This is a genomic window from Streptomyces sp. NPDC051776 (genome assembly GCF_040681345.1).
In the GTDB taxonomy this organism is placed as follows: domain Bacteria; phylum Actinomycetota; class Actinomycetes; order Streptomycetales; family Streptomycetaceae; genus Streptomyces.
The window spans coordinates 1-115343 of record NZ_JBFAYQ010000016.1 but is presented as its reverse complement, the minus strand read 5'-3'; the positions used below and the strand labels follow the sequence as shown (position 1 = coordinate 115343).

Below are 115343 nucleotides of genomic sequence, written 5' to 3'. Positions count from 1 at the left end.
CCTGCGGGGTTCGAGGATGCCGGTCGCCACCTCGGGCAGCAGCGGTACGTAGAGGAAGTAGTCGTTCGGGCTGATCAGGACGATCTCGGCGGCGCCACGGGCGAGTCGGGACAGCGTACGGGCGGTCTGGTAGCCGGCGAAGCCCGCTCCGACGATCACGATGCGCGGTCGGGTCATGGTCCTTCCCTTGACGGGGCGGTGGCCGGCGGTCGGTTGCGCACGCGGCGTTCAAGCGCTCGGCCGGCCGCCTTCGAACAGTCCGCCGCTCCGGGTTCCCCGTACGGCTCAGCCGAATCCGCCTCGAACTCCCCCGGCCCTGAAGATCCTTGACTTGCCATTCCGGCGCAGCGAGCCTGACACCAGTCTTCTGACAACGTTGTCCAAATCACGCTCGTCCTCCGTGTCCGACGCCCCTGCCCGTGGAGGCCGTTTCATGTCATGGACCCCATCCCACCGTGGCGGCCCCCGCGGCCGCATGCGCCTGGCCACCGGGGCCGCCGTCGCGGCGGCCCTTCTCGGTGCGGCGCTCGGCGGCACCGCTCCCAGCGCGGCAGATGCCGCCGAGGGCGGCGAACGCCTCACCGATCTCGTCAACCCGTTCATCGGCACCCGAGACGAGGGCAACACCTTCCCCGGCGCCGCTGTCCCTTTCGGCATGGTCCAGCTCTCCCCCGACACGGGGCACAACACCGGCTACGACTGGGACGACTCGCGGATCCGCGGCTTCTCCGCCGTCCATCTCTCCGGGGTGGGCTGCGCCGTCGGCGGTGACCTGCCCGTCATGCCGACCACCGGTGACATCACCAGCACCGACAATGCCGTCTACGCCTCCGCGTTCAGCCACGACCAGGAGAGCGCCTCGCCCGGCCGCTACGAGGTCCGCCTCGCCGACCACGGGGGGATCACCGCCGAGCTGACCGCCACCGCGCACACCGGCCATCAGCGCTACACCTTCCCGGCCACCGGCAAAGCCAATGTGCTGCTCAACTCCGGCCAGGCGCTGCACAAGGTGACGGACAGCCAGATCACCGTCCTCGACGACCGCACCGTGGCGGCCACGGTCACCGGCAACGGCTTCTGCAGGAAGGGCGGCGAGCCGTACACGGTCCACACCGTCACCCGGTTCGACCGGCCCTTCACCTCGTACGGCACCTGGGACGGCGCGCGGGTCACCGACGGGTCCACCGCCTCCGGGGGCGCGGGACGCCGCGGCGCCTACGTCCGTTTCGACACCACGGGCCGCGACCGCGACGTGGAAGCCGTCACGGCCATCTCCTACGTCGACCAGGAGGGCGCTGCCCGGAACCTGGAGGCCGAGGGGAAGTCGTCCTTCGACGCCACCGCCGCGGCGGCCACCCGCGCCTGGGAGGACAGGCTCGGCCGGGTCCGCGTACGCGGCGGGAGCCAGGAGCAGCGGCGCGCGTTCCACTCCGCGCTCTACCGGTCGCTGCTTCACCCCAACATCGGCCAGGACGTGGACGGCCGCTACACCGGCTGGGACCGCCAGGTGCACCAGGCGCAGGGCTTCACGTACTACCAGAACTGGTCCCTCTGGGACACCTACCGCACCCAGGCACAGCTTCTCGCGCTCATCGCCCCGCGGGAGTCGCGGGACATGGCGCTGTCACTGCTCAGGGTGGACGAGCAGGGCGGCTGGCTGCCCAAGTGGGGCTACGGCACGGCAGAGACGAACATCATGACCGGCGACCCGGTGACCCCGTTCCTCACGAACGCCTACCAGCAGGGACTGCTGAAGGGCCATGAGGAGGAGGTCTACCGGGCCCTGCGGAAGAACGCGGACGGCGTCCCGCCGAAGGACAGCCCGTATGTGGGGCGCGAGGGCAACAGCCACTACCAGCGGGAGGGTTACGTCCCCCACGACGCCGACCGCGAGAAGGACAAGGTCGGGGACTCCGACTTCCACCACGGCGGCTCCGCCACGCTCGAGTACGCCCTCGCGGACGCCGCGCTCGCCGAGATGGCCCGGGACCTCGGGCACACCGAGGACGCCGAGCGCTACGCCGCGCGCGGCCAGAGCTACCGCAATCTCTTCGACGGCTCGACGGGGTTCTTCCGGCCCCGCAACGCCGACGGCGTCTTCATCGGCGCCGAGGATCCCGCGAAGAGCGAGGGCTTCCACGAGGGCACGGGGTGGCAGTACCTGTGGATGGTGCCGCAGGACCTGCCGGGCCTGGTCTCCCTCCTCGGCGGCAAGGAGGCCACCGAGCGGCGGCTCGACGCCTTCTTCGCCTACGATCGGCTGCGCACGGACCCCGAGGGCACGGCGCGCCATGTCTGGGTGGGCGGTCCGTACGACTACTACAACCAGGACAAGTACAACCCGCAGAACGAGCCGGACCTCATCGCGCCGTACACCTACCTCGCCACCGGCAGCCCGGGGAAGACGACCGACGTGGTGCGCGCGGCGCTGTCGCTGTTCACCGACGCCCCGGACGGCATCACCGGCAACGACGACCTGGGCACCATGTCGTCCTGGACGGTGCTGTCGTCGATGGGCATCTTCCCGGTGTTCCCCGGCACCGACGTCTGGGGCCTGTCCACACCCGTCTTCGAACAGGTCGACCTGGCGCTGGACCGGAACTGGTACCCGAGCGGCCGGCTGCGGATCACGGCGCCCGGGGCGAGCGACGCGGCGCGCTACGTGCGGTCCGTGCGGCTCGGTGGCAAGGACCTGACGAAGACCTGGATCACCACGGCAGACATCAGGGCGGGCCGGGACCTTGCGTTCCGGCCCGGTACGCAGCCCTCGAAGTGGGGCACGCACGCCGCCGACGCCCCACCGTCCGCGGCTTACGGCGAGTCACCGGCGCGGGCGGGACGGCCGGACGGCTCGTAGCGAGCACCGTGGAGCAGCACCACCGCGGGGCGGTCAGCGGTCGGCCATCACCAGGCCGTCGTCAGCCGCCCCGCGGCGCAGTACGGCCTCCCGGATGTCGTCGCGCACCTTGCGGTAGTCGTCCCGGCCGGGGTCGCTGCGCAGCGCCTCGCCCAGGTTGACCACCCGCCACGGCGGCCCGCGGTCGGTCATCTGCGGAATGAACTCGGCCTTGGTCACCGCCCAGCGCTCGCCGTCCCGCCTCGGCGGTTCGAAGCGGAAGCGGGCGATGGAGCCGTGGTTGCCGCGCGGGTCCTGCATGACGCCGGCGACCTGGTCGCCGAGGCCGTGGACGACCCAGGTGCCGTTGACCTTCTCATAGGCCTGCGGGACATGGTTGTGCGTGCCGATGACGAGGTCGATGTCGGGACGGCCCGCGGTTTTCGAACGGGTGAGCCGGTCGGCGAGTTCGCGCTGCATCGCGTCGGGCTCCTCCTGCCACTCGGTGCCCCAGTGCAGGCTCAGCACGACGACATCGGCTCCGGCTCTGCGGGCCGCGCGCGCGTCGGCGACGATCCGGTCCGGGTCGATGCGGTTGACGATCCAGGGCTTGCCCTTGGGGAGGGGGATGCCGTTGGTGCCGTAGGTGTACGAGAGCTGGGCGACGGTGGCGGTTCCCGCTCGAAGCAGGGCCGGCTTGCCGGCCTCGGCGGCGGACCGGGCCGAACCCACGTGCCCCAGCCCCGCCTTGTCGAGGGCGTCGAGCTGGCGGCGTACGCCGTCGGATCCGGCGTCAAGGGTGTGGTTGGAGGCCGTCGAGCAGGAGTCGTAGCCCGTCTCCTTGAGAGCCGCGGCCACTTGAGGGGGCGAGACGAACGTCGGGTAGCCGGTGAACGGTCCGCCGGGCTCGCCGTACGGGGTCTCCATATGGCATATCGCCACGTCCGCGGCCGAGACGACGGGCCGGACGCCGGCGAACAGCTTCCGGAAGTCGTGACCGCTGCCCCCGGCGTCCTGCTGGGCCTGGTTCATGATCGTCGGGTACGGGATGACGTCGCCGCTGGCCACCAGGGTGAAGCCGCGCTGCGGTCCCGCCTTGCGCGGCGGCGCAGTCCGGTCGACGCCGGTGAGGGACGAGGTGGCAGGCGGACCGGTGCAGGCCGCCGCAGCACCGAGCAGCGAGCAGCCGAGGGCCAGCGCGGCCCCGCGGGTTCCGGTGCGTAGGCACCGGATTCGGCGGCGTACGGGTCGTCCCGTGCTCATGGTCCGCTCTCCTCTTGTCCGTTCCTCTCCCGGGACGAGCGGGCGGCGTTGAGGGCGTCCACGGCACCCTTGGCGTCGCCGATCGTCGTGTAGTCGACGGCGACGAAGGTGACCGGTCTGCCCCGTTCGCGCTCGCAGGCCAAGGCGCGTTCCAGAACGTGTTCGCGGCTGTTCACCTGGCCGGCGCCCAGGCGGCTGCCGCCGTCGCGGGTGACGAAGTGGTTCAGCAGGAAGAGCCGTTTGCCGTCGCCGCCCCGGTGGGGTGCGCAGGTCATCTCCTGCGGGCTGCGGAAGGCGAACGGGGTCTCCATCGCGTACCGGTAGAAGTTGCGGTACCAGGGCGCCGGACCGTCGGCCTGCTCGGCGAAGACGACCAGACGGTGGTCGGTGCGCACCATCTCGCCCAGCGTCGGCCAGGGCCGGCCGGGGTCCGCGTCCGGCGCGTACAGCAGGTCCTCAAGTCCCGCCTCGCGGAAGGCCCGTACGGTCTCCGCGCCGCTGACGCCGTCCTGCACGATCAGGGTGACGACCTCGGTGGGGTGGGCCCGGAGCCACGCCCCGACCTTGCGCAGGGTGGGGACGAGCGCGACCGCGCCGCCCCCGCACATGGAGTGGCACTGCCACAGTCCGCTGCGCTGCGGGCCGGCTCGGCGGATGAACCGGGTCAGCTCGGCGTCCGAGGCCGGGACGCGGTCGCGGAGGCCGGAGGCCTCGATGCGCCCGGCCACGTCCTCGGGCGTCTCCCCGGTGTGGGTGTCGACGAGCAGGGCCCGTACGCCCGCGTCGAGCTGCGCCGTGATCCCGAGATCCTGCAGCGGGCCGATGAAGCGGTCCTCGGTGGTGGACATGGCGTTGTGCGCGGCCAGTTGGGCCACCTCGTCGTAGCGCATCGCGCAGAGGGCGACCGAGCCCTGGCACCGCCGGGGTGTGCCGCCCGTCGTGGTGGGGGCCAGCGCCGCGCCCGCCGTGGCGATCACGGCGACTCCGGCGGTCACGGCCCACGCACGCGCGGGGCGTGAGACGGGTGTTCCGCAGGCGCGGCGCTTGCCCGCGGTGCACCACAGCAGCCCGGCCCCCACGGCCGGCAGTCCGGCGGCCAGCGGCACCAGCGCCGCAAGCAGCCCGGCCTGCAGGAGACGGTCCGCGGCCGTGGTCTGCACGTCCTCGACGAGCCGGGCCAGTGAGGGTGGCCAGGAGGCGGATGGTGCCGGCATGGCCAGGGCTGCGACGATCCGGCCGGCGCCTGCGGCCGCCGCGGCCAGCACCCCGCCGGTGGTGATCGCCGCACCGACGGCGGTCAGCCGCCGGGCGTACGTGCCGGGCACGGCCGCCCATAGCGCGAACAGACCGGTCACGCCCAGGAGTACGGCTGCCGTCTGTACGGGGCCGAGGCCCAGCCGGGCGATCGATCGCGCCTTGCGCACCAGGGCGATACCGTCGCGGTCCCCGCTCTCCGGGTCGGCCACGACCTGCCAGCGCGTGCCCTCCCGATGGAGGACGACGTTCCCGGCACTGCCCCCGGAGGGCCGGCCCGCGAGCGTCGCGGCCGACGGGCCGTCACCGCCTAGGGCCGCGGTGAGGCCGGGACGCAGCCGGTCCCGTGCGGCGCCGGGGAGGTACGACAGCAGCGCGTCGGTGGCAGCAGGCACATCACGCGGCGCGACGGCGCCGGCCGGGAGGGCGGCTGCCGCCTGCCGGACCGATGCGGGCGGGACCTCGTGCGCCGCTCCCCGCAATCCGGCCGCGGCGGCGTCGACGCCGTCCGCGGGCCACTCGTCCACCGCCGCGATCAGGTCACCGAAGTAGATCCGGATCAGGTCCTCGAAGTTGGCCAGTACCGGCCTGAGATCGGCGGTCAGCCGCAGCGCGGGGCGATCCCCGCGCAGATAGCCGACCGCGTTGCCGATCTGCTGCTCGGCCAGGGCGCGTACGGCCTCGGGCGGCAGCACGTTCTTGACGTTGGAGGTGACGATGCCTCGCGGTACGGGCAGGCGGGCGAGGATCTCGCCGGTGACCTCGGATGACTGCGGATCGACGAGCACCTCGTCGTAGAGCCGGTCGTAGGCGCGCTGCTCGTCCAGGACGTCCTCGTAGTAGGAGGGGTTGAGCGCGGTGGTGCGGGCTGTGGCGGCGGCGGCGAGCGCGACGGTCGAGACCACGACGGAGAGGAACGCCACCCAGCAGACCGCTCTGCGCCGCCATGACTGGCGGTAGAGCGCCGTACTGCCGGCCGGGGCCGGTATTCGCGTGCGGCTCATGGTCCTCTCTTCGCTCGCTTGCTCCTTCCCGACCTTGGGAGGTGGCCGGGTACGCGGCCAGCCGCGGGGCCCCAAGCGGGTGAGGAGCGCGGGCGGGGCAACCGGTGAGGTACTCACCACGGCGAACGCATGCACACGGGGCCCGCGGCTCCGCCGCGGAGGCGTCAGCGGCCTACTCTGGAAGCAGCAGGTGCGTGCCCCACGAGGGAGGACGCCATGCGGGACGACAGTCACGAAACCGGTCGGGCGGCCCCGGAGAATCCGTACGACGGCCCCGGTGTCCCCGCCGTTGCCGGAGACCCTGACGCTCCGGCCTTCCCCGAGGACCCGGGCGCTCCGGTACCTCGTTCGCGTTCGGGGATCCGCGGCCGCGGGCACCCGCGCACGGGCACGGAACCGGTGACGGCCCGCAGCGCGCTGGGGCTGCGGAAGCTGCTGGCCGTGATCTATACGCCGGTCTTCCTGGCCGGTGCCGTTCTCTTCGCGATCTGGGCGTCCCGGTCGCACGCGGGCTCCAGCCCCAGCTCTGGGGCGCTCGGGGCGATCGCCATCGTCTGCGCGGTGCTTTCGCTGCTGGCGCTGACGGACCTGATGGTCGTGGAGCACCGGCTCAAGCGCGAACGCGCCCGGCGGAGCCGCTGAGCGGACTCCGGCCACTGAGCGGACTCCGGCCACTGAGCGGACTCCGGCGCGTACGGCGACCCTTCCCGACGCGGACGGGTGCGGGCCGCGGTGCGCACCGTACGGACGCCTCGGCACCAGGTCGTCGAACGGCCGGACCGGGCCGTCAGGACTCCGCGTCCTCCAGGCCCGGGCCCTCGCCCCGCGCCGCCCGCTCCTCCGGCAGCAGCGCCCGGATGTCCGCGGGCAGCGCCTCGTAGAGCTTCTCCATGAGTTCGGGGCTCACGGCCGAGTCCAGGACCTCGAAGAACGCGGTCGACTCCCGGATGGCCCCGTCCTCGTCCGTTCCGGCGCGCCAGGAGATCCGGCCGAGGAAGCCGGTCAGATCGAAGCGCTCTCCGTGGACGCGCCGGTGCGCCCGCTCCTCCGGCGAACCGTCGTGGGCGGCGTCGACCCGCCGCAGGGCCTCCGCCGCCTCGCTCGGCAACTGCGCCGCCAGGTGCTCGGCCATGCCGCCGGGGACCCGTTCCGCGAGCGTTTCCAGGGTGGCTCGTACGGCTCGCTCGGCGGACTGCCGGTCCGGCAGGTGCGCCCGTGCCTGGACCTGACCCGTCATCTGGTCGTAGCGCATGATCAGCACCGCCTCGGGTGAGTCGTCGCGTCCTGCCGCCGTTCCCTGTGTCGGGTGCCCCTTCCCGTCCGCCCTCCCGTGTCCGTTCCCGAGTGACCCGTACGGGCCGGGCGACACCGGCCGTGCGGACTCCTGCGGATCGCGCTGCCGGGGGATGCCGGACTCCGGGAGGTGTGAAACGACGCCGGCTGTCCACTCGTGAGCCATGACCGAGAAACGTGGCGAGACGGAGGAACGGACCGTACCCGGCGTGCCCGAGTCGGGCGGCGTACCACCCGAGGAGACGCCTCCGGCCGAGGGCGGCCTCTCGGGTACCGGGCCGCGGGAGACCTACAACCCGCCCCGCGGCTGGGGTGCGGTGCCGCTGATCCTCTTGATGATCGTGGTCGTGCTCTTCGCGGTGTTCTACGTCGTCGGCTGGGTCACGCGCTGACCCGGCGGGCCCCCCGGCGCTGATCGCGGGCGTAGGCGCTGATCGCGGCCCCCGGCGCTGATCGCGGGCGTCGGCGCGGTCGCCGGCGTCGGTGTGGTCACGACCAGCCGGCGACGCGGGCGTACGGGCGGTCGTTCACCGATCTCCCCGCCGCTCGTCAGCCCGCCATGTCCACGATCCGCCGCGCCGTCGCCACGATCGCGTCCGCGTTGATCCCGGCTGCGTGGAGCTGTTCCTCCGGCGTGGCGGACGCGGGCTGAGACCGTACGGCCAGCCGGGCCAGCCGTGGTACGCGCCTGCCGTCCGCGAACGCCTCGGCCACCGCGTCGCCCAGGCCGCCCTCCGGGCGATGGTCCTCGACAGTGATCAGGCATCCGGTCGCCTCTGCGGCGGCGCGCAGGGCCGTGGTGTCGACCGGCTTGAGCGAGTAGAGGTCGATGACCCGCGCGTGGATGCCCTCCTCCGCGAGCCGTCCCGCCGCCGTCAGGGCCTCATGAACCGTCACGCCCGCGCCGATCAGGGTGACCCGGTCCTCGTCCGAGGAGCGCAGCAGCGAACTGCCGCCGATGGGGAAGTCCTCGTCGGCCCCGTAGATGACCGGGGTGGTGCCGCGCGTGGTGCGCAGATAGCTGATGCCGGGGCGGTCGGCCAGGGCGGCCACGAGATGGGCGGTCTGATTGGCGTCGCACGGGTAGAGGACGGTGCTGTCGTGGAGGGAGCGGAACATCGCCAGGTCCTCGAGCCCCATTTGCGACGGGCCGTCCTCCCCGATCGCGACCCCGGCGTGCGACCCGGCGATGGCCATACGGGCCCGGCTCACCGAAGCCATCCGCAGGAAGTCGTGGGCGCGGGTGAGGAAGGCGGCGAAGGTGGCGACGTACGGCACCCAGCCGCGGGTCTGCATGCCGACGGCCGCCGCCACCATCTGCTGCTCGGCGATGTAGCACTCGAAGTACCGGTCGGGGTTCTCCTTGGCGAAGTACTCGGCGCGCGTGGAATCTCCGACCTCGGCGTCCAGCGCGACGACGTCGGCGCGCGCGATGCCCAGCGCCGCGAGCGCCTGCCCGTATGCGGTGCGCGTGGCGGCCGACTCGCCAATGGTGTAGTGCGGGAGTTGGAGGGGTGCGGTGGGGTGCTGCGGGTCCTGCACCGCGGGCGGCGCCTGGACGTCGACCTGCAGATGGCGGATGCCGCCCAGCTCGGCGATCGCCGCTGCCGCGTCCGGGACCGGCTTGCCGTGGAAGCCCTCCCGGCCCTCGACGGCTGCGACGCCCCGCCCCTTCACCGTGCGGGCGATGACGGCGGTCGGCCGCAGAGCCGTGACCCGAGCCTCCGCGTAGGCCTGGTCGATGGCGGCGATGTCATGGCCGTCGATCTCGACGGTGTGCCAGCCGAATGCCTCGATGCGCCGGGCGTACGCGTCGAGGTCCCACTCGTGGCGGGTGGGTCCGCGCTGCCCGAGACGGTTCACGTCGATGACGGCGGTGAGGTTGTCGAGCCGTTCGTGCCCGGCGTGCTCGAACGCCTCCCAGATGGACCCCTCGGCCAGCTCGCTGTCACCGCACAGCACCCAGACCCGGTACGGCAGCCGGTCGAGCCGCTTGCCCGTCAGGGCCAGGCCCACCCCGACCGGCAGGCCCTGCCCGAGGGAGCCGGTGGCGACCTCGACCCACGGGAGCTGCGGTGTGGGGTGCCCCTCCAGACGGCTGCCGAGCCGGCGGAAGCTCAACAGTTCGTCGTCGGGCACCGCGCCCGCCGCCTTGAAGAGGGAGTAGAGCAGGGGGGACGCATGGCCCTTGGAAAAGATCAGGTGGTCATTGCCGGGGTGTTCCGGCCGGTCGAACGAGTACTGCAAGTGGTTCGCCAGGAGCACGGCCATGAGGTCCGCGGCCGACATCGAGGACGTCGGATGGCCGGAGCCCGCTGCATCGGCGGCGCGCACCGCGTCCACGCGGAGCTGCTGTCCCAGCTCGTGCAGGTCTTCGTGGTTCATCTCGGACCTCCCGCTCAGGACTGTCTGCGAGTACCCGGCATCGGGGGCACCACACAGCGGAATCCGTCCTCCGGAGAGCCGGGCCCGCCGCGCGGGAGCGGGCCCGCGCGGCGGCGGAAGCAAGGGGGCGCCCAAGGGGCGGGAGGCACGGAAGGACGGATGGGAGGACAGGGGCGCTCCGAGCGCGGACGAAACTTTCTGCGGGCGTGGGCGCCCGCCCTGCACACTCCGGGGCCGGGGAGCGCCAGCGGCGGCCACAGCGGTACTGAACGGGCCCGGACCGTGGCCGGACCGCGATCAGTGCCCCGGCACGGGCGACATCCGGGCCGCCGCCTCCGCCTTCGCCGACTCCAGCAGCGCCAGCAGCAGGCTCTTGCTGGAGTTGCGCCGCCGCACATCGCACATCACCACCGGCGCGGGCGACTTGAGGTTCAGGGCGGCGTGAACCTCCTCGGCGGTGAAGTCACAATGCCCGTAGAAGCAGTTGACGCCGACAGCGAAGGGAATGCCCCGCTGCTCGAAGAAGTCCAGCGAGGCGAAGCTGTCGGCCATACGGCGCGGGTCGGCGAGAACGACCGCGCCGAGCGAGCCGAGCGCGAGATCGTCCCACATGAACCAGAAGCGCTCCTGCCCAGGGGTGCCGAACAGATAGAGCACATGCTCCGGATCCAGGGTGATACGGCCGAAGTCCATGGCGACCGTGGTCGTTTCCTTGTCCGGGGTGCCCGCCAGGTCGTCGACGCCCAGACTCGCCTGGGTCATGTACTCCTCGGTCTCCAGCGGGGGGACCTCGCTCACCGAGCCGATCATCGTGGTCTTGCCCACCCCGAAGCCCCCGGCTATGAGGATCTTCAGCGCTGTGGGCATGGCGGCGGAACCACTCATCCGCTCAGAGCTGGCGAATTCCACGGATCACTCTCTCCAGTAGTGCCACGCTGGGGGCCTCCGTCTCCGCACCCGGCGCCTTGATTGAGATCATTGATTTGTCGAGCAGGTCCCCGCAGAGCACCTTCACCACACTGGGCGGCAGGTCCAGCAGCGCCGCGATCTCGGCGACCGCCAGGGGACGCTGACGGCAGATGTCGAGAATGGCTTCCGACTCCGGCTGCTCCACGTGCCCGGGGTGCAGAGAGCCAGACCGTGTTGTCGCCACGAGGGTGATCAGAGCGAAGTCGGACCGGCTGTGCCGGGTACGTCCTCCGGTGATGGCGTAGGGCCGGACGAGGTATCCGGCACCCTCGTCGAACCACGGTCTGTTCTTCGAGATGGTCAGAGATCCTTACTGTGACGGCTGGTTGGGACCTCCACGCGAGGTGCCGCGCTCAGGTACGTGCCGACCTTCTGAACGATCATGGCCATTTCGTACGCCACGATGCCGGCGTCCACCTGGTCGGTGGCGAGGACCGCGAGTCTCGCCCCCTGACCGGCGTTGCTCACAAAGAGGAAGGCGTGATCCATCTCGATGACGGTCTGCCGTACCTGGCCGCCCGCGAAGTGTCGGGCCGCCCCGTTGGAGAGGCTCTGCAGCCCGGAGGCCACGGCCGACAGATGCTCGGCGTCCTCCCGCCTGAGGTCCTGGGACCAGGCGAGAGCCAGACCGTCCTGAGCAAGCACCAGCGCGTGACGCACTTCCGGGACGTCGGCTACCAGGTTGTTCAGGAGCCAATTCAGCTCGCTCGTGGTGTTGGTCTGGTGAATCATCGCTGATCCTTCCTCAGAGATCCTCGGGGCCTGCGCCGTGCCCGGGCGTTCCCGCCTGGGAGTCGTGGCCACCAGGCGGGTCTGCAGGCCTCGAGGTCCGGGCTCGCCGGTTGGCCGACTGGATGGCGGCCATCGTGGCCCCTGCCCGGTCGGGGGAGGGAGCGCTGGTCGAACCCGTGTCGTCCTGCTCGGGGTTGCCATGAGCCGTCTTTCGCAGTGGCTCCGCAAGGCTCTCGCCCCGCACTCTCATCGGAAGCCTCCCGGCCGTCGACGCCTGGGGTGCGGGCGGGACGGGCTCGCCCGGCTCGGTCACGGGAGTGCCCGACGGAGTCTCGTCCCCAGTGGGCGTGTTGTGTCCGGCGGTGTGGTCAGCACCCTCGTGAGGGTGCGGCCGCGCGGCCGGAACGGCGGCGTCGTCCGCCGGGTCCCCCGGTGTGATCGGCAACAGGCCTGCGCCTCCATACGTCGGATAGCCGCTGTGGTCGTCGAGCGATGACGGCATGCTGATACCAGTGCCGATGCTCGGCATATGCATGCCCTCGCCGGGACCGGCCATGCCGGCACCCGCTCCCGCGGCGGCGAGCGGCTCGTCCGGACCCGAGCGGGGTCCGGGAACCGCGGGGGCCTCGGGCGCCCGCTCGGCATCCTGCTGCTTGAGCTCCTGCTCGAGCTCTTGCTGGACCTCCTGCTGCGTCTCCTGCAGATGCTCCGAAATCAGGCCGGACAGGAGGGACTTGGTCTCCTCCAGGAGGGCGCTGGGCAACAGCACGATCGCGAGGGTGCCGCCGTACGGCGACTTGCGCAGCGAGATCTCGAGGTTGTGCCGCTTGGCGAGCCGGGCCACCACGAAGATACCCAGGCGCGGGGTCTCGCCCAGCGTCATCATGTCGAGCTCGGGCGGCTCGGCGAGCAGGGTGTTGATGTGCTCGTAGTTCTCCTCGGTCATCCCGAGGCCGCGGTCCTCGACCTGCAGCGCCAGGCCCTTGGCGACCTGCATGGCGCTGACGGTCACCTTGGTCTCGGGCGGGGAGAACGCCGTCCCGTTCTCGATGAGTTCGGCGAGCAGATGGACGACGTCGGCGACGGCACGTCCGACCAGTGACACCTGCGGAGCGGGCAGGGCGTCCACCCGGCTGTAGTGCTCGGTCTCCGAGATGGCACTGCGCAGTACCTCGTAGATCGGGACAGCCTTGCTCCAGCGGCGGACGGGCGGGGAGCCTCCCAGGATGACGAGGTTCTCCGTGTGCCGTCGTACGCGGGTGGCCAGGTGGTCCACCGCGAAGATGTCCTTCAGCAGATCGGAGTCCTGGTGCTTGCGCTCCAGTTCGTCGAGCTTGGGAATCATGCGGTTGATCAGAACCTGCGTACGGCGGGCGAGGCCGAGGAACGCCTGCTCCGTCCCGTCCCTCTTCCGCGCCTGCTGCACGAACTGCCGTGCCTGTTGCACGAACATGGTCTCCACGGCCTGGGCCAGGTACTGCGTCGCCGCGGCGAGCCGACCCACTTCGTCGGCACCGTGGTCCTGCTGGGGGTTCGGTTCGACCGGTTCCGCCTGCTCACCCCGGCCGAGCTGCTCGACCAGGCGCGGGAGGCGGTTGTCGGCCAACTCCACGGCGGACTGGCGGATCCGGGTGAGCCGGTCGACCAGGGAGCGTGTGAACCGTGGCACCAGCGCACCCGCGGCACCAAGTACCGCCAGAGCCACTGCTGAGCCGATGACGACCCGGATGATCAGGTCGTCCGCACGGGACGAGGCCTCGGCGGTCACGCCGCCCAGGGCGTCCGTGCCCAGCTCGCGCAGGTCCTTGCCCACGACGTCGGCGGACTCCCGCCACTTGCCCGCCTCTTTGGGCAGTCCCGTGCGTCCGGAGACGACATCGTCCTCGAGCGACACCAGCATGGTCCACTGGGGGCTTCCGGTGATGCGCCGGAACGCCTTGGCGTCGCTCGTGGAGAGGTCCGCGGTGTCGAGCGCCGTGGCCGCCTGCTGCTGCACCGCGACGTAACCGCCGAACTCGGCGCGCGTACCGGCCGTCAGACGCTTGGACGCCTGCGCGGTGGTGAACAGCGCGTCCTCGCGGGAGAGCATCTCCGAGAACTGCACCAGGTGGTTCACGGCGGCGCTGCCGTACGCGAGACGGCCGTCACCGATGCGCGTCACCGACGCGAGCAGGGCGGTGCCCTCTTCGACGGTGTCCGTGTAGTACCGGAACGCCTCGGCTCCGTCGGCTGCGCGCTGGTCGATCGCGTCGCGCTGCTGCGACAGCTCCTCCAGCGCCTTGCCCAGGCCGGCGGCCCTGCCCTTGACCGTCTCCTCGGTGACGTCCGCTCCCGCGCGCCATGCACGGAACCTCGCCACCGCGGTGTCCGTGCTGCTTCGGGCATCGGTCACCGCGGTACGGGAGGCGTCACCCGGTGACGTCTGCCAGGCAGCCGTCAGACGGCGCTCCTCCTGCAGGCGCACCACGAGCGTGTGCGCGGGCTTGCCCGCCGAAGCGGCCAACGCCGCGTCGTCGCGCAGGGCGAGGCCTTCTGCCGTCCAGACGCTCGCTGCGTACCCCCACAGTGCCGTGAGGGCCAGTAAGGGAACGAGGATCAGCAGGGTGAGGGTAAATCGAATCGATTTGCGATGAGCGGCACTGGTCACTGTGTGCCGGTGTCGTAACCCTGGCATCTGATTCCTCGTGCGACAGCGGAACGAACGTGGAGGGAAGGGCGTACGGGTCGCCCGGAAACCCGGGCACGTGCATGGAACGGCGCATTGACTCTGTGTCATCGGCGACCGACCGGATGCACCGTACCAGGGTCGCACGGCACCTTCGACTGGAAGTCGGGGACCTCAGTAGCCAGCGCTCAACGGCCTATAAAATGACGCGCCTTTCCGGCCTTTTGCGAGGTTGGCGGCCATCAACACGGGCGTGGACCGGAGTGAATCGGCCCTTCTGCGTCAACACCCCGCGCAATGGGCCCTGTTGACTGCTCATCGTCACAACAGCGCCAGAAGTTTCGGGGTGTAGAGCGCGCTGGTGGATTCGGCCCCGGCCACCATGTCGAAGTAGATCGCGGTGAGTTCCGGGTCCGACTGCACCGCGCGGAGCAGCGAAAGACGCTGCTCGTGCGTTTCGAGCTGGGCCACCGCCAGCGTCGCGTCGTAGCCCTCGCGCAGGGTGTCGTTGCGCTCCCGCGCCCATGAGCGCAGGGCCTCGTCCAACTGCGCCGGTACGCCGAGCCGGTCCCCCACGTGCCGTACGAGGGACTCGGCCTGGAAGAAGGCGTCGCTGATCCCGCGGGCGGTGATGGAGTCCTTGTGGTGTCCGGCGTCGCCGACCAGCGCCCAGCCGGGGCCGGTTGCCTCGCGGAAGAAGTTCTGCTGGTCCCCGGTGCCGCGCATCCGCTCGGCCGGGTGCCTGCCCTGCAGCCGTTCGAAGAGGGAAGGGGCGGTGGAGCGCACCTGTTCCAGATACGCCTCCTGAACGTCCTTGCGCACCTCGGCGAAGCGGGCCTGCGGGAAGTAGGCCAGGACCAGGGTCGCGTCGTCGTTGGTGGGCACGGCGGCCACCCAGCTCCCGGGTCTCTCGTACAGCTCGAACTGCGCCGGTACGCCCTTCCAGTAGGTGTAGTACGCGCATGTCAACCGCGGGTCCTGCGCGGTGTACCTGGCTCCGCAGAGCGCCGCGACCGTCGAGCGCATGCCGTCCGCACCGATCACCAGACGGGCGTGCTCGGTGAACGGCTCACTCCCCCGGCGGCCCTCCACGCCGACCACGCGCCCCGCCCCGTCCTGGAGCAGGCCCCGCACCCGGCAGCCGCTGCGGAACTCGACACCGGCCTCGATCGCGCCGTCCAGCAGGATCGCGTCCAGGACGTGGCGGCGCGGCGCGTACCCGGCGGTCTGCCCCTCCACGCCCCGGCCGCAGCCCTCGAGGCGGATGTCGTCCACCTCGTAGAGGGCGCGGTCCAGCGGGGGGCAGCCGGAGGCGCGTACGCGGTCGAGCAGGCCCCAGCGGGCGAGGGCCGCCACTCCGGGCTGGTGGACGAGGTGGGTGGACAGGGTGTCGGAGGGGAATTCCTGCCGATCGAGCATGAGCACCCGGTACCCCGCACGGGCGAGCAGCATGGCGGTGGGGGAACCGGCGCATCGCGCCCCCACCACGATGACATCGAACATGTGTGAGCCTCACAGACCGTCAAGCGAGAGGAGTTGCGCAGGGACGCCACGCGCGGTCGCAACAGCCCCGACGCCGGCCCGGCGTGAACGCGGGGCCGGACGCGCGGAGGCCGCCGGACGTCGAGTGGCCTTCCGGCGCGGGTCAGTCAGTGGGGGGTGTCACCGAGTGCAGCGAGAAGTGCGCGCCGATCGATCTTGCCATTGGAGTTGCGCGGCAGTTCTTCGAGGGCGGTTATCCGACGAGGCATCATGTACGGAGGCAAGCGGGCGCGCAGGGCAGAATACAACTCCTCGGCGTCGCAGCCGCTTCCGCTGACGGCGGCGGTCAAGTCCTTCTCTCCGTCCGGGCCTTCCACGGCGAGGACGATCGCGTCCCGCACACCGGCCTGCTCCCGCAACGGCGCCTCGATGTCACCGAGTTCGATGCGGTGGCCGCGGATCTTGACCTGATGGTCGGTGCGCCCCAGGTACACCAGCCGGCCGTGCTCCCCTACCGTGACGCGGTCCCCGGTGCAATACCAGTGCCGGTCGGTGAGGGGTGAGGTACCCGTGTACCGCTCCACGGTGCCGTCCTCGTCGCGGGCGAGAAAGCGGCCGGTGTTGTTGGCCGGGTCCAGGTAGCCGGGAAAGCGCTGCGCTCCGCGGACGCACAGCTCCCCGGTGGTGGCCTGCCTGCCGTCGTCGTCCAGGACGAGGAACTCCACAGCGGAGTAGCAGGAGCCCATCGGCACGGTGCCGTTGGCCGTACGGGGCCAGTCCTCCACCTCGCCCGGCAGACGGTACTCCGTGCAGGAGATGGTGAGTTCGGTCGGCCCGTAGAGGTTCTCCAGCGTGCTCGCCGGTGCGGCGGCCCGCCAGGCCCGCGCCTGGGACAGGGTCAGCGCCTCGCCCCCGAAGACGCTCCGGCGCAGCGTGGGCATGCTGCCCGGGGTGAGCGTGCCGAGGCGCGAGGCGAAGGACGCCAGAGACGGTACCGAGAACCAGTGCGTCAGCCGTGCGGAGTTGATGAACTTCACCGGCGACATGAGCTGCCCCCGTCTCGGCACGACGAGCGTGCCGCCACCGCCCCAGGCCACGAACAGATCGTGCACCGAGCCGTCGAAGGTCAGCTCGAAGGTCTGCGAGAGCCGGCTGCCCGGGCCCGCCTCGTAGCGGGGCACGGCATGGGCCAGATAGGCGTCGATGTTGCGGTGCAGGACCGGGACGCCCTTGGGGGTGCCGGTCGAGCCAGAGGTGAAGATGATGTACGCGATGTCGTCGGGCGCGGCCGGGCAGGGCGGCAGGGCCGGGGGCGCGTCCGCGCCCAGGGCCGCCAACTCCTCGGGTCCCGCGACGAGAAGAGGGACACCCGTATCGCCGCCGGCCCCCACCGACTCGGCGATCACGGTCTCCAGCTCTGCCGCCGCGGCTATCGCCGCGTTGCGCCGCGCGGGAAATTCGGGGTTGAGCGGTACGACCGCTGCTCCGGTCCGCAGGATGGCGAGGTAGCCGGCGTACGAGGTCACCGACCGGCTCGCCATGAGCCCTACGCGCCGGGGGGGAATTCCCCCCTGCGCTGCCATCAGCCGTGCGGCCAGCCGCTCCGCCAGATCCCGCAGTTCACCGTAAGTGAGCGTCTCCCCGCCCGCCTCCAGCGCCGTGCGGTCGCCGAACCGGTCGGCGGAGCGGGCGAACCATGCGTACAGGGTCTGCGATCCGGCGCTCATACGGGGTTCGCCTCCAGCTTGCCCACCCACTGCCGGAACGCGCCCACCGTACGCAGATCGGCGAGGTCCTCGACCTCGAACTCGTAGCCGTGGTCATTGGCCAGCTTCAGCACGATCTGGAGACGTGCGAGGGAGTCGATCCCGATCTCGGACAGTAGGGAGGTATCACCGTACGTGGTGCGCGCGTGCTCGCTCAGGACGCGGGACGCCAGATCGCCCGTGCCGTCCGCGTCCCCCTGCTCGCCGAGCCAGTAGCGCTTGGTCCGCCAGGGGTAGGTCGGCAGCGGGACGCAGCGGCCGCGCTGCCCGAACACCTCGTCCCAGTCGACGCTGTCACCGCTGCGGTACCGCTCCGCTGCGGCGCTCAACTGCGCGGGCGCCTTCCCCCGTCCGCCGTTGCCGCCGAGCGCCCTCAGCTCCTGGACCATCTCCCCGTGGGAGCCCGCGACGACCGCGTACCGGTGGGTGTGGTGCTGCCTGCGCGTCGCCGCGGAGTAGCAGATGTCGCGCAGCGCGTATGCCGCTCCCGGCCCGTCCGGCGCCAGATAGGCGGCGTAGGCGCTGACCAGTGCGTCGAGCGCCTCGGGGCTGCGCGCCGACAGCGGCAGCACGCATGCCTTGCCGCTCCGGCGGCGCCACACGGCGAGGTCGCCGCTGCGTCGGCGCCACCGTGCCGGGTCCTGACCGGCCGGACGGGTCTCGCCCTGACGTACCACCAGATGCGCATTGAGGCAGGAGACGCCCTGCCCGCTGACGCCCGCGACGGCCGGGCGGCCGTGGTCGGGCAGGTCCTGCAGCTCGACCGGTACGGACAGCGGCAGTTCGTCCCAGGGGACGAGCGGGTTGGGGACCTCGAAGTTGAGGCTGGGCGGGATCTGGCCGTGCTCCAGGCAGAGAACGGCCTTGATGAGACCGGCGACGCCGCCCGCGGCCTCCGCGTGGCCGATGTTGGTCTTCACGGAGCCGACGTAGGCCGGCCGGTGGGAGGGCCTGCCTTCCCCGAGGACCTCGCCGAGAGCCTTGAACTCCAGCGGGTCCAGGGTCGGAGAACCGGTCCCGTGCGCCTCCACGAAGTCCACGTCGGCCGGGGAGACGCCGGCGTCCTCGTAGGCCCACCTGAGGACCTGGGTCTGGCCCTCAAGCGAAGGGGCCAGCAGGGAGCCGCTGGAACGGCCGTCGTTGCTGATCGCGCTGCCGAGGATGACGGCCCTGATGCGGTCCCCGTCGGCGACGGCCTGGGTGAGCGGCTTCAGAACGACGACCCCCACGCCGTCGCTCGGGCCGTACCCGTCGGCGCCGGCGTCACCGAATTTGCTGCGGCCGTCCGGCGCGAGCGTTCCGGCCTGCGTCATCAACACCTCTTCGTCCGGGCGGAGTTTGAGGTTGACCCCGGCGGCGAGGGCCAGTGAGCTCTCGCCGGCGCGCAGGCTCTGCACGGCCATGTGGACGGAGACGACCGAGGACGAGCAGGCGGTGTCCACCAGCAAGCTCGGCCCGCGGAAGTCGAAGACGTAGGAGAGTCGACCGGGCAGCAGCGACCGCTGATTGCTGAACAGGGACGGAGTGACGGCGTCGAGTCCCTGCCGGTACTGCAGATCCAGATAGTCGCCACGGGCGGCACCGACGAAGACCCCGGTACGGCTGCCCGCGAGACGGTCGGGGCACTGGCCCGCGTCCTCCAGTGCCTCCCAGGCCGTCATCATCAACAGCCGCTGCTGCGGGTCGAGTTCCGCGGCCTCGGTGGAGGACATCTCGAAGAACTCCGCGTCGAACTCCGCCACCCCGTCGACGTAGCCCGCGCGGCGACTGGTGATCCTCCCCGGCCCTGGACTTGGGGAATACAGGGTGTCCACGTCATAGCGTTCCGGTGGTGTCTCGCTCGTCATGTCCGAACCGTCACGGATCAACTGCCAGAGCTCATCAGCTCCTGACGCGCCGGGGAACCGGCAGGCCAGGCCGATCACGGCAATCGACCGTGCCTCGATCTCCGCTGTCGACCTCTTCATCAGACCACTCCTTCGATGCGTCCCCGACGTCCCAGCGCTGCTGCTGTTCATTGCTCCGCGGTGCTGCCGCGGAGGCTGCGGCCGCGGCGCGCCCTGGGCTGCATACCCGCGCCGCCATACCGAGAAAGCCGCCCCCTTCAGGGGCGGGTGGGAGCTCGCCGCTAGATGAATGAGTCCTCAACTCCGTGCTGGCCAGTCACATCCGCGGGGACGCCTGGCCGGACCATGTGCCCGCAGGGCACGCACCGGTGTCGTCGGCGGACGGCAGGGCCTCCGCTCCGGTCGCGCCGCAACATCACGCGTCCGGCCGGAACCGCCACCAGGCAGCAACCCTCGCGCCTCTCGCCGACGACAACTCAACACGTGATTGTCGTATGCAAAACCGTTTCCCCCTGTTACTGATCCCAAGATTGGCGGGAAGTGATCGACTGGGGGTTGAAGCACAAGGAATGTGGACAGCATGCATAGTTGAGCAGCTTTCCGTCCCGGCGCAGAGCTCCGCAGCCGGGTAGTACCGTAGCGGCGCCGGTACGATGAGAGCCATCCGAAGTTCCGCTTGTGGCAGTACGTACGGGCGCGGATCTGGTTTCATTTCCAGTCATGGATCCCCAGACGCCCGATCAAGCCCGGCAGAGTGGTGAGCGACGCACCAGGCGGCTGCAGAAGCTGCGCCTCAACGGACCCGACCCCGAGCCGGAGTTCGACCGCATCGCGGGCATCGCGGCCAGCCTGACCCAGGCACCGCTCGCCATGGTCAACTTCATCAACGCAGACCAGCAGATGTTCCGCGGCATGTACGTCCCCCCGTCCAGCCCCGACGGCGACGGTGACGGCGACGGACGGCCGATCTCGTTCGACCTGAGCGATCTCCCCGCCGAGATCCCGCGCGAGGCCCCGATCAACTACGGCTTCTGCCCCCATGTCGTGGCCCAGGGTTCCCAACTGGCCCTGGACGATGTCTTCGCGTACCCGCGATTCAAGGGAAATCCGCTGGTCAACGAGATGGGTGTGCGGGCGTACCTGGGCACCCCGCTCCGGGACCACACCGGCATGATCCTCGGCACCCTGTGCGTGGCCGACATGAAGCCCCGTCAGTGGGGCACGGCGCGCAAGGAGAGCATGCAGCAGCTCGCCGAGACGCTGCTCTCCGAATTCCGGTTGCGGGACAGCCTCCTGGCCCAGCAGCAGGAGATGTTCGCCATCTTCGACCGCGCCCCCTTCCCCATCATGCTCACCGAAGGCCCGGAGCATCTGCTCCGCTACGCCAACGCCAAGCAGGGCACGGCGTTCGGGCGGGTCCGTCAACTCAGCCCGGGGCGCCAGGTCCTCTCGGCCCTGGACGCGGTCGGCGTTTTCAACGCGATGGACCACGCCTACCGCACGGGCCAGACCATGACCCTGCCCGAGGCGCAGGTCACCTCCTTCGACTCGCTGATGCCGCAGGTGTTCACCTTCACCTGCACTCCCGTACGGCTCTCACCCTCGGCCCCCATCAGCGGGGTCCTCACGGTGGCGATGAACATCACGGACCAGCCCTCGTCGGACACCGAACCCCGCCAGTTCGCACAGGACTTCAAGCACCAGCTCGAGAACCTCAGCCCGGGCAATACGGGCTGGCCCCAGCCCGGCCAGGGCGACGAGAGCAGTGTCTTTCTGCGGTGAGCGCCCGCGGCCGTCCGTGACGCCCGCCTCTCGGAGGGGGTCCGTCATCGCGCCGCCTCGGGCGACGTGCGGGGCGGCCTGACACCGGTACGGACGATGCCGGCGGCGGGCCGGCGACAGCTCTCGGGGTGATGGCGCGTCACCTCATCGGTACATCCTCATCGGTACTGGGCGAGCGGGGCGGCACAGCCGCCCCTCGCCCGCTGCCCGCGTTCCGCTTCCCGGCCCGTGTGTGCGTGCACGCCTCGCGCAGCGGCGCATGGCCCGTGCCGTCGGCGTGCGTGTGTGCAGTACGACCGATGCGTGTGCGGTGACATCCGAAGACGGCCGAATTGCTCGGCCATTTGCCGTTCACGCCTTTTCGCATGCCTTGAGTGGCTCCCATCATTCCTCCACATGCTTTTCACGGAAAAGCGTGGGGCGCACCCTCGAGAACCTTTTTCTCGAATACCCCGGGACGACAACCCGTACACGAACGGGTTTCCGAATCGGGATCCGGTCAACTTTCTCCGCAAGCACGCCCGGACAGGTCTGCTCGCCGGCCCCCGCGGGCCCCTGCACAAGGGGTTCGCGACCCCTGGACAGCACCCGCGGGCGCCTGCGCGAAACCACACCAGAAGCACCGCTGTCAAGTTGTCGGGAAATCTGCTTCGTGTGTGCCAAGGGCATAGTTACGGACCGCTAAGCTCCGCTGTGGCTGGGCGAGTTGACGCGACTACACACGGTCGCCTCCCGCCTTACCACGTCATGCCTGTCTCGAGGGAGATCAGTTCAGTGATCCGAGGAGTGCCGCTGCATCCGGGCACGACCCGCGCGATGTCAGGCCAGGTATCCCCCCGTTCGATGGTGTTGCTTTGAGGATGTCGATGGAACGTGCAACTCCCCCTCCCGCGGCCCGTGCACCCGCCCTGCGGTACACGTCGTGGCTGGTGCCGCCCGCCCTGTGTGCCGGGACTCTCGTCACCGCGGCCGCAGGGCCCGGCGAGGCCCAAACCTCCGTACTGGTCGGCGGGATAGCCGCCACCACGGCCGCGTGTGCAGCCCTGCTAATCCGCCTGCAGCGGCGGCTGCACCGGGCCCAGAACGAGCACCGGGCGGTGCTCGTCCGGCAGGAGCAGTACGAACGCCGGCAGACGGAGACCGAACAGGCGCGGATCGAGTCCGTGCGTTCCACGCTCGCCGCTCAGATGCAGGAACAACTGCACCAGGCCCAGTTGCAGGTCGAGCGGGAAAAGGCGCTGGTGGCCCGGCTGTCCGAGGAGTACCTCCCCGAGGCGCTGCGGCACATGCGGGACGAAGGGGCGACGATCGACGACGTTCTCTCGTCCATCCTGCAGTCCCCCGGCCTGCCCGCGGAGTTCGGGGCGGAGCACCGGTCGCTGCTCAGAGAGATGCTGCTGCGGTTCGAGGACGAATTCAACCGCTCGACCACGGCGGAGCAGGCGGTCGTCAGCATCGGCAGCCGGATGCAGGTCCACACCAGCAAGATCCGCGGACTGCTGCACCGGATGCAGCAAGAGCACGGCGGCCAACCGGCCGTCGCCCAGGGCCTTATGGCTCTGGACAAGGAGATCGGCCCCGCCGACTGCCTCGCCGCCGGCATCGTCGTCCTCGGTGGCGCGGACCGGCCCTCCCGCCAGTTCCAGGAGCCGCGCCGCCTGCTCAGCGTGGTCCGCGGCGGACAGGGGCGCATCAAGGAGTTCGAGCGCATCGAGGTGGCGCAGCTCCCCGACCTCGGCGTCGACGGCGCGCTGGTCGACCATCTCACCCTGATCCTGGCCCAGTTGATGGACAACGCCACGCGGTACTCGCCTCCGACCGAGCCGGTCATCGTCTCCGGCAAGGAGGTGCCCAACGGCGTCGGTATCAAGATCCAGGACGCCGGCAAGGGGCTGACCGAGGAGAAGAAGCGCGAGGCCGAGCAAGCACTGGCCGGTGTCGCCGCCGGCCCCGCCATCGGAGGTCTGGCGGAAGAAGCCCAGCTCGGCCTGCGCGTGGTGGGGATGCTGGCGCGCAAGTACGACATCAGGGTGACGTTCGACGATTCACCGTGGCTCGGCACGTCGGTCGTGGTCCTCGTGCCGCTCAAGTACTTCAGTCCGCTCACGTCGGCCACGGTCCCGGACGCGCCCACGATCCCGGCGGTCCCGCCGCAACGCGGTGAACCGCGGGTGATGGACGTGGTCGACCGGGCGACCACGGCCGGCGGACTGCCGAAGCGCAGCAGACGTGCGCGGCCGGAGCCGCCCGCGGCCGACGGCGCCGACGGAGCGCCCGCCGCCGACGCGGCGTTCCCGGACGATGCCTTCGCGGTGCCCTCGGAGCAGTCGTTCTCCGGGATGGCGGCCTTCGCCTCGGGCACCCGGCCTCCGGCCGGAAGCGACACCGACGACCACGTAGAAGAGCCGGAGAGTGACAAGCCATGACGCAGCAATTGACCGACATGAGCTGGGCTCTGCGCGACCTGACGGAGAGCATCCAGGAGATCCGCTTCGCGCTGGTGGCGTCCAGCGACGGGACCGCCATCACGGCCCACGGTACGGACCGGGACACCGCCGACCGGTTCGCCGCTGTCGTGGCTGGGCTGCAGTCCCTTGCACAGCCCGTCGCCCAGCAATTCCCCCAGGAACGGGGCCAGTTGCGGCTGGCGATGATCGAGGTCGACGGCGGCCATCTCTTCGTGGTGCGCGCCGGTACGGAGACCTATCTCGGCGTCATGGCCGAGGAAGGACTCGACCAGGGCCTGCTGGGTCACAAGATGAGGACCACGGCTCGGCAGATGGGCGACCATCTGGGCACCACGCCCCGTCAGGACGAGCACTCTGGATGAGTGAGCCCTCCCGGACCACCGATCCCTTCGGCCTCGAACGCTTCTACGTCCTCACCGGGGGCCGCAGCAGCCCTGAGGGGATCGCCACCACGCTCGACGTGGCGACGCTGGTCGTCGCCAACTTCGCGCCGGAGCCGGGTATGCAGCACGAACACGAGGCGATCCTCCGGTTGTGCCGCAATCCCCTCTCGGTCGCCGAACTCGGCGCCCGGCTCCGACTGCCGTTCAACATTCTCGCGGTGCTGGTGGCCGACCTGCTGAAGGACGGCCGTGTGGAAGCCCGTGACCCCATTCCGGCCTCGGTCGGCCAAGGGGCGTACCAAGCACTGCTGGAGGAGGTTCTCCGTGGACTTCAACGGATCTGATCAGCCCGAACCACCGCACCCGGCGGCCGAACTCCATGCCGGCAGCCGCTCGGTGAAGGTGATGATCGCCGGCGGCTTCGGCACCGGCAAGACCACCATGGTCGGCAATGTGAGCGACATCGAGCCGCTCACGACGGAGGAGACGCTGACCGAGGCGAGCGCGGGAGTCGACGACCTCATCGGTGTGGCGGACAAGAAGACCACCACGGTGAGCCTCGACTTCGGGCGCATCGGTCTCAACGACCAATTGATCCTGTACCTCTTCGGGACCCCGGGCCAGGAGCGCTTCTGGTTCCTGTGGAACGGCCTCTTCAAGGGCGCCCTGGGTGCCGTGGTCCTGGTGGACACGCGCCGTCTCGCGACCAGCTTCCGTGCCATCGAGGAGATGGAGCGGTTGGACGTCCCCTTCGTCGTGGCGCTCAACGTGTTTCCCGACTCCGGCAACCATCCCGAGGAAGAGGTACGAGAAGCCCTGGACGTGCCCCCCGACACCCCCGTCGTCACCTTCGACGCCCGCGATCGAGGATCGAGCCGGGACGTGCTCATCACGCTCATCAAGCACCTCCAGGAACGGTCCACCGCCGCATTGGAGTCCCGATGAACGCTCAGCCCGCCGAAGGCCCGCGTCCCGAGGCACGGCCGGATCCGGCAACCCGGTGCCCGGCTCGTAGTGCCGGCGCCGGGAGCCTGACGAGGCTGTACGGGCCGGAGGCCTCGGCCGATCCGCAGGGGATCTACTCGCGTCTGCGCAAGCAGTTCGGCCCGGTGGCCCCGGTCCTGCTGGAAGGCGATGTGCATGCCTGGCTGGTCCTCGGCTACCGGGAGAACCGGCGCGTGCTGGACAACCCGAGCCAGTTCAGCCGTGACGCACGGATCTGGCGGGACTGGAAGGAGGGGCGCATCGAGGAGACATCACCGCTCGTTCCGATGCTGGCGTGGCGGCCCGACTGCGTGTCCCAGGACGGCGAACCCCACCGGCGGTTGCGGGGCGCGGTCACCGACAACCTCCAGCAAGCCGCGAGCCGCGGGATCCGCCGCCATGTGACGCACTTCGCCAACAAGCAGATCAGCGCGTTCGCTGCCGACGGCCACGCCGACCTGGTGCCGCAGTTCGCCGAGTACCTCCCGATGCTGGTGCTCACCCGGCTCTTCGGTCTGCCGGAGGACGAGGGGCTGCGGCTGGCCACCAGTTGCGCGAAGCTCATCAAGGGCGAGGACGCGGTCGCACACGACGGGCGCATCATGGAGGTGCTCGGTGCACTCGCGGAACGCAAACGGCAGGAACCCGGCGCCGACTTCGCCACCGGCCTTCTGGGGCACGAGGCCGGCCTCGACGAGAGCGAGATCCACAGTCATCTGAGGCTCGTCCTCATCACCGCGCACACCACGACCAGTAATCTGCTGGCCCGGGTTCTGGAGCGGATCCTCGTCGACCCGTCCCACCTGACCGACCTGGTCAGCGGGCAGGTGAGCTTCTCGGCCGTGGTCGAGGAGGTGCTGTGGAACACTCCGCCGCTGGCCGTGGATCCAGGACGCTTCGCCACCACCGACACGGAACTCGGCGGCCAGCACATCAAGGCCGGTGACCTGCTCGTCCTCGGTCTGGCGGCCGGGAACGTCGATCCGGAGATCCGGCCTCATGCCGCCGTCTCCGTCCGCGGCAATCAGGCCCATCTCGCGTTCGGCGCCGGGCCGCACGAGTGCCCGGCGCAGGGCATGGGCCAGGCGATCGTGGAGACGGCCGTGGACGTCCTGCTCCACCGGCTTCCAGCGCTCCGTCTGGCCGTCCCGCCGGAGAAACTGACATCCACCGCGTCCACCTGGGAGGCCCGGCTCGACAGCCTCCCGGTCGCGTTCACACCTCAGCCGGCTGCGCACTGACCGCGGGCCGGTCGGCTCCCTCTTCCCGAGGGAGCCGATCGGCCCCGGTTGTGTCTCTTTCAGGTCGCTCGCCTCGTCCCGCGCCTCACACGGCGAGCAGATCGTCGAGGGAGCCGCGGCCCTGTTGCTCCGCGGCGGCGGCGGGAGTGTCCTTGGCCGCGGCGTAGCGGCCGGTGTTCAGTGCCCACTCGTAATTTCCGTTGATCCAGTGCCGGATCGCCTCCACGCCCATCCGCACCCGGTCGCGTTGGGCATCGTCGAGCCCCAACTCGTCGCACATCGCCGGGACATGGGCTTCCAGGCGCAGGTACTTCCGCAGACACGCCTCGGTGATACGGACCGCCTCGTCGATGGCATCGGCCCAGGATCCGCCGCGTTCGTCGCGCAGTACGGACACCAGGTTGTGGCCGTCGCCTCGCCTCTGCTCGCGCTCCAACGAGTGGATGTCGTTCATGAACCCGATCGTGTCCGCCGCCATGTCGCGCAGGCCGATCATGGTCGGATGGGACTGGACCTGGGCGGGTACCTCGAAGCGGCGGCTGCGCTCCCCCGCGTCGATGGAGTGATGGATGCCCACCGTCCGCCTTCTGAAGGCCCGGTAGGCGGCCGAACCGAGCGTGACGCCCCGGGCGGCGAGGTCGATCTCCTCCGTGTGCGCGACGAGGAAGCGCCCCCAGGACGCGGCGAACCGTCCGCGCCATGCCAGCGACATGCCATCGGCGAGTTGCTCCCACACCTCCGCCCAGGCCAGCGTTATGGGGCACTCGACGCGCGGAGGGGTCCCGGCCGGGCGGAGCGGGGTGACGATGAGCTCGCGGGCGACCTCGGCTATGCGGTCGGACCGGTCGGGCTTCCCCGTGTCGAACTGATCGTCGAAGAGGAACGCTAAGGAGAACCAGTTCATCAGCGTCACCATGTCGGTGGCGCCTGCGTGGGGGTAGGTCCGGGCCGCGGCCTGGGCGAGATCCCAGGACTCGTATTCCTTGAACGCGGCTTCGCTCCTGACCAGTCCCGCGTTCCACACCCACCGCAGATGGCGCTCACGAGCCGCGGCGAGGTGCGGGCTGACCGGGGTGACGAAGGGGATCTCGAAGCGGACATTCTGAGGCATCTACTGTCCTCCTTGGGCGAGCGGTCCCAGGGCGCGACTGCGCGCGGGCTTCGACCAACTGACGCTATCCGTAAGACCGTTGGCATGTCAGAAGAACTACCGACAAAAAAGATCAAGACTCGTACGCTCCCGAACGCATGCGCTCCCAAAAGCCGCGAGTTTCGCATATGACGAACGCCCTTGCGGGCGGGGACCGTTACGGCACCTGACGCGCCTGCGGATACGGTGCTCCTGTGGCGAACAGCGGGGACTGGACGGAACGGTACGAGAGCGGCACCGTGCCGGGGAGCGCGCTGCTCATTGCGGCGGCCCCTGTCGGCAAGGGCCGCTTGATGGACGCGGCGGAGGTGCTGCCGGCCCTTGCCGCCGTTCCGCCCGGTGTCCTCGTGGGAACAGCGGCCGCGAGCGTCGTGGAGCTGGTCGACCCGGCCGACCCCCAGGTGATCCTGACCCGTCTCCGCACGGCCGCCGCCTCCCCCGGCCCGCTGCTGATCCATCTCATCGGGCAGCTCACGCTCGACCGCAAGCAGCGGCTGCCGCATCTGGCACTGGCCAGGACGACCCCGGTCACGGTCCGCTACACCGGGTTCCCCTGGCACTGGCTGGCAGCCGAGCTGGCCCACCGCGCACTGGGCAGCACCGCCGTCTTCGCGGATCTGGTCGCCGAAGCGGGCGCCTGGCAGCGACTGCGGGCGGAGCCGGGTCTGCTACTGATGGGACTGCCCCTGTACGGGACGGTGTCCCCGCCTCCGGACCGCCGTGCGGTCTCGTCCCCCGTCTACAGCCGTGCCGTCTCTGAGGTGCTCCGACCGGCGAGCGCGCGGCCCGCGCCTGCCGAACTCCACCGCCGCGCAGTGACCTTGGCAGGCATGCACCCCGAGGCCTGGGACCTCGCGGGGACGGGCGTGGCGGAAGGGGTGGTGAGCGGGATCGCGCCGGTGGGCCCGGACATCGCGCCGGACCTCGCGCCGGGTCTCGCCGTGACGGGGGCATCCGCCGGACCTGGGTCCGCTCCCGGTCGGATCTGTCAGGGTCAGGCCGGCCCCGGTCCGGCGGGCCCGGATCGGATCGGCCCCGGTCACGGTCACGGTTTCGGCCGACCGGGCCACGACGCTGTCGGACAGGCCCCGGGGGCAACGGAGTTGGCGACGGGATCACCAGGATCCCCCTCACCGGCGCGGGACGCGACTGCGGCTCCCCCGCAAACGGCTCCGTCGTCCCGGTACACCACGTCTCCGTACACCACGTCTCCGTACACCACGTCTCCGGACACCACATCCCCGGACACCACGTCTCCGGACACCACGTCTCCGGAGACGACGCGCGAGGCCCGGTCGCCACGGCCACAACGAATGCCCGGCAGGATCATGGAATCGCGTTCCGCCGGCCCACCGCAGTCCGCTCCCCCCGCCCCACCGCAGTCCGCTCCCGCCGGCGGTGCAGCCGCAGCGCACCAGCACCCGCCCGCTCCCCCCACCCCGCCCGCGTACACGCCCGCCCACCACCCGTACCCGTGCCCGCAGGAACCCGCACCGGCCGGGCAGCAGGCCGTTCCGGCGCAGCGGGGAGGCGCAGTGCCCCGGCGGGACGCCGTACCGCCGCGGCCCGAGGCCGTCCCCGATCCGCATCCCGCGATCCTGGCCGCCGCCCGTGAGGGCCGGCACGGAGAGGCCGCAGCCATGGCGGCGGCCTGGGAGCAGCAGGCCCTGCGCACGCACGGGGCCACATCGGCGGAGGCCCTGCACTGGCTGGAGGTCCGGGCCGACCTGGCACGACTGGCCGCCGACTACGCCCGCTCCTGCGAGCTGTGGACAGCCGCAGCCTCCGCACGCCTCGGCCGGGGCGAGCCCGCGGACGCCCCCGACCTGGTTGCCGCCGTCGACCGGGCACACCACTGCTGGGAGCAGCTCGGTGACGGTGCCGTGGCGCTCGCCCTGGCCGAGCACCTGGCGGAGGTACGGCGCCGGGTTCCCGGCCGGCGGCCCGGCGCCGTGGACGCCCTGAACCGGCGGGTCGACGCGCTCAACACCACCGGGACCGGCTGACCGTGCGGACGGACTGCTGCCGGGCCCGGCAGCGTACGGTGTCCCGCCGCCGTCGCCCGCCACGGTCGCCGCTCCCACGGTCGTACTCGACAGGGTCCGCCCCCTCCGCGTACGAGGACGTACGCGGAGGGGGGCCGTAATCCGGGAGTCCCTGGGAACACGTGAGGCAGCGAGACGACCGAGGAGCCGGACATGTCCGACGTTGACGAGTCACCGCCCGGACGCGACGAGACCCGGGAGCAACGGGCCGACCGCAGGTGGGCCGAGCTGCTGCAGGAAGTGCGCGTGGCACAGACCGGCGTACAGATCCTGCTGGCGTTCCTGCTCACCGTCGCCTTCACACCGCGCTTCCAGGACCTGGGCGACGCGGACCGCGTCATCTACGTCGTCACCGTCCTGTTCGGCACCGCCGCGGTCGGTGCGCTGATCGCCCCTGTCTCCTTCCACCGGATGGTCTTCGGCCGGCACCTCAAACCGGAGTCGGTGACCTGGGCGTCCCGCTTCACGCTCGTGGGTCTCGTGCTGCTGCTCTGCACGCTGCTCTCGGCACTGCTGCTGATCCTCCGCGTGGTCCTCTCGGACCCCCTGGCGGTCTGGCTGACGTTCGGAGCCCTCCTGTGGCTGGCGGGCTGCTGGTTCGTGCCCGCGATCGTTGTGCGGCACCGGGCCCGCGGCCCCGAACGGTCGCGGTGAGGGACGGGCGGGCGTGCACGATTCCACTCCGATGTCGCACCCTGCGTACGGGTCCCGTCCGATCGGTCAGCGGATCGCGTGCGCGTGGATGAGGCGACCCATACCATTGCGGAACGCCTCGTAGCTGCCCCGCAGTTGGGTCCCTGGCCAGTCGGCGGGCAGGAGGTCCCCGGGCAGGAGGGGATCGGCGAGCAGATGGCGCAGGACCGCGGCGCCCGCGGTGAACTCCCCCGCCGGTTCGGTGGCTCGTTCCAGGGCGGACCGGAGCGCGCGGGCCCGGCGCGCCCAGTCGTCCAGATCCCACAGCCCCTCGGCAAGGCGCCTCGGATCGCCGTCCGGGGCACCGGTCAGCAGCGTGCACTGCCCGGCGACGACGGGCGGGTGCTTCCGTACGAGATTGGCCGGGCGGAGCCAGGTGCCCTCGCGGAGTTCGGCGAGCCGCAGACGGGTCATGGCCTGACGCAGGGCGGCGCGCTCGGCGGCCGGACGGCGCTCGGCAGTGACGACGGCGATCTCCCACTGGCCACGCCAGCGGCGGGTGCGCGGGCTCAGGCTGTCGTCCTGGCGGGCCTGGCGCTCCAGGAGGCGTGCGGTGAGCGCATAGCCGCCCTCGCGCGGCTCGAGGTCGCCCGCGGCGACCATCCGGGAGAGCGCGACACGGATGGTGCCCTCCGCGATGCCGAAGAGCTCACCGGCGCCGACGAGGGAGCGCACGGGCAGGTGGGGCGGGTGGTGGCCGAGAAGTGTGCTGAGCACGACGGAACGGGCCGTGAGCGGCCGCAGCCCGAGATCCTCGCCGATGTCGGTTTCGCAGCCGAGGCCGGTCCCGCCGCCACTACCGCGTCCGGGCCCGCTGCCGGTGCCGTCGATGCTCTTGCCGTTGCCGTCCATCCGGTCCGCAAGCCTAGCTCGTGCGCCCCTTACGCGCTTCCAACGCCTGTGCAAGAAGTGTAATGTCCAGGAGTGGGACAAGGAACCGACCGGGAGGTTGCCGTGAGCGCCACGCACGAAGTCCTCAACCAAGCCCCGCCGCTGGCCCCGTTCAGCACCGCTGACGACCCGGCGCTTCTGGAAGCGCTGCGCCGCGACGGCGCCGGCTGGGGTGAGCAGCGGGTCAGGGACCTCGGCGCGCTCGCCGGTTCGGAAGAGGTCCAGGAGTGGTCGCGCCAGGTCGAGGAGCAGCCGCCCCGCCTGCGCACCCACGACAGGTACGGGCACCGCATCGACGAGGTCGAGTTCCATCCGGCCTGGCACCGGCTGATGACGGTGGCGGTCGAGCAGGGCCTGCACGCGGCCCCGTGGGCGGAGGACCGCCCCGGCGCCCATCTCGTCCGGGCCGCCCAGTTCTACGTATGGTCGCAGGCCGAGGCCGGGCACGGCTGCCCCGTCTCGATGACGTACGCCGCCGTTCCCGCGCTTCGCGCCCAGCCCGAACTCGCCGCCGTCTACGAGCCGTTGCTCGCCTCCCGGACGTACGACTACGGTCTGCGGCCTCCGTTGGGCAAGGCCGGTCTGATCGCCGGGATGTCGATGACGGAGAAGCAGGGTGGCTCGGACGTACGGGCCAACACCACGCAGGCCGTGCCCGCGGGCGACGGCTCGTATCTGATCACCGGTCACAAGTGGTTCACCTCGGCGCCGATGTGCGATGTCTTTCTCGTACTCGCGCAAACACCTGGAGGGCTGACGTGCTTCCTGATGCCGCGCGTCCTGCCGGACGGCACGCGCAACCGGATGCATCTGCAGCGGCTCAAGGACAAGCTGGGCAACCGCTCCAACGCCTCGTCCGAGATCGAGTACGACGGCGCCCTGGCCTGGCCGGTGGGCGAGCAGGGCCGTGGGGTGCGCACCATCGTCGAGATGGTCAACATGACCCGGCTGGACTGCGTGCTCGGTTCAGCCGCGGGCATGCGCGCGGGCCTGCGTCAGGCCCTCCACCACACCTCCCACCGGCGGGCGTTCGGCGCCGAGCTGGCCGACCAGCCGCTGATGCGGAACGTTCTCGCGGACCTCGCCGTCGAGTCGGAGGCGGCGACGGTGCTCGCGATGCGGCTCGCGGCGGCGACCGACCGTGCCCAGGCCGGGGACGAACAGGAGGCGGCACTGCGCAGGCTGGGCCTGGCCGTCGGCAAGTACTGGGTCTGCAAGCGGGGCAGCGCGCATGCGGCGGAGGCTCTGGAGTGCCTCGGCGGCAACGGCTACGTCGAGGAGTCCGGCATGCCGCGGATCTACCGCGAGGCGCCGCTCCTGTCCATCTGGGAGGGCTCGGGCAATGTCGCGGCGCTCGATGTGCTGCGCGCCCTGGCCAAGGAGCCCGCGGGCCTCGACGCCCTCCTCGCCGAGGCGGACGCGGCGGCCGGCGCCGACGCACGGCTGGACGCGGCGATCGCGCGGGTGCGCGCCGCACTCCCCGGACTCGCCGATCCGCAGCGGGCGCAGCTCGGCGCCCGTCGGCTCGCGGAGGAGATCGCACTGGTACTCCAGGGCAGTCTGCTCGTACGGCACAGCCACCCGGCGGTCGCGGACGCCTTCTGCGCGTCGCGGCTCGGCGGCGACTGGGGCAACGCCTTCGGCACCCTCCCGGCGGGGACGGATCTGGGGCCGGTCCTGGAGCGCGCCCGGCCGAAGGACCTGGCGTGAGCGAGACGGGGAGGGGGACGGCGCGGTGAACGGCGGCAGCACGAGCGGGGACGGTCCCAGCGCAGACGGCCCCATCGCAGACGGTACGGGCGCAGACGGTACGGGCGGCGCGAACCGCAGGGGCGTCCGCGTCGAGCGGCAGGGCCCGGTCACCACGGTCGTCCTCTCCCGGCCCCGGGCCCGCAACGCCGTGGACGGTCCCACTGCCCATGAACTCGCGGCCGCCTTCCGCGCGTTCGACGCCGACCCGGAGGCCCGCGTCGCGGTTCTGTGGGGCGAGGGCGGAACGTTCTGCGCCGGCGCGGATCTGAAGGCCTTCGGCACCGAGCGGGGCAACCGCGTCGAGGCGGGCGGTGACGGTCCGATGGGCCCGACCCGGCTTCGGCTGTCCAAACCGGTGATCGCCGCGGTGAGCGGGTACGCGGTGGCGGGCGGCCTCGAACTCGCTCTGTGGTGCGACCTCCGGGTCGCCGAGGAGGACTCGGTCTTCGGCGTCTTCTGCCGCCGCTGGGGCGTCCCGCTGATCGACGGCGGCACCGTGCGGCTGCCCCGGCTCATCGGCGCGAGCCGGGCCATGGATCTGACACTCACCGGCCGCCCGGTGCCCGGCCCCGAGGCGTACGAGATGGGGCTGGCGAACCGCCTCGTGGCGCCGGGCACGTCGCGTGAGGCGGCCGAACGGCTCGCCGCGGAGATCGCCCGCTTCCCGCAGGCGTGCCTGCGTGCCGACCGGGCCTCCCTCCTCCGCCACGAAGAACTGACCGAGGAGGAGGCGATGGCCGCCGAACTACGCGGTGGCCAGGGCGTGTTGACGGAGGCAGCGGCCGGGGCCTCCCGCTTCGCGGCGGGAGCGGGACGGCACGGCGACTTCACCGGCATCTGAGCCCGCCGGCGCCGGAAGGGGCACAAGAACGAGCACAAGAACGAGCACAAGAACGGGCACCGTGCGGCCGGGTGGGCCGCATCCGGCACCCGTACCGGGACACGCACGGGCACGTGGCTGCCGCACAACCCCCGTGCGCAGCCCGGCGCGCGCTCCTGTGCGGTCCTAAGACGAACCGCGACGGCGGTCCGCGGCGAGCCCGGGCACACCTGCCATGCCGACCCAACAGGACGGCGCCGGACGGCTGTTGTCCACCCGGCGCCGGAACCGAACGGGGGCGACTCTGCCCTGCCGGTCAATCGATCCCGCGGAGAATATGGGACTCCGCCGGATCTTCCTCGTAACCGGCGAGCCTGATCGGAGCTGATCGTGCCCAGACGTCGAAACTACGGACGTCCGCGCTCCGCTGGCGCCGTTCTCCGCGTTCGGAATGGCTCTGGTTGGGCTTTGTCTCTTCTGGTGTCACCGCGCACACTCCTTAGCGTCGGGTGAAACCGGACGTGCCGGCCACGGACTCGACCGCTGCGCCGGACGCCCGGTTCGGGCTGCTGTGCAAAGGCAGTTCGGACGCGGTGGCGCCGGGTTGTGCGACCGGGAGCGGGCCTTGGTGCCGGCCGGCTCCGCGGGACGGCCGAGGGTGTCGGTGCCTTCTGTAAGAGGCTGTCCGTCGACCTCCAGATTAGCGACCGATGCGCTCCCGCGCTCGCGATAAAGCGTCGCTCCACCGACACGCTCCGTTTTCCCCGCAGCTCCGGGGCACTTTCCGCGGATCGGATTCACCACTGTTCGCATGCGGGGACACGCTCTCCGTCACCGCGTGCCAACGGGGCGGCACTCCGGGCACCCCTCCGCCCGCCACCAGCGTCTCCGGTCGGGCCAGGGCACGGCTTGCGCGCGGCTGCCCGTGGTCCGGCGGCCCGGCGGCCCGTGGCCCGGTTGCCTGTTTTCCGGCGGCACGGCGGGGAACCCGTGCCGCATGTCCGGCCAGGGTGCCGCTGAGCCCGTGCACGAGTCGTACTGGATGGCGTCCTCGGAGAGCACTGCTCTTCCCTCCCTCGACGCCGATCTGGAGGTGGACGCCGTCGTCGTCGGCGCCGGTATCGCCGGGCTGTGCACCGCGTGGGAACTGCAGCGCGCAGGACTCGCCGTGGCGCTGCTGGAGGCGGACCGCATCTGCTCGGGAGTGACGGGCTATACCACGGCCAAGCTCACCGCCCTCCACACGCTCGTCTACGCCTGGCTGCGGGAGAGGCACGGCTCCGAGGACGCCCGCCTGTACGCGCGGTCGCACCAGGAAGCGCTCGAGCGCGTGGACGGCCTCTGCACCGAACTGGGCGCGGACGCCGACCTGGAGCGGATCCCGGCGTACACCTACGCCGAGTCGGACCGGCGGCTTGCGGAGATACGCGCGGAGGCCGAGGCCGCCCGCGAGGCCGGGCTGCCCGCGTCGTTCGTCAAGGAGACCGGACTGCCCTACCCCGTCGCAGGGGCGGTGCGGGTGGAGAACCAACTGCAGTTCCACCCACGGAAGTTCCTGCTCGCGCTGGCCCGCGGACTGACCGACGGCGGGGGCCGGATCTTCGAGCGCACCCGGGCGGTCGGGCTGCACGACGGCTCGCGATGCCGTATCACCACGGAGAGCGGTGCGACGGTGGTGGCGCGGGACGCCGTGATCGCGACGCATTACCCGGTCTTCGACCGGTCGATGCTCTTCGCCCGGCTCAGGCCGCGCCGTGAACTGGTGGCCGCAGCCGAGATACCGGCGGAGCGCGCCCCGGCCGGGATGTACATCACCCCCGAGCAGCACACCCGCTCGGTGCGCAGCGCCCCGCTCCCCGACCCGGGCCGGCGGCTGCTGATCGTCACCGGGGAGGCGTTCGAGCCGGGCAGCGGCGGCGTGGAGGAGCGGTACTCGCTGCTGAGCACTTGGATACGCGGCCGCTTCCCGGAGGCCGCGATCGCCTACCGGTGGGCGGCGCAGGACAACGACACCTCCGACCGACTCCCGTACGTGGGCCACTTCCACCCCGGTACCCAGCACGTCTACGTGGCCACCGGCTTCGGCGGCTGGGGCATGAGCGGTGGGGTGATGTCCGGCCGTCTGCTGGCCGCCCACATCACGGGCGGGCCGCGCCCGGCCTGGACCGAGCTCTACGATCCGCGGCGGCTGCCCGGCGTGCGCGAGGCGGGGCCGCTGCTCCGGCAGCAGGCAGCGGTGGTCGGGCGCTTCGTGGGCGACCGGCTGCACACCTCGCACGTCGACTCGACCGCGGACATCCCGCAGGGCAGCGGCGCAGTCGTACGGGCGGGCGGCCACCCCTGCGCGGTCCACCGGGACGAGTACGGGTCCGTCACCGCGGTCGACGCCCGCTGCACCCACCTGGGCTGCCTGGTGCACTTCGACGACGCCGAGAGGGTGTGGGAGTGCCCGTGTCACGGCTCACGGTTCGCCCCGGACGGCAAAGTGCTCCACGGCCCGGCCACCCGTCCTCTGGAGCCGCGCGAGATCCCGGAGTGACCACAGGAGCGGAATGGACCGGAGGAGCGGGGCGAACGGGATAAGCGGAGCGAGCCGGACGAGCCGCAGGGTGCCGGATCAACGGGAGTGGACCGCCGGAAAGGACCCAAAGGAGCCCAAAGGGTGGCGCCGCGGCTCCGCGGAGCGGAGGGTGGAGGCAGAGAGAGGGCCCCGGCCCGGATCGAGGTGAGCAGCCGTGCCCGTCACGACGCGAGCGATTCAGGGTGCGCCGTGCTGGGTGAGCCTGATGGCGCACGACCTGGAGGCCTCCCGCGCCTACTACGCCTCCGTGCTCGGCTGGGACTACAAGCCCGGCTTCCAGGGCCAGGGCAACTACTCCATTGCTCTCGCGCACGGCACACCGGTGGCGGGGCTGGGCACGGGCGGCCGGGTGGTGGGATTCCCGGTGTCCTGGACGCCGTACTTCGCCGCCGACAGCGCGGACCGGGCCGCCGAGCGGGTACGGGAGCGCGTCGCCACGGTCGCGGTCGGGCCGCTGGAGTTCGGCAAGGGGCGCTTGGTGGTGGCGGCCGACCCCGAGGACGCGGTCTTCGGGATCTGGCAGGGCGAGATCGATCCGGACTGGCGGGTGGGGTGGGGCACGGGGGCACCGGCGCGGCTCGAACTGCGCACCCGGGACCCCTTCGCGTCCGCGCTCTTCTACGGGGGAGTCTTCGACTGGGACGCACCGGGCGCGGACCACATCGACGTCCGGTACGAGGACGAGCGTGTGGTCCTGCGGATCGCCGGGCACGCGGTTGCCGATCTGCGGGGCGGCGGCGAGGAGGCCGCGCCCGATCCGCACATGCGGCCGCAGTGGCACGTCTACTTCTCCGTGGACGACGTGGAGGCCGCTGTCCGCAAGGGGGTTGAGGCGGGCGGCACGATCGTCTGCCCGCCGTCGGCGTCGCACTTCGGCCCGGTCGCATCGCTGCGCGACCCCGAGGGCGGCCTTTTCCACGTGACGCGGGCCGACGACTGATCCGGCACCCGATCCGCGCCCCGCGACGGCTGCTCGCGGGAAACGCGACGACCGGCTCCGTGGAACGCCACGACTCTCGAAATCGGCGCAGCCGGTGCGGTTATGCGCCGGAGGGCGTTGGGTACGACCGGCCCTATGCGCCGTTTGAAAGGTATATCCCCAGATATCCAATTGGTGGCCAAGGCGACGCTGGCCGCAGGCTTCGCCTGGTGGCTCTCGCAGTTCATGCCGGGCCACAACCTTCCCTACTTCGCGGCCCTCGCCGCGCTCCTGGGCGTGTATCCCACGGTGCTGAGCTCGTTGCGCGAAGGCGGACGCTACGCCTTCGGTTTTCTGCTGGGGCTGCTGCTCGGCGTGCCGGTCGCGATCCTGCTGGGACCCACCGTGTGGGGCCTCCTCGTGGTCGTCCCGCTCTCCCTGCTGATCGCGGCCTGGCCGCAGCTCGACGGCCACGGCATGCAGGTGCCCTTCGCCTCGCTCTTCGTCCTGCTCGCCGTGGGCAGTGAACCGGTGGCCCGTGCACTCCCGCTGCTGGGCGACGTGCTGCTCGGCGTCGCCGTCGGCCTCACCGTCAACGCCGCGCTGCCGCCCGCCCTCCGGCAGGAGGAGACCGGGCGCGCCTTCCGCCGGCTGGGCCGGCTCACCGCGGAGCTGCTCCACGACACCGCCGCCGAGGTACGAGCGAGCGATCTGTTCGCCCCCGCCCACCGCCGTCAGCGGGCGCTCGCCGTGCACAGCGGCGCCATCGACGTGGCCGACGCACGGGCCGAAGCGGCCGAGAGCCTGCGGTTCAACGCGCGTGCGCGACTGGCCCGGCGCGAGAGCCCGCTGCCCGCGAACCCGGTGCTGGAGGCCCTGTACGCGGCGGCCGAGCAGGCGCGGGTGATCACCCGCGAGGCGCGGCGCTGCGGCGCGGGCTCCGATCCCACGATGCTGGGCCCGGGGTTCCGCGCGCGGATCGCCGATCTCCTCGATCTGCTGGCCGAGTTGGTGGCCGAGTGCGGCCGGACGATGCGGGCCCCCACAGCGGAGCGGCTGGAGGAGGCACAGGTCCGGTTCCGCGGTCTGCGGGCGGCGGCGGAATCCGCCCGCACGGAGGGGTTCGAGAATGTCCCGTACCGGCGGCTCGCGGAGGCGCAGCTCTGCGCCCTCGTCCTGCAGCTCCTCCTGGATCTTGCGGCGGACGGTGCGGGGGAGGTGGCCCCGGAACGGCTCGGGGTCTCGTTCGGGGTCTCGTACTGAAACGCACCGCTGACCTGAAGTCCGCCATACCGGACTACGCCAAGAACCAGAGGCTGAACCTCGGTTCGGGCCGACCGCCTGCGCCGGGGCCTGCCGCTGCGGGCGAGCCCCTTCGGAAGCCGAGGAACCGGGCGGCGCCGGGCCCGGTCCCGCGCTGCCGCCCGTTCCGTAGATTGGCTCCATGCCCCCGCACACGGACCGGGACCTCGACCGGCGCTACCGCCTCGCTCTCGGGCAGCAGCCCACGTATCCGCGCGAGCTGGCCGGGAGCACCCTCACCGCCGCCCTCCCCGGCGGCTATGCACACCTCGAGCACCGGGTGCGCCTCGGCGAGGGGGACGAGGTCTTCGCGCGGGCCGCGGCGTACGTCCTGGACTGGGGTGTCCAGCGCGGCGCGGGCTTCGGTGTGCACCCCGCCTCTCCGCCGGCGCAGGGGGCCACGGCCCTTGTCCTCGTCACGCTGCCGGGCCTGCCGCGGCCGCGGCTGGCGGCTCCCTGCCGCGTGGTGGCGACGGTGTCGGAGGAGGACAGAGCGGGCTTCGCCTACGCGACGCTGCCGGGACATCCGGAGTGCGGGGAGGAGTCGTTCGTCGTCGTACGCGACGGGGAGGGCGTGGTGTGGTTCACGGTGCGGGCGTTCTCCCGCCCATGCAGCTGGTACGCGCGCCTCGGCGGCCCCCTGACCCGATGGGTGCAGCAGGCAGCAGCCTCCCGCTACCTCCGGGCCGTGGCGGCTGCGGTGGGCGCCGGAAGCGGCGGCCGCTGATACTGGCTGGTATGACCGTCCTCGTCGGAACCTCCGGGTGGCAGTACAAGGACTGGCGCGAAGTGCTCTATCCGCCGGACGTGCCCCAGCGGCTGTGGCTCGAGGAGTACGCCAGGCACTTCGCCACGGTCGAGAGCAACAACGCCTTCTACCGGCTGCCCAGCAAGGAGAACTTCACCGCCTGGCGCGAGCGCACCCCCGGCGACTTCCTGATGGCGGTCAAGGCGAGCCGCTATCTCACCCACATCAAGCGGCTGCGTGACCCGGAGGAGCCCGTACGGCGGCTGATGACGCATGCGGCGGGCCTCGGGCCCCGGCTCGGTCCCGTCCTGCTGCAGCTCCCGCCGACGCTCCGCGCGGACGCCGCGGCGCTGGACGCCTGTCTGCGCTGCTTCCCTTCCGGGACACGGGTGGCCGTCGAGCCGCGCCACGACTCGTGGTGGACGGGCGGTATTCGGCAGGTGCTGGAGGACCGGGGCGCCGCGCTGTGCTGGACCGACTGGGGTTCCCGGCCCGCCACACCCCTCTGGCGGACGGCCGGATGGGGGTATCTGCGACTGCACCAGGGCCGGGCCGAGCCGTGGCCGCGCTACGGGCGCCAGGCGCTGGCCACGTGGGCCCGGCGCATCGCCGACACCTGGCCGGACGAGGCGGAGGTCCACGTCTACTTCAACAATGACCCGGGCGGCGCAGCCGTCCTCGACGCCGTGACCTTCGCCGAGGTGGCCGCCGCGGCGGGCCTTGAAGTGAGCCGGACACCGGAACGCGACGAAACGGGGTGACGCGGACGATGATCCGCAAGCACGTGGTGGTCTCCGGCGACGTGCAGGGGGTGTACTTCCGCGACACCTGCCGCCGCACGGCCCTCCGGTTCGGGGTGGCGGGCTGGGTGCGGAACCGGCCTGACGGGGCCGTGGAGGCGGTCTTCGAAGGGGATCCGGACGCGGTGGAGCGGATGGTCGCCTGGGCGGACGAGGGCCCGCCGACGGCGATCGTGGACAAGGTTTCGGTCGGCGACGAGGAGCCCGAGGGGCTCGCGGGCTTCGAGATCCGGCCGACCCCCTACTGACGCCCCCGTCCGCCCGGGCCTTTCCGGGCGCCCGTCGCGTCCGGATGCAGCTCAGCGATCCGGTGGCATCCTGAATACGTGTACGAACCGGCACTAAGCCTTCGTTTCCCCGCCGAGCTGCGGCTCTTCCTCCCGTCCCGTCACAGGCCGGACGGTGTGGTCCGGGTGGAGCCCGACGGGACCTCGACCCTGGGCCATCTCGTCGAGTCCGCGGGCGTGCCCCTCCCCGAGGTCGGCGCGCTGCTGGCCGACGGGCGGCCCGTCCCTGCCTCCTACCGTCCGAGCGCGGGCGAGACCGTCGAGGTGCGCGCTGTGGAGCGCCCGGAGCGGCCGGGCTCCGGACCGCTGCGGTTCGTGCTGGACGTCCACCTGGGCGCGCTGGCGCGGCAGCTCCGGCTGGTCGGCGTGGACGCCGCGTACCGCAACGACATGGACGACGACGCGCTCGTCGAGCAGGCCGGCCGCGAGCACCGGGTGCTGCTGACCCAGGACCGCGGGTTGCTGCGCCGCCGCGCCGTGTGGCGGGGCGCGTATGTGCGCGGATCGCGCCCCGACCGTCAACTCGCCGACGTACTGGAGCGCTTCGAGCCGCGGCTCGAACCGTGGACCCGGTGCATGGCGTGCAACGGGCTCACGGAACAGGTCGGCAAGGCCGAGGTCGAGCATCTGCTCCGGCCAGGGACACGCCGTACGTACGACATCTACCGGCGGTGCCGGGACTGCGGCCGCGTCTACTGGCGCGGCGCGCACAGCGGCCGGCTGGAGCGGATCGTGTCGGCGGCCCGCCGCTTCGCGGTCGCGGGGGTGGCTGCCGCGCTGATGGCCGGCGGGCTCGCGGCGTGCACGGACGGAGGGGGCGACGGAGGCCCCAGCCCCACGCCGACCAAGGAGTCCCCGAAGCAGGAGCTGTCCCCGTTCACGGGCCTGCCCGCGAAACCGGCTCGCGTACTGGCCGTCAAGATCGACAATGTCGGTCCGTCCCGCCCGCACACCGGGCTGGGCGCGGCGGACATCGTCTACGTCGAGCAGGTCGAGGCCGGGCAGAGCCGGATTCTGGCGGTGCTGTCGTCCAAGCTGCCCCCGACGCTGGGGCCGGTGCGCAGCGCCCGTGAGTCGGACCTCGAACTGCTCCGGCAGTACGGGAAGCCCGCACTGGCGTACTCGGGTGCCCAGTCGAAGCTCAATCCCCTGATCATGCGGGCCCCGCTCTATCCGCTGCCGCCGTGGAAGGCTCCCGACGCGTACTACCGCGAGGGCAGCAGGCAGGCGCCGCACAACCTGTTCGTCCGCCCCTCCCGTCTACTGGCCGCGGCGCCCGACGCATCGAAGTCCAAGGACATCGGCTTCCGCTTCGGATCCGCGCCGGACGGCGGGAAGGCGGTGAACGAGCAGACGGTCCGCTTCCCCGCCGCCCGGTTCGCCTTCACCTGGTCCTCGCAGGCCAAGCGGTGGCAGGTGTCGATGGACGGGACGCCGATGAGGACCACGGACGGCGGGCGGCTGACGGCGGCGACCGTGGTCGTGCAGCGCGTCACGGTGCGGGACTCGCAGTTCAGCGACTTCCTGGGCGCCGTCTCGCCGTACAGCGAGACGGTGGGGTCGGGCACCGCCGAGGTGCTGCGCGGCGGCAAGAGCTACGACGCCCGGTGGAGCCGGAAGACCGCCGACGACGGCACGACGTTCACCACCTCGTCCGGGAAGCCGATGAACTTCGCCCCCGGGCCGGTCTGGGTGGTCCTGGCCGCCAAGTGACCGCGGTGGCACGACCGTTGATGCCGAGCCGCGGACCCTGACCGCGGCGGTGATCCGCCGGGACGTCGTTCGCCCCCGGGGGATCACCGCGCGGATGTGCGCTGCGCCTGCTTCACATGCCGACGCGGCGGGTACCCAAGTCATATGACGGTCAAGGGTGTTGACGTCGCCTCCTACCAGCCGACGGACTACAGCACAAAGGGCCTCGACTTCGTGTTCATCAAGATCACAGAAGGCAGGACCTACACCAATCCGAAGTGGGTCGCCCAGCGCCGGACCGCGCGGGAGGCCGACCTGGTGACCGGCTTCTACCACTTCGTGCGGCCGGGCAGCATGACGGCACAGGCCGACTACTTCATGTCGAGGATCAATCTGGTGCGCGGCGACATGCTCGTACTCGACTGGGAGGACACCGGCGTCACGAACGCCCAGAAGGACTCCTGGATCAAGTACGTGCAGAGGAAGCGCCCGCACACCCGGGTGCTGCTCTACTGCAGCCGCGACTTCTGGCTGAACCGGGACACGACCTCGTTCGCCGGCGACGGTCTGTGGATCGCGAATCACAACGGGAAGCCCGGCGAGCCGGGCATCAAGCACCCCTGGCGTTTCCACCAGTACAAGACCACGCCGTTGGACACGGACATCGGCCGGTTCGACGACAAGGCCGCGCTGCGCGAGTGGGCCCGCTCCAAGACGCCCTGACCGGAGCGGGCCACCCGAGTCCCGCGGCACGGTCGGGACGCCCGGACCGCGGGGAACGGGGGAACGACGGTGCGCCGGATCAGCCGACGCGCTCGATCCGGGCGTTGCGGATGAGGTTCTTGCCGGGCTCACGGACCTGTTCGAAGGCGGCGTTGTTCAGCAGGGCACAGCTCCCGGAGGTCGAGGCGACCTCCACGGTGACCGACTTGTCGTTGTCCAGGTTGGTGACCTTGAGCCGTGTCCCCAACGGGAACTCACCACTGGACGCCGCGGGCGCCCCGCCCTCGCCGGACAGCGTCACGGTCGAGCCCTGGCAGACCACCTCGCCGGCCGCCCGACCACCCTCTGCCCGACCGCCGTCGGCCTGCTCACCGCCGGCCAGGTCACCTCCTTGGTCCTTGCCGTTCCCCGGCCCCCTCGCCGCCGGCCCGGTCACCCCCGGGAGCGTCGGCTCCGTCCTGTTCCGGCGGCGCCTGGCCCTCGGACGGAGCGGCGGCTTCCCCGCCCTCGGTGCAGCCAGCCGCCTTTCGCTGGGCCTCGATCTGCTGGATCACCTGCTGCCGGTTCGCGATACGAGCGGCGGAATTGGCGTCCGGATTCGCCTGCTGCCCGGCGATGAATTCCTGGTTATTGCCGAGCGCGGTCGCGAGGCCCTGGCAGGTGACGGATTCCTGGCTCGTACCCGCCTGACTCGTCCCTGTCATGGCGAAAGCCGCGCCCCCGACCAGCGCCGCGGCGCCGACCAGCACGGCGATCTTCTTCTGAGGACTGACCGTTTTCTTCCGTGACACGTGCAACTCCGTTCTCGATCACTGACCCGCAGCCGGAATTGGGGCCACGTTGCCCTGAAGAACGTGACTCGCGCGTAACTTGCTCAGAGTCGATAAATAGACGAATCAATCCGAAAGGAATCAGGTACGTTCGACTGCGCTGAACGCTCATCCAAGGGACCATGGATGCAGTGCCGCGCTGCATGGGTAACCGAGAGAGGTGCCCCGGATGAGACAGACCGATCCTCGGAGGGCTGACCTCCGCCGGATCGCGCCGATTGGTGCCCCGGAGGCGTCGACTCCCGGGGGGCTGCTCGACGTCCTGGGCATTGCCGCGGTCGTCCTGGACTCCTCGGGCCGGATCGCACTGTGGAGCCCTGCCGCTGAGCAGCTGTTCGGCTACACCGCGGACGAAGCCCTGGGCCGCTCCGCGGCCAAGCTCCTGGTGGACCCGCAGCACGTACCCCTGGTCGTCGAGCTGTTCCAGCAGGTGCTGGGCGGCGCGAGCTGGTCGGGCGGTTTCCCGGTCCGGGTCAAGGACGGCAGCCTCCGCATGTTCGAATTCCGGAACATGCGGATGCAGGACCAGCAGCGGAACGTCTACGCGTTGGGCATCGCCACCGACCGGGAGGCTTTGCAGACCGTCGAGACCGATGTCGCCCTGTCCATGCGACTGATCTCCCAGTCCCCGATCGGCCTCGCCGTGCTCGACACCGACCTGCGGTACGTCCTGGTCAACCCCGCCCTGGAGCGCATCAACGCACTCCCTGCAGCACAGCACCTCGGCAAGCGCGTTGCCGAGGCGATGCCGTACCTCGACGTCGACGCCATCGAGTCCGCCTCCCGCCAGGTCCTGGCCACCGGCACGCCCCTGCTCGACCAGTACGCGGTCGGCCGGGCCCCCGGGGACCCGTCGCAGGAGCACGCCTGGTCGGTGTCCTACTTCCGGCTCGAGGACACCGGCGGCAAGGTCCTTGGTATCACGATCTCCGTGATCGATGTCACCGAGCGCCACCTGGCGACCACGGAGATGACCCGGGCCCGCCAGCGGCTCGCCATGATCGCCGACGCGGGCGTACGCATCGGCACCACGCTCGACCTCCCGCACACCGCCCGCGAACTCGCCGACATCGTCGTGCCGGACCTCGCCGACCTGGCCGCGGTGGATGTGCTCGACGCCATCATCGACGAGCGGCAGAGCGGGGTCCCGGCCTCCAACGGCAGCGGACCCGCGGTCTTCCGTGCGCTCGCGGTGAAGGCCGCCTACCGGACCGAGGCCTCGCGCGCGCCCGACCCCGCGGGCAACGTCGCGCGCTACGACCCCGACCGCCTCATCACCCAGGTCGTCAACTCCGGTCAGCCGATACTCGTTCCGCACCTGGACGACGAGTCGCTGCGCCGCGTCGCCCGGGACGACTACTCCGCCGCGCTGCTGGCCCGCGCCGGGGCGCACTCGTACCTCGGGGTGCCGCTCACAGCCCGCGGCGCCGTCATCGGCACGCTGAGCCTGATACGCGCGAGGACCCGGGCCCCGTTCGACGAGGACGACCAGCTCCTCGCCTCCGAGCTGGCCGCGCGCGCGGCCATCAGCATCGACAACGCGCGGCTGTATCGCAGCGAGCGCCGCACCGTGCTGGCGCTCCAGCGCAGCCTGCTGCCCCGGCGCCCACCGCGCCAGTCGGGCCTGGAGATCGCCTACCGCTACCAGCCCGCCGGATCCACGCACGAGGTCGGCGGCGACTGGTTCGACGTACTACCGCTCTCGGGCGACAAGACGGCGCTGGTGGTCGGCGACGTGATGGGCAGCGGCATCACGGCCGCGGCGACCATGGGGCAGCTCCGCACGGCGACCCGCACCCTGACCGCGCTCGACCTCGAACCGGCGGCGGTGCTCAGCCATCTCGACGAGGTGGCCACCGGCCTCGAGCAGACCTTCGCGACCTGCGTATACGTGAGCTGCGATCCGCCCTCGGCCCGCTGCCGGATATCCAACGCCGGCCACCTGCCGCCGATCCTGGTCGACCCGGACGGCACGGCACACCTGCTGGACATCCCGACCGGGGTGCCGCTCGGTGTCGGGGACGTCGCCTTCTCCACGGCCGATCTCGACCTGGCCCCGGGCAGCCGGCTGGTGCTCTACACCGACGGCCTGGTCGAGACGCGGGACGAGCCGATCGACGACCGCCTCAGGGCCCTGCTGCGGATGCTCAGCGGCCCGCGGCGGTCGCTGGAGCGCACCTGCGATCTGCTGCTCCACTCCCTGCGCGACCCCGACGGGCACGACGACGTCGCTCTGCTCGTCGCCGAGGTCAAGCCCGACTGAGCCCTCCGTACGGATCCGGTGCCGGGCCGGGCGCCCCCGGCCCGTGCCGCCGTGCCGGAACAGCACGGCGAAAACGATGCATCCTACATTCAAGAGATTGACGTGCGCAAGTCATTGACGCACGAGGAGTCTTCACTTAAACCATCTCCTGAGAGCGCTCTCACACCCTCTCTCCCCTCCCCTCTCAGGAGGCACTCCCCCATGAGCACGAGCAGCCTCACCGCGGCGGATTCGATTCCGCCCCGTAACAAACGCAGAGCGGTCCTCGCCGCTCTGTCCGCCGCAGCCCTCGCACTGGCCGGGCTCACCACTGCCGTCACCGCACCTGCGGCGCGCGGCGACGTACCGCCCACACCGGGCTGGAACCTTCAGTGGAGCGATGACTTCACCGGTCCCGCCCGATCCCTCCCCTCGTCGGCCAACTGGCAGATCGACACCGGCCATTCGTACCCCGGAGGCCCCGCGAACTGGGGCACCGGTGAAGTCCAGAACTACACGGACTCCCCCGACAATGTGAGCCTGGACGGCTCGGGCAACCTGCGCATCACACCGCTCCGCGACGGTGCGGGCAACTGGACCTCCTCCCGCATCGAGACGCGCCGGGCCGACTTCAAGGCTCCGGCGGACGGCACGCTGCGCATCGAGGGCCGTATCCAGATGCCGAACGTCACCGGCAACGCCGCGCTCGGCTACTGGCCCGCATTCTGGGCGCTGGGCTCGCCCTACCGGGGCAACCACTGGAACTGGCCGGGCATCGGCGAGTTCGACGTCATGGAGAACGTCAACGGGATCAACTCCGTCTGGGGCGTGCTGCATTGCGGCGTCAACCCGGGCGGCCCGTGCAAGGAGCCCGAGGGCCTCGGCGACAAAGAGGTGTGTCCCGGGGCGAGTTGCCAGTCCGCCTTCCACCGGTACCGCTTCGAGTGGGACCGGAGCACATCCCCGAACGAGCTGCGCTGGTACGTCGACGACCAGCTCTTCCACTCTGTGAACGCGGACCAGGTCGGCGCCTCGACCTGGGCGCAGATGACCGACCACGCGGGCTACTTCCTGCTCCTCAACGTGGCCGTCGGGGGCGCGTTCCCCGACGCCCTCGCGGGCAGGACCCCGACGGCGGACACGGTCCCCGGACACCCCATGCTCGTCGACTACGTCGCAGTCTGGACCCGTGACGGCGGAGGCGGCACCCCGACGGATCCGCCCACCGACCCGCCCGGCGGCGGTTCCTCCACCCTCAGTCTCCGGGCCGGCGGCGAGCTCGGTGCCGCCGCCGGCTCGGCTTCCACCGCCACCCTCGCCTCCGCGGGCGGCGCCAACTACGACGGCACCCCGCACAACCCGCAGACCTTCACCGCCTCCGGCATCACGAAGAAGTACGACGGCGGGTCCACGGCGTTCGACCTGTTCGTCGATGCCGGGACAACGGTCGCCAACGGCCAGCAGTTGCGGGTGAGTTACGACCGTACGGGCGACGGAAGCTGGGACAGGACCGAGACCTACCAGTACTTCGCCACCGACCCCGTCCCCGGCTACGAGCACTACACCCAGGACAGAGGCCTGAAGGCGTCCACCGGATCGCACGGCGACCTGGTGAACGGCAAGGTCCGCGTCGAGGTGTGGAGCGCCATCGGCAACGGCGCCAGCACGCTCGGCACCGGCAACCAGTCCACCGTCCGCATCCCGTACACGTGACAGGGGAGGCACCACCATGCGACGGATCCTGGCGGCCGCGGCCGCCGCACTCTTCTTCCTGACGACGGCCTGCACGAGCAGCGGCAGCCCTTCCGGCGGGCATGAGCACACCGGGGGCAAGGGCCAACACGCGGCACACGCCTACCGGTTCACCCGCGCACAGACGGCCGCGATCACGGCGCAGGCCGCCGCGCCCGTCCGGGGCAGCGAGTTCCGCGCCGAGTGTTTTTCCAGCCACCGCAAGGGCGACGATCCGATCGTCTTCCCCGGGGAGGCCGGCCGGTCCCACATCCACGAGTTCTACGGCAACAGGACCGCGAACGCCTCTTCCACCCTGGAGTCGCTGAGCGCGGGCACCACCAACTGTTCACCCCAGGTCGACCTCTCCTCGTACTGGACACCGACCGTCTACAAGGACGGCGTTCCGGTCGCCCCCGAGAAGGTGACCGTCTATTACCAGGGCATCACCGACCACACGCGCGCGGTCGCGCATCCCCGCGGACTGCGCTACGTCGTCGGCAACGCCCTGGCGACCAGCCCCGACCAGAACCCGGCGGCCCGCTGGTCCTGTGTCGGCCAGCCCGAGTCGAGCCGGGACTTCATGAACTGTCCGGCCGGGACGAAGCTGGAGAACTACCTGGACTTCCCGACCTGCTGGGACGGGAAGCGGCTGGACAGCACCAACCACCGCGACCACATGGCGTACGCGATCGGCCAGACGTGCCCGTCGACGCACCCCGTGGTCGTACCACGACTCGAACTGCTCATCACCTATCCGGTCAACGGCGGTGGACTCAGCCTGGCGGGCACCCGCAATGGCACCAACGTCACCGATGCTCCGGGCTACACGTTCCACGGCGACTTCTTCAACGCCTGGGACGAGAACGAGCTGCAGCGGCGCGTCACCACGTGCATCAACGGCGGCTACATCTGCGGAACGGACGGCAATCCGATCGAGCAGTGAGCCCGCACCGGGCCTGGTGGCCCCCCGCGCCCCGCCTCCGGAAGGCTGGGCGCGGGGGCACCGGTCATGTCGCCGAGCCGTACCAGAGGGTCGTCGCGTTGCAGAACTCGCGGATGCCGTGGCCGGCCAGCTCGCGGCCGTAGCCGGACCGCTTCATGCCGCCGAAGGGATAGCCGGGGTGCGAGGCGGTCATGCCGTTGAAGTAGACGCCTCCGGCCTCAACATCCCTTGCGCAGCGCTCCTGTTCGGCCGCGTCCTGCGTCCAGACATTGGAACTCAGGCCGAAGGAGGTGTCGTTGGCGACCTCGAGCGCCTCGTCCAGGTCCGCGACCCGGTAGAGCGTGGCGACGGGACCGAACGCCTCCTCGTGGTGGATGCGCATGCCGGGCGTGATGTCGGCCAGGACCGTGGGCTCGTAGAACCATCCGGAGGGCTGCTCCTCGGGACGGTCGCCACCGCACAGGACCGTCGCACCGCGCCCCCGCGCGTCGTCCACCAGCTCCTCCAGCGAACGCCTGCCCTGCTCGGTGGAGAGCGGACCCACGTCCGTGACCTCCTCCATCGGGTCGCCGACGGTCAACGAGGACATGGCCTGGACGAAGCGCGAGGCGAAGGTCTCGTAGACGGCGTCGTGCACGATGAAGCGCTTGGCCGCGATGCAGGACTGCCCGTTGTTCTGCACCCGGGCCGTGACCCCCACCGGCACGGCGCGGTCGAGATCGGCCGAGGGCAGTACCACGAACGGGTCGCTGCCGCCGAGCTCCAGCACGGTCTTCTTGATGACGTCACCGGCGATCGAGGCGACGGCCCGGCCCGCGGGCTCGCTGCCGGTGAGCGTGGCGGCGACGACGCGCGGATCCCGCACGATGTCGGCGACCGCGTCGGAGCCGATGAGGAGCGTCTGGAAGCAGCCTTCCGGATAGCCGGCCCGGTGGAAGAGGTCCTCGAGGTAGAGCGCGGTCTGCGGCACGTTGGAGGCGTGCTTGAGGAGTCCTGTGTTCCCGGCCATCAGGGCGGGAGCGGCGAACCGTACGACCTGCCAGAGCGGGAAGTTCCAGGGCATCACGGCGAGGACGGGGCCGAGGGGCCGGTAGCGGACCACGACTCGGGACGCACCGGAATCCTTCCCATCGGCGTCCCTGGGGTGCTCGTCGGCGAGCTCCTCCTCGGCGTGCTCGGCGTACCAGCGCATCGCCTTGACGCATTTGGCGGCCTCGGCGCGCGCCGCCTTCAACGGCTTGCCCATCTCCACCGTCATCGTGCGGGCGATGTCGTCCTGGTCCGCCTCCAGAAGGTCGGCCGCGCGCCGCATCAGCTCGGCCCGCCGGGCGAACGACGTCAGGCGGTGGTCCCTGAAGGCGCGGTGCGCGCGTTCCAGCCGGACCTCGATCTCCTCGCTGCCGAGGGCGTCGAAGGTCTTGAGCGTTTCCCCCGTGGTGGGGTTGACAGTCGCGATCGGCACGGGAATCCCTCCTCGGGCGGCGGTCTGGGGAAGCCACGTACGGCAGCCGTGCGCGACATCGGTGCATCAACTCGCGGGTGACCCGCTCCTCCGTTTCTACTCCCGACGCGAGGCTTCCGCTTCCGCAGCCGGCCGGGGCGAGGCAGCCGTATTCCCGTCCTTCGGCAGGCGGGGGCAGCGGCCCCTTCCCGTGACAGGGGTGGCAGAAGTGACGCCGGACAGCCGGGGCCGTCCGGGGGAGACGCGCGACCGGACCACCTGGTCGTGCGGCCCGCATCGATCGCGGACCGCACGGCCGGACAGCGCCGCCCGAGCGCCCCGCCAGTGGCGCGGCGCGGTCAGAAGCTCCAGCGCAGCACCGCGCCCAGCCCTCCGGCCGGGCCCCGCATGCCCTGGGGCACCAGCAGGACGTCGGCGTCCGCCCCCGTCGCCGAGCGCATCAGCGCATCGTCCGCCCGCGCCCGCTCGGGCCGGGCGACGCCCATCGCATGGGCCTCGGAGCGCTGTACGGCGATCTGGTCCGGACCGGGTCCGATCCATACGTCGCGTGCCGCGTCGGAGGCGGCCTCGGCCATCAACATCGTCTCCACCTGGTGGCTGCGAGCGGCGTCCACGACGGCGGGTACGCCTTCGGCCGCCCCGCCGGGTCCGGTGTCGACCGCCCCCGACGGCCCGGAACGGTGGTCGCCCGGTCGGCCCCGTCCGACGCGGAAGCGTTCCAGGGCGGTCTCCAGGCGGCCGCGCGCCTGCTCCTCACGCACCTCGTCGATCCGCCGGTCGAGGTGTTCGTTGTGGGCGGAGGACCTGCTGCCGCGTTCGACTTCGACGGTCACCGCCTGGATCTGCTCGGGGAGTTGGAAGTGCACGGCCCTGCGCTCGCGTGCGTCGCCGACGAGCACCAGCGCCTCGGCTCCGGCCTCCGGCCAGCGGCGGGTCAGCTCTGCGGCGATCAGTTCGGCGTTCTCCTGCCAGACGTTCTCGGTCTTGTTCCGGTAGTGCCACTCGTACCGGTCCTCGGGGACGCTGCGGTGCGCCCGCCACTCGCGGCCCTTGGCACGGCCCGCCGTCTCCCGGCGGAGGGAGTCGCGGAGCTCCAGGTCGGCCCCGTTGCGGTCGATGTAGGCGATCACGCAAGGCGGCAGGTCGTCCACGAGACCGAGGAGCGGCGAGGTGTGCGGCAGCGTCGACCAGGCGGCCTCGCCCATGAGCGGCGCCCTGGTGAGCGGGATGTCGAGGACGACCTCGGCACCGGCGGCGAAGAGTGCGCGCCCCGGCGGCGTACCGGAAACCGGCTCCTCGGCGAGCGTCCTCATCAGGGCCCGGGTGGTGTACGCGTCGGCGCCCTCGTCGATCAGCCGGTTCGCGACGGCGCGTTCGCGCAGGCGCTGCTGTGCGGGCGCGTCCTCCGTACTGCGCGTGGTGTCGATGTACACCGAGGCCCATGGGCCCGGACGGTCGAAGAGCGGCTTGAGAAAACCGAGTTCCATGATCTCCCCCAGGCTCGGGGACAGTGAGTATTTCCAGATTAGGACGAACCGCCAGATGTGCCGTTCTTGCGGAGGAACCTACGGAGCCGGTCCAGCGGCCAGGTGTTGATCACGTCCTCGGCCGTGAGCCAGCCGCGCTGTGCCGTGCCCACCCCGTAGCGAAGGTAGGAGAGGTGGAGCGGGGCATGGGCGTCGGTGTTCACCGCGAACTTCACGCCGTGCCGCTTGGCGCGCAGGATGTGCTCGTCGGACAGGTCGAGGCGGTCGGGGTGGGAGTTGATCTCCAGGGCCGTCCCGGTGCGCGCGGCCGCCGCGAACACGGCGTCGAGGTCGATATCCAGCCCGGGCCGCTTGCCGATGATCCGGGTGGTCGGGTGGCCGATGATGTTGATCTCCGGGTTCTCGCACGCGGTGACGAAGCGCCGGGTGAGGGCGGCCCGGCCCTGGTTGAAGTGCGAGTGCACGGACGCCACGCAGATGTCGAACCCCTGCAGGAACTCCTGCGGCCAGTCGACGTTCCCGTCCGGGTCGATGTTGAGCTCGGTGCCGTGCAGCAGACGCATCTTCCGGTGTTTTCCGTCGAGTTCGCGGACCCGGTCGCGCTGGGCCAGGATCTTCTCGTCGGTCATCTGCTGCATGTACAGGTTGGGTGCGTGGTCGGTGATCGCGAAGTAGCGCAGGCCACGCCGGGCCGCCGCCTCGACCATCTCCGCCAGCGTCGCGAGACCGTCGGTGAGGCTGGTGTGCGAGTGCAGGTCCCCGCGGATGTCGGTCTCGGCCAGCAGCGCGGGCAGCTCGCCCTTGAGCCCGGCGGCCACCTCGCCGCGGTCCTCGCGGAGGGTCGGCGGGATCCATGGCAGGCCGAGACGGGCGTAGACCTCCTCCTCGGTCTCGGAGACGATCTTCTTGCCGCTCTTGGCGTGGAACAGGCCGTACTCGGAGAGCTTGAGCTTGTGGTGGACGGCCATCTCGCGGGTGCGGATGTTGTGCGCCTTCGATCCGGTGAAGTACTGCAGGCCCGCCCCCCAGGAGTCGGGAGGTACGACGCGCAGGTCGACCTGGAGCCCCTTGGTGGTGCGGATGGAGGTCTTCTTCACGCCGTGCGCGATGACCTCGGCCGTCTCGGCGAGGTCGGTGAAGGCGTCCATGAACGGCTCAGAGCGGTCGGCCGCCACCAGGACGTCCACATCGCCGACGGTCTCCCGCATACGGCGGAGCGAGCCCGCGTACGTACAGCTCTCGCAGCCGCTGATCGCCGACATCCGGGCAACGATCTCCTCGGCGACGTCCATGGCGACATTGATCGGCACCCGACCGCCGGCGGCCTGCATGAGCCCGATTCCGTGGAGGATGTTCTCCTCGGTTCGTGGTCCGAAGCCCTTGAGGTCGCGCAGCCGCTCCTCGTGGATGGCGTCCAGCAGCTCCGGTACGGAGGAGATGTGCAGGTCCTCGTAGAGGGTCATCGCCTTCTTGGGGCCGAGCGTGGGGATGCTCATCAGCTCGCGCACCCCGGCGGGGATCCTGGCCCGCACCTCCTCGACGGACGGCATCGTGCCGGTGCGCAGGTACTCCAGGACCTTGTCGGCGATGGACTTGCCGACGTTGGGGATCTCGCGGAGGCCCTCGGCGTCGAGCTTGGAGACATCGGCGTGATAGCCGCCGATGGCACGTGCGGCTTTCTCGTAGGCGCGGGCCTTGAACGCGTCTCCGCCGGTGATCAGGACGAGGTCCGCGTACTCCTGCAGCAGGGCCTCTACATCCTCGTTGGGCCGGACCACACGGTCATTTTAGTTCGGGCCCGCCTCGCGGGCCTCCGCGGCGGCGGGCCCGCGAGGGTCGTGCACCGTGCCTCACATGGCCAGATGCGCACGGAGATGCGTGACCTCCTCGATCTCCACACCGGCCTTGGCGAGAAGCTGACGCGCCAGGTCGTTCAGCGCCCGGGCGGCCGCGATCTCCTCGCCCACCCGTGGCTGCTCCGGATCGTCGGGGTGCTTGTTCGCGCGCCCGTGCGCCCGGAGTTCCGTACCGTCCTGGAGCCTGAGAAGCGCGGCGGCCTCGGTCTTGTTGTCGACCTCACGGAACTCCATGTCGACATGCCATCCGACGGTGGTGTCCATGGCTTTCACCTCCAGCGTCACTTTCCAGCATGCGCCTTGGCGTGGGGCAGGAACCAGTCCCGGGCGAGTTCGCAGACGGTCTCCAGCGCTCCCGGTTCCTCGAAGAGATGCGTGGCCCCGGGTATGACCTCGAGCCGGTTCTCGCACGTCAGTCGGGCGCGGGCCTCGCGGTTGAGGTCGACGACGGTCTCGTCCCGGCCGCCGACGATCAGCAGGGTCGGGGCCCGCACCCCGCCGAGTCGCCGGCCGGCCAGGTCGGGCCTGCCGCCCCGGGAGACGACCGCGAAGACGGGCTCACCCGGAGTGGTGCCGCCTCCGGCCGTGCCGTCCGGGCGCGAGTCCGCAGCGGCGTCCGCAGCCGCCCTCTCCGCCTCCGCAGCGGCACTCTCCGCCTCCGCGGCGGCGTCCGCAGCGGCCCAGAGCGCGGCGGCCGCGCCCGTGCTCGCCCCGAAGTAGCCCACGGGAAGGCCGTACTCGCGGCGCACCATGCGGGTCGCCTCGGTGAGCCGGCGCGCCAGGGTCTCGATGTCGAAGACGTTCGCCCGGTCCCGCTCCTCCCCCGGCGTGAGCAGGTCGAAGAGCAGGGTGCCGAGGCCCGCCTCGGCGAGGGCGGCGGCGACGGCCCGGTTGCGCGGACTGTGGCGGCTGCTGCCGCTGCCGTGCGCGAAGACGACGATTCCGCCGGCGCCCGCCGGCAGGACGAGGTCGCCGGGCAGGACCACCCGGTCCGACGGCACGGGGATCTCGACGGCCCCGATCACATCGGAGGGGGCCTTCGCCGTCGCGGCCGCGCCGTGCCGCTCCCGGTCCGCGGCCTGCCGGTCGAGCAGATCGACGACCTCGTCGTCCGAGGTCTGGGAGAAGTCCTGGTACCACTCCCCCACGGCGAAGAAGGCCGCGGGCGTGGAGAGGCACACCAGTTCGTCCACGGTGTCCCGCAGGTGGTCCACCGCGTCGGGCGGCGCCACCGGGACGGCCAGGACGACCCGTTCCGCCCCATGGGCCCGCGCCACGCCGCAGGCCACGGACGCCGTCGCCCCCGTCGCGATGCCGTCGTCCACCACGACCGCCGTGCGGCCGTCCAGCGGGAGACGATCGCGGCCGCCGCGGAACCGCTCGGCCTGCCGCCGGAGTTCCGCTTCCTCGGTGCGTTCGACGGCGGCGAGCGCGGCGTCGTCGGCCCGGCTCATCGCGGCGATGTGCTCGTGCACGATCCGCACGCCGTCCTCGCCGATCGCCCCGAACCCCAGTTCCCGGTGGGAGGGGACGCCGAGCTTGCGGACAAGGATGACGTCCAGCGGGGCTCCCAGGGCGCGGGCCACCTCGTACGCCACGGGCACTCCGCCACGGGGCAGCCCGAGCACGACGGGGTTCTCATCTCTCAGGTGATCCAGCTCGGCGGCCAGCAGACGGCCCGCTTCGGCACGGTCGGTGAACATGGTGCACCCCCAGCCCGGGGAGACGGAGAAACCCGCAGGCCTGGTCACGTCCCTGATACTCCGACTCCATCCCAAAACGACCGAACATGCAAACGGCCGGTCCGGGCCCCTCCCCGGCCTACGCCCCGAGCGCCGCCCGCACCCGCGCGGCGACCTCCGCCGCCTGCTCGTCGTCCGCGTACCGCGTGCGGGGCCAGAAGAAGCCGCGCAGCCCGTCCTTCCGGTTGCGCGGCACCACGTGCACATGGAAGTGCGGTACGGACTGGCTGACCCGGTTGTTGGCGGCGACGAACGACCCGGCCGCCTCCATCGACCGTTCCACCGCGCCGGCGACCCGCCGGACTCGGCCGAAGAACGGCCCCACGTCCGGCTCCGGCAGATCGGTGAGCGTCTCCACGTGCCGCCGCGGAACCACCAGGACGTGCCCCGGGAACAGCGGCCTGGTGTCGAGGAAAGCCACCGCGGTCCCGTCGTCGAGGACCCGATGTGCCGCCACCTCGCCGGCGACGATCCCGCAGAAGCGGCAGTCCGCCGCGCTCGTACCCACTCCCGTACTCCCCTCCGCCCGTGTTCCCCTCCAGTCAACTCTCCGCGGGCGCGCTTCGCCGCCCTGTACGACAGACCCCGTACGCACGCGACGCACGCGCCACGCACGCACCCCGTACGCACGCGCCGGCCCCGAACCACCTCCGCTCGCAGGAAGGACGGCCCCGGAGCACCCTGGAGGCATGGAGAACGCCGCAGACAACCCCGATCCGGACTACCCGGTCGTCGTCGCCCCGTTCGAGACCGACGCCCGGTACCGCCTCGTCCATCTGCAGGGCCTCGGCTGGGAGCCCCTGGAGCGCGAGGAGTTCGATGTGCGGGTGCGGGAGGTGTTCCCGGATCTGGATCTGGACGACCCGGAACAGGTCTACTGGACGGACCGGCCCGGCGAGTGGCCCGCGTGGCACCCGGGCGAGGCATGAGCAGCCCTCCGTCACCCGCCGACCGCGAGCGTGCCCGGGAACGGGCCCGCCAGGAGGCCGGGGAGCTGTCGGCCGAGGGCATCCGCCGGATCGCGCTGACCTGGGTGGACAACGCTGGCATCACCCGGACGAAGGCACTGCCCACCGGCCGGCTCGCGCGGGCCGCCCGCTGGGGCGTGGGCATGTCCCCGGTCTTCGACGTCTACCTCGTCGACGACTCCAGCACCACCAGCCCCCTCATCGGCGGCCCGGACGGTGATCTGCGGCTCTTCCCCGACCTCGACCGGCTGACCTCGCTGTCCGGGCAGCCGGGCTGGGCCTGGGCCCCTGTCGACCGGTACGACCAGCAGGGCCTTCCGCACGCCGGGTGCCAGCGGCTCTTCGCCCGCCGCATGGCCCGCCTCGCGGCGGACCGCGGGCTCGAACTGCGCATGGGCTTCGAGACGGAGTGGGTGGTCACACGCGGCGACACTGCGGGGGCAGGACTGCACTACCCCACCAAGGGCCCGGCGTACGGCATGACCCGGCTCGTGGAGCTCTCCGAGTACCTGGGCGACCTCCTCGACGCCCTGATCTCGCAGCGAGTCGAGGTGCTGCAGATCCATCCCGAGTACGCGCCGGGGCAGTTCGAGGTGTCGGTGTCGCCCGCGGACCCGGTGAGGGCGGCCGACCTAGCCGTCCTCGTACGGGAGACGGTCCGAGCGGTGTCAGTACGGCACGGGCTCGCGACCTCGTTCGCACCCACGGTCGAGCCCGGCTCCGTCGGCAACGGCGGCCATCTGCATCTGAGCGTGTGGCGGGACGGGGTCAACCTGTGCCGGGACGGCGACGGGCCCTGCGGCATGACCTCGGTCGCCGAGGGGTTCCTGGCCGGGGTGCTCCGCGCCCTGCCGGCGCTGCTCGCCATCGGGGCGCCGTCGCCCGCGAGCTATCTGCGGCTCGAACCGTCCCGCTGGGCCGGGGTTTTCCAGTGCTGGGGCGTGGAGAACCGCGAGGCCGCCATCCGTTTCGTGCCCGGGGCACCGGACGACCCCGCGGGTGCGAACGCCGAGATCAAGTGTTTTGACTCGGCCGGCAATCCGTACCTGGTCACCGGCGCCGTCATCGCCGCGGGGCTGGACGGGGTGGACGCGGGGCTCGCGCTGCCGCCGCCCGTGTCGGGCGACCCGGTGCATTCGGAGCGGGTGCCGCGGCTGCCGATGTCGCTGCCGGAGGCGCTGCGGCACTTCGAGAGCTCGGCCGTGCTGCGGGAGGCGCTGGGCGAGGCGCTGTTCGGGGCGGTCGACGCGGTGCGGCGCGCGGAGGTGGATCTGTTCGCGGGAGCGGGTCCCGAGCACATCGCGGCGGCCACCCGCTGGCGGTACTGAGGGGGCGGTGCTGGTGGGGACGGCGGAACCGGAGCCCGGGGAGGGGGTGCTGGACGCCGCGACAGACGCGGGCCCACGGCTTCCGGCCCTGGTCGACCACCACTGCCACGGCATCGTCCGGTCCGCTCTCGGCAGGGGGGCGTTCGCGTCGTATCTCACCGAGTCCGACGCCCCGGCCGCGCCCGGCACCTCGTACGCCGACACTCAGCTCGGGTTCGCGGTCCGGCGCTGGTGCCCGCCGCTCCTGGGCCTCGAACCGCACTGCCCGACCTCGGTCTACGTCACCCGGCGCCGCGAGCTGGGACCGGAGGAGGTCGCCCGGCGGCTCCTGCGGGCGACCGGAATCGCCACCTATCTGGTGGACACTGGGCCGTACGGAGACCTCACGCACGCGCACGAACTGGCCGAGCTGGCCGGTGCGTCGGCGCGCCGGATCGTACGCCTGGAGCTGCTGGCCGAGGAGACCGCGGACGGCGCCAGGACCACGGAGCCGTTCCTCGACGACCTTGCGGAGGCGATCCGGACGGCGGCGCGGACGGCGGCCGGCTTCAAGTCCGTGGTCGCCTACCGGTACGGGCTCGACTTCGCGCCCGGCCCGCCCGACCCCGCCGAGGTGCGCGAGGCAGCCCGGCGCTGGCTCGAGCGGCGGGCCACGGCCGGTCGGATGACCGACCCCGTGCTGCTGCGCCATCTGCTGTGGTCCGCGGCGCGGACCGGGCTCCCGTTGCAGCTCCACACCGGGTTCGGCGACCCTGACCTGACCCTGCACCGGGCGGACCCGCTGCTGCTGACCGGCTTCGTCCGCGCGGTCCGCCCCACCGGCTGCCCGCTCGTCCTGCTGCACGGTTATCCGTACCACCGGGGTGCGGCCTACCTCGCGAACGTGTATCCCCATGTGTACGCCGATGTGGGTCTCGCGCTGAACCACACCGGGGCACGGGCCGGTGCCGTGCTCGCCGAGGTGCTCGAGCTGGTCCCCTTCGGCAAACTGTTGTTCTCCACCGACGCCTACGGCCTGCCCGAGCTGTACGTGGTCGGGGCGCGGCTCTTCCGTGAGGCCCTGGCCGGGCTACTGGACCGCTGGACCGCCTCGGGGGCCTGGTCCTCCGAGGACGCGGGGCGGGTCGCGGCCATGATCGGCGCAGAGAATGCCCGGCGCGTGTACGGACTCGAAATGTGACGGACTGCATTACCCCACATATGCGTTGAGCAAACCTCGCACGCGCCGCGTGTGTGAGGGTGAAGAATCAGCGCGCGGGGGTTCCCTCGACGCGTGAGCAGGAGACCGGAAGAACCGGAAGAAGGTGTTGCGGGATGCGTCCCGATTGCTCGTACGGCACCAGCGGTGGTGAGTTGGCGGTTCCGATGGCGTGGATGTACGCGGAGTACATCGCCGACGAGCTGCTGCGGACCGGGGACCTCATGCCTCCGACGACCTTCGAGTTCCGGGCCGGGCGGGACGCCCTGGCTCTGACGATCTTCCTCTCCGACACCGAGGGGGAGCTGTCCGGCATCCGCGTCATCTCGCAGATGGAGCACTGGCGTTCGCTCACCGCCCACGACCAGCCGTGGGAGGAGTGGGTCCGCGAGCGCCTGGGACATCTCGAACGGGAGGACGCGGGCCAGGACGGCCCCAGCCCCGATCTCGAGCTTGCCAAGGCTGCCTGGCAGTGGCTGGACGAGACCGAGCTGCTCGCCGCCGACCTCGACGCGCCCGGCCCGTGGAGCGACGCCGGTCTCGACACCTGCGAGGAGGACGCACCGAAGGTCTGGACCCCCGCGTGGCAGCTCGGCCTGCCGCTCGGACACCTGGCCATCCACCTCTTCTGAGGTTTCTGACACATCTGTCAACTCGCTCGCCGCTCCATTGAGCCGATCGCTCCTCTGCTGCGTACCTGATAGCGGACAAGGAGCGATGAATGAGAACGCAGCAGCATCTCGCCACGGGCGCCTATGCGCTGGGCATCATGGACCCGGCCGACGCCTGGCATTTCGAGGCGCACCTGGACGAGTGCGCGACATGTGTCGCGCAGCTCCGCGAGTTCGCCGGCATCGAGAAGCTGCTGGCGGATCTCGCGACGGCATGGCCCCCCGGGGAGACCTGGCCGCCGCAGCCCAGCGAGGGGCTGCTGGACCGTGTCACCGGAGAGGTGGCCATGGCCCGGCGGGCCGCCCGGAAACGGCGGCTGTACTTGGTCGCGGCGGCCGCCGCGCTGGTCATCGGCAGCTCCGTGGTCGGCGGGCTCGCCGCGTCAGGACCGGGCCCGGACGCACCTGCCGACCCCGGTGAGCAGGTGCTTGCCGCGAACGAGACGATCCGGCACACGGACGCGTCCAGCGGTGTCTCCGCGATGATCTCCATGACGGAGCGGGCCTGGGGGACGGATATCGGGCTCGAAGTCCGGAACGTTCGGGGCCCCTTGAAGTGCCGGCTCGTCGCCGTCGGCAAGCACGGCGAGGAGGAGACCGTCTCCACCTGGTCCGTACCCGAGAGGGGGTACGGCGTTCCGGGTACGGTCACCGAGAACAAGGCCCTGCATTCCGAGGGCGGAACCGCCATGGAGCGGAAGGATATCGACCGGTTCGAGGTGTGGACGCTCGACGGGCAGCGCCTGGTCGCGGTCGACGCGTAGGAACCGCTCCCCATCGGCCCCTTCCGGTCCCTTCCGACTCATTCCGGTCCCTTCCGGTCCTTCCGAGGGCGATGCCCGTACGCGTGGAGCGCATGTCCGCCGGCGCGCGAAGACGGCCATACGGCGTCCCGCCGGGGCGCGGGTCCCTGGAAGCGCGGCTCCAGAACGCCGAGGGGGCCCCGGATCTCAGCTCCCGAACGCCGACAGCAAGCGCTCGGCCGCGAGGGTGGCCGTCAGCGTCCCCTCCCGCACCTGCTGCTCGAGTTCCGGAGCCAGGCGGCGCACCTCGGGGTCGTCCCGCAGACGGGCGAGAACCTGGTCGCGGACCATCGACCACGTCCAGTCGACCTGCTGCTCCCGTCGCTTCTCCGCCAGCCGCCCGGTCGCGTCGAGCACCTTCCGGTGCTGCTCCAGACGGTCCCAGAGCGTGTCGAGGCCAGTGCCCTCGCGGGCACTGCAGGTGAGCACCGGCGGATTCCATTCGGCGTCCGGGGGCTGCAACAGCCGCAGCGCGCCCGCCAGTTCGCGGGCCGCGGCCCTGGCGTCCCGCTCGTGGGGCCCGTCGGCCTTGTTGATGGCCACGACGTCCGCAAGCTCCAGCACGCCCTTCTTGATGCCCTGGAGCTGGTCACCGGTGCGGGCCAGGGAGAGCAGCAGGAAGGTGTCGACCATGTTCGCCACGGCCGTCTCGGACTGCCCGACGCCGACGGTCTCGACGAGCACCACGTCGTAACCGGCCGCCTCCATGACGACCATCGACTCCCGGGTCGCCCGCGCGACTCCGCCCAGTGTGCCCGCGCTCGGCGAGGGCCGGACGAAGGCCGCAGGGTCGGTGGCCAGCCGCTCCATCCGCGTCTTGTCGCCGAGGATGGAGCCGCCGGTACGGGTGGAGGACGGGTCGACGGCGAGGACCGCGACTCGGTGACCCTGCCCGGTCAGCAGCGAGCCGAGTGCGTCGATGAAGGTCGACTTGCCGACACCGGGAACCCCGCTGATCCCGACCCGGCGGGCCGCGCCCGTGTGCGGGAGCAGCTCGACCAGCAGCCGCTGCGCGGCCTCCCGGTGATCGGCGCGGGTGGACTCCACGAGGGTGATGGCCCGGGCGGCATGCGCCCGGGACCCCTCCAGCACGCCCTTGGCGTAGGCGTCGATGTCGATCGTGCGGGCCCTGCGGACTGTCATGGGCTCACAGCTCGTGGCCGAGGACCCCGGCGAGGGCCCTCAGCAGGTCGTAGGCGGCGTCGGGAATGACCGTGCCGGGCGGGAAGACGGCGGCGGCGCCCATCTCCTTCAGCGTCTCGACGTCCTGGGGCGGAATGACACCGCCGACGACGATGGTGATGTCCTCGCGATCCTGGGCTGCGAGTTCCTCGCGCAGCGCGGGCACCAGCGTCAGGTGACCGGCGGCCAGCGAGGAGACCCCGACGATGTGCACGTCGGCCTCCACCGCCTGGCGGGCGACCTCGGCCGGCGTCTGGAACAGCGGGCCGACGTCGACGTCGAAGCCGAGGTCCGCGAAGGCGGTGGCGATCACCTTCTGGCCGCGGTCGTGCCCGTCCTGGCCCATCTTGGCGACCAGGATGCGCGGACGGCGGCCCTCCTCGCGCTCGAAGGCCTCGACCAGTCCGCGGGTACGCTCCACGCCGGACGACGGCCCGGCTTCCTCCCTGTACACACCGGAGATGGTACGGATCTGACCGGAGTGCCGTCCGTACACCTTCTCCAGGGAGTCCGAGATCTCGCCCACGGTCGCCTTGGCGCGGGCGGCGTCGACGGCCAGCGCGAGCAGATTGCCCTCCAGCCCGGCGCCGGGACCGGACTCGGCGGCCCGGGTCAGCGCGTGCAGCGCAGTCCGGCACACGTCCTCGTCGCGCTCGGCGCGCAGCCGCTTCAGCTTCTCGATCTGCTGGGCGCGGACCGAGGAGTTGTCGACCTTGAGGACCTCGATCTCCTCGTCCCCGCCGACCCGGTACTTGTTGACCCCGATGACCGGCTGCCGCCCGGAGTCGATACGTGCCTGGGTGCGGGCCGCCGCCTCCTCCACGCGCATCTTGGGGATGCCCGCGTCGATGGCCTTGGCCATGCCGCCGGCCGCCTCGACCTCCTCGATGTGCTGCCACGCCCGCCGCGCCAGGTCGTGGGTGAGCCGCTCGACGTAGGCGCTGCCGCCCCACGGGTCGATGACCCGGCAGGTGCCCGACTCCTGCTGGAGGAGGAGCTGGGTGTTGCGGGCGATCCGGGCGGAGAAGTCGGTCGGCAGCGCCAGGGCCTCGTCGAGGGCGTTGGTGTGCAGGGACTGGGTGTGGCCCTGGGTTGCGGCCATGGCCTCGACGCAGGTGCGCGCCACGTTGTTGAAGACGTCCTGCGCGGTGAGCGACCAGCCGGAGGTCTGCGAATGGGTGCGCAACGACAGCGACTTGGCGTTCTGCGGCTCGAAGCGCTTGACCAGCTTGGCCCAGAGCAGCCGCGCCGCGCGCAGCTTGGCGACCTCCATGAAGAAGTTCATGCCGATCGCCCAGAAGAAGGAGAGCCGGGGGGCGAACGCGTCCACGTCAAGCCCCGCCTCGCGTCCGGCCCGCAGGTACTCGACGCCGTCGGCGAGCGTGTACGCCAGCTCCAGGTCAGCCGTGGCCCCGGCCTCCTGAATGTGGTAGCCGGAGATGGAGATGGAGTTGTACCGCGGCATCTTCTGCGAGGTGAAGGCGAAGATGTCGGAGATGATCCGCATCGAGGGCTGCGGCGGATAGATGTAGGTGTTGCGGACCATGAACTCCTTGAGGATGTCGTTCTGAATGGTCCCGGCCAGCTTCTCGGGCGGTACGCCCTGCTCCTCCGCTGCGACGATGTAGAGCGCGAGCACGGGCAGCACCGCGCCGTTCATCGTCATCGACACGCTCATCCGGTCCAGCGGGATGCCGTCGAAGAGCTGCCGCATGTCGTAGATCGAGTCGATGGCCACGCCTGCCATGCCGACGTCACCGGTCACGCGCGGGTGGTCGCTGTCGTAGCCGCGGTGGGTGGGCAGGTCGAAGGCGACCGACAGGCCCTTCTGGCCGGCCGCGAGGTTGCGGCGGTAGAAGGCGTTGGACTCCTCGGCCGTGGAGAAGCCGGCGTACTGCCGCACCGTCCAGGGCTGGTTGACGTACATCGTGGGGTAGGGGCCGCGCAGGTACGGGGCGATGCCCGGGTACGTCCCCAGGAAGTCCAGGCCGTCGAGATCCTCGGAGGTGTAGAGCGGCTTGACGCCGATGCCCTCAGGGGTGTCCCAGACCAGGTCGTCGTCCGCCTTGCCGGTGGACTCCTTCAGTGCGGCGCGCCACTGGTCGCCGGTGACGGCCGGGGCGTCCCCGGCCGGGTCGAGGTCGACGCCGGTGAAGTCGGGGATCGTCGCGGGCTCGCCCGCCTTGCCGTGCATCACGCCACTCCCATGTCGTCGAGGGCCGCGGTCAGGGCCGCGACCGCGTCGGCGCCCGCGTACAGGAACGTCCCGATCCCGGCCGCCTCGTAGGCGGACCGCTTCTCCCCCGGCCTTCCTGCCAGGTGGATGCGGGTCGCACCGGCGGCCGTGAGCTCGGCCGCGGCCTTCTCGGCCTGCTCCGCGTACACCGCGTCGCTGGAGCAGAGGCAGACGGCCGCGGCGCCGCTGGCGGCGAAGGACTCGGCGAGCGGGCGGCCGTCCTCGGCGGGGACGGCCTCGATGCCGCCCGCCTGGAAGAAGTTGGCGGCGAAGGTCGCGCGCGCGGTGTACGCGGCGGGGGAACCCAGGTTCGCCAGGAACACCCTGGGCCGGGCACCGGTCGCCGTCAGATGCGCGTCGGAGCGGGCCCGCAGCGCCTCGTACGCCTCGTCGCGGCGCACGACGGGCAGACCGCCGGACGGGCGCGCGGGCGCGGGCTCGCGCTCCACCGGCTGCTCGGCCAGGAGCGGGAACTCGCTGACACCGGTGACCGGTTCGCGGCGGTGGGCCAGGTCCTCGGAGCGCCGCTGCCACGTGGCGCCGATCCGCTCGGCGATGAGACCGGAGCGCAGGGCGGCGGCCTGGCCGCCCGCTCGCTCGATCTTCTGGAACCACGACCAGGCGGCACGCGCCAGTTCGTCGGTGAGCCGGTCCACATACCAGGATCCGCCCGCCGGGTCGATGACCTGGGCGAGGTGGGACTCCTCCAGCAGGATGGAGGAGGTGTTGCGGGCGATCCGGCGGGCGAAGGCGTCGGGCAGGCCGAGCGCGCTGTCGAAGGGCAGCACGGTGACGGCGTCGGCGCCGCCGACCCCGGCTCCAAGGGTGGCCACGGTGGTGCGGAGCATGTTCACCCATGGGTCCCGACGGGTCATCATCACCGGGGACGTCACGGCGTGCTGGCGCTGCGCGGCAGCGGCCGGACTCACCCCGCACACCTCGGCGACACGGGCCCAGAGACGGCGTGCGGCGCGGAGCTTGGCGATCGTCAGAAACTGGTCGGCTGTCGCCGCGTACCGGAACTCCAGCTGTCCGCAGGCCGCGTCGGCCGACAGCCCGGCCTCCGTCATGTCGCGGAGGTACGCGACGCCGGTCGCCAGGGAGCAGCCCAGCTCCTCGGCGGGCGAGGCCCCGGCCTCGTGGTACGGCAGGGCATCGGCCACCAGGGCCCGTACGCCGGGGTAGTTGTGGTCGCAGCGGCCGGCGAGCGCGGCGGCGGCCGCGGACCGGCGGGCAAGGTCCTCGTCCTCGCCCGTGCGGGCGAAGAGGCCGAGCGGGTCGGCGCCGAGGTGGCCGAGCGCGGCCTGCGGGGCGACGCCCCGGTCGTCGCAAAGCCGGAACAGCTCGCGCGCGGCGGGCTCGAAGTCGGCGCCGGGGTCGAGGACCACGGGCGCGAGGTCGAGGTAGACGCCCTCCAGGGCTTCCGGGAGTTCGGCGACGGGCACCCCGGACTCTCCGACGGCCAGCCATACGGAGGTGGCGCCGTTCTCCAGGTCGGCGAGCAGCGCCTCATTGGACCGCTTGGCGTCCGGATGCGTGTGGCGCTGGCGCACCTCCCACCCGGAGACCGCGGTGCCCCCGGCCCTGCCGCCCCGGATGAACGGCGGGAAGCCCGGGTAACCGGAGTCGGCGACGCCGTCCTCCGCGGTGTAGAGCGGGCGGGTGGTGAGCCCGTCCTCGAGCTCGGTGGAGAGGGCGTCCTCTGCGGCGGTGTCCGGGACGTCCGCACCCGACTTGCGCAGCACGCCTTCCACGAGGCTCTGCCACTGCTTACGGGGCGCGTCCGGGAACTCGGCGGCCAGGGACAGCCCGTCGTCAGGCAGGACCGTCATAGGGGGAAGGCTAGGGGAGTTCGGCCCCCCGGCAGCAGGTCACACGGCTGTGACCTTGCCCTCGTTCGATGGTCGGACCACCCGTACGGCAGACTCGGCGCGTGCGAAAGATCCTCGTCATCGGTATCGGAGCAGGCGACCCCGACCATCTGACCCTGCAGGCCGTAAAAGCAATCGAAACGGCCGATGTCTTCTTCATTCTCGACAAGGGCCGGGAGAAGGCGGATCTGGTGGAGCTGCGCCAGGAGATCCTGTCCCGCCACGCCGGGGACCGACCGTACCGGGTGGTGGCCGCTGCCGATCCGGAACGCGATCGCAGCGCCCCGCCTCCCGCGTACGCGCCCGCCGTCGACGACTGGCGCAGGCGCCGGGCGGACATCTGCGAGGCGCTGATCCGCGACGCGTTGAAGGACGGGGAGCGCGGGGCGTTCCTCGTGTGGGGCGACCCGGCGCTGTACGACAGCACGATCGCGATCATGGACGACATCCAGGCCCGGGGCGCGGTGTCGTTCGACTACGAGGTCCTCCCCGGCATCAGCAGCGTCTCGGCCCTGGCGGCCCGTCACCGCACCGGCCTGAACCGGGTGGGCCGCCCGGTGCGCATCACCACGGGGCGCAGACTCGCGGAGGAGGGCTTCCCCGAGGACGCCGACGACGTGGTGGTGATGCTCGACGCCCACCAGGGCTATCTCGGCCTGCGGGACGAGGATCTGCAGATCCACTGGGGCGCGTACGTGGGGACCCCGGACGAGATTCTGGTCGCGGGCCCGCTGACGGAGGTCGCGGACCGTATCTCCGAGGCACGGTCGGAGGCGAGGAACCGCAAGGGCTGGATCATGGACACCTATCTGCTGCGCCGGCGTCGGTAGGGCGGGGATTGCGGCCCGTACACCGCAGCCTGGCCTTTCTTGACTCCGGCTCCGTTGCGGAAGTTAATGCAGACATGAGGACCAGAGGTGACGAGCAGCCGCTGACCATCGGCGAGCTCGCCGAACTGTTCGGGCTCCGCCCCCACGAGCTGCGGCACTGGGAGGCGACCGGCCTGCTGGAGCCGGCGCACCGGGTGGGCCGCCGTCGCCGGTACACCCAGGAGCATGTCGCCAAGGTGGCGACGATTGTCCGCTGGAAGGCCGCGGGCTTCAACCTGGAGCAGTTGCGGGCGGTTCTCGATGCGCGCAGCGCGGACGATCGCCATGAGCTGCTGCGCCGCCACCACCGGGAGCTGGAGGACCGGATCCGGCAGGTCGAGGCGTCCAAGGCGCTGATCGAGCACGCCCTGGAATGCGGGGCCGAGGACTTCACCGAGTGCTCGGAGTTCCGTCGGCTGGTCGAGCGAATGTGACGATTTCGGGTATACCTCACGAAACAGGTGATTGACGACGCACGAGTGATGGCGAGGTCGCGATGACCGGTATCCAGAACCAGGCGTACGAGGCCACCCCCGCAGGCCAGGGCGGAAACTCCACCTCCCGGAGCCCCGGCAAGACGTCCTTCGACAACATCTACGACCTGCCCGATCCTCGTGCCTACTTTCGGACGCTGAGGCCTCTCGAGTACCAGATCCCGCACCACGCCCAGCACGTCTTCCGCAGGCTTCTCGCCGCCCACACCCCCGTCACGGGACGTGACGGACCGGTGACCGTCCTCGACCTCTGCTGCTCGTACGGCATCAACGCCGCGCTCCTCAACCACGACGTGACGCTCGGCGACCTGTACGAGCGCTACACCAATGACCGCAGATCGCGCCTGAGCACCGCCCGGCTCGCCGAGGAGGACCGGGCGTTCTACGGCGCCCGGCGCCTGCCGCACACCGCCCGCGTGACCGGCCTGGACGCGGCGCGCAACGCCGTCGCGTACGGGCGGGCTTCCGGACTGATGAGCGACGGCTTCGGGGAGGACCTGGAGCACGACGAGCCCAGCCGGAATCTGATCCGTGCGCTGGAACCCGTCCGACTGATCACGGTGACGGGCGGTATCGGCTACATCACCAGCCGCACCTTCGAGCGGCTCCTCCCGCACATGGCCGGGCCGGTATGGGTGGCCGCGTTCGTGCTCCGCACCATCTCCTACGGTCCCATCGTCGACGCCCTGGCCGGCGCCGGGCTCGTCACCCAGAAGGCCACCTCGCGGACCTTTCCGCAGCGCCGCTTCAGCAGCCCGGACGAACAGCGAAGCGCCGTCGAGGCGATCGAGGCCGCCGGCCTCTCGCCCGCGGGGAAGGAGAGCGCCGGCTACTACCACGCCGACCTGTATCTCTCGCGGCCCACGGCGCACGCGGCCGCTTTCCCGGTCTCCGATCTGCTGGAGGGGGGCTGACGGCGTGCCGCGGGGGGCGCGGGACGGGGTGCCGCGGGAGGCACGGCGGACCTGGGCCTGGGAGGTGGGTGAACCGGGCCCGGTCGCGTCCGGCCCTCTGCGGCGCCGCGAGCGCACCGTCGCCGACCCGGGCCCGTACGAGCTGCTGCTCGAGGTGGCCGTCTGCGGCGTCTGCCGTACGGACCTGCACCTGGCGGAGGGTGATCTGCCGCCCCGCAGGCCGGGCTGCATCCCGGGCCACCAGGTGGTGGGACGCGTCGCGGCCGCCGGTTCCGCGGTCCGGGACGTCTCCGCCGGAGACCGTGTGGGTGCCGCCTGGCTCGCGGGCACCTGCGGCGCATGCCGCTTCTGCCGGTCCGGCCGGGAGAATCTGTGCCCGGACTCGCGCTACACGGGCTGGGACATCGACGGCGGCTACGCGGGGCTCACGCTCGTCGACGCGCGCTACGTCTACCGGCTGCCCGAAGGCTGGGGCGACGATGAGGTCGCCCCGCTGCTGTGCGCGGGGATCATCGGCTACCGCGCCCTGCAGCGCGCGGAGTTGCCGCAGGGCGGGCGGCTCGGCGTGTACGGGTTCGGGGCGTCGGCACATCTGACCGCACAGCTCGCCGTCGCCCGCGGCGCGACCGTGCACGTCGTCACCCGTTCCCCCGCGGCACGGCTACTGGCGCGCGACCTGGGGGCGGCCTCCGCCGGGTCCGGCCCGCCTCCCGAACCGCTGGACGCCGCGATTCTCTTCGCTCCGGCGGGGGATCTCGTACCGGTCGCGCTGGAGGCCCTGGACCGTGGAGGGACCCTCTCCGTCGCCGGGGTGCATCTGACCGCCATCCCGCAACTGGACTACGAGCGGCATCTCTTCCAGGAGCGGACCGTGCGCAGCGTCACCGCGAACACCCGTGAGGACGGCCGGGCCCTGCTGGCCGAGGCGGCCCGGCTGCGTCCCACGGTGCGGCTCTCCCGCTACCCGATGGACCGGGCGGACGAGGCGCTGGCCGATCTCGCGGCGGGACGGGTCACCGGCGTGGCCGTCCTGATCGCCTGAAGCGGCCGTACGAAGCAACCGCCCCTGAACACAGAGCCGCTGACGGCCTTTCCGCGGGAGACCGCTGCCGCGCACACCTCCCCGGCGTCCGGCAACTGCCGGTTAAGTTGCCCTGCTCAACTACGGTCCGGAACCGGGCTGGTGCCCTCCGTTCCTGCCATGGCAAGATGCTCTACGCGGGTTGGTACGACTTAACTGGCCGTGAATCACAGGCAGTAGAAGCTGGGAGAAGGTGAAGATGCCGGTGGGGGAAGGCGCATCGCCGAGGGCTGCGGGGTCTCCGCTCGCCCGCCGGCTCAACTACCTGTTCACCAACATGCATCCACCGGGGTCCCCGTACACCAACGCATATGTGGCCGAGGAGATCAGCCACGGCAGCGAGTACGGCGGCGTCACGCTCACCGAGCAGTATCTGTCGATGCTGCGCAATGCCAAGCGGGCCAATCCGAGCCCCGAAGTCCTGCGCGCGCTCGCCAAGTTCTTCGCCGTGCCGGTCGGATATCTGCTCGGTGATCTGTCGGAGTCCCAGGCCGAACGCGTCGAGGAAGAGGTCCAGTTCCTCGTCGCCATGCGCGACCAGCGGGTGCGCGCCATAGCGCTGCGCTCGGTGGGTCTGCCGCCCGAGGTGCAGGACAGCCTGACCGACATCATCAGCCAGTTCCGGCGGCAGATGAACCTTCCGGAAGGGCCTCAGGAGTCCGGGGGTGAGGCCTCCCGTGGAGGTCGATGAGGTCGACCGGGCCCGGTCCGGGCTCTTCTACGAGTGGCGGCGAATCGGCGACGAGGACGGTGCGGGTGTGCGAGTCGGAGGAATGCGCAGACGGTGCAAGCAGCTCATCAAGGAGCTGGGGCTGCCTGCTTCCACCGATCTGCAGGGGCTCTGCGATGTCGTCGCCCGCCGTGTCTCGCGCTCCATCCACCTGGTGCCGATGAGCCTGGAGGGTGTGGTCTCCGGTATGACGGCCACCACCGACGACGGCTACTGGATCTTCTACGAGCTCAAGACCTCGCCCTGGCACCAGGTCCACATCGTGCTCCATGAGATCGGTCATCTTCTGCTCGGCCACGAGCAGGACCCCGCCGTCACGGAGGACGCCCTGCGCGTCTGGACGCCCACGGTCGACGTGGCGACGGCGATGCGCCGCATGGGACTGACCATGGGCTTCGCACGGCACCACTGCTACGACAACGTCACCGAGCGGGAGACCGAGGTCCTGGGCACCCTGCTGATGGAGCACGTGGTGCCCTCGTCCGTGGACGAAGGCCCCCCGCTGCGGGGCCAGGCGGCCGAACTCGCGGCCCAGCTCGGCCCGGCGCTCCAGCACGTACGCCGCAGGAGCGGCGCAGGCGCGTGCGAGGACAGCGGCGCGGACAGGGGCGACCGCCCCGGGCCCACCGGCGACACGCCGCCCGGCGAGGGCGGGGACGCCCGTGTTTGACGTCATCTACCTCTGCTTCGGCGCCGCCGCGTGGGCCATCGTCGCGTACAAGACGCGGGCCTGGCTGCGCGACCGGAGGAATGCCGACCTCGGGCTCACCTGCGTCATGACCGCCGGTGTGGCGACGGTCTTCCTGCTGTCCGCGCCCAGCGTGTACCGCGGCTTCGACCGTCTGACCGGGGTGGCCAACCTGGCGATGGTGTTCCTCTACTCGGCCGTGGTGCAGTTCGCCATGGGCGCCCTGGTGCTGCTGCTCCGCTGGACCGGCGGCACGAGCGAGGAGGAGCGCACCCGTACGGCCCGGCGGGCGTGGACGGTGGTGACCGTCGTGGGCGCGGTATGGACCGTGGCGGTCGTCTGCTTCGCCGTCGGCCGCCCGGACGCCGTCGAGCACCCGCGCGACTTCAGCACGGCCTACGCGGACGCGCCCGGAGTCGTCACCTTCCTGGTGCTGTATCTGGCCATCTTCGGGACCGGCCTGGCGGCGCTGGGCGTCCTCTGCCCCCGCTACGCGGGACGGCTGGACGGCTCCTGGCTCGCCCGCGGTCTGCGGGTGATCGCGGCCGGGTGCTGGCTCGGCCTGCTGTACTGCGCCTGCAAGGTGACCGGGTTCGCCTTCTCCTGGGCGGGCCGGGAACTGTACTGGCTCTCCAACGGCATCGCGCCGATGAGCGCTTCCGTCGCCGCGCTGCTGGTCCTCGCCGGGTTCGCGCTGCCCGCGGTCGGCCCCCGGGTGTCGGCCTGGCGCAGACTGCGCCGGCTGGAACCGCTGTGGCGGGCGGTCACCGCGGACGCCCCCGAGGTGACGATGGGGCACCGCTCCTGGCCGGCGCTGTGGTCCTTCACCGATGTGGAGTGGCGGGCCAACCGGCAGATGGCCGAGATCCGCGACGTCCAGCGCGGCATCCGGCGCTACGTCGAGGCGGACGCCCTCGGCCTGGCACGGGCCAAGGGCACGGAGGCGGGGCTCGACGAGCGTCGTCTCACCGCACTGGTCGAGGCGGCGGCACTCCGCCGGGGCCTGCAGAACCAGGCCGTGGGACACGTACCGGCGCACAGCGCGGACAGCGTCGTGGTGACCATGGGCGCCGATCCGGCCGAGGAACACGAGCATTTGGCGCTCGTCGCGGACGTCTACCGCCTGCCCGTGGTGGACGACGTCCTCGACACACTGCGAGAACGGAGCGCGGCAGCGCCGCAATGACCGCGGCGCCCCGAGCGAGGTGGCCCTGGACGGGGGTCTGGGCCACCTACGACACGGGCGGCGTCGGGGAGGGAAGGATCCCCGGCGCCGCTCCTGCGACCGGATCACTAGAGTCGCTGTCCATGCAGAACACCGCCGAGTCCGGCTCCACACCCCCCAATACACCGGCCGGGGACGCACCGGCCGCCGACGCCGCCGCGCTGCTGGCCGACCCGTACGCCGAGTACGACCGGCTCCGGAAGGCCGGGCCCGTGCACCGGATCACCGGCACCGACGGGCGGCCGGCGTGGCTGGTGACGCGCTACGAGGACGTACGTCAGGCACTGGCCGATCCGCGGCTCTCGCTCGACAAGAAGAACGGAGTGGTCGGCAACTACAGCGGGTTGCGGCTTCCGCCGGCCCTCGACGCGAACCTCGGCAACATGGACCCCCCGGACCACACGCGGGTGCGCCGCCTGGTCGCGAAGGCGTTCACGCCGCGCCGCATCGAGCAACTCCGCGAACCGGTACGGCAGGTGGCCGACGGACTCCTCGACGCCATCGCGGACGAGGGCCGCGCCGACCTCATCGCGTCCTTCGCCGCGCCCCTGCCGATCACCGTGATCTGCGATCTGCTGGGCATTCCCGCGAGCAACCGGCCTGACTTCCGCGCCTGGACCGACGCCCTCATCGCGCCCGATCCCGCGCGGCCCGAACTGGCCCGGGCGGCCGCGGGCAACATGCTCCGCTTCTACACCGAGCTCATTGCGGCCAAGCGAACGGAGCCCGGCGACGACCTGCTGTCGGACCTGGTGCGCCTGCGCGACGAAGGCGGAGACGACCGGCTCTCCGAGGACGAACTGACCTCCCTGGCCTTCATCATCCACTTCGGTGGCTACGAGAACGTGGTCCATCTGATCGGCAATGCGGTCCTGGCGCTGCTGGACCACCCCGATGTCCTGGAAGAGTTGCGCAGTAATCCGGCCAAGCTCCCGGCCGCGGTGGAGGAGTTCGCCCGCTACGACGCGCCGGCGTCCCTGGCCGTCCGCCGCTTCCCTCTCGAGGATGTCGAAATCGGTGGTGCCACGGTTCCCGCCGGCGAGACCGTGCTGCTCTCCCTGGCGTCCGCCAACCGGGACCCCGAGCAGTTCCCCGATCCGGACCGTTTGGATCCGCACCGCGTCCCTTCCGGACATCTTTCGCTCGGCCACGGCATCCACTACTGCCTGGGTGCGCCCCTGGCCCGGATGGAGACCGAGATCGCCCTCTCCGCACTACTGGGCCGTTTTCCCGACCTCTGCCTGGCCGTTCCACGGGACGAGCTGCGGTGGCGGCCGTCGATCAGGGCGCATGGCTTGATATCGCTCCCAGTTTTCTGCCATCCGGAAAAGCGAACAGGCATTTGATGCATGACCACTCCTCGATGAGGTAGAAAGGTGCTCATGCCCGCCCGGTGTGCATCCCCCGTCGCACCGGGCGGGCCTTCTGCGTTCGCGCCACCGTCGGCGCCGTGAGCGACTCCCGTGGCGCCGTGATGGGTGTGGACGCCTGTCCCACCGGCTGGGTGGGTGTGGTGCTGCGCCAGGGCCGCTTCGCTTCCGCACACGCCGCCCCGGATCTGGACGGCCTCCTCGACCACGGCCGGGGCGCGGCGGTTGTGGGCATCGACATCCCCCTCGGGCTGCTGGACTCCCGCTGGCGGCAGGCGGACCGGCTCGCGGCCGCCCGCCTCGGACCGCAGCGGGCCCGGGTCTTCGCCGTACCGCCCCGCCAGGTATGGGAGGAGGACGACTACGCGGCGGCGAATCACCGCTGCCAGATGGTCACCGGCTCGGGGCTCAGCCGGCAGAGCTGGGGGCTGGTGAAGAAGCTCCGCGAGGCGAACCGGGTGCGGGACGCGGGCGACGAGCGGCTGCACGAGGTGCACCCGGAGATCTCGTTCATGGCGATGGCGGACGGCGCCCCCGTGACCTGGAGCAAGAAGAGCTGGAACGGGCAGCAGGTACGCCGCCGTCTGCTGCGCGCCCACGGCGTCGTCCTTCCCGAGGACCTGGACGCCGCCGGCCGCATTCCCCCCGACGACGTGCTGGACGCCGCGGCCGCCGCATGGAGCGCCCACCGCATCGCGCACGGCACGTCCGAGCGCCTGCCCGACCCGCCCGAACGCACCGCGAGGGGGCTCCCCGTCGCCATCTGGTGGTGACGGGCGGCGGGCGATTCGAGGCCGGATATGGGTACACGTTCACGGACGCAACCTGTCCGTCAACTGCGGCCCACCCCGTCCGCGGCCGGTGCACGGGTGCCGACGCCGTTCGCGGCATCCGCAGACCGGTTGCCCGCTCGCCGCGTCCGCGGGCCTGGGCCGGCGACCGCGGGCGGTACGCCCGTACGCAAGGCGGTGGATCCTGATGCCCGAACTGCCCGATGTCGAAGCGTTCCGCGACGTGCTGGCGTCCTGCGCCGAGGGGCGGCGGATCCGGCACGTCGAGGTGAAGGACAGCGGCGTGCTGCACGGCGTGGGAGCGGAACGCCTGCGGAGCGGGCTGGAGGGCCACCGGTTCGCCGAACCGGAGCGGCACGGCAAGTGGCTGCTCGCCCCCACCGACGGCCCGACCGTGCTGCTGCACTTCGGGATGACCGGGGAGCTCGTGTGCTGCAGCTCCGGAGACCCGCCCCACCCGCACGACCGGGTCGTCTTCACGCTGGGGCGCGACGAGCTTCGCTACCGCGACCAGCGCAAGCTGAAGGGTCTCTGGTACGACGACGGCAGCGGCGCGGCCGTCGACCGCGTCCTCCGCGACCAGGGACCCGACGCGATGACGCTGAGCCGTTCCGGCCTCACGCAGCTGCTGTCCGGACGGCGCGGCCGCGTCAAGACCGCCCTCACCGACCAGTCGCTGGTAGCAGGGCTGGGCAATCTGCTGGCCGACGAGATCCTGTGGCGGGCTCGGGTTCATCCATGGCGCCGGGCGGACCGACTGAGCGACGACGCGTACCGGCGGCTGCACACCGAGATGCGGCGGACGCTGCGCTCAGCGGTGCGCGCCGGACGCGTACCGCCGCGGAGGTCCTGGCTCACGGGCCGTCGCGATGATCGCGACCCGAAGTGTCCGCGCTGCCACGGTCCGCTGCACCGGGGCCGGATCAACGGGCGCAGCACGGTGTGGTGCCCGGACTGCCAGCCCGACAAGGAAGAGAACGACTCTGCGTGAAGAAGAGATGACACAGCGCAACGACTGGAGAGTGGCATGACGCCCGGACCCGCCCGTGTGATCAGCGGTCCGTGGAGACGTCCTCGCGGAGGCCGTCGGAGAACTCCCACCACTCCAGGGGGAGCCAGTCGCCGTTGACGAAGGCGTCGACCGTCGCTCCGCCGCCGCGGATGGCCACCGTGGTCCCCGGCGGGTAGGTGGTGCCGGACAGCCCGAGCACCGGGACCAGCAGGGTCCCGAGGCGCTGTGCCACTTCTCGCCCTCCTTCACCGAATTCTCTGGATGCCGACCGGATATTCATGCCGACTTTACCGGGGTTGTCTGAGTCTCCCCCCGGGGGAATCATGAGAGATAGGTCACGCGGATGGAGCGGCCGTGCCGCCTCGCGCTTTTCGCGCCCGCCAGGGCCGCATTCGACCGTGCCGTTCCCCCGCGGGCAGCAAGAACAGTGCAAGGCCAAGCGGAGGTGGTATCCAATGAAGGCCGTCGTCTACAAAGGACCGTTCAGCGTGGCGGTCGAAGAGGTCGAGAAGCCCCGGCTCCAGCACCCCAACGACGTGATCGTACGGGTCACCTCCACTGCGATCTGCGGCTCCGACCTGCACATGTACGAGGGCCGCACAGCGGCCGAGCCGGGAATCGTGTTCGGCCACGAGAACATGGGAATCATCGAGGAACTCGGCGAGGGCATCACCTCGCTCAAGAAGGGCGACCGTGTGGTCATGCCCTTCAACGTCGCCTGCGGATTCTGCACCAACTGCGTCGAGGGATTCACCGGATTCTGTCAGACCGTCAATCCCGGCTTTGCGGGCGGTGCTTATGGCTATGTGGCCATGGGTCCGTGGCCCGGCGGTCAGGCCGAATACCTCCGGGTTCCCTACGCCGACTTCAACTGCCTGAAGCTTCCGGCGGGGAACGAGCACGACACCGACTTCATGCTGCTGGCCGACATCTTCCCGACCGGCTACCACGGCTGTGAACTCGCCCAGGTTCGCCCGGGCGAGAGCGTCGCGGTGTACGGCGGCGGGCCCGTCGGTCTGATGGCCGCCTACTCGGCGCTGCTGCGCGGCGCGAAGAAGGTGTTCGTGGTGGACCGGGTCCCCGAACGGCTGCAGAAGGCCGAGGAGATCGGCGCCGTTCCGATCAACTTCGCCGAGGGCAGCCCGGTGGAGCAGATCAAGGAACAGACCGAAGGCGTCGGCACCGACAAGGGCGTGGACGCGGTCGGGTACCAGGCGATGGCGCACGGCGCCGAGCGCGAGGAACCCGCGACCGTCCTCAACTCCCTCGTCGGAACGGTGCGGCCGACCGGAGCGCTGGGCATCCCCGGCCTCTACGTCCCGGCCGACCCCGGAGGCCCGGACGAGAGCTCCAAGAAGGGAATGCTCCTGATCTCCATCGGCAAGCTCTTCGAGAAGGGCCTTCGGCTGGGCACCGGTCAGTGCAACGTGAAGCGCTACAACCGGTACCTGCGCGACATGATCATCGAGGGCAGGGCGAAGCCGAGCTTCGTCGTCTCCCACGAACTGCCCCTGGACCAGGCGCCGTCGGCGTACGACAAGTTCGACAAGCGCGTCGAGGGCTACACGAAGGTGATCCTGCACCCGTGACCCCGTAGGGGCCCGCGTTTCGCAGGCCGCGGGGTGAGGGGCCGAGCGCCCCTCACCCCGCGGACGTCATCGGGCAACCGTGTTTCAGCCCCGTACGGTCCTCACGCGTCGTACAGCGCGTCGATCTCCCTGGCGAAGACCTCCTCGATCCTGCCGCGGCGGAGTTTGCGGGACGGCGTCACCAGGCCCGCCTCCTCGGTGAAGGAAGAGGGCAGCACCCGGAACGCCCGGATCGACTCCGCCTTCGAGACCAGGGTGTTGGCGGCCGTCACCGCTCTGCGGATCTCCGCCTCCAGGTCGCCGTCCCCGACTGGGTCCCAGGCGTCGAGCGGCGGCTTGCCGCGCAGCGCAAGCCAGTGCTTGACCGCCTCGTTGTCGAGGGTCACCAGCGCGGCCACGTACGGCCTGTCGTTGCCGACGAGGAGGCAGTGCTCGATCAACGGGTGCTCGCGGACGCGCTGTTCGAGCTGCGAGGGCGAGATGTTGACGCCCCCGGCGGTGATGATGATCTCCTTCTTCCGGCCGGTGATGGTGAGATAGCCGTCGGCGTCGAAGGACCCGATGTCGCCGGTGGCCATCCAGCCGTCCCGCAGGGTGGAGGCGGTGGCCTCGGGGTCGTTCTGGTACTCGGCGAAGACCGTTCCGCCGCGCACGAGGATCTCGCCGTCGTCGGTGATCCGGATGGACGTACCGGGGATGGGCGGGCCCACGGTGCCGAAGCGGACCTTGCCCGGAGGGTTGCAACTCGCGGCCGAGGAGCACTCGGTGAGCCCGTACCCCTCGTAGATCGTCAACCCGGCGCCCGCGTAGAACAACCCCAGACGCCGCCCCATGGTCGAGCCGCCGCTGACCGCGTTGCGCACTCTGCCGCCCATGGCCTCGCGGACCTTGCTGTAGACGAACCTGTCGAAGAAGCGGTGCTGGACGCGCAGTGCGGCGGACGGCCCCGGGCCCGCGTCGAACGCCCGCCGCTCCTGGGCCTCGGCGAAACGGACCGCCACATCGACGGCCTTGCCGAAGACGGCGGCGTTCCCCTCCGCCTCGGCCTTGTTCCGGCCGGCGTTGAAGAACCGCTCGAAGACCTGCGGAACGGCGAGGAGGAAGGTGGGCCGGAAACCGGCGAAGTCCTCGATCAGCGCCTCGGCGGTCATCTCCGGCTGGTGGCCCAGCCGCGCCCGGGCCCGGATCGCGGCCACCTCGACCATACGGCCGAAGACATGGGCGAGGGGGAGGAAGAGCAGCGTCGACGCCTGGACCCCTTCCGGTGCGAAGACCGGGCTCCAGCGCGCGACGAGGTTGTCGGACACGGCCATGAAGTTGGCGTGAGTGAGCACACAGCCGCGGGGTGCACCCGTCGTGCCGGACGTGTAGATGACGGTGGCCACCGAGCCCGGGGTGACCGCGAGCCGCTGCCGGTGCACCATGCTCTCGGGGATGTGCTCGCCCCCTTCGACCAGCTTCTCGACGATCCCGGTGTCGAGTTGCCAGACGCGGGTGAGGGTCGGAACCCGGTCGATGACCGAGCCGAGGGTCATCGCGTGGTCCTCGTGTTCGACGACGATGGCGACGCAGCCCGTGTCGAGCAGGATCCACCCAACCTGCTGGGACGAGGAGGTCGGGTAGATGGGGACCGGCTGGGCTCCGATGCTCCACAGCGCATAGTCGAAGAGCGTCCATTCGTAGCGGGTGCGGGACATGATGGCCACCCGGTCGCCGAACCGGATGCCGTCCGCGACCAACCCCTTGGCGAGGGCCACGACTTCGTCCCGGAACTCGGCGGCCGATACATCCGTCCACCGTCCGTCCGCCTTCCGCCCGAGCGCCGCCTTGCCGGGAGCCTCGGCGGCATGGTCGAAGACGGTGTCGGCGAGGCCGCCGACGTGGGGTGCGGTGGCCATCGCAGGCGTGGTGAACTCGCGCACGCGCATGCTCCTCGTGGGACTGGGAGCCCGGGGGACGTGCACGCTAGCGTGTGGACGGGTGTGATGAAAGCGCTGCAGCGCGTAGTCGTGCTCCGTTGCGGAATTGTGCTTCCCCACGTCGTACGGCGACCGGCCGAAGCCCCCGTACGGGGCGGCAGTTGGTCGCTGAGCGGCGTGTTTGCGGGCGCACAGGTCGCACGTGATTCCGGCGCGAATCCTTCACGCTCCGGCGTTCCCCCGACGGCTCGCGCCGCGAACCGGAATCCCGAGCCGGGCGGCGGCTGCGGGCGCGGCCCATGCCAACGACCTTCTGGGCTGCACGGCGGCCCTCGGGGAGGGAGCGGCGCAGGAGTAAGCGCCGGACGTCCGAGCGGCGCGGCTTGCGCCGCGCGTGCGCATCAGAGCCAGCCGTTCCTGCGGAAACCCCGGTGGATGAGGATGCAGGCGGTCACGATGACACCGAGGACCAGCGGATAGCCGTACGCCCAGCGCAGCTCCGGCATGTGGTCGAAGTTCATGCCGTAGAGGCCGCACACCATGGTGGGCACCGCGATGATCGCCAGCCAGGCGCTCATCTTGCGCATGTCCTCGTTCTGGGCCACCGTCACCTGCGCGAGATTGGCCTGGAGGATCGAGTTGAGCAGGTCGTCGAACCCCGTGATCTGCTCGGTCACGCGGGTCAAGTGGTCCGAGACATCACGGAAGTACGCGCGTATGTCCGGGTCGATCCCCGGCAGCATGTGGCCCGGTGCGGGCTCGGACAGCGCCTGCAGCGGGCGGTCCAGCGGCGCGACCGCCCGCTTGAGTTCGAGGAGTTCGCGCTTGAGCTGATAGATCCTGCCGGTGTCGGCGCCGCCCCTGCGGCGGGCGAAGACGTCGCTCTCGACGTCGTCGATGTCGTTCTGGATGGCGTCGGTGACCGCGAGATACTCGTCCACCACATGGTCGGCTATGGCGTGCAGGACAGCCGAGGGCCCCTTGGCCAACTGGTCGGGCACGGCCTCGAGTTCCTCGCGCAGCGGGCCGAGCGAGCCGTGGCGGCCGTGCCGGACGGTGATGACGAAGTCGGGTCCGGTGAAGACCATGATCTCGCCGGTGTCCACGACCTCGCTGGTCGCCGTGAGCTCGGCGTGCTCGACGTAGCGCACGGTCTTGAAGACCGTGAACAGAGTGTCGTCGTACGGCTCCAGCTTGGGGCGCTGATGGGCGTCGACGGTGTCCTCGACGGCCAGCGGATGGAGGCCGAACAGCTCTGCGACTCCGGCGAATTCCTCCTGGCTCGGCTCGTGCAGACCGATCCATACGAAGCCGTTGCGCCGCTTCCGCACCTGGTCGATCGCGTCCCCGGCCGGACAGCTGCCGCTCTGGCGGATCCCGTCGGTGTAGACCACGCAGTTCACCACTGCGCTTCCGAGCGGCGACCGGGCCGGGTGGCTGAGGTCCACCTTGTGGCGGCGGTGCGGCAGACGGACCGCTCTGCGGAGATTGCTGATCACTGACACGGGCGTGCTCCTCACACAGCTGAGCGGCCAGTGTCGCAGGCAGGCCCGTGCCGGGACGAGCCCTCCCCGTCGCGGAGGGTCAGACGGGCAGCTTGAACCAGATGCGCTTTCCGGCGCCGAGCGGTTCCGCGCCCCAATCCTGGGAGAGCTGCTCGACGATGAGCAGACCGCGGCTGCCGGCGGACGTCTCCGACGGCGTCCTGCGGTGGGGCAGCGTGCTCGAGCAGTCCTGGACCTCGACCTTGAGCAGCTCCTGCGAGTCGCCGTTCAGCCGGAGCAGCCGCGCCGTCAGCATGGCGTCGCCCTCGGTGTGCATCACGGCGTTGGCGATCAGCTCGTTGGCCGCCGCCACGGCCGCTTCGCACGTCGTCTCCAGGCCCCAGTGGATCAGCGTGCTTCTGAGCATCTGACGCGCCTGGGCCGGCGCCTGGGGGTCGGAGTGGGTGACCAGGCAGCTCCAGTGGCGGCGCTCCTCGGGGTGGCGGGCGCCGGTGAGGCCGACCAGCAGCAGAGCGACGTCGTCCTCCTGCCCCCGCCGGGACTCGATGGTGGCGACGATGTGCTCGGCCAGTTCGTCCTTGTCGTCCGGACCGCCGCACAGGATGCTCTCGATCTGGCGTACTCCCTCGTCGATGTCCATGCCGTGGAACTCCACGAGCCCGTCGGTGCACAGCAGCAGCGTCTCGTCCGGGCCGAGCTGGAGGCTGGTCGGCGGGTACGAATTGCTGCTGTACTGCGGTAGGCCGAGCGGGAGGCCGCCGTGCACATACGGGCGCGAGCACCGGCCGTCGGCATGCCGGACCAGGGGACCGTGGTGACCGGCGCGAACGAACTGGGTGCGGCCCGTCACCGGATCGAAATCGGCGTAGATGCAGGTGGCGAAGCGGTCGGTGTCGAGGTCGTGCAGGAACGTGGAGGCGCGGGCCATGACGGTGGAGGGCGGGTGCCCCTCGGCGGCATAGGCGCGCAGGGCTATCCGGAGCTGGCCCATGACCGCGGAGGCATGGATGTCGTGCCCCTGGACGTCTCCGACGGCCAGGCCGACCCGGCCGGTCGGGAGCGGCACCACGTCGTACCAGTCGCCGCCGATCTGGTGGCCGTTGCGGGCGGGGCGGTAGCGGACGGCGATGCTGGCGCCGCTCACCTCGGGAATGCTGGCGGGCAGCATGGCCTGCTGGAGGCCGACCGCCATCGCGTGCTCCTCGTCGTAGAGCACCGCGCGCTGGACGGACTGGGCCGTGGTGGCTCCGAGGGCGAGCAGCAGATTGCGCTCCTCGGGGCTGAAATCGCTCCGGCCCTCGTAGACGATGGCGATGGCACCGATCGTCCGGGCCTGGGCGATCAGCGGCAGCACGGCCGCCGCGGTGCAGTCCTTCGCCTTGCAGTACGGGGCCAGCATCGGGAAGCGCCGCATGGACTCATCCCGGTCGATGAACAGCGGGGTCTGGGTGCAGACCACGTGGTTCGGCGGGAGCGGGGTCTCCAGGCGTGTCACGCTGGTGCCCTCGATCAGCTCGGGTGCCATGCCGCAGCTGCCGACGATGCGCAGCCGGTCCTTCTCGACCAGGTAGAGGGCGATGCTGACGGCCCCGATGCTGTCCAGGAGTTCGTCATTGGTCAGGGCGCCCACCACGTCCTGGATGGTGAGGGCCTGGGAGAGCGCGGTGGTGGTCGCGTGGACCACATCGGTCTGGCGCTCCCGGGACCTCTCCAGCGCGGCCTGCTGCGTCAGATGCTCCAGCTCGGGGCTCGCGTCGCGGACGATGCCGACGACGCGGAGGGGGCGGCCCGAGGCGTCGCGCTGGATGTGGCCCTGGGTGTGCGTCCAGCGGACGGTGTCGTCCTTGCAGACGACACGGAAGTACGCGCCGTAGTTGTCACGGTGGCCGATCGCGTCGGCGACCAGTTCCTTCAGCCCCTCGACCTCCTCGGGAACCATGTGCTGGGCGAGGGTGTCCGTGCAGTCGTCGTATTCGCCGGGGGCGAAGTCGAACACGGACATGGCGCCGGCGTCGAGGAAGAACTTGTCGGTGTCCAGATCCCACAGGAAGCTGCCCATGCCGTTCAGCGCCAGCGCTTCGGGCAGTTCCTCCCTGAGGTCGGTCCCGGGCTCCTCGAGACGCATCCTCTGCGGCGCTATGTGGGGCGGTTGCAGGATGGGGTGGGTTGCCATGAGGTCTCCGGGCCTCGTCACACAGAACTACTCCGATCTACCAGAACACATATCGATACGCTCGTACAGATGGATTCCGGTACAGATCGGCTCTACACCTGAAAATTTAGGGCGATCCGACAAAGAATCCGGCGGTCTGTCGCGGGATGCACATCTCGTATTGCGGACCGACGATGGCATCACGCGGTTCCGACGCGCGGACGAGGAGGTACCCGGGTGTGCCCCCACGGTTCCGGTGGCGACGGCGCCGACCCGCTCCTCGACAAGGCCGCCGCCGCTCTCTCCGCTGACAGCACCGAGCAGGTGCTGCGGCAGGTGCTGGGCGGCACCAGCGCCGGGATCGCCATCCTCGACACGCGTCTGCGCTTCCTGTACGTCAATCCCGCGTTCGCCGCCATGGCGGGGATCCCGGCCGCCGGTCTCGTCGGCCACACCCTCGCCGAAGTGGCCCCCGGGATCGAGAGCCGCACCGATGTGCTCCGCGAGGTGCTCGCGGACGGGAAGACCCGCGAAGCGATCACCAGCGGCCGCACCCGGCACGAGCCCCCGTACGAGCGCCGCTGGTGGCACGGCGCCTACCACCGGCTGGAGGCGGGAGGCCGGGTGACCGGCATCGTCGGCGTCATCCTGGAGGTCACCGGCTCCCAGCGGCAGCAGCGGGAATTGGAACAGGCCCGCGAGCGACTGGCCCTGCTCGATGCCGCCGCCACCCGGATCGGCACGGCCCTCGATATGGACATGACGTGTGCGCAGCTCGCCGATTTCCTTGTGCCGCTGCTGGCGGACATGGCCACGGTCGAGGTCCTGCCCACCGACGAACCCGAGGGCCGGCCGCTCGAACCGCACCGTGATGTGCGTCTGCGCCGCGCCGCCCTGGCCGTCGCACCGGAGCTGCGCGGGGCCGTACCGCACTTCGGCAGGGCGGGCGACTTCGTGGCCCATCCGCCCGGCTCGACGGCGGCCCGGTGTCTGGTGGCCGGGCAGCCGGTGCTGCAGAACCTGCAGTCCGAGGAGGAGTTGAGCCGGTCGGCGCCGGAGGCCGGGAAGCTGGCCGCCTACCGGGCCGCGGGCATTCACTCGACCCTCGTCGTACCGCTCGCCGGAGCGGAGCACCCCATCGGCACCGTATCGCTGGCCCGGTCCGGTGACTCCCCGGCCTTCACCGACGAGGACGTGGTGATCACCCAGGACCTGGCGCGGAGGGCGGCCATCGGCATCGGCAACGCCCGCCGCTACGCCCGCTCCCAGGGCATCGCGCTGGAGCTGCAGCGCGCACTGCTGGCGGAGCCCGGCAGCCCGCACCCCAACATCGAATTCGCCTCCCGCTACCTGCCGTCCGGCAGCAGCGCGCTGGTCGGCGGCGACTGGTACGAGACCGTCCGCCTCTCGTTCGGCAGAACGCTCCTGGTCATGGGCGATGTGATGGGGCACGGCGTGGAGGCGGCCGTCGACATGAGCTACTACCGCTCGACACTGCGCTATGTGTCGGCGACCGACCTGCCGCCGCACCGGATCCTGCGCCAGCTCGACGCGACGATCTCCGGCAGCGAATCCGCCCGCCCGGCGACCTGCCTGCTCGCGCTCGCCGACCCGGCCCGCGGCCTCTGCTCCTTCGCCAGCGCCGGCCATCTCCCCCCGGCGCGGATTCTCCCGGACGGCACCACGGAGCTCATCGACCTCCCGAACGGGCCGCCCCTGGGCACCGGCTTCGGCGGGTACGAGCCGGTCACCCTCGACTTCACGGAGGGGCAGGTGCTGCTCCTGTACACGGACGGGCTGGTGGAGCGCCGGGGCGAGGACATCGATACCTCCCTGGAGCGCCTCGCCGCCCTACGGCTCCCCGTGACCGCGGGCGTCGACGAGATCCTGGACGAGGTCCTGCGACGCATGGCGGGCGAGGCCGCGGAGGACGACGTGGCCGTCCTGGCCGCGCGGGTCCGGCCTCCGTCGGGCCCCGGGACGGAGGAGGCGTAGTGCACCGCCCCCGGGACGCGGGCTCCGGGCGCGCTGCCGACCCCGTCACGACAGTGCGGCCGGGGCCGATGAGTTCCGCCCGTCCGCGCCGTCCTACGTGCATGAGGACGACGACAGCACAAGGCGTGACCGCGGCCGCGGTCACGCACCGGGCGAAGGGCGACTGAGATGACCACCGTGCTCGACCTGGAGCCGCCGGCCCGGCAGGTGGCCCGGCTCCTGGACCACATCGGCGACGACCAGCTCTCGGGGCCCACGCCCTGCCCGGACTACGCCGTACGCGACCTGCTGGGGCATCTGATCGGGCTCACCGCCGCCTTCCGGGACGCCGGGACGAAGACGCACACCGCGGCGACCGGGACGGACCCGAGCAGCACTCCGCCGCCGGGTCTGGAGGGCGATTGGCGCGCCCGTCTGACGGAGCAGCTCGGCGAGGTCGTGGCGGTCTGGCGCAGCCCCGAGGCGTGGGAGGGCATGACCGAGGCCGGCGGCATCACCTTCCCGGCCTGGGTGGCCGGAAGAGTCGCCCTCAACGAGCTCCTCATCCACGGCTGGGACCTCGCCCGCGCCACCGGACAGCACTACTCCTGCGACGACACGACCGTTCGGGCCGCGATCGCGTTCATGGAACCGTCGGCTGACGAGGCCGAGCGCGGCCCCCTGTTCGGGCCGGTCGTCGAGGTCCCCGACGACGCGCCGCTGCTGGACCGTGCCGTGGGGCTCAGCGGCCGTGAGCCGACCTGGTCCTCGCGGACGGCCTCGCGCCCGTAGAGACCGCCCTGACAGTCCCTTCGCGAGACGGGCCCCGGCGGAGATCCGCCGAACGCGGCAGCGGGGGCCCCGTTGACGCGCCCCGGCGTCCGCTGACGCGCCCCGGGCGTCCGCCGCGCCCCACGGCCGCGCGGCGGGGCTTGGGGCGGTGGCGCGGGGCGGTGGCGCGGGGCGGTGGCGTGCGGATGTGGCCGCGCCCGTCCGCGCTGGGCCCGACGGGCCCGTGTGCCCGTGTGCCCGTGGCCCGGCCCGCGGGACGGGCCCAGCGGGCGCGCGCTACGCCGGGCTCGTCGCGCCGGCACGTCAAGCGGCGTCGTGGAACACCAGCCCGAGCGTGTGGCGCATGCCCGAGCGGATCGCGCTGACCCCGTGCCGTACGGGCGAGGCGGACCAGCCGCGGGCCGACCGGACGGGGCGGTCGCGGGTGGTGAATACCAGCCCGTGGCCCTGCCGCAGCACCGTCGCAGTACCGCGCGACTGGGCGCGGGGCCGCTGCTCGACGAGCAGGAACTCGCCGCCGGTGTAGCCGGCACCCTGCTCATCGAGCGCGATCACGACCTGGAGCGGGAAGAACAGGTCCCCGTACAGGTCGCGGTGCAGGGCGTTCCAGTCGTCCCGACCGTAGCGGAGCAGGATCGGGGTGGGCCGGGTCTGGCCGGCCTCATGGCACATCTCCAGCCACTCCCCCAGGGTGTCGGGCCAGGGCGCGGGACGGCCCAGCTTCGCGGCCCAGTCGCGGGCAACGGGCAGCAGATGCGGGTAGAAGGCCTCGCGCAGCCCCCGTACGAGGCCGGGGAGGGGATGGTCGAAGTACCGGTACTGGCCGGAGCCGAAGCGGTGGCGTGCCATGTCGACGGTTGAGCGGAAGCGCTCGGTCTCGTCGTACATCTCGGCCACCGCCCGGCACTCGGTCGGGGTCAGGACCCGGGGCGTGAGCGCGCAGCCGTACCCATCCAGTTCCGCGGCAAGGGCCTGCCAGTCGGCCCGGGCGACGCGGTCGCGCGGCGTCACCCGGGCGCGTGCTGTCGCGGTGTCCGTGGCCGCCGCGCTCACAGCGACGCCACCCGCCGTCCGGCGGCCGGGCGTTCGCCGGGCGTGCGCTCGCCGAGGGCCGGTGCGCCTTCGAGCCGCAGCAGCGTCCGCTTGCGCTCCAGACCGCCGGCGTAGCCCGTCATCGAACCGTCAGCGCCGATCACCCGGTGACAAGGACGCACCACGAGCAACGGGTTCGCACCGATGGCCGTGCCGACCGCGCGAACAGCCGCGCGCGGGGCGCCGATCGCTGCCGTGAGCGCACCGTAGTGCGTCGTGGCGCCGTACGGGATCTCCTCCAGCGCCTTCCACACTCGCTGCTGGAAGTCGGTGCCGCGCGTGGTGTGCTCGATGTCGAACGCGGTCAGCTCGCCGTCGAAGTACGCGCGGAGCTGCCCGGCGATCCAGGCGAAGGCCGCCGGGTCGTGGCGCCGGCCGTCCTCGACGACGGCGCCGCGCTTCTGGCTCGGCACGGACACCGAGGCGAGCGCGGTGCCGCCCTTCGCGGTCGCCGACTCCTCGCCCATGAGCAGCAGTTCGCCCAGCGGGCTGTCCATCGTCGTGTAGACCGTCATCGGTCCGTCCTTTCCCTTGCCGTTCGTCGTTCCGGGTACGAGTCTGCGGCGCCTGCCGTGCCGTTTCCGGCGGAATCCGGACGTCGCATTCCCGCCGCTCCGCCCCGGTCACCGGTCGCCCTTCCGCCCGTGACCGGCCCCGGCCCTCGCCCCAGCGGTCTGCGGCCGAGGCGCCGCCTGCGCTGCCGCCTGCCACAGGTGGTGCATGGCGTAGGTGCGCCAGGGCTGCCACGCGCCGGCGTCCGCGGGCGTGGCGCCGACGCGGCGGAGACCGGCGCGGATGCCGGCGTCACCGGTCAGCAGGACGTCGGGGTCACCGAGCGCGCGCATGCGGATGTATCCGGCCGTCCAGGGGCCGACGCCGCGCAGCGCGAGCAGGCTTCGCTCGGCCGCGGCGCGGTCGGCGCCCGGGTCCAGGCTCACCGTGCCGTCGCTGAGCGCGGTGGCGAGGGTGCGCAGTGCGGTCCTGCGGGGCTCCGGCATGCCGATGTCCTCCAACGACGTCCCGGCGAGGTGGGTGGCGCGCGGGAAGAGGTGGGTCAGACCGCCGTCGGGCGCCGGCAGCGGCTCCCCGTATGCCTGGACCAGCGCGGCGCCGAGCCGTCTCCCTGCCCCCACCGACACCTGCTGGCCGAGCACCGCGCGGACGGCGAGTTCGTGGCCGTCGGCCGCGCCCGGTGCGCGCAGGCCCGGGCGCCGGGCCACCAGCGGGGCGAGCGCCGGGGAGTCGCCGAGCCGGGCGGCCACCGCGTACGGGTCCGCATCGAGGTCGAACAGGCGCCGCATGCGCTGGATGGCCGTCGTGAGGTCGCGCAGTTCGGTCAGGTGCAGCCGGCAGTCCAGCCAGCCTCCCTCCCCGTGCCCCGCCCTGCCCGTGCCGCCACCCGGCCGCTCGCCCACCTCGGCGATCCCGATGCCGTGCGGGAGCCGTAGTGTACGGCGGTAGGTCCGGGCCCCCGGGAATCCGGTGACCTCCTCGATGCCGGCGAGGGCGCGCCGCTGAAGGTGGTCGAGGAGCTCGCCGGACGCGTACGGGCCGCGGAACGCCAGCCTGAGCGGCACCCCGGAAGCGGGCGCGCCCTCGGGGCCGGCGTCAGCGGGACCCGTCGAGCGGCGGCCGGGCGCGGCCGCCCGCAGTCCGCGCGGCGTGATGCCGTAGATCTCCCGGACGGTGTCGTTGAACTGCCGCACACTGGCGAAGCCGGCGGCGAAGGCGATCTCGGCCGCCTGCAGGCCGGTGGTCTGCAGCAGGACGCGGGCGGTGTGGGCGCGCTGGGCCCGGGCGAGCGCGATCGGGCCCGCCCCGAGCTCGGCGTTGAGCTGCCGCTGGACCTGGCGCGCGCTGTAGCCGAGTCGTGAGGCCAGGCCGGCCACGCCTTCCCGGTCCACCACGCCGTCGCCGATCAGCCGCATGGCCCGGCCGACGACATCGGCGCGGGCGTTCCACTCCGCGGAGCCGGGCACAGCGTCCGGGCGGCAGCGCCGGCAGGCGCGGAAGCCGGAGGCCTGGGCGGCGGCAGCGGTGGGAAAGAAAGTCACGTTCCGGCGCTTCGGTGTCGTCGCAGGACAGCTCGGTCGGCAGTAGATGCCGGTCGTGGAGACGGCGAAGAAGAATTCGCCGTCGAATCTGGCGTCCCGGCTGCGCACCGCCTCGAATTTGCTGTCCTCGCTCATCACAGGTCCCAGTGTGTGCCTCTCCGCGGGAGAGAGCTGGCGGAAATCGGACATGGCTGTCCGGGCCCCCGGCGCCCTGCGGACAGGGCCTCGCCGGAGGTGTAAGCACCTGTCCGGCAGCGCTCGGCACGCCGGGCCGATGGTTGCGTCCACCTCGTGGCCTCCTGGTACGACGGGCGCAGGGCCGTACTACGCCCCCGGCGCGGCGGCGCGGGCGGCACGCCGCCTTCCTCATCCGATCTGATGAGTCCCTGATCCTTTCGGCGCACGGGCGGCAACCCGCAGCACACGGCCCCCCTTTGACTGGATGACATGTCCGCTGAGAGGCGGCGGACTCCTTTTCCGAAGGAGAAGACATGTCACGCATGGTCAAGACCTGTGCCGTTGCCGCGGCCGCGGCCGCACTGGTCTCCGGTGCCGCGGGCACCGCCCTCGCCGACTCCGAGGCCAAGGGTGTGGCCGCCCTCTCGTCGGGCACCGGCTCCGGGAATGTGCTCCAGATCCCCATCAACTTCCCGATCAACTTCTGCGGCAACACCATCGATGACGGCAGCCTGTTCAACCCGGCCATCGGCAACGTCTGCGCACACGGCGGCCTCGACCACGAGCGCCACCGCTACGACGCCCGGAGCAACAACAAGTAGGCCCGCTCCCACGCGGGCGGGCCGCCGGCCAGGCCCCCCGCCGGCACAGGGCGCCGGCCGGGCAGGAACCATCCGGCGTACGACCCCGGGTGGCCCTCCGCACGAGGCGGGGGGCCACAAGGCTTTCACCCGCGGATCAACGGTCCTCGCCGGGGACGAGGCGGAGCAGCAGCAGGGCGGTGTCGTCGGTGCGGTCGCCCGAGGGCTGGGCGCACCCGATGAGCCGGTCCGCGAGTTCGTCGAGTCCGGCGTCCCCGGCCCGGGAGAGCGTGTCGACGAGATGGCCGAGCGTCCGTTCCTCGTCCGCGCCCGGCGCCTCGATGAGGCCGTCGGTGTAGAGGGCGAGGACCGCTCCCCGCGGCAGCGGGATCTCCAGGGTCGGGTAAGCGGCGTCACGGTCGATGCCCAGGAGCAGCCCGGGCGGCGGGGAGAGGATTTCCGTACGGCCGCCGGGATGGCGCAGGAGGGGCCGCGGATGACCGGCGGAGGCCATCCAGGCCCGCTGCCGCCGTAGATCGAGGTGGGCGTAGAGGCTGCTGGTGAACAGACCGGGGTCCAGGTCGGTCAGCAGACGATTGGTGCGTGCCAGGACGGCGTCGGGCGATGCGCCGGCGACCGCGTGGGCGTGAACAGCCGTACGCACCTGGCCCATCAACGCCGCCGCGGTGACGCTGTGGCCCTGGACGTCGCCGATGACGGCGGCCGCGGTCCTGGAGTCCAGGCGCATCAGGTCGTAGAAGTCGCCGCCGATGTCCAGGCCGCGGGTGGAGGGCAGGTAGCGGGCCGCCACCTCCAGGCCCGGCACATGGGGCAGCACGTGGGGGAGGAGCCCGGCCTGCAGCGTGCGCGCGAGCTGATGCTTGGCGTCATAGAGGCGGGCGCGGTCCAGGGCTTGGGCGATCAGTCCGCTGAGCGAACTGAGGGCGGCGCGTTCGTCGGGGGTGAAGGGGTGCGGCCCATCGTAGGCCACGAGGAGGCAGCCGACCGTACGGCCGGACGCGATCAGCGGCAGGAACGCCCAGGCGGCCATGGAGGAATGCGCCTCGGCGAGCGCCGGGTACGCCCTTGCCAATTCATTGCCGGAGCCGTAGAACGCCGGTTCGCCCGTGGTCAGGGCGCGCACGCCCGGGGTGGGCGCGCTCAGCGGGGTGCCGTCGAACTCCTCCACGATCTCGGGCTCGTAGCCGCGGGATCCGACGACATGCAGCCTGCCTCCTTCGGCGACCAGCAGGGCGAGCCCCTGGGCACCGAAGGCGGGCAGGAGCTGGTCGGCCACGAGATCGGCGACGTCGCGCACGCCCACGGCCTCCGTCAGCGCACCGGCCAGCAGCATCAGGTGGTAGATGGCCCCGACGCGAGTGGGCGCCGTACCGGGCCCGGCCTCCGGGATGAGGCTGTCCTCGGGGCGCTCCTCGACGCGGGTGGGCGTGATGCGCACGCTGATGCCGGACGCGTCCGGGTAGAGCTGGAAGAACAGCCCCTGGCCGTCCGGCCGCCGTACGGTGAAGGACGTCGGCCTGCGGCTGAAGACGGCGGCCCGGTAGCGGTCCTCGTAGACCGGATCGGCCAGCCACGGCAGCGCATCCCACAAGCGCGATCCGATCACCGACCGGGCGGGCTCGCCCAGTAGCTCGGCCGCCTCCCTGCTGACGAAGGTGACCCGTCCTTCGAGATCCAGGGCGCATCCGCCCCCCGGGAGGCGTTCGATGAAGTCGACGGCCGCTTCGGCCTCGGCACGGTTCACCCGCGCCGGACGGAGCTGGGGCAGCACCCGCGGTTCATGCCCGGGCAGCAGCGGCCGCCCGGCCTCTGCTGCCTGCCGCAGCAGGCCCGCCATGCGCTCGCAGGCGCTATCGATCGCGGCCCGTTCGGTCGAGTCGAGGGCGTCGGGATGCGAACCGGGCCAGAGCAGCAGCACCGCGCCCCAGGTGGATGTGTCGGTTGTGACGGGGGCCGCGGACAGCGCGAAGTGATACGGGAGCACGAGCGCGGCGCGCGGATAGCGCCGGGCCAGCTCGCTCTGGGCGGCGACCCAGATCAGCCGCCCTTCGTTCACCGCGTCGGTCACCGGGAGCGGCGAGGCGAGGCCGACGCGGGCCCACGGGGTGGCGAACTCGCGCGGAACCCCGGTCATGACCTCCAGTCCGAGCATCTGCCGACCCGGCACCAGCAGATAGACCCCGCCCGCGTAGGCGCCCGTATCGCGCACGACCTCGGCCAGGATCCGGTCCAGCAGCCGCCGCGCGAAGTCCGGCCCTGGGGGCTGTGCGGCGTGGCCCATATGCGGACCATACGCCCGGGACCGGACAACGGCACGCGTTCCCGGAGCGGGGGCGGCCCGTGGCCCGCGGGCGGGCGGGGCGGCAGCAGGCTGGGCCAGGGCGGCCCCGGTGCGGTGCGGGCGCGGTCCGTTCTGGGCTGTACGGGGCTGTACGGGCTGTACGGGCGGGGCCTCGCCGGAGCGGGGCTCGGGGCGCGCTGCGGCGAACGCCGGGCCTCGGGGCGCGGTGCGGTGAGCGCAGGGCCTCGGACGCCGGGCCTCAGGCGCGGTGCCTCGGACGTACCGGCGGGCGCCGAGCCTCGGCCCGTGGGCGAGCGCCGAGGCCCGGGGCCATGAAAGCACGGGGCCTCCTTCCGGCCGCATCAGCCGTCCTCGCGCCCTCCGCCGAGCCCACACATGCCCCTTACCCACGGCGAGCAGGGCCAGAAGGGCAGTCAGGCGAGGCCCCGGCCCGCCCCTCGCAGGTGGCCGACCCGGGGCGGGCGCGACGACCCCGGGCGGCGCGGGCCCGCGAGTGCAGGGCGGACGAGGCCCGGGTTCCACGACCCGCCGCGGCCCGCCCGGCCCCCGGTGCCGGGGCCCAGGGGTACGGGGCGCCCGGGTACGGGGCGCCGGGTACGGGGCGCCGGGTACGGGGCGCCCCGTACCCGGCGGTCACGTCCCCCACAGCCCCGGCCGCCGTGCGTCCGGCCGGTGGCCTGGGACACTGGCGGCAGTCGTGCATGGTGGGTGCGGTCGTGAGAGGGGCGCTCGATGCGTGAGATCCTCCCGGCGCTGAGCCGCTGGTACGAGGCCGGGGCGACGTTCGGCCTCGCCACCGTCGTGTCCGTCAGTCGCAGCGCGCCGCGCGATCCCGGGGCCGCGATGGCCGTGGGCCCGGACGGCGAGGTGGTCGGCAGCGTCTCCGGCGGTTGCGTGGAGGGCGCGGTCTTCGAACTGGCCCAAGGGGTGGTGGAGTCGGGCGAGGCCCGCCTGGAGACGTTCGGCTACAGCGACGAGGACGCCTTTGCGGTCGGCCTCACCTGCGGCGGCGAAATCACCCTGCTCGTACGTCCGGTGTCCCGCGAGAGCGATCCCGGGTTCGCTGAAGTCGCCGCCGCCGTGGCCGGGCAGCGCCCGGTCGCCCTGGCCACCGTGCTCGCCGGGCCCGCCCCGCGCGGAGCGACGCTGGCGGTCTGGCCGGAGCGGGTGTCCGGGACCCTCGGTTCGGGCGGCCTGGACGCGGCCGTCTCAGCGGACGCCCGCGGCGAGTTGGCGCAGGGCGCGACCGGGCAACGGCACTACGGGGCGCGCGGGGAGCGGCGCGAGGACGACGTCACCGTCTTCCTGCAGTCGTTCGCCCCGCCTCCGCGAATGCTGGTGTTCGGCGCGATCGACTTCGCCGCGGCCGTGGCCCGCATCGGCGGCTTCCTGGGCTACCGGGTCACCGTCTGCGACGCGCGTCCGGTCTTCGCGACGCCGAAGCGCTTCCCCGGGGACGTCGAGGTCGTCGTGGACTGGCCGCACCGCTATCTGCGCGGCACCGTCACCGACGAGCGGACGGTGATCTGCGTGCTCACCCACGATCCCAAGTTCGACGTGCCGCTGCTGGATGTGGCCTTGCGCTCCCCGGCCGCGTACGTCGGTGCGATGGGCAGCCGCCGTACGCACGACGACCGGCTGAAGCAGTTGCGGGATACGGGACTTGGGAACGCGGAGCTCGCGCGGTTGCGCTCGCCTATCGGCCTGGACCTCGGCGCCCGTACGCCCGAGGAGGTCGCCGTCTCGATCGCGGCGGAGATCGTCGCCCTGCGCTGGGGCGGCAGCGGCGCGGCGCTGACGGATACGACCGGGGCGATCCACCCACCCGGTACGGGACCGCGTGACGGGCCCGAGTGACGGGGTCGCGTGACGGGCCCGAGTGACGGGGTCGCGTGACGGGCCCGAGTGACGGGGGGATGTGCGGCGCCCGGACCACGGCGGCACGGGCGCGGCCCGGCACGGCCGGCAGGCCACGAAGCGCCCGTTCCCCTTCGCCCAGCCCCGTAGCTGGCCTGCACCCACCGCACCGCGTCGGTCTCGGTCAGCAGGTTCGGCGAGGCGCTCCCGCGCAGCAAGTGGTCCTGGAACGCGGGGAGTCCAGCGACGTCGTCCGTGCGCCAGAGGCACAGGAGGAGGCAGGGACGGGACGAACGGCCCCGGAAGCCGTGTGCAGTTCAACGGTCTCGGGCACTGGTGAACCATTCGCCGCCTTCCGGCACCCCTGGTGACCGGCGCCCGCCGCCTGCGGAGCGAAGTCCCCTTCTTCTTACGGGTGTTCAGGTGTCCGCCCATCGCAGCGGGCCGTGCCGGAACGGCGGGAGCCGACCACGCGCCACGCCGGGCCGCGGGTGGTATGAGGCACATCCGGTGCTGTTAGATGGCTTCAACAGGCTTGACATTCGGGCGAGATGGGAACGGGCGGTCTCATGGGGGCGATGAAGGTTTCGGTGGTCATCGAGTCCGACGGGATCGACCTGCAGGAGCTGGACGAGCTCACCCGGAGTCTGGAGCAGGAGCTCGCGCTGCTCGACGCCGCGGACACCGTGGAACGGCCCGAGGTGCAGACCCTGCCCGAGGGCGCCAAGAGCGGCACCGTGGTGACCATAGGGACGCTGATCGTCAGCGGTGTCTTCTCGCGCGCCGCGCTGCAGGCGCTGGTCGGGCTGGTCGCCGAGTGGCGCAAGCGCGCCGAGGCTCGCCGGGTCGAACTCACCGAGGGCGACGACTCCCTGATCGTCGAGGCGCTGTCCCCGGCCGAGCAGCGGGCGCTCATCGAAGCCTGGATCGAGCGCCGCTCCGACGGCCGGTGACCACCACCGCCCGCCGCGCTGTGCGCCGGAGGCGCGCGGACCGCTCCGCACCCTTCGGCGCGCGGCGCCAGGCACATGGTGACCGGAGCCCGTCGTGACCCGAGCCGCGCTGCTCGTCGCGACGACCGAGTACGTGGATCCGGGGCTGCGGCTCCTGCGCTCCCCCGCCCAGGACGCCCGCCGCCTCGGCGCACTCCTCGACGATCCGTCGATCGGCTACTTCGACCGCGTCACCATGCTGGTGAACGAGTCGAAGGCGTCGGTCGAGGAGCACGTCGAGGAGTTCTTCCGGAACCGCGCGGCCTCCGACACCCTGCTGCTCTACCTCTCCAGTCACGGCATCCGCGACAAGCACGGACGGCTGTTCTTCACCACGGTGAGGACGCGCCGCGAACTGCCGGACTCCACCGCGGTGTCCGCCCGGTTCGTCGAGGAGCAGATGAGCCGCTGCCGGGCCTCCGGCAAGATCTTGCTGCTGGACTGCTGCTACGGCGGCGCGTTCGTGCAGGGCATGGAGCCGTTCGCGGCGGAGTCCGAGGAGCTGACCGCACAGGCGGCGGGCAAGGGCACCTATGTGATGGCGGCCTCTGACGTCCTCGAATTCGCTTACGAGGGCGAGCAGATGAAGCACCGATCGGGCCCGTTCCGCTCGGTCTTCACCGAGGCGATCGTGGACGGTCTGAGCACCGGGCGTGCGGATGCGGACAACGACGGTGTGATCACCGCCCACGAGCTCTTCGCGTACATCCAGGCCCATGTGCGGGAGACCGGCGTTCCGCAGACGCCGACCGAGTTCACCTCAGGCGTCCAGGGCAACATCCCCGTCGCCAAAGCAGCGTTGTGGCACCGCGGAGCGGGTACGGACGCCGACCCGTTCGCCGTGGACGGACTGCCGCTCGGCGAGCTGCTCCCCGCTCTCGTGCCGACCGAGCAGCGCGGTCTGTGCGCTCCCGACTGGCCCCCCAACGGCACGTTCGCCGTGCCGATCGGCCGTATGTACGACCCCGCCCAGGGCCTGCAGGAGACGCTCACCGTGGACCTGTCGGGGGGCGCGGCGCATGTCGGTGTCGTCGGCGGGATGTGGAGCGGCAAGACCTCAGTCCTGCGGACCCTGGCCTGCTCGCTGGCGCTCACCCATTCGCCCGAGGAGATGCAGATCTACGCCCTGCACGGGGAGCCGGACGGCCTGGCGCGCCTGAGGGGCCTCCCGCACATGGGCAAGGTAGCGGACTACGCGGAGGGCTGGGAGGTCCGCGAGCTGGTCGAGGGCGTCACGGCCACACTGGACCGGCGCGAGCAACTGTGCGCGGCCCTGCGCATCCGCTCACCCCGGATGTTCCGTGCCCGCCGGATGCGGGGTGAGCTGCCGGCGGAGCGCCACGGGGAGATTTTTCTTCTCATCGACTCCTGGCGGGACTTCGAGACCCGGTACCCCGAACTCGCCCGTCAGGTGCTCCGCGTCGCCCAGCAGGGCGCGTACTACGGGGTGCATCTCGCGGTCTCGGCCGGCCGCTGGCAGGACTTCCCCGAGGACCTGGCGCTGCACCTGAGCACCTGGATCGAGCTGGCGCTCGCCAACCCTCAGGAGTCGCGCATCGACGCGGAACTCGCCGGCGGCATCCCGCCCGGCGGGCCGGGGTTCGGTCTGACGCGGGGCCGGCGGTACGTACGCATCGCGCTGCCGACCCTGGCGGACCCGCGGACGGAGGACGAAGCGGCGTCCGGCGGGGGCGCGGGCGACATGAGCGGCACAGGAAGGATGGGCGCGGCCGCGACGGCCTTCGACGACGAAGCCGCCGGACTGGACCGCCTCGTCGTGCGGGTGGCCGAGTCCTGGGCCGGGCCCAAGGCGGCGCCGCTGGACACCAGCCCGGCTCCCACCGCCACAGGCCCCGGCTTCATGGACCTGCTGGACGTGGACCCGCTGCGCGCCGCCGCTCCGCGCTCCGTGCCGACGGGCACCACGCCGGAAGTCAGCACGCCGACGGGCACCGCGCCGACCGGCACCACGCCGGTGGGCACCGCGCCGACGGGCACCACGCGGGTGGGCTCCGTGCCGACCGGCACCACGCCGGTGGACGGGGCCATGGCGGAGGCAGATCCGCTGGACGTGGACCGGCTGGACGAGGACCCGTTCGCCGCGGACCTGCCTGGCACCGATCCGCCGCCGACGGCCCTGTTGGACGCCGGCCGGCCGGGCACCGCCCCGCTGGGCGTCGGGCCCCAGGGGTCCGGCCTTCCCGTACCGGCCTGGACTCCCCGGCCGCCGGCTCGCCAACTGACCGCGCCCCTCGGCGTCGACCCGACCGGCAAGCGCGTCCTCCTCGATCCCAAGGCCGCGTCGGACGGCGGCTGGGGCCCGCACGGCCTGCTGCTCGGAGCGACCGGATCCGGCAAGTCGGAGCTGCTGCGCACCCTGGTCCTGGGGCTGGCGTCGCAGCACTCCCCCGAGGACGTCAACTTCTTCCTGCTCGACTTCAAGGGTGCCGCCACGTTCTCCGACCTCGACCGTCTCCACCACGTCACGGCGGTCGTCACCGGCCTGGAGTCCGAACTCTCCCTCACCGAGCGCCTGTCCTCCGCGCTGTACGGCGAGTTGCAGCGTCGTCAGAATGTGCTGCGGAATGCGGGCAACTACGCCTCGCGCACCGACTACGAGAAGGCCCGTGCCGCCGGAGCGCACCTTGATCCGCTGCCCGCGCTCTTCGTCGTCGTCGACGAGTTCTCCGAACTCCTCGTGGCCCAACCGAGGTTCCAGGATCTGTTCATCGCGATCGGTCGCGTCGGGCGGTCGCTCGGCATCCACCTCCTGCTCTCGGCCCAGCGGGTCGAGGAGGATGTGCTGAGGGGGCTGGACACCCACCTCTCGTACCGGATCGCCCTGCGGACGGGCTCGGCGGCGGGGTCGCGGGCGGCCATCGGCACCCCCGACGCATACACGCTGCCCGCACAGCCCGGCGGGGGATATCTCAAGGTCGGCGTCGACAGCATGACGCGCTTCCAGGCCCCGTACGTCTCCGGTCCCGTCCGGCCGGGGAGCGAGGAGACGGTCTACGAGACGGTGATCGACCGGCTCGCGGGGCGGGGCCCCGTCGCCCATCAGGTCCTGCTGCCGCCGCTGGACGCACCGCCGACACTCGACGGTCTGCTTCCCGTCCGCACCTGGCGTTCGGGCAGCGGCGAACCGCCGGTGCCGCACGCCCCCGGTCAGATGCCGCACGCCCCTGGTCATCTGCGCGTCCCCGCCGGAGTGGTCGACCGCCCGTTCCACCAGCGCCGCGATGTGCTGGACGTGGACTTCTCGGAGCGGACCGGGCATCTCGCGATCGTGGGCGGCCCGTTGAGCGGCAAGTCGACCCTGCTGCGTACGCTCGTCTGTTCGCTCGCGCTGACGCACACGCCGCGCGAAGTACAGTTCTACTGCCTCGACTTCGGCGGCGGCAGCCTGCAGAGCCTGAGCGGCCTGCCGCACGTCGGCGGAGTTGCCTCCCGCCTCCAGCCCGACCAGGTGCGCAGGACGGTGGCCGAGATGACGGCGCTGCTGGACCGGCGGCAGCGGGAGGCGGCCGAGCCGGGTTCGGACACCCACGCCCCCTGGCGGCGGCGACACGGAACCACCGGGGCCGACGAGAGTTCCGGCGATCCGTACGGCGATGTCTTCCTCGTCGTCGACAACTGGGCGGTCCTGCGCGAGACCTACGAGGATCTGGAGCCCGCCGTCATCGATCTGGCCGCGCGCGGGCATGCCCACGGCATCCATGCCGTCATCACCGCCACCCGCTGGATGCAGGTCAGGCCGGCCGCCCAGGACCTGTTCCCCGTACGCCTGGAACTCCGTCTCGGCGATACCCGCGACTCCTCCATCGACCAGCACGCCGCGGCCGCCGTCCCCGAGGGACAGCCGGGCCGCGGACTGGCCCCGGACGGTGCGCACTTCTTCGCGGCGCTGCCGAGGATCGACGGCGGAGCGGGGGACGAGGGGCTGGCGGCCGCCGTCGAGAGCCTCGTCACGGAAGTGGCGCGCGCCTGGGCCGGACCGCCCGCCCCGCCCGTACGGCTGCTGCCCGATGTGCTGCCCGCGGACATGCTGCCCGCGCCCTCCGGCGACCGCATCGTCATCGGCACCGACGAGGAGTCCCTGGCACCGGTGCACCTCGACTTCGCCAAGGATCCGCACTTCGTGGTCCTGGGAGACAGCGAGTGCGGCAAGTCCAACCTTCTGCGCCTCATCGCCGAAGGACTGGTCACCTCACTGCCGCCGGAGCGGGCCAGGCTGATGGTCGTCGACTACCGCCGCTCGTTGCTCGACACCGCCGTCACCGAGCACCGCATCCTGTACATCGCGTCCTCATCGGCGCTCGGCCGCGACATCAACGACGTCGTCCAGGCACTGCAACAACGCCTGCCGGGAACGGATATGACGCCGGAACAGCTCCGGTCGCGCAGTTGGTGGACCGGGCCCGATCTCTATCTACTCGTCGACGACTTCGACCTCGTCACCACCGCCTCGGGGGACCCGCTGCAACCTCTGGCCGACCTGCTGCCCATGGCGCGGGACATCGGCTTCCACCTCATCCTCGCCCGCAGGTTCGCCGGCGCAGGACGGGCGATGTACCACCCGCTCATGCAACGCCTGCGGGAGATGGGCACACCCGCGCTCATCATGTCCGGCACCAAGGAGGAGGGGGAGCTGTTCGGCGTGCGGGCGCGTCCGCTTCCGCCGGGCCGGGGCCAGTTCGTGGACCGGCGCGCCGGAAGCCGCCTGATCCAGACGGCGCTGCTCGCGCCGGAGGAGACCTAGTGCCGAGCCCGCCGAGGTTCGCCACAAGCTCCCCCGGATACGACGGGACCCGCCGGTCGCGCCCCCGGCGGGTCCCCTCTGCGTAAGTACGAGCCTTCTTGCGAGCTTTCCGTACGAATCCTTCCCTCCCTACGGCTCAGCTCGCTGGCGAGGCGGCCGACTCCTGCTGCGGCGAACCGTCCGCGGCCCCGCTCTCGGCGCGCTCCTTGCGCGGTACGAGGACCCGCTCGGCCAAGTACCCGAAGAGCAGGCCGAATCCGGCCCACAGCAGTGCCTGGATGGCGAACGCCGCCATCCGGAACTCCCACAGCACGGTGGCCGGGAAGTCGGCGGGCGTCTCGTCGACCACGGGCAGGAACACCATCGCGAGCGCGACCACCCCCACGAAGGCCGCCGATGCCGTGATCGACGCGTTCCAGTTGCCGAGGCGCGGAGCGAGCCGCCGCCCGAGGATGACCGCGCCGACGCCCAGCAGGACGGTGAGCGCGATCATCAGGAAGAACAGCGCGGTGCGCTGGTCGAGCGTCTCGGCATCGGTCGAAGCGGGCGGGTTCGCCGGGTACTTGAGAAACGGCACGAGGCAGGTGGTGACGAAAGCCCCTCCGGCCACGAGCGCCGCTGTCGCCCGCGGCCCGAAGCGACCGATCCGCCCCAGGGCGAAGCAGAACGCCAGCGCGGCGATGCCGCCGACGGCGATGCCGAACACCAGGGTGCCGGTGGCCAGGCCCGCCGTCGACTGCACGGAACGACTGACCAGTTCCACGCCGCCGTGCTCGTGGGAGTGGGACTCCTCATAGGCGATGGCGGCGTCGACGGAGGGTTCGCCGATGAGATACGCGAGCGCGAAGGCCGGGACACCGGCGATGACGCCCGCGATCATGCCGCGCACCAACAGGGCGCGGATGGTGACGGAGTTCATGTGTGCGCTTCCCCACTCAGTGGCAGGGGAAGCCGAGCAGGTGCCGGCCGTCGTGCACCCACTCGTGGACGCCCTCGCCGGCGAACACGGCGAAGACCCCCTGCTCGGCGCCGACGAAGTACAGCAGGACGAGCATCAGAACGCCGACGAAGGCGGCCCAGGGCAGGATCGCCCGGATCGGCAACGGTGCTACGGCGGGCGGCGAAAGGGGCGTTGGGGCAACGGCGGACTGGGCCATGGCGAGACCTCCTCGGGAACACGCGTCCCGTCATCGTGTGGAGCACGCGACGACGGCGCGTGGGTCTGACTCACCGGCGGGCGCCTCTCGGCGAGATGCGGCCGCTCGGCACACAGTGGCGCGACCGTGCCGGACTTGCACCGGACTTCCGAACGCACCGTCGTCCTAGTGGACCCGACGGTACAGCCACTGGTCCGACCAGCCAACACCGGCCATCGGCCAACGCTCCGGACCACCGCCATCGCGCGTGGGACGACAAGTGCTCGCCCACCCCGGGACGACGGTCCCGGCCGCCGCCTCCACACACGGGCAACGGCGCCTCCACGTACGGGCAACAGGGTCCCGGCCACCGCCCAGCACCGCTGCCGACGGTGACGCACGTCACCACCGATTCACTGGCATCACGCCGATTCAGTAGCATCACGGCACACCCGCCTCCCGGACGGCCGCGCCACCCCGTACGCGTCACAGCGAGACGACGTCCCCGGCGTAAGGACATCTCCCATCACTCTTCGACTGACCCTGATCACTCCCGCAACCAGTGGCGCCCTCGGCGAGACACGGTTCGACGACGGCAGCGTGCTCGACGACCGCGGACTCGCGGCGGCGCGCGCCGCGGCCGCCCACCTGCCCGCGGACCGGTGGCGCCAGTTGACGGCACCCTCGACGCGCTGCCGCCAGACGGCCGACGCCCTCGGTCTTCTGCAGGCCGCCGACGAACCCGCCCTGCGAGACTGCGACATGGGCACATGGCGGGGCCGCAGCCTCTCCGATGTCCTTCAGCACGAGCAGGCGGCGTTCACCGCATGGTGCCAGGACCCGTCCGCCGAGCCTCCGGACGGCGAGTCCCGCTTCGACTTCGCGGCTCGTATCGCGGCATGGCTCGACCGGATGGACGCCCTCGCGTCCTCCGCCCGGTTGGAGGGTGGGGAGAACCACCGGCGCGCCCGGACAGTCGCCGTGGCCGAGCCCGGAGTCGTCCGCATGGCGGTGCTCCATGCCCTGTCGGCGCCCCCTGAGGCGTTCTGGCGCATCGACGTACCGCCGCTGGCCGTCACGCAGCTCGTCGGGAAGGGAGGCCGGTGGAACGTACGCGCCACCGGCCTGCACCCGTAGGCCCGCGCCGTCTTCTCACGCAGGACCGCGCGGTCCGCGCCCCGGATGGATCCGCGGCAGTCCGCGCCCCGGTGGGTCCGCGGGGTCCGCCCCGGTGAGTCCTCGGCAGGCCACAACCGCGGACCGGCACGGCAACCCCGCTCCCGTAGCCGCCCCCGTACCCACGGTGAGCGCACCATGCGGCCGCAGCCAAGGTGTGCCACCGTGAAATCGTCGAAGACCGCCGGTCGGCCCACCCGACGACGGCCAGGTTCTCGAGCCCCGAGGAGCGAGTCATGGCCGGTCACGGAACTGACGCGCGCAAGAGCGGCCCGGGCTCGGGGTACACCCCGCTGCGCCCCGCGCCTGCCCTGCGCTCCGCCGCCGCAACCCGTTCCGAGCGGCAGCCCGCGCCTCCGCCGACCCCGCAGGAGCGCGCCGCGCGCGGGAAGGCGGTACGCGCCGTGGTACCCCGCAGCGCCCACGGCGAGTTCGAGCCCTCGCCCGACCGGCCGGACCCGCTGGAGATCATCGAGAGCCAGTCGGCCACGCGCGTCGCGGAGCTGGTGCCGATCCGCTACGGCCGGATGCTGGAGTCGCCGTTCCGCTTCTACCGCGGGGCCGCCGCGATCATGGCCGCTGATCTGGCCACGACACCGCGGACGGAGCTGACGGCGCAGCTCTGCGGTGACGCACACATGCTCAACTTCCGCCTCCTCGCCTCGCCCGAGCGGCACTTGATGTTCGACATCAACGACTTCGACGAGACGCTGCCCGGCCCGGTGGAGTGGGACGTCAAACGGCTGGTGACGAGCCTGGTCATCGCCGGGCGGGAGAACGGCTTCTCCAACGCCGAACGATCCTCCGTCGTCCTCACCGCCGTCCGCAGATACCGCGAACAGATGGGCCTCTACGCGGGCATGCGCAATCTCGACGTCTGGTACGCCCGGCTCGACACCGACGAGATCCGGGCGACCGTGGACGACCAGCTCGACAGGACCACCCGCAAGCGACTCGCACGCGCCCTGGACACTGCGCGGTCCCACGACACCCTGCAGGCCTTCGGGAAGCTGACGGAGGACATCGACGGCGAGCGCCGGATCGCCCCCGACCCGCCCCTGGTCGTGCCGCTCGCCGATCTGCTCCCCGATGTGCAGCACCACAGGCTGGAGTCCGCGATCCGCGAACTGATCGAGCGCTACAGCCACAGCCTCCGCGCCGACCACCGACATCTGCTGGAGCAGTACCGGTTCGCGGACGTGGCCCGCAAGGTCGTCGGGGTCGGCAGCGTCGGCACCCGCTGCTGGGTCGTCCTGATGCTCGGAAAGGACGATGAGGACCCGCTGCTGCTGCAGGCCAAGGAGGCGGACACCTCGGTGCTCGCCCCGTACGCCCGCGCGAGCCGGTACACCAACCAGGGGCAGCGGGTGGTCACCGGGCAGCGGCTGATGCAGGCCGCGAGCGACATCTTCCTCGGCTGGGAGCGCGCGGTCGGCATCGACGGCAGGAAACGTGACTTCTACGTCCGGCAGTTGCGCGACTGGAAAGGCGTTGCGCAGCCACAGACCATGGAGCCGTACGCGATGAGCCGGTTCGCCGAGTTGTGCGGGGCCACCCTGGCCCGCGCGCACGCCCGCTCGGGCGACCGCATCGCGATCGCGGGCTATCTGGGCCGCGGCGATGTCTTCGACCGGGCCATGGTGCGGTTCGCGGAGAGCTACGCGGACCAGAACGAACGCGACCACCAAGCGCTCGTCGAGGCGGTTGGCACGGGGCGGCTCCCGGCCGAAGCGGCGTAGAGCGTCAGCCCATGGGGCCTGTCCCACGGGCCCTTTGGAGGGCGTGTTCGTCAGGGCTGCTGCTGCAGCTCCTCGTCGGTGAGGGGCTGCAGGGCGCCGCGCGCGTCCAGCCGGTAGAGCAGCGCCAGGGGCGGCCCGATGAGCACGACGGCGACGAGGGCGACGAGCATCAGCCAGCGCAAGGTGGTGTCCGCGCCCGCCCCTTCGGCCACGGTCAGCGAGGTCGGCACCAGATACGGGCGCTGGGCGAGGCCCCAGGCGAGCACGGTCAGCGCCACCGCGGCGACCGCGGTGACCCGGGACCACGTGGTCAGTCCGCGGGCGAGCAGCGCGGCGGTGGCCACGGCGCACACCGCCGCGATGACCACGAAAACGAGCCCGGCACCGCTGGTGAGCCCCTGATGGACATGGCTCGCATCGTCGCGGGTGACACGGAGGCCGATGAGCGCGAGGACGGCCAGAGCCGCCAGAGCGGCGAGGGCCCGCGCCCGGAAGTAGCCCACGAGATCGGCGGCCCCGAAGCGCCGGGCGTCACCGGCCAGGAACACGGCGCCGAGGAAAGCACTGGCCCCGACGGACAGCAGCCCGGCGATCACCGATGTGGGGTTCTGCCAGGCGTGTGCCGACGCCTCGGTCCCCGGTCCCACCTGTCCGGTGGCCACACCGCCGACCGCGGCGCCCAGGAAGAACGGGGTGAGCAGGGAGGAGACGGCGAACATCGCCCCGTAGACGCGGCGTCCCGCCACCCTCCGCGTCGGCTTGCGCAGGGCGAATCCAGCGCCACGCAGCACCAGCCCTACGGCGGCGAGCACCAGCGGCAGCCACATCGCGGTGAAGACGGTCTGGTAGAAGACCGGGAAGCCGGTCCACATGAGCACGAAGACGAAGATCAGCCAGACGTTGTTCACTTCCCATACCGGGGCCATGGCGTGGTCGATCAGCCATCGCGGTCGCCGGCCCCGGTCCGCGCCCCCGGCGAGCAGGTCCCAGAACCCGGCGCCGTAGTCCGTGCCGCCGCCGCAGACGTACGCGGCCACGGCCGTCAGCAGTACCCAGGCGACGATGTCGTCAATCATGGCGCGCCCCCGTGGGCGGGGCGGGCGCCGCCGTGGGACGGGGACCGTACGGTGTGCGGCTCTCCGGGGCCTCCGCCGGGCGGGCCATGGCGAAGCCCTCGTCCGCGACCCGCCAGCGCGCGCTCATCCTCCGCAGCACCGCGAGGAGGGCGCCGAACACGGCGATGTAGACGACGATGACGACGCCCAGTGCGGCCCACAACGCGTCGGCGCGTGTGGTGGTCACGGCCTCCGAGACCCGCATGACCTCGTAGACGATCCAGGGCTGGCGGCCGACCTCCGTGGTGATCCAGCCGCACTCCACCGCTACGACGGAGGCGACGCCGGCGCAGGCGGCGCAGCGGAAGAACCAGCGCGAGACCGGCAGATCGCGCTTCCGCCACCAGCACCACGCGTACCAGAGGGCGAGCAGGACGAGCAGGGAGCCGATCACCACCATGGTGTCGAACGCCCAGTGGGCGATGGTCGCCTGAGTGGCCGTCGGGCGGTGAGTGGCGGGGACGGAGCTGAGTCCGGTGACCTTGGTGGCGGGGCTGAACCCGGCGAGGATCGAATCGAGCTGCGGGATCTTGATGCCGCCCGTCACGCTGCCGTCGGGGTGCATGCGGCCGTAGAGGTATTCGGGGACATGGGTGTCGGTTCTCCAGACGAGTTCGGCGGCCGCGAATTTGACCGGCTGCTTGTGGAAGACCGAGCGGGCGATGGAGTCGCCGACCATGAACTGAATGGGGGCCAGGACGGCGGCGACGGTGAACGGCACAGTGAATCCGAGCCGGTGGTAGCGGTCCCGGCGGCCGCGCAGCCATCCGACGGCGTAGACACCGGCGACCACGAATCCGGCCGTGATGAGCATGGCGACGACGAAGTGCCAGTACTGCGGCCCGAACATCGGGGTGAACACGGCTCTGCGGAGGTCGACGCCGACGGGGCGGCCGGATGCGCCGAGGGTGAAGCCGCGGGGGGTGTTCATCCACGAATTCGCCGCGAGAATTCCGAAGGCCCCCATCAGCGCGGCGGCGGGCAGTGGCAGGCCGAGCAGGAAGTGCGTCCAGGGCTTGAGGCGCTTCCAGCCGTAGAGATAGATGGCGATCAGGATCGACTCGAGGAAGAACGCCCATGCCTCGACACCGAATCCGATCCCGAAGACGTCGCCCCAGCGCCCCATCATGCCCGGCCACAGCAGGCCGAATTCGAAGGACAGCACCGTGCCCGTCACGATGCCGACGGCGAACTGGACCGCCATGACGGCGGACCAGCGGCGCGCCAGCAGGAGAGCGACGGCGTCGTCGCGGCGCAGCGCGCGGTAGTGCATGAGCAGCGTGAGGCACGGCAGGGCGACACCGAAGGGCACCAGGATGATGTGCGACACGAGTGTGAAGGCCATCAACTCGCGGGCGGGCAGCAGCTGTTCGGGCGTGGCGGCAGACAGCACGGCTGCGGCGTTCAATTCTGCCCCGCGGGATCCGGTCGCCCGGCGGTGTCGCGCGGGGCGGCACCGTGCCGTTCCGCCTCGTTCCGTCCACCGCCGTCCGATGGTCCGTCGTCCGCGGCCGGCCGTCCGTCGGTGGGGCACGAGACGAAGGCGCGTTCCCGGCGGGTGCCCGAGGAGAAGGCGACCAACCAGGTGAGTACGGCCCCGATTCTGCTGCGGAAGCCGGTGAGGAACGCGATGTGGATGAACAGCCAGATCAGCCAGCCGAGGAACCCCGACACCCGGACCGGTCCGGCCTTCACAACGGCCCGGCCGCGCGTGATGTACGCGGCACTGCCGAAGTCGCGGTAGCGGAAGGGCCGCGGGGCCCCTGTCCTGCGCTCCACGCTGTGCCGGATCTGCCGGGCGGCGTACCACCCCGACTGCATGGCGACCTCCGCCAGTCCGGGCAGCTTGTCCAGGCTCATCATGTCGCCGACGACGCGGATCTCGGGGTGCCCGGGAATCGTCAGATACGGGTCGACGACGATCCGCCCGGACCGGTCCTGTTCCGCCCCGGTCGCCTTCGCCAGGGCGTCCGCGAGCGGAGGCGCCTGAACTCCCGCCGTCCACAGCACCGTTCCGGCACCGATGCGCTCGGTGGCGCCGTCATTCCCTCGTACGGTCAGGCCCGTGGCGTCGACGTCCGTGACCACGGTCCGCAGCCGCAGTTCGACGCCGATACGGCGCAGGGTGCGTTCGGCGCGCCCGGACAGCGTGGGCCCGAACGAGCCGAGAGCCGCGTCACCGCCTTCGAAGAGCAGTACCCGGGCGCGACCGGCGTCGATGGCGGAGAACTCACGCTCGATGGTGCGGGTCGCGATCTCCCGGATCTGTCCGGCCAGTTCGACTCCGGTCGGCCCGGCTCCTACGAGGGCGAAGGTGAGCCAGTGCCCCTGCTCCTCGGGATCCGTGCTCGCCTCCGCGAGTTCGAAGGCGCGGTAGATGCGGCGGCGGATGTCGAGGGCGTCGTCGAGGGTCTTCATGCCGGGGGCGTACCGGGCGAACGCGTCGTGGCCGAAGTAGGACTGCCGTACGCCCGCTCCCACGATGAGGTCGTCGTACGGGAGGGTGACCGGTTCGCCGTCGGGGCGCTCGGCGTGCACGACGCGGCCCGGGACGTCCACACCGGTGGCCTCGGCCATCAGGCAGCGCACATTGTCGTGGCCGCGGAGGACGGCGCGCAGCGGGCGGGCGATCTGGCCTTCGGACAGGATGCCGGACGCGCACTGGTAGAGCAGCGGCTGGAAGAGATGGTGGGCGCAGCGGTCGACGAGGGTCACGGCGACCGGGGAGTTGCGGAAGGCTCTGGCGGCGAACAGCCCGGCGAACCCGCCTCCGACGATCACGACATGACGGGGTGACACATGATCCTGCAACACGGCGCCCTCCTGCCGGTCCTGGCCCTCGTGCCGGTCCTCGCTCTCGTGACGGCCTTCGTCTCGACGTCCCCTCAGCCGCCGGTCGCGAAGCCGGGGAAGAGGGTCATGCCGCCGTCCACGAAGAGCGTGGTGCCGACGACGTAGTCGAGCAGGTCGGACGCGAGGAGGACGACGGCGTTCGCGATGTCGTCGGGGTCGCCGATGCGGCCGTACGGGATCAACCGGAGCAGGGCCTCCTGGGCGGTTCCTGTCTCCCAGGCGTCGCGGTTGATGGGGGTCTTGATGGCGCCCGGCCCGACCGCGTTCACCCGGATCCGCTGCGGGGCCAGTTCCTGTGCGAGGGTTTCCATCATCATCTGCACCCCGCCCTTGGACGAGGCGTAATTCACGTGCCCGGCCCAGGGGATGACCTGGTGCACCGAGCTCATGCAGACGATTTTCCCGGCGGAGCGGGAGACGTCAGGGACGACGCCGCGCCGCTGGAATTCCTTCACCGCTTCCCGCGCGCAGAGGAACTGGCCGGTGAGATTGACGTCGATGACCTTCTCCCACTGGGCCAGCGACATGTCGGTGAGAGAGGCGTCGCGCTGGAGTCCGGCGTTCGCGACGAGGATGTCGATGGTCCCGAACTCCTCGACCATGCGCCCGATCATGGAGACGACCTGGTCCTCCTGGGACACATCGGCCTCGTGGGCGTAGGACCGTACGCCGAAGCTCTCGATCTCCTTGACGACGACGTCCGCGGAGGCCCGGTCGGCGACGTAGTTCACGACGACGTCCGCGCCCGCGCGGCCGAGCGCGATGGCGGTGGCCTTGCCGATCCCGGAATTGGCTCCGGTCACCAGCGCCTTCTGTCCCTTGAGCAGGGTGGCGGGGATCTGCGGGCGGGCTTCGCGCGTGCTGGTACTCAACTCGTGTCTCCTCACCGGCGGAAAGCGGAGTCTCGCCGCATCTGTCCACGGTGAAGAAACCACGGGCGGCGGCGCGCGGCGGGGACCACGGCCCGGTGCGCGCGCCCCCATTCGCCCGCCTGGGCGATCGGCCTTAAGGCCAACGGCCCAACACGGGGGCAGCCGGCCGCCTCGGGCAATCAGGGCAATCGGTCGGGGCAGGAGGCCGGGGCAATCGGCCTGGGCAATCGGTCGGGGCAGGAGATCAGCGCGGACGGTCAGCTCAGACGGTCCGTGATGTGGTCGCCGACGCGCAGCGCGTTCGCCATGGCCGTCAGCGACGGGTTCACGGCCCCGATGCTCGGGAAGAAGCTGGTGTCCACGACGTAGAGGTTGTCGAGGTCGTGGGCCTTGCAGTGGACATCGAGCGCGGAGCTGCGCGGGTCGGTCCCGAAGCGTACGGTTCCGGCCTGGTGCGCGGTCGCCCCGATCGGCATGTTCTTGTGCAGATAGAGGCTGTGCGGCAGCAGATGGTGCTCGTGCATGCCGAGGTGGCCGAGCATGCTCTGCAGCTTGTGGCGCAGCCGTTCGACGCCGGCGGTGTTGTTCTGCTCGTCCAGCGCGAGGCGCACGCCGCCGTCCTTGTCCACGGTCACCCGGTTCTCGGGCGCCGGCAGGTCCTCGCCGCAGAGCCAGAAGTCGACTGCGTGGTGGGCGAGGACTTCGAAGGGCATGTCCGGCGAGAGGGCGCCTGCCCAGCGCGGGGCCTCGCCATGGATCTGATCGGCGTCGGACTTGCCGAGCATCTGGATACCGCCCAGCGGGAAGTCCCAGTCGTCCGATCCCAGGTACCAGTCGTTCATGGCGAGCGTCTTCTGGAACCTGGTGTCGTTCGGCTCCTTCGACACCGCCATGAGGGCGAGGTTGTTGTGGCGCATGTAGTGGCGGCCCACCACGTCCGAGCTGTTGGCCAGCCCGTTCGGGTGCCTCTCGCCAGCGGAACGGAGCAGCAGCAGAGCGGAGTTGAGGGCCCCGCACGCCACCACCACGATGTGGCCGCGGTAGGTCACCGTCGAGGCCGTGCCGCCCGGCTCACCGACGGTGGTGACGACATCGGTGACGGTACGTCCCGTGGGATCGGTCTCCAGCCGCTGCACATGGGCGTGGGTGACCAGTTCGACGTTGTCGTGCTCCAGGGCCGGGTCCACACAGATCACTTGGGCGTCGGACTTGCCGTTCACCAGGCACGGGAAGCCGTCGACCCGGTCGCAGCGGATGCACACACTGCTGCGGGTGGCACGCCCGTACTCGTCCTGGGTCAGGTTGACGCCGATCGGCAGGTGGAACGGGTGCAGGCCCCGCTTCTCCAGATCGTCGCTGAGCTGCTGGATCCGCGGCTCGTGCTGCACGGGCGGATAGGCGTACTGGGCGCTGGTCGGGCCGCAGGTCGGGTCCTCGCCGTGTCGGCCGTGCACGAGGTAGAGGTGCTCGGCCCGGGTGTAGTACGGCTCGAGGTCCTCGTACCGGATGGGCCAGGCCGGGGAGATGCCGTCCTGGTGCCGCAGCTCGCCGAAGTCCTCGGGGCGCAGCCGGAAGAGGGCGGCGCCGTAGAACTTGGTGTTGCCACCGACGTAGTAGTTGAGCTCCGGGGGGAAGGCGCGTCCGTGCTGGTCCTTCCAGAATTCGTCGGCGCGGTACTTGCCCTGCACGAAGACGGCGGTGGACTCCCAGTTGTCGCGCTCACGGGGCAGGTAGCCGCCGCGTTCGAGCAGCAGGATCCGCCGCCCCGAGGCAGCCAGCCGGTGCGCCAGGGTGCCGCCGCCCGCACCGGTGCCGATGATGATGACGTCGTACGTCCGGTCCTCTGCCACGGGATCCCCCTGCTCTCTCGCGGAAACGGGGACGGGGCGGACCGCGGTGGCCCGTGAAGCCCCTGCTCAGAGGGTGCGCCCGGTCCCCCACCCCCGCGCCTCACCCACCGCGGGTGATCCCGCCGTACGCGCGGGGACCCGGGCCGTCGTCTCTCCGGCCCGCACCACCTGCCCGGCGGCACGGGGCGGCACCGGCCCAGCTCCGGGTCGTGGCCGACGCCGACCACGTGCGAAGGGCCCGGGACGGACGCTGCCGCCGTGCGGACGGGCACGGCGGCAGCGTCGGCGTGGGTGGGTCCGGGGATGTCAGGAGGTCTGGGCCTTCTCGTAGAGGTTCTTGGCGTCGTTGCCGAAGACCGGACCGAACATCCAGGTCGTGATGAAGTTGTACTTGAAGCTGTTCACCGACGACTGCAGGCCGGTGCCCGTGCTCTCGTCGAACTTGGTGAACCACGGGCCGCCGCTCGAACCGCCCGTCATGTCACAGGTGATGCCGTGGTCCTGGGAGAGCAGGAAGTCCTTGAAGGTCTTCCCGCTGCAGTGGATGAACTTCTCGCCGTCGTACGGGGCCGCGGCGGGGAAGCCGAAGGAATACATGTCCTGGTTGTAGCCCGTGTTGAAGGCGACGCCCTGGCCGCCGACCACATCGGTCAGCTTCTTGCCCTCGAGGGGGCTGACGACGGCAGCGCCGACGTCGTAGTTGATGTCCTCGGTGGCCGTCCATTGCGGTGTGGCCAGCGTCTTCGCCGCGGCCCAGCGGCCGTGCGGGGCCTGTCCGTCGTGGTAGCCGGGGACGAAGACCCAGTTGGTGTGCCAGGCGCCCTGCAGCTTCACGCAGTGTCCCGCGGTGAGGACGGTGGAGCCGTTGGTGCTCGTGACGGCGTTGCCCGAGCAGGAGGCCGTACGGCCCTGGTAACTGAAGAAGACCCGGCCCGCGGTGGTGACCACCTTGCCGCCGCCGGTCCAGGGCCCACCGCCGTTCGGGAACGCCGTCGGGCTCGACCCGGACGGCCGGACGGGGGCGACGGTCTTCGCCTTCCCGGTGGGCACCGAGGAGGAGAGGCCGCGCAGGTCCTCGCGGCTGACGGATAGCAGGTCGAGCGGCTGGGCCTCGCGCATCCGCTCGGCCGTCCAGAACTCCTGGACGCGCTTCTGTGCCGCCGAGCTGTCCGCGGCGATGTGGACGGTGGACGGTACGCGTTCGGGGCCGGTGATCGCCGCGCCCGCGGGTCCGGCCAGTGTCCCGGTGGTGAGCAGGGCGCCCACGGCGATCATGGCGCCGAGGACGGATCGAGGCATGCGTCTCACTCGCGTACTCCTTCTGCGACGGCCGCGCGGTGTGGCGCGGGCGGTGGGGGACGGGCCGCCGGGTGAGCTGCCCGAGCAGAGCAGACGGTGCGGGTGTGATGTGCGCGCAAGGCAGAGTGCCAGCAGATCCGAGTGATTGGACAGGCTCATGTCAAAGTTGGCGAAAAAGATGACGCCCTTTCACCTGTGTTCGGATGCGGGCCCGGTCGGCCCCTGGAGCGTGCCGGCGGAATCCCGTGCGCTCGCCGCGCGCCCGGCCTTCCCAGCGGCCATGCTGGTCCCGTCGGCCGGTCGGCGCAGGTGGCGACGGCGGCGAGAACGACGAGGAGGCGAGTGCGATGCCCGGCAGGAAGACGCCCGGAGGCGAGACGTCCGGCAAGACCTCCGGCCAGGATTCACGGGACACGCAGGACTCACGGCACACGCAGGACACGCGGGGCGCGGAGCAGGGCGCACAGCAGCCCGCGCCGCCCGGGGGACGCGGCCACGCCCGCCTCTCCAAGTCGCTCTACGAGAAGGAGTTGCTGCGCCTGCAGACGGAGATGGTCCGGCTGCAGGAGTGGGTACGCGTCGAGGGCGCCCGGCTCGTGGTCGTCTTCGAGGGGCGTGACGCGGCGGGCAAGGGCGGCACCATCAAACGGCTCGCCGAGCACCTCAATCCGCGCGTCGCCCGGACCGCCGCCCTGCCCGTGCCCACCGAGCGCGAGCGCACCCAGTGGTACTTCCAGCGCTATGTCGCGCACCTCCCGGCCGCGGGCGAGATCGTGCTGTTCGACCGCAGCTGGTACAACCGCGCCGGTGTCGAGCGCGTGATGGGCTTCTGCACCCCGGAGGAGCACCAGCTCTTCCTGCGCCAGTGCCCGATCTTCGAGCGGATGCTCGTCGAGGACGGGATCCTGCTGCGCAAGTACTGGTTCTCGGTGAGCGACACCGAGCAGGAACGGCGGTTCCGCAAGCGGCTGGACGACCCCACGCGGCGCTGGAAGCTCTCCGCGATGGACCTGGAGTCGATCACCCGCTGGGAGGCGTACTCGCGGGCCAAGGACGAGATGTTCGTGCACACCGACGTCCCCGAGTCGCCGTGGTACGTGGTGGAGAGCGACGACAAACGCTCCGCCCGTCTGAACATGCTCGCCCACCTGCTGTCGAGCGTGCCGTACGGCGCCGTCGCCCAGCCGGATCTGCGGCTGCCGCCCCGCCCGGCGTCCACCGGCTACGAGCGTCCGCCCAGGGAACTGCAGACGTACGTCCCCGATCACGCCGCCACGCTCGAGGACCGGGCGGATTAGGGCCCGTCGTCATCAAGGCGTACGCCGGTCACGGAGCCCGCGAAGCCATCAACCGGCGTGGCCGGGGCGCCCGGTGGAGCGTCCACCGCCGTCACTGCTCGCACCGCCATCCACCGCGCGCCGCCACCGTCGGTGCGCCGTCACCCCCCGTGCGCCTCGTCACCCCTCAGGCCTTCACCGCGCCTCGTCACCTCTCAGGCCTTCACCGCGCCTCGTCGCCCCTCGGCCCCTCACCCTCGGCCCGTCACCCTCGGCCCGGGACCCTCGGCCCGTCACCCTCGGCCCGCCACCCTCGGCCCGGGACCCCTCGGCCCGTCACCCTCGGTCCGGGACCCCTCGGCCCGCCACCCTCGGGCCGTCAGTCACCTCTCGCGCCGTCACTCCTCGCGGAGCCGGCGGGACCAGTGGGGCTCCAGCAGCTCCCACTCGGCGTCCCACTGCGCGTAACGGTGCCGGTCGAGCACCCAGCGCAGGCCGCTCCGCGCGCCGATCGCCAGCACGACGACCGCCCCGGCGGTCACGCCGCCCGCCGCCCATGCGGTCACGGCCGCCGACTCGGAGGTCATGGGCGGCGTGGTGACGCCGCCGCCGCGGTCGACCCAGATCCGGACGGTGGAGTCCTTGTGCGCGTCCGGCGGCACCCGTGCCGTACCGGTGCGCTGCGTGCCGTCCTTCTCCGTCCAGCCGACGCGCGCATGGTGCAGATCGTCCCCGGTGTCGGGCTCTGCGGCTCCGACGACGTCGGGGTCCGAGGTCAGACGGGCGGTGACCTGGTGGCGTTCGGCCTCCTGTGCATGCACGGTGCGCATCTCGGACGCGTGGACCGCCATGCCGGCCGCAAGAGCCGCCGTCGGAAGCCCCAGGACGAACAGCAGCAGGATCAGCCTGCCCACCCACGCCTGGACCCGGTCGGAGCGTCTGACGAGGGGGTTCGGTCCCTGGTGCGGGTCCTCGTGGCCGCCCGAATGCCCCTTCCCGAAGGGGCCGGGTCCTGACGCGTACGGCGGTCCCTCGGCGTTCATCGGCTCGCCTCCCCCAGCAGTCGGGGCACGATGTCTCCACTTCCCACGGTCCGTCGCGGGCGGGCAGGCGTCACGGGGCCGAAGGTCCCGCAGGGGCGGCCACCCGGTCCGCCACGCCTCCGGTGGCGGACCGGGGGCCCCGCCGCGAACTCCCCCCGCGCCGTCCATCACCTCGCCGGTCGCGGTACACGCACCGACGACCAGGACAAACGGTGCCGCCAGTGCTGTCTGCGGCCCCGGTTCCCGCGTACGGCCGCCCGCGCGGCCCGCTCCTGCGGGGTGCCGTCCGGCCACGACCGCCGCGGCGGCCCGGTCCCGATCCGGGAGGTCCCGGCCGCTGATCAGGTGGCCCGCCGGGCCGTACGGCAGGCGACGGGGGCCGAACGTCCCTGTCGCCGCCACGGGGGTGCACAGCACGCTGGAAGGACGCGGATCAGTCCGCCGTCCTCTCCCGCTTCGCTTCGAGACGGAGGCCATCACCATGGAGCGAATCGTCACCGTCGGACTCGACGGTTCATCCGAGAGCCTGGATGCCGCCCGATGGGCTGCGGACGAAGCGGCGCGGCGCAGGTACACCCTGCGCCTGATGCACGCCTGGGTCCTGCTGGCGGAGGACGAGAACCACGCCCCGTCGAAGAACGAGCAGAACTACTGGGCGGAACGGATCGTGCACGACGCGCACGCCGAGGTCCGCCGGCGCAACCCCGACCTGCCGGTCATCGAGGAACTCGTCGCCGGGCAGGCCGTGCCCTCGCTCATGCGGGCCCTTTCGGGGTCCGAGATGCTCGTGCTCGGTTCACGCGGGATGGGCACCATCGAGAGCTTCCTCCTCGGCGACACAAGCCTCGGCATCGTGGCACGTGCGAACCGGCCCGTAGCGCTGGTACGCCGCGGTCTGGGCATGGTGGAGCGGCCCGGTTCGGAACCGGGACGAGTCGTCGTCGGGCTGGAGCTCGGGCACTCGACCGACACCCTGCTCGACTTCGCACTCTCCGACGCAGCGGCGCGGGGCGTCCCCCTGGAGGTCGTGAACGCGTACGGGCACGGGATCCACCGGCACCGGAACGGGAACGGAAACGCGGCCCGCCGCCTCGGCAAGGACATGCAGAAGAGGCTGGACGATGCGATCGAGCCCTGGCGGGAGAAGTTCTCCGGGGTCGACGTGATCGACACCGTACGGCACGAGAGCCCCGCCAAGGCGATGGTGCACGCCGCCCAGGGCGCCGACCTGCTGGTCGTGGGCCGCAGGCTGCACCGCGCCCCCATGGCGGCGCGCATCGGCAATGTGGCACACGCCGCGCTGCACCACGCGCCCTGCCCCGTCGCCATCGTGCCGTACGACTGACCCGGCCCGTACGACTGGACCTGCCCGTACGACCGTCCCGCCCGCCCGCGACTCGGCCGGGGTGCCGCGGGGGCGTGGGGATGCGGGGCGCCCCGGTCGACGTCACCGCGGCCGGGCCTTCGGGGCCCGGCCGCGGTGCACGGACATGGGGCACCCGGCACCCGGCACCCGGCACCGGCACCGGCACCGGCACCGGCACCGCTCAACTGCCGTACCGACTCCGGGCGTTGCACCGCCCGCAGACGCGACGCAGCAGGTCGTCCTGCCCCTCAGCGGCGGGCCGGCCGGTCGCGCATGTCCGCTGCGGCGTGCAGGATCAGCTCCAGCAGGCCCAGTGCCGTGCAGCTTCCGACGTCCGTATCGGCGTCCGCGCCGGTGTCCGCCTCGCCGGACTCCGGCCGCCCGGCCGTCCGAGGGTCCGCCTCCGGCTCCGCCTCGCCGCCGAGGGCGAGCCGGAACCGGCGCAGGTCGCGGCTGCCGTCCGTGCCGCCCGCCGGTACGTAGTGCCCGAACATGTCCCCGCCCGCGTCAGTTTCTGATCTCGCAGATGACCGCACCCGAGGTGACACACGCCCCGACTTCGGCCGTCAAGTCCTTGACCACACCCGAGCAGTGAGCACTGAGCGGCTGTTCGGTCTTCATGGCCTCCAGGACCACGACGAGGTCACCCTCGTTGACGTACTGGCCTTCCTCGACGGCGACCTTGACGATCGTGCCCTGCATAGGGGAGGCGAGGGCGAAGCCGGAGAGCGCCGATCGCGTCTTGCCCGCCGGCAGGCGTCTGGGAGGAGGCGGGGCTTCCGGGAGCGGTGCGACCGCGGCGGCGGCCGCGGCAAGGGTGGCGAGTCCCTCGGGGAAACTCACCTCCAAACGCTTGCTGCCGACTTCGACGACGAGGTGCTCCCGCGTTCCGGATCCGGCTTCCCCGGCCTCGCCCCCGGTGTCGCCAACCGGTGCCGTGAACGGCTCGATCCCACCCGCGAACTCGGTCTCGATCCAGCGGGTGTGGATGGTGAACGGCCCCGCGGAGCCGCCCGGTTCGGGGGCGAACGCCGGGTCCTCGACCACCGCGCGGTGGAAGGGCAGCACCGTCGGCAGGCCCTCGACACGGAGCTCCGCCAGGGCACGTGCGGCGCGCTGCAGCGCCTGCTGCCGGGTGGCGCCGCTGACGATGAGCTTCGCCAGCAGGGAGTCCCAGGCCGGGCCGATGACTGTACCCGCTTCTACGCCGGGGTCCAGGCGGACGCCGGGCCCCGTCGGCGGCTCGAATACGGTGACCCTGCCGGGCGTGGGAAGGAAGTTGCGGCCGGGGTCCTCGCCGTTGATGCGGAACTCGAAGGAGTGGCCTCGGACCGGCGGGTCGGTGTAGCCCAGTTCCTCGCCGT

The 115343-nt window shown here is 71.6% G+C and carries 91 protein-coding genes, 3 pseudogenes and 1 riboswitch (1 of these 95 running past the window's edge); of the genes and pseudogenes, 51 read left to right on the top strand and 43 right to left on the bottom strand.

Translation table 11 applies throughout. From position 1 onward, the window contains the following. Nucleotides 1-177 carry the beginning of an NAD(P)/FAD-dependent oxidoreductase gene (locus AB0M26_RS15460; RefSeq protein WP_365260408.1) on the bottom strand. 1131 nt of this gene lie to the left of the window's left edge, so 177 of the gene's 1308 nt are visible here — the first part of the coding sequence; the start codon lies at nt 175-177; its stop codon lies off the left edge, out of view. 256 nt (nt 178-433) lie between these two features. On the opposite strand from AB0M26_RS15460, the gene AB0M26_RS15455 reads away from it, so the two are divergent. Continuing rightward, nucleotides 434-2857: a GH92 family glycosyl hydrolase gene (locus tag AB0M26_RS15455; protein WP_365260405.1), complete on the top strand. Its 2424-nt coding sequence runs from the start codon at nt 434-436 to the stop codon at nt 2855-2857. A 33-nt stretch (nt 2858-2890) separates the two neighbouring features. Here the strand turns inward: AB0M26_RS15455 and AB0M26_RS15450 are convergent, their stop codons facing one another. Then, entirely contained in the window at nt 2891-4099 is a 1209-nt protein-coding gene (locus AB0M26_RS15450) for a CapA family protein (protein WP_365260402.1), read from the bottom strand. Further along, nucleotides 4096-6357, bottom strand: a complete 2262-nt coding sequence (locus AB0M26_RS15445) for a hypothetical protein (RefSeq protein WP_365260399.1) — start codon at nt 6355-6357, stop codon at nt 4096-4098. Before AB0M26_RS15445 ends, AB0M26_RS15450 begins: the two co-directional genes overlap by 4 nt. Before the next feature lie 216 nt (nt 6358-6573). On the opposite strand from AB0M26_RS15445, the gene AB0M26_RS15440 reads away from it, so the two are divergent. Next, nucleotides 6574-6999, top strand: a complete 426-nt coding sequence (locus tag AB0M26_RS15440; RefSeq protein ID WP_365260394.1) for a DUF6343 family protein — start codon at nt 6574-6576, stop codon at nt 6997-6999. A 145-nt stretch (nt 7000-7144) separates the two neighbouring features. Here the strand turns inward: AB0M26_RS15440 and AB0M26_RS15435 are convergent, their stop codons facing one another. Further along, nucleotides 7145-7609 carry a DUF2267 domain-containing protein gene (locus tag AB0M26_RS15435; protein ID WP_365260497.1) on the bottom strand — a complete coding sequence of 155 codons (465 nt, stop codon included), beginning with the start codon at nt 7607-7609 and terminating at the stop codon, nt 7145-7147. 205 nt (nt 7610-7814) lie between these two features. Here AB0M26_RS15435 and AB0M26_RS15430 point away from each other — a divergent pair, with 205 nt between their 5' ends. Beyond that, entirely contained in the window at nt 7815-8042 is a 228-nt protein-coding gene (locus AB0M26_RS15430; RefSeq protein WP_365260391.1) for a DUF6480 family protein, read from the top strand. Nucleotides 8043-8199: 157 nt separating this feature from the next. Here the strand turns inward: AB0M26_RS15430 and AB0M26_RS15425 are convergent, their stop codons facing one another. From AB0M26_RS15425 to AB0M26_RS15390, 8 genes are all read right to left on the bottom strand, one after another. After that, the gene (locus AB0M26_RS15425; protein ID WP_365260389.1) at nt 8200-10035 is read right to left on the bottom strand and encodes a transketolase; all 1836 of its coding nucleotides are present in this window, start codon (nt 10033-10035) and stop codon (nt 8200-8202) included. A 297-nt stretch (nt 10036-10332) separates the two neighbouring features. Beyond that, nucleotides 10333-10902, bottom strand: coding sequence for an ATP/GTP-binding protein (locus tag AB0M26_RS15420; RefSeq protein ID WP_365260386.1), 570 nt, complete (start codon nt 10900-10902; stop codon nt 10333-10335). Nucleotides 10903-10924: 22 nt separating this feature from the next. Further along, a complete protein-coding gene (locus tag AB0M26_RS15415) occupies nt 10925-11242 on the bottom strand; it encodes a DUF742 domain-containing protein (protein WP_365260494.1) in 318 nt (105 codons plus the stop codon). Between the two features lie 62 nt (nt 11243-11304). Next, entirely contained in the window at nt 11305-11736 is a 432-nt protein-coding gene (locus tag AB0M26_RS15410) for a roadblock/LC7 domain-containing protein (RefSeq protein WP_365260384.1), read from the bottom strand. 13 nt (nt 11737-11749) lie between these two features. Continuing rightward, nucleotides 11750-14383 carry a nitrate- and nitrite sensing domain-containing protein gene (locus AB0M26_RS15405; RefSeq protein WP_365260381.1) on the bottom strand — a complete coding sequence of 878 codons (2634 nt, stop codon included), beginning with the start codon at nt 14381-14383 and terminating at the stop codon, nt 11750-11752. 339 nt (nt 14384-14722) lie between these two features. Continuing rightward, nucleotides 14723-15904, bottom strand: coding sequence for an NAD(P)/FAD-dependent oxidoreductase (locus AB0M26_RS15400; RefSeq protein WP_365260378.1), 1182 nt, complete (start codon nt 15902-15904; stop codon nt 14723-14725). 146 nt (nt 15905-16050) lie between these two features. Next, on the bottom strand, nt 16051-17610 hold the full coding sequence (locus tag AB0M26_RS15395) for an amino acid adenylation domain-containing protein (RefSeq protein ID WP_365260376.1): 1560 nt from the start codon (nt 17608-17610) through the stop codon (nt 16051-16053). After that, the gene (locus tag AB0M26_RS15390) at nt 17607-19616 is read right to left on the bottom strand and encodes a beta-ketoacyl synthase N-terminal-like domain-containing protein (RefSeq protein ID WP_365260373.1); all 2010 of its coding nucleotides are present in this window, start codon (nt 19614-19616) and stop codon (nt 17607-17609) included. The genes AB0M26_RS15395 and AB0M26_RS15390 overlap by 4 nt, the downstream gene beginning before the upstream one ends. A 600-nt stretch (nt 19617-20216) precedes the next feature. Between AB0M26_RS15390 and AB0M26_RS15385 the strand changes: the two genes are divergently transcribed. The 6 genes from AB0M26_RS15385 (at nt 20217) to AB0M26_RS15360 (ending at nt 26354) form a co-directional block, all read left to right on the top strand. Further along, on the top strand, nt 20217-21278 hold the full coding sequence (locus AB0M26_RS15385; RefSeq protein ID WP_365260370.1) for a GAF domain-containing protein: 1062 nt from the start codon (nt 20217-20219) through the stop codon (nt 21276-21278). An 866-nt stretch (nt 21279-22144) separates the two neighbouring features. After that, a complete protein-coding gene (locus AB0M26_RS15380; RefSeq protein WP_365260367.1) occupies nt 22145-23704 on the top strand; it encodes an ATP-binding protein in 1560 nt (519 codons plus the stop codon). After that, the gene (locus AB0M26_RS15375; RefSeq protein ID WP_365260364.1) at nt 23701-24108 is read left to right on the top strand and encodes a roadblock/LC7 domain-containing protein; all 408 of its coding nucleotides are present in this window, start codon (nt 23701-23703) and stop codon (nt 24106-24108) included. Before AB0M26_RS15380 ends, AB0M26_RS15375 begins: the two co-directional genes overlap by 4 nt. After that, entirely contained in the window at nt 24105-24473 is a 369-nt protein-coding gene (locus tag AB0M26_RS15370) for a DUF742 domain-containing protein (RefSeq protein ID WP_365260361.1), read from the top strand. The genes AB0M26_RS15375 and AB0M26_RS15370 overlap by 4 nt, the downstream gene beginning before the upstream one ends. After that, complete coding sequence (locus tag AB0M26_RS15365) at nt 24454-25074, top strand: ATP/GTP-binding protein (RefSeq protein ID WP_365260358.1); 621 nt, start codon at nt 24454-24456, stop codon at nt 25072-25074. Before AB0M26_RS15370 ends, AB0M26_RS15365 begins: the two co-directional genes overlap by 20 nt. Further along, entirely contained in the window at nt 25071-26354 is a 1284-nt protein-coding gene (locus AB0M26_RS15360; protein WP_365260355.1) for a cytochrome P450, read from the top strand. The genes AB0M26_RS15365 and AB0M26_RS15360 overlap by 4 nt, the downstream gene beginning before the upstream one ends. 85 nt (nt 26355-26439) lie before the next feature. Here AB0M26_RS15360 and AB0M26_RS15355 read toward each other — a convergent pair whose 3' ends face one another. Beyond that, on the bottom strand, nt 26440-27465 hold the full coding sequence (locus AB0M26_RS15355) for a terpene cyclase (RefSeq protein ID WP_365260352.1): 1026 nt from the start codon (nt 27463-27465) through the stop codon (nt 26440-26442). 233 nt (nt 27466-27698) lie between these two features. Here AB0M26_RS15355 and AB0M26_RS15350 point away from each other — a divergent pair, with 233 nt between their 5' ends. Together AB0M26_RS15350 and AB0M26_RS15345 are read left to right on the top strand one after the other, a co-directional pair. Further along, a complete protein-coding gene (locus tag AB0M26_RS15350; RefSeq protein WP_365260349.1) occupies nt 27699-29510 on the top strand; it encodes a hypothetical protein in 1812 nt (603 codons plus the stop codon). A 192-nt stretch (nt 29511-29702) separates the two neighbouring features. Continuing rightward, nucleotides 29703-30203 (top strand): DUF6328 family protein, encoded by a 501-nt coding sequence (locus tag AB0M26_RS15345; RefSeq protein WP_365260347.1) that lies wholly within the window; start codon nt 29703-29705, stop codon nt 30201-30203. A gap of 66 nt (nt 30204-30269) precedes the next feature. On the opposite strand, the gene AB0M26_RS15340 is transcribed toward AB0M26_RS15345, so the two are convergent. Then, complete coding sequence (locus AB0M26_RS15340; RefSeq protein ID WP_365260345.1) at nt 30270-31094, bottom strand: PaaX family transcriptional regulator C-terminal domain-containing protein; 825 nt, start codon at nt 31092-31094, stop codon at nt 30270-30272. Between the two features lie 102 nt (nt 31095-31196). Here AB0M26_RS15340 and AB0M26_RS15335 point away from each other — a divergent pair, with 102 nt between their 5' ends. The 11 genes and pseudogenes from AB0M26_RS15335 (at nt 31197) to AB0M26_RS15285 (ending at nt 42757) form a co-directional block, all read left to right on the top strand. Continuing rightward, complete coding sequence (locus tag AB0M26_RS15335; protein ID WP_365260342.1) at nt 31197-32843, top strand: acyl-CoA dehydrogenase family protein; 1647 nt, start codon at nt 31197-31199, stop codon at nt 32841-32843. 73 nt (nt 32844-32916) lie between these two features. Further along, nucleotides 32917-33726, top strand: a complete 810-nt coding sequence (locus tag AB0M26_RS15330; RefSeq protein WP_365260491.1) for a crotonase/enoyl-CoA hydratase family protein — start codon at nt 32917-32919, stop codon at nt 33724-33726. 976 nt (nt 33727-34702) lie between these two features. After that, nucleotides 34703-36244, top strand: a complete 1542-nt coding sequence (locus AB0M26_RS15325) for an FAD-dependent oxidoreductase (protein WP_365260339.1) — start codon at nt 34703-34705, stop codon at nt 36242-36244. A gap of 196 nt (nt 36245-36440) precedes the next feature. After that, nucleotides 36441-37226 (top strand): VOC family protein, encoded by a 786-nt coding sequence (locus AB0M26_RS15320; RefSeq protein WP_365260336.1) that lies wholly within the window; start codon nt 36441-36443, stop codon nt 37224-37226. A gap of 135 nt (nt 37227-37361) precedes the next feature. Continuing rightward, nucleotides 37362-38468 carry an FUSC family protein gene (locus AB0M26_RS15315; RefSeq protein WP_365260334.1) on the top strand — a complete coding sequence of 369 codons (1107 nt, stop codon included), beginning with the start codon at nt 37362-37364 and terminating at the stop codon, nt 38466-38468. A gap of 181 nt (nt 38469-38649) precedes the next feature. After that, nucleotides 38650-39234: a DUF1990 domain-containing protein gene (locus tag AB0M26_RS15310; RefSeq protein ID WP_365260331.1), complete on the top strand. Its 585-nt coding sequence runs from the start codon at nt 38650-38652 to the stop codon at nt 39232-39234. 11 nt (nt 39235-39245) lie between these two features. Then, complete coding sequence (locus AB0M26_RS15305) at nt 39246-40016, top strand: DUF72 domain-containing protein (protein ID WP_365260329.1); 771 nt, start codon at nt 39246-39248, stop codon at nt 40014-40016. An 8-nt stretch (nt 40017-40024) separates the two neighbouring features. Then, the gene (locus AB0M26_RS15300) at nt 40025-40303 is read left to right on the top strand and encodes an acylphosphatase (protein ID WP_365260326.1); all 279 of its coding nucleotides are present in this window, start codon (nt 40025-40027) and stop codon (nt 40301-40303) included. Nucleotides 40304-40381: 78 nt separating this feature from the next. Continuing rightward, nucleotides 40382-41062, top strand: a pseudogene (locus AB0M26_RS15295) (Mut7-C RNAse domain-containing protein); the annotation flags it as partial. A 150-nt stretch (nt 41063-41212) separates the two neighbouring features. After that, nucleotides 41213-42055, top strand: a pseudogene (locus AB0M26_RS15290) (DUF3048 domain-containing protein); the annotation flags it as partial. A gap of 144 nt (nt 42056-42199) precedes the next feature. Beyond that, nucleotides 42200-42757: a glycoside hydrolase family 25 protein gene (locus AB0M26_RS15285; protein ID WP_365260323.1), complete on the top strand. Its 558-nt coding sequence runs from the start codon at nt 42200-42202 to the stop codon at nt 42755-42757. 79 nt (nt 42758-42836) lie between these two features. Here AB0M26_RS15285 and AB0M26_RS15280 read toward each other — a convergent pair. Next, nucleotides 42837-43548, bottom strand: a pseudogene (locus AB0M26_RS15280) (hypothetical protein). 208 nt (nt 43549-43756) lie between these two features. On the opposite strand from AB0M26_RS15280, the gene AB0M26_RS15275 reads away from it, so the two are divergent. The 3 genes from AB0M26_RS15275 to AB0M26_RS15265 all read left to right on the top strand — a co-directional run bounded on the left by AB0M26_RS15275 (nt 43757) and on the right by AB0M26_RS15265 (nt 48506). Continuing rightward, nucleotides 43757-45850, top strand: a complete 2094-nt coding sequence (locus tag AB0M26_RS15275; protein ID WP_365260320.1) for a SpoIIE family protein phosphatase — start codon at nt 43757-43759, stop codon at nt 45848-45850. A 201-nt stretch (nt 45851-46051) separates the two neighbouring features. Then, nucleotides 46052-47542 (top strand): glycoside hydrolase family 16 protein, encoded by a 1491-nt coding sequence (locus AB0M26_RS15270; RefSeq protein WP_365260317.1) that lies wholly within the window; start codon nt 46052-46054, stop codon nt 47540-47542. Nucleotides 47543-47558: 16 nt separating this feature from the next. Continuing rightward, nucleotides 47559-48506, top strand: coding sequence for a DUF1996 domain-containing protein (locus AB0M26_RS15265; RefSeq protein ID WP_365260314.1), 948 nt, complete (start codon nt 47559-47561; stop codon nt 48504-48506). 64 nt (nt 48507-48570) lie between these two features. On the opposite strand, the gene AB0M26_RS15260 is transcribed toward AB0M26_RS15265, so the two are convergent. The 6 genes from AB0M26_RS15260 to AB0M26_RS15235 form a co-directional block, all read right to left on the bottom strand. Beyond that, entirely contained in the window at nt 48571-49968 is a 1398-nt protein-coding gene (locus AB0M26_RS15260) for an NADP-dependent succinic semialdehyde dehydrogenase (RefSeq protein WP_365260311.1), read from the bottom strand. 338 nt (nt 49969-50306) lie between these two features. Further along, nucleotides 50307-51455, bottom strand: coding sequence for a hypothetical protein (locus tag AB0M26_RS15255; RefSeq protein ID WP_365260308.1), 1149 nt, complete (start codon nt 51453-51455; stop codon nt 50307-50309). A 38-nt stretch (nt 51456-51493) separates the two neighbouring features. After that, nucleotides 51494-53233 (bottom strand): DNA polymerase/3'-5' exonuclease PolX, encoded by a 1740-nt coding sequence (gene polX, locus AB0M26_RS15250; RefSeq protein ID WP_365260306.1) that lies wholly within the window; start codon nt 53231-53233, stop codon nt 51494-51496. A gap of 72 nt (nt 53234-53305) precedes the next feature. Then, nucleotides 53306-53575 (bottom strand): DUF1876 domain-containing protein, encoded by a 270-nt coding sequence (locus tag AB0M26_RS15245; protein WP_365260303.1) that lies wholly within the window; start codon nt 53573-53575, stop codon nt 53306-53308. Nucleotides 53576-53592: 17 nt separating this feature from the next. After that, the gene (locus tag AB0M26_RS15240; protein WP_365260488.1) at nt 53593-55014 is read right to left on the bottom strand and encodes a phosphoribosyltransferase family protein; all 1422 of its coding nucleotides are present in this window, start codon (nt 55012-55014) and stop codon (nt 53593-53595) included. Nucleotides 55015-55132: 118 nt separating this feature from the next. Further along, the gene (locus tag AB0M26_RS15235; protein ID WP_365260300.1) at nt 55133-55561 is read right to left on the bottom strand and encodes an HIT domain-containing protein; all 429 of its coding nucleotides are present in this window, start codon (nt 55559-55561) and stop codon (nt 55133-55135) included. Nucleotides 55562-55742: 181 nt separating this feature from the next. Here AB0M26_RS15235 and AB0M26_RS15230 point away from each other — a divergent pair, with 181 nt between their 5' ends. From AB0M26_RS15230 to AB0M26_RS15210, 5 genes are all read left to right on the top strand, one after another. Continuing rightward, entirely contained in the window at nt 55743-55982 is a 240-nt protein-coding gene (locus AB0M26_RS15230) for a hypothetical protein (protein WP_365260297.1), read from the top strand. Beyond that, a complete protein-coding gene (locus AB0M26_RS15225; RefSeq protein ID WP_365260295.1) occupies nt 55979-57349 on the top strand; it encodes a glutamine synthetase family protein in 1371 nt (456 codons plus the stop codon). Before AB0M26_RS15230 ends, AB0M26_RS15225 begins: the two co-directional genes overlap by 4 nt. 49 nt (nt 57350-57398) lie before the next feature. Then, the gene (locus AB0M26_RS15220) at nt 57399-58529 is read left to right on the top strand and encodes an amidohydrolase family protein (protein WP_365260485.1); all 1131 of its coding nucleotides are present in this window, start codon (nt 57399-57401) and stop codon (nt 58527-58529) included. Between the two features lie 134 nt (nt 58530-58663). Next, nucleotides 58664-59179, top strand: a complete 516-nt coding sequence (locus AB0M26_RS15215; protein WP_365260292.1) for a hypothetical protein — start codon at nt 58664-58666, stop codon at nt 59177-59179. Nucleotides 59180-59268: 89 nt separating this feature from the next. Further along, a complete protein-coding gene (locus tag AB0M26_RS15210; RefSeq protein ID WP_365260289.1) occupies nt 59269-59982 on the top strand; it encodes an anti-sigma factor in 714 nt (237 codons plus the stop codon). Between the two features lie 186 nt (nt 59983-60168). On the opposite strand, the gene meaB is transcribed toward AB0M26_RS15210, so the two are convergent. Genes meaB through AB0M26_RS15195 form a run of 3 tightly spaced genes read right to left on the bottom strand, consistent with a single transcriptional unit; the run spans nt 60169 to nt 65271 of the window. Further along, nucleotides 60169-61164 carry a methylmalonyl Co-A mutase-associated GTPase MeaB gene (meaB, locus tag AB0M26_RS15205; RefSeq protein WP_365260287.1) on the bottom strand — a complete coding sequence of 332 codons (996 nt, stop codon included), beginning with the start codon at nt 61162-61164 and terminating at the stop codon, nt 60169-60171. A 4-nt stretch (nt 61165-61168) separates the two neighbouring features. After that, nucleotides 61169-63397 carry a methylmalonyl-CoA mutase gene (gene scpA / locus AB0M26_RS15200; RefSeq protein ID WP_365260284.1) on the bottom strand — a complete coding sequence of 743 codons (2229 nt, stop codon included), beginning with the start codon at nt 63395-63397 and terminating at the stop codon, nt 61169-61171. Next, entirely contained in the window at nt 63397-65271 is a 1875-nt protein-coding gene (locus tag AB0M26_RS15195) for a methylmalonyl-CoA mutase subunit beta (protein WP_365260281.1), read from the bottom strand. Before AB0M26_RS15195 ends, scpA begins: the two co-directional genes overlap by 1 nt. Nucleotides 65272-65372: 101 nt before the next feature. On the opposite strand from AB0M26_RS15195, the gene cobF reads away from it, so the two are divergent. From cobF to AB0M26_RS15145, 10 genes are all read left to right on the top strand, one after another. After that, nucleotides 65373-66140 (top strand): precorrin-6A synthase (deacetylating), encoded by a 768-nt coding sequence (gene cobF / locus AB0M26_RS15190; protein WP_365260278.1) that lies wholly within the window; start codon nt 65373-65375, stop codon nt 66138-66140. A 74-nt stretch (nt 66141-66214) separates the two neighbouring features. Further along, nucleotides 66215-66613, top strand: a complete 399-nt coding sequence (locus AB0M26_RS15185) for a MerR family transcriptional regulator (RefSeq protein WP_365260275.1) — start codon at nt 66215-66217, stop codon at nt 66611-66613. 62 nt (nt 66614-66675) lie between these two features. After that, nucleotides 66676-67587, top strand: coding sequence for a hypothetical protein (locus AB0M26_RS15180; protein WP_365260272.1), 912 nt, complete (start codon nt 66676-66678; stop codon nt 67585-67587). Nucleotides 67588-67591: 4 nt separating this feature from the next. Beyond that, nucleotides 67592-68629: a zinc-binding alcohol dehydrogenase family protein gene (locus AB0M26_RS15175; RefSeq protein ID WP_365260269.1), complete on the top strand. Its 1038-nt coding sequence runs from the start codon at nt 67592-67594 to the stop codon at nt 68627-68629. Between the two features lie 244 nt (nt 68630-68873). Then, nucleotides 68874-69359, top strand: coding sequence for a helix-turn-helix transcriptional regulator (locus AB0M26_RS15170; RefSeq protein ID WP_365260266.1), 486 nt, complete (start codon nt 68874-68876; stop codon nt 69357-69359). Between the two features lie 82 nt (nt 69360-69441). Next, on the top strand, nt 69442-70068 hold the full coding sequence (locus AB0M26_RS15165) for a hypothetical protein (RefSeq protein WP_365260482.1): 627 nt from the start codon (nt 69442-69444) through the stop codon (nt 70066-70068). Continuing rightward, nucleotides 70061-71272 carry an MAB_1171c family putative transporter gene (locus AB0M26_RS15160; RefSeq protein WP_365260263.1) on the top strand — a complete coding sequence of 404 codons (1212 nt, stop codon included), beginning with the start codon at nt 70061-70063 and terminating at the stop codon, nt 71270-71272. Before AB0M26_RS15165 ends, AB0M26_RS15160 begins: the two co-directional genes overlap by 8 nt. Before the next feature lie 122 nt (nt 71273-71394). Further along, nucleotides 71395-72657: a cytochrome P450 gene (locus AB0M26_RS15155; RefSeq protein WP_365260260.1), complete on the top strand. Its 1263-nt coding sequence runs from the start codon at nt 71395-71397 to the stop codon at nt 72655-72657. A 104-nt stretch (nt 72658-72761) separates the two neighbouring features. After that, nucleotides 72762-73454 carry a DUF429 domain-containing protein gene (locus AB0M26_RS15150; RefSeq protein ID WP_365260257.1) on the top strand — a complete coding sequence of 231 codons (693 nt, stop codon included), beginning with the start codon at nt 72762-72764 and terminating at the stop codon, nt 73452-73454. A gap of 205 nt (nt 73455-73659) precedes the next feature. Continuing rightward, nucleotides 73660-74463, top strand: a complete 804-nt coding sequence (locus AB0M26_RS15145) for a DNA-formamidopyrimidine glycosylase family protein (protein WP_365260254.1) — start codon at nt 73660-73662, stop codon at nt 74461-74463. Nucleotides 74464-74524: 61 nt separating this feature from the next. On the opposite strand, the gene AB0M26_RS15140 is transcribed toward AB0M26_RS15145, so the two are convergent. After that, the gene (locus tag AB0M26_RS15140) at nt 74525-74716 is read right to left on the bottom strand and encodes a hypothetical protein (RefSeq protein WP_365260251.1); all 192 of its coding nucleotides are present in this window, start codon (nt 74714-74716) and stop codon (nt 74525-74527) included. Between the two features lie 223 nt (nt 74717-74939). Between AB0M26_RS15140 and AB0M26_RS15135 the strand changes: the two genes are divergently transcribed. Beyond that, nucleotides 74940-76073: a glutathione-independent formaldehyde dehydrogenase gene (locus AB0M26_RS15135; protein ID WP_365260248.1), complete on the top strand. Its 1134-nt coding sequence runs from the start codon at nt 74940-74942 to the stop codon at nt 76071-76073. 101 nt (nt 76074-76174) lie between these two features. Here AB0M26_RS15135 and AB0M26_RS15130 read toward each other — a convergent pair whose 3' ends face one another. The 3 genes from AB0M26_RS15130 to AB0M26_RS15120 all read right to left on the bottom strand — a co-directional run bounded on the left by AB0M26_RS15130 (nt 76175) and on the right by AB0M26_RS15120 (nt 81670). Continuing rightward, the gene (locus tag AB0M26_RS15130; protein WP_365260245.1) at nt 76175-77995 is read right to left on the bottom strand and encodes an AMP-dependent synthetase/ligase; all 1821 of its coding nucleotides are present in this window, start codon (nt 77993-77995) and stop codon (nt 76175-76177) included. A 398-nt stretch (nt 77996-78393) separates the two neighbouring features. Further along, on the bottom strand, nt 78394-79497 hold the full coding sequence (locus tag AB0M26_RS15125) for a magnesium and cobalt transport protein CorA (RefSeq protein ID WP_365260242.1): 1104 nt from the start codon (nt 79495-79497) through the stop codon (nt 78394-78396). Nucleotides 79498-79576: 79 nt separating this feature from the next. Continuing rightward, entirely contained in the window at nt 79577-81670 is a 2094-nt protein-coding gene (locus AB0M26_RS15120) for a SpoIIE family protein phosphatase (RefSeq protein WP_365260239.1), read from the bottom strand. Between the two features lie 216 nt (nt 81671-81886). On the opposite strand from AB0M26_RS15120, the gene AB0M26_RS15115 reads away from it, so the two are divergent. Together AB0M26_RS15115 and AB0M26_RS15110 are read left to right on the top strand one after the other, a co-directional pair. Continuing rightward, nucleotides 81887-83644, top strand: coding sequence for a SpoIIE family protein phosphatase (locus AB0M26_RS15115; RefSeq protein ID WP_365260236.1), 1758 nt, complete (start codon nt 81887-81889; stop codon nt 83642-83644). Between the two features lie 168 nt (nt 83645-83812). Continuing rightward, nucleotides 83813-84415, top strand: a complete 603-nt coding sequence (locus tag AB0M26_RS15110; protein ID WP_365260233.1) for a TIGR03086 family metal-binding protein — start codon at nt 83813-83815, stop codon at nt 84413-84415. Between the two features lie 303 nt (nt 84416-84718). On the opposite strand, the gene AB0M26_RS15105 is transcribed toward AB0M26_RS15110, so the two are convergent. The 3 genes from AB0M26_RS15105 to AB0M26_RS15095 all read right to left on the bottom strand — a co-directional run bounded on the left by AB0M26_RS15105 (nt 84719) and on the right by AB0M26_RS15095 (nt 87696). Then, nucleotides 84719-85468 (bottom strand): 2OG-Fe(II) oxygenase, encoded by a 750-nt coding sequence (locus tag AB0M26_RS15105; protein WP_365260230.1) that lies wholly within the window; start codon nt 85466-85468, stop codon nt 84719-84721. Beyond that, nucleotides 85465-86022: a methylated-DNA--[protein]-cysteine S-methyltransferase gene (locus AB0M26_RS15100; RefSeq protein WP_365260227.1), complete on the bottom strand. Its 558-nt coding sequence runs from the start codon at nt 86020-86022 to the stop codon at nt 85465-85467. The genes AB0M26_RS15105 and AB0M26_RS15100 overlap by 4 nt, the downstream gene beginning before the upstream one ends. Nucleotides 86023-86130: 108 nt before the next feature. Next, complete coding sequence (locus AB0M26_RS15095) at nt 86131-87696, bottom strand: AlkA N-terminal domain-containing protein (RefSeq protein WP_365260224.1); 1566 nt, start codon at nt 87694-87696, stop codon at nt 86131-86133. 356 nt (nt 87697-88052) lie between these two features. Here AB0M26_RS15095 and AB0M26_RS15090 point away from each other — a divergent pair, with 356 nt between their 5' ends. After that, on the top strand, nt 88053-88340 hold the full coding sequence (locus AB0M26_RS15090; protein ID WP_365260221.1) for a chaplin: 288 nt from the start codon (nt 88053-88055) through the stop codon (nt 88338-88340). 136 nt (nt 88341-88476) lie between these two features. On the opposite strand, the gene AB0M26_RS15085 is transcribed toward AB0M26_RS15090, so the two are convergent. Continuing rightward, complete coding sequence (locus tag AB0M26_RS15085; RefSeq protein ID WP_365260219.1) at nt 88477-90621, bottom strand: SpoIIE family protein phosphatase; 2145 nt, start codon at nt 90619-90621, stop codon at nt 88477-88479. A gap of 753 nt (nt 90622-91374) precedes the next feature. Here AB0M26_RS15085 and AB0M26_RS15080 point away from each other — a divergent pair. From AB0M26_RS15080 to eccCb, 3 genes are all read left to right on the top strand, one after another. Beyond that, nucleotides 91375-92499 (top strand): XdhC/CoxI family protein, encoded by a 1125-nt coding sequence (locus tag AB0M26_RS15080; protein WP_365260216.1) that lies wholly within the window; start codon nt 91375-91377, stop codon nt 92497-92499. 578 nt (nt 92500-93077) lie between these two features. Continuing rightward, a complete protein-coding gene (locus AB0M26_RS15075) occupies nt 93078-93452 on the top strand; it encodes a hypothetical protein (protein WP_365260213.1) in 375 nt (124 codons plus the stop codon). A 94-nt stretch (nt 93453-93546) separates the two neighbouring features. After that, nucleotides 93547-98253 carry a type VII secretion protein EccCb gene (gene eccCb / locus AB0M26_RS15070; protein ID WP_365260210.1) on the top strand — a complete coding sequence of 1569 codons (4707 nt, stop codon included), beginning with the start codon at nt 93547-93549 and terminating at the stop codon, nt 98251-98253. Between the two features lie 136 nt (nt 98254-98389). Here the strand turns inward: eccCb and AB0M26_RS15065 are convergent, their stop codons facing one another. Together AB0M26_RS15065 and AB0M26_RS15060 are read right to left on the bottom strand one after the other, a co-directional pair. Further along, nucleotides 98390-99172 (bottom strand): CbtA family protein, encoded by a 783-nt coding sequence (locus tag AB0M26_RS15065; RefSeq protein WP_365260207.1) that lies wholly within the window; start codon nt 99170-99172, stop codon nt 98390-98392. A 16-nt stretch (nt 99173-99188) separates the two neighbouring features. Next, nucleotides 99189-99410 carry a CbtB-domain containing protein gene (locus AB0M26_RS15060; RefSeq protein ID WP_365260204.1) on the bottom strand — a complete coding sequence of 74 codons (222 nt, stop codon included), beginning with the start codon at nt 99408-99410 and terminating at the stop codon, nt 99189-99191. 63 nt (nt 99411-99473) lie between these two features. After that, nucleotides 99474-99560, bottom strand: a riboswitch (cobalamin riboswitch). A gap of 429 nt (nt 99561-99989) precedes the next feature. On the opposite strand from AB0M26_RS15060, the gene AB0M26_RS15055 reads away from it, so the two are divergent. Both AB0M26_RS15055 and AB0M26_RS15050 read left to right on the top strand, forming a co-directional pair. Continuing rightward, nucleotides 99990-100526, top strand: a complete 537-nt coding sequence (locus AB0M26_RS15055) for a histidine phosphatase family protein (RefSeq protein WP_365260201.1) — start codon at nt 99990-99992, stop codon at nt 100524-100526. Between the two features lie 275 nt (nt 100527-100801). Further along, nucleotides 100802-102304 carry a DUF2252 domain-containing protein gene (locus tag AB0M26_RS15050; RefSeq protein WP_365260198.1) on the top strand — a complete coding sequence of 501 codons (1503 nt, stop codon included), beginning with the start codon at nt 100802-100804 and terminating at the stop codon, nt 102302-102304. Nucleotides 102305-102354: 50 nt separating this feature from the next. Here AB0M26_RS15050 and AB0M26_RS15045 read toward each other — a convergent pair whose 3' ends face one another. The 6 genes from AB0M26_RS15045 to AB0M26_RS15020 form a co-directional block, all read right to left on the bottom strand. Beyond that, nucleotides 102355-103380 carry a cytochrome d ubiquinol oxidase subunit II gene (locus AB0M26_RS15045; RefSeq protein ID WP_365260195.1) on the bottom strand — a complete coding sequence of 342 codons (1026 nt, stop codon included), beginning with the start codon at nt 103378-103380 and terminating at the stop codon, nt 102355-102357. Continuing rightward, nucleotides 103373-104812 carry a cytochrome ubiquinol oxidase subunit I gene (locus AB0M26_RS15040; RefSeq protein ID WP_365260193.1) on the bottom strand — a complete coding sequence of 480 codons (1440 nt, stop codon included), beginning with the start codon at nt 104810-104812 and terminating at the stop codon, nt 103373-103375. The genes AB0M26_RS15045 and AB0M26_RS15040 overlap by 8 nt, the downstream gene beginning before the upstream one ends. A gap of 11 nt (nt 104813-104823) precedes the next feature. Next, nucleotides 104824-106233, bottom strand: a complete 1410-nt coding sequence (locus AB0M26_RS15035; protein ID WP_365260190.1) for an NAD(P)/FAD-dependent oxidoreductase — start codon at nt 106231-106233, stop codon at nt 104824-104826. Nucleotides 106234-106304: 71 nt separating this feature from the next. Beyond that, entirely contained in the window at nt 106305-107144 is an 840-nt protein-coding gene (locus AB0M26_RS15030) for an SDR family oxidoreductase (RefSeq protein WP_365260188.1), read from the bottom strand. A gap of 257 nt (nt 107145-107401) precedes the next feature. Next, nucleotides 107402-108994, bottom strand: a complete 1593-nt coding sequence (locus AB0M26_RS15025; RefSeq protein WP_365260185.1) for a GMC family oxidoreductase — start codon at nt 108992-108994, stop codon at nt 107402-107404. A 306-nt stretch (nt 108995-109300) separates the two neighbouring features. Beyond that, the gene (locus AB0M26_RS15020; protein WP_365260479.1) at nt 109301-110293 is read right to left on the bottom strand and encodes a peptidase; all 993 of its coding nucleotides are present in this window, start codon (nt 110291-110293) and stop codon (nt 109301-109303) included. 347 nt (nt 110294-110640) lie between these two features. On the opposite strand from AB0M26_RS15020, the gene ppk2 reads away from it, so the two are divergent. Continuing rightward, nucleotides 110641-111591, top strand: coding sequence for a polyphosphate kinase 2 (ppk2, locus tag AB0M26_RS15015; protein WP_365260182.1), 951 nt, complete (start codon nt 110641-110643; stop codon nt 111589-111591). Between the two features lie 377 nt (nt 111592-111968). On the opposite strand, the gene AB0M26_RS15010 is transcribed toward ppk2, so the two are convergent. Next, nucleotides 111969-112613, bottom strand: a complete 645-nt coding sequence (locus AB0M26_RS15010; protein WP_365260179.1) for a hypothetical protein — start codon at nt 112611-112613, stop codon at nt 111969-111971. Nucleotides 112614-113094: 481 nt separating this feature from the next. On the opposite strand from AB0M26_RS15010, the gene AB0M26_RS15005 reads away from it, so the two are divergent. After that, on the top strand, nt 113095-113958 hold the full coding sequence (locus tag AB0M26_RS15005) for a universal stress protein (protein WP_365260176.1): 864 nt from the start codon (nt 113095-113097) through the stop codon (nt 113956-113958). A gap of 269 nt (nt 113959-114227) precedes the next feature. Here AB0M26_RS15005 and AB0M26_RS15000 read toward each other — a convergent pair whose 3' ends face one another. Continuing rightward, nucleotides 114228-114473, bottom strand: coding sequence for a hypothetical protein (locus AB0M26_RS15000; protein ID WP_365260173.1), 246 nt, complete (start codon nt 114471-114473; stop codon nt 114228-114230). Nucleotides 114474-114486: 13 nt separating this feature from the next. Next, a partial coding sequence (locus tag AB0M26_RS14995) for a biotin/lipoyl-containing protein (protein ID WP_365260170.1) occupies nt 114487-115343 on the bottom strand: 857 nt, incomplete at its 5' end.

Coding starts and splice junctions, on each gene's coding strand:
- AB0M26_RS15455 (WP_365260405.1), top strand. CDS start 434: ATGTCATGGACCCCATCCCACCGTGGCGGCCCCCGCGGCCGCATGCGC.
- AB0M26_RS15450 (WP_365260402.1), bottom strand. CDS start 4,099: ATGAGCACGGGACGACCCGTACGCCGCCGAATCCGGTGCCTACGCACC.
- AB0M26_RS15445 (WP_365260399.1), bottom strand. CDS start 6,357: ATGAGCCGCACGCGAATACCGGCCCCGGCCGGCAGTACGGCGCTCTAC.
- AB0M26_RS15440 (WP_365260394.1), top strand. CDS start 6,574: ATGCGGGACGACAGTCACGAAACCGGTCGGGCGGCCCCGGAGAATCCG.
- AB0M26_RS15435 (WP_365260497.1), bottom strand. CDS start 7,609: ATGCGCTACGACCAGATGACGGGTCAGGTCCAGGCACGGGCGCACCTG.
- AB0M26_RS15430 (WP_365260391.1), top strand. CDS start 7,815: ATGACCGAGAAACGTGGCGAGACGGAGGAACGGACCGTACCCGGCGTG.
- AB0M26_RS15425 (WP_365260389.1), bottom strand. CDS start 10,035: ATGAACCACGAAGACCTGCACGAGCTGGGACAGCAGCTCCGCGTGGAC.
- AB0M26_RS15420 (WP_365260386.1), bottom strand. CDS start 10,902: ATGCCCACAGCGCTGAAGATCCTCATAGCCGGGGGCTTCGGGGTGGGC.
- AB0M26_RS15410 (WP_365260384.1), bottom strand. CDS start 11,736: ATGATTCACCAGACCAACACCACGAGCGAGCTGAATTGGCTCCTGAAC.
- AB0M26_RS15400 (WP_365260378.1), bottom strand. CDS start 15,904: ATGTTCGATGTCATCGTGGTGGGGGCGCGATGCGCCGGTTCCCCCACC.
- AB0M26_RS15395 (WP_365260376.1), bottom strand. CDS start 17,610: ATGAGCGCCGGATCGCAGACCCTGTACGCATGGTTCGCCCGCTCCGCC.
- AB0M26_RS15390 (WP_365260373.1), bottom strand. CDS start 19,616: ATGAAGAGGTCGACAGCGGAGATCGAGGCACGGTCGATTGCCGTGATC.
- AB0M26_RS15385 (WP_365260370.1), top strand. CDS start 20,217: ATGGATCCCCAGACGCCCGATCAAGCCCGGCAGAGTGGTGAGCGACGC.
- AB0M26_RS15380 (WP_365260367.1), top strand. CDS start 22,145: ATGGAACGTGCAACTCCCCCTCCCGCGGCCCGTGCACCCGCCCTGCGG.
- AB0M26_RS15375 (WP_365260364.1), top strand. CDS start 23,701: ATGACGCAGCAATTGACCGACATGAGCTGGGCTCTGCGCGACCTGACG.
- AB0M26_RS15370 (WP_365260361.1), top strand. CDS start 24,105: ATGAGTGAGCCCTCCCGGACCACCGATCCCTTCGGCCTCGAACGCTTC.
- AB0M26_RS15360 (WP_365260355.1), top strand. CDS start 25,071: ATGAACGCTCAGCCCGCCGAAGGCCCGCGTCCCGAGGCACGGCCGGAT.
- AB0M26_RS15355 (WP_365260352.1), bottom strand. CDS start 27,465: ATGCCTCAGAATGTCCGCTTCGAGATCCCCTTCGTCACCCCGGTCAGC.
- AB0M26_RS15345 (WP_365260347.1), top strand. CDS start 29,703: ATGTCCGACGTTGACGAGTCACCGCCCGGACGCGACGAGACCCGGGAG.
- AB0M26_RS15340 (WP_365260345.1), bottom strand. CDS start 31,094: ATGGACGGCAACGGCAAGAGCATCGACGGCACCGGCAGCGGGCCCGGA.
- AB0M26_RS15325 (WP_365260339.1), top strand. CDS start 34,703: ATGTCCGGCCAGGGTGCCGCTGAGCCCGTGCACGAGTCGTACTGGATG.
- AB0M26_RS15315 (WP_365260334.1), top strand. CDS start 37,362: ATGCGCCGTTTGAAAGGTATATCCCCAGATATCCAATTGGTGGCCAAG.
- AB0M26_RS15310 (WP_365260331.1), top strand. CDS start 38,650: ATGCCCCCGCACACGGACCGGGACCTCGACCGGCGCTACCGCCTCGCT.
- AB0M26_RS15305 (WP_365260329.1), top strand. CDS start 39,246: ATGACCGTCCTCGTCGGAACCTCCGGGTGGCAGTACAAGGACTGGCGC.
- AB0M26_RS15300 (WP_365260326.1), top strand. CDS start 40,025: ATGATCCGCAAGCACGTGGTGGTCTCCGGCGACGTGCAGGGGGTGTAC.
- AB0M26_RS15285 (WP_365260323.1), top strand. CDS start 42,200: ATGACGGTCAAGGGTGTTGACGTCGCCTCCTACCAGCCGACGGACTAC.
- AB0M26_RS15275 (WP_365260320.1), top strand. CDS start 43,757: ATGAGACAGACCGATCCTCGGAGGGCTGACCTCCGCCGGATCGCGCCG.
- AB0M26_RS15270 (WP_365260317.1), top strand. CDS start 46,052: ATGAGCACGAGCAGCCTCACCGCGGCGGATTCGATTCCGCCCCGTAAC.
- AB0M26_RS15265 (WP_365260314.1), top strand. CDS start 47,559: ATGCGACGGATCCTGGCGGCCGCGGCCGCCGCACTCTTCTTCCTGACG.
- AB0M26_RS15255 (WP_365260308.1), bottom strand. CDS start 51,455: ATGGAACTCGGTTTTCTCAAGCCGCTCTTCGACCGTCCGGGCCCATGG.
- AB0M26_RS15245 (WP_365260303.1), bottom strand. CDS start 53,575: ATGGACACCACCGTCGGATGGCATGTCGACATGGAGTTCCGTGAGGTC.
- AB0M26_RS15240 (WP_365260488.1), bottom strand. CDS start 55,014: ATGTTCACCGACCGTGCCGAAGCGGGCCGTCTGCTGGCCGCCGAGCTG.
- AB0M26_RS15230 (WP_365260297.1), top strand. CDS start 55,743: ATGGAGAACGCCGCAGACAACCCCGATCCGGACTACCCGGTCGTCGTC.
- AB0M26_RS15225 (WP_365260295.1), top strand. CDS start 55,979: ATGAGCAGCCCTCCGTCACCCGCCGACCGCGAGCGTGCCCGGGAACGG.
- AB0M26_RS15215 (WP_365260292.1), top strand. CDS start 58,664: ATGCGTCCCGATTGCTCGTACGGCACCAGCGGTGGTGAGTTGGCGGTT.
- AB0M26_RS15210 (WP_365260289.1), top strand. CDS start 59,269: ATGAGAACGCAGCAGCATCTCGCCACGGGCGCCTATGCGCTGGGCATC.
- meaB (WP_365260287.1), bottom strand. CDS start 61,164: ATGACAGTCCGCAGGGCCCGCACGATCGACATCGACGCCTACGCCAAG.
- scpA (WP_365260284.1), bottom strand. CDS start 63,397: ATGCACGGCAAGGCGGGCGAGCCCGCGACGATCCCCGACTTCACCGGC.
- AB0M26_RS15195 (WP_365260281.1), bottom strand. CDS start 65,271: ATGACGGTCCTGCCTGACGACGGGCTGTCCCTGGCCGCCGAGTTCCCG.
- AB0M26_RS15185 (WP_365260275.1), top strand. CDS start 66,215: ATGAGGACCAGAGGTGACGAGCAGCCGCTGACCATCGGCGAGCTCGCC.
- AB0M26_RS15180 (WP_365260272.1), top strand. CDS start 66,676: ATGACCGGTATCCAGAACCAGGCGTACGAGGCCACCCCCGCAGGCCAG.
- AB0M26_RS15165 (WP_365260482.1), top strand. CDS start 69,442: ATGCGCAGACGGTGCAAGCAGCTCATCAAGGAGCTGGGGCTGCCTGCT.
- AB0M26_RS15155 (WP_365260260.1), top strand. CDS start 71,395: ATGCAGAACACCGCCGAGTCCGGCTCCACACCCCCCAATACACCGGCC.
- AB0M26_RS15145 (WP_365260254.1), top strand. CDS start 73,660: ATGCCCGAACTGCCCGATGTCGAAGCGTTCCGCGACGTGCTGGCGTCC.
- AB0M26_RS15135 (WP_365260248.1), top strand. CDS start 74,940: ATGAAGGCCGTCGTCTACAAAGGACCGTTCAGCGTGGCGGTCGAAGAG.
- AB0M26_RS15120 (WP_365260239.1), bottom strand. CDS start 81,670: ATGGCAACCCACCCCATCCTGCAACCGCCCCACATAGCGCCGCAGAGG.
- AB0M26_RS15110 (WP_365260233.1), top strand. CDS start 83,813: ATGACCACCGTGCTCGACCTGGAGCCGCCGGCCCGGCAGGTGGCCCGG.
- AB0M26_RS15100 (WP_365260227.1), bottom strand. CDS start 86,022: ATGACGGTCTACACGACGATGGACAGCCCGCTGGGCGAACTGCTGCTC.
- AB0M26_RS15095 (WP_365260224.1), bottom strand. CDS start 87,696: ATGAGCGAGGACAGCAAATTCGAGGCGGTGCGCAGCCGGGACGCCAGA.
- AB0M26_RS15090 (WP_365260221.1), top strand. CDS start 88,053: ATGTCACGCATGGTCAAGACCTGTGCCGTTGCCGCGGCCGCGGCCGCA.
- AB0M26_RS15085 (WP_365260219.1), bottom strand. CDS start 90,621: ATGGGCCACGCCGCACAGCCCCCAGGGCCGGACTTCGCGCGGCGGCTG.
- AB0M26_RS15080 (WP_365260216.1), top strand. CDS start 91,375: ATGCGTGAGATCCTCCCGGCGCTGAGCCGCTGGTACGAGGCCGGGGCG.
- AB0M26_RS15075 (WP_365260213.1), top strand. CDS start 93,078: ATGAAGGTTTCGGTGGTCATCGAGTCCGACGGGATCGACCTGCAGGAG.
- AB0M26_RS15065 (WP_365260207.1), bottom strand. CDS start 99,172: ATGAACTCCGTCACCATCCGCGCCCTGTTGGTGCGCGGCATGATCGCG.
- AB0M26_RS15060 (WP_365260204.1), bottom strand. CDS start 99,410: ATGGCCCAGTCCGCCGTTGCCCCAACGCCCCTTTCGCCGCCCGCCGTA.
- AB0M26_RS15050 (WP_365260198.1), top strand. CDS start 100,802: ATGGCCGGTCACGGAACTGACGCGCGCAAGAGCGGCCCGGGCTCGGGG.
- AB0M26_RS15045 (WP_365260195.1), bottom strand. CDS start 103,380: ATGATTGACGACATCGTCGCCTGGGTACTGCTGACGGCCGTGGCCGCG.
- AB0M26_RS15020 (WP_365260479.1), bottom strand. CDS start 110,293: ATGCCTCGATCCGTCCTCGGCGCCATGATCGCCGTGGGCGCCCTGCTC.
- ppk2 (WP_365260182.1), top strand. CDS start 110,641: ATGCCCGGCAGGAAGACGCCCGGAGGCGAGACGTCCGGCAAGACCTCC.
- AB0M26_RS15010 (WP_365260179.1), bottom strand. CDS start 112,613: ATGAACGCCGAGGGACCGCCGTACGCGTCAGGACCCGGCCCCTTCGGG.
- AB0M26_RS15005 (WP_365260176.1), top strand. CDS start 113,095: ATGGAGCGAATCGTCACCGTCGGACTCGACGGTTCATCCGAGAGCCTG.
- AB0M26_RS15000 (WP_365260173.1), bottom strand. CDS start 114,473: ATGTTCGGGCACTACGTACCGGCGGGCGGCACGGACGGCAGCCGCGAC.